The following is a 95,013-nucleotide window of genomic DNA, read 5'->3' as shown; positions in this document are numbered from 1 at the left end:
CCTGACCCCATGCCGAACTCAGAAGTGAAACGCCGTAGCGCCGATGGTAGTGTGGGGTCTCCCCATGTGAGAGTAGGGAACTGCCAGGCATCAAACAAGTGAAGAGGCCATCCGAAAGGATGGCCTTTTTGCGTTTCTGTACACCCCTCGTTTCCATAAACAAATCACCTATCCCCCCGTATATACGGTAAACTATCCGCGTTTTTGCATCAGGATAGCGTCTATGAACCACTCCCTTAAGCCCTGGAATACCTTTGGCATTCAACGTAATGCCAAACAAATTGTACGTGCCGATAATGCTCAGCAGCTGCTGAATGCATGGCAAAACGCGACGGAAAACGGTGAACCTGTACTGATTCTGGGCGAAGGAAGTAATGTCCTGTTTCTCGATGATTTTGCGGGGACCGTGATCGTCAACCGCATCATGGGAATCGACGTTAAAGAGAGCGCAGAGAGCTGGCATCTGCACGTGGGGGCCGGAGAAAACTGGCACCATCTGGTGCAATTTACCCTCGAAAAAGGGATGCCTGGCCTGGAAAATCTTGCGTTGATCCCAGGCTGCGCTGGATCGTCACCCATTCAAAATATCGGTGCCTACGGCATTGAACTGAAACACGTCTGTGAATACGTTGACTGCATTGAACTGGCAACGGGAAATGCGCAACGTTTAACCGCAGAACAGTGCCGCTTTGGCTATCGTGACAGTATCTTCAAACATGACTACCAGGATCGTTTCGTCATTGTGGCCGTTGGTCTACGTCTGGCGAAGCAGTGGAACCCGGTCCTTACCTACGGCGATCTCACCCGTCTCGATCCGGCCACCGTTACCCCGCGTGACGTGTTTGAATCAGTTTGCCATATGCGAATGACCAAACTCCCGGATCCTAAAGTGAACGGAAATGCGGGCAGTTTCTTCAAAAATCCGGTCATCAGCAGCGAAAACGCGAAAACGTTCCTCACCGGCTGGCCAGCGGCCCCGCATTATCCCCAGGCGGACGGTAGCGTGAAGCTGGCTGCAGGTTGGCTTATCGACCAGTGCGAATTAAAAGGCACCACGATGGGCGGTGCTGCTGTTCATCGCCAGCAGGCGCTGGTGCTGATCAATCAAAACAATGCGACCAGCGACGATGTTGTGAAGCTGGCGCACCATGTCCGTCAGCGTGTGGGTGATAAATTTAACGTCTGGCTGGAGCCTGAAGTTCGCTTTATTGGCCGTACGGGTGAAGTCAACGCCGTGGAGACTATCGCATGAAGGACAACACGATCCCTTTAACCCTGATTAGCATCCTTGCGGACGGTGAGTTTCATTCTGGCGAGCAGCTGGGTGAGCAGTTGGGCATGAGCCGTGCTGCCATTAATAAACATATCCAGACGCTCCGCGACTGGGGCGTTGATGTGTTCACGGTTCCCGGAAAAGGCTACAGCCTGCCGGAGCCTATTCAATTGCTGAATGAAGAAGCGATCCGCAGCCAGATTGGACACGGCAATGTTGCGGTGCTGCCCGTGATTGACTCGACTAACCAGTACCTGCTGGATCGCCTGCCTGAACTGAAATCCGGCGATGCCTGCGTTGCTGAATATCAACAGGCCGGTCGCGGCCGTCGTGGACGCAAGTGGTTCTCGCCGTTTGGTGCGAATCTCTACCTGTCCATGTACTGGCGACTCGATCAGGGCCCGGCTGCGGCGGTTGGGCTAAGCCTGGTTATCGGGATTGTGATGGCGGAAGTCCTGCACGATCTGGGCGCGGATAAGGTGCGGGTAAAATGGCCTAACGATCTCTATCTGAACGATCGAAAACTGGCGGGTATTCTGGTTGAGCTGACGGGAAAGACCGGCGATGCCGCGCAGATCGTCATTGGCGCCGGGTTAAACATGGTGATGCGTAATGTACAGAACGATGTGGTGAACCAGGCCTGGACTAACCTGCAGGAAGCGGGTATCACTATCGACCGCAATATCCTGGCCGCGCGAATGATTAAAGAGTTGCAAAGCTCACTCAGGCTCTTTGAACAAGACGGGCTGGCATCGTTCCTGTCTCGCTGGGAAAAGCTGGATAACTTTATCAACCGCCCGGTGAAACTGCTGATTGGGGATAAAGAAATCTACGGCATTTCTCGCGGAATTGATGCGCAGGGGGCGCTGCTCCTGGAACAGGATGGCGCGATCAAACCCTGGATGGGCGGGGAAATCTCCTTACGCAGCGCTGAATAACCGGATTGTATTCATGATGCGAAAACCCGCATGCGCCACGCTGGCTGTCATGATGAGTTTGCTGTTCACTCCTTTCTCTCAGGCAGGCCAGGCCTGGGAGAGCTACAAAGCGCGCTTCTTTAAGCCGGATGGGCGAATCGTCGATACCGGCAACGGTGACGTTTCCCATACCGAAGGCCAGGGTTTTGCCATGCTGATGGCGGTGGCAAACGATGATAAAGCGACCTTTGATAAACTCTGGCACTGGACCAACAGCACGCTGAAGAATAAAGAGAACGGCCTTTTTTACTGGCGTTATAACCCCGCTCAGGCAGACCCGATTGCCGACAAAAACAATGCCTCCGATGGCGATGTGCTCATTGCCTGGGCTCTGTTAAAAGCGAACGCGCGCTGGCATGACAAAGGCTACAGCACGGCATCGGATGCCATTACCAAAGCGCTGCTTGCCCATAACGTTATCCGCTATGCGGGCTACCGCGTGATGTTGCCCGGCTCTCAAGGGTTTAAGCTGGACAATAACGTTGTGCTTAATCCTTCCTACTTCGTGTTTCCTGCCTGGCAGGCATTTGCCGATCGCAGCCATTTGCAAATATGGCGTCAGCTCGCGCAGGACGGACAGCGGCTGCTGAAGAAAATGGGGTCGGGTAAAGCCAATCTGCCAACCGACTGGGTCTCTCTGGACACGAAAGGGACGCTGGCCCCCGCCAACGCCTGGCCGCCCCGCATGAGCTATGATGCCATCCGCATTCCGCTGTATATCAGCTGGTCCAACGCGAAAAGCCCCTTGCTCACCCCGTGGCGCGCCTGGTTCGGTCAGTTTCCGCGTGAACAAACACCCGCTTGGGTTAACGTCACGACGAATGAATACGCCCCCTACATGATGGCAGGCGGTCTGCTGGCAGTGCGTGATTTAACGATGGGGCAGACGGTCGGCGAGCCCGACATCACTGCAAATGATGATTACTATTCGGCAAGCCTGAAAATGCTGGTCTGGATCTCAGAACAATAAGGCCCGCTCCCCGTTGGGGAGAGGGCCAGGCCTTTTACTGCGGATACGGTACCCAGTCGCCGCCGTTCAGGCGAACATACGGTTTGTTCTGGTACTGGATCACTACCGCATTGGCGTTCTCCGATACCTCTGCCGTTTGTGGCAGACCGCTGGTGAGCCGATCCCAGTTCACGCTATCTTCAACAAACAGCTTACCGTCTACCGCGCGGGCAACGAGTTCTGAAATCGCCAGATAACTGCTTGGCTGAGTGATTTCGATTGGCGCGCCCTGATGCGGGGCCTTCATCCCGAAGAATTTAATCCCGGCAGGGACGTTGGTAATCGACGGGCTTGGAATATCACGCAGGCCGGATACCTGCATCCTGTCGCCTTTCAGCGCGCCGCCGTGTTCAGGTACCACAACGACCATCACTTTACGGCCTGATTTTTCCAGCTCGGTAAAGAACGCATCCAGTTCATCAAAGAATTTCTGCGCACGAACTTTGTAATCCGCCGTTTTGCTCACGCCCGGGAAGTGGTTACCATCGTGAAGCGGCAGGGTGTTGAAGAATGTTGCGCTACGCGAACCCTCTTCTTTGCTGACGGTCTGCAACCAGCGCTGCAGCACGGCAGTATCGTCATAAACCGGAGAACCATCGAAGCCCAGCAGGGTGACCGGCAGACCCGTTTGGTCCATCAGCGGTGCCTGCATCCCCCCTTCTTCACGCACCTCTTTCAGGAAGTTACCAAACTGACCGTTATGACCCAGCATCAGGTGCTGCGTAAAGCCCAGTTTGGAGAGGTTATCAAACAGGTAACACTGGTTGCCGGCTGGCTGATAGAGGTTTTTATGCGAAGGTTGGCCGCAGCTTGCACGTAACAGGCGAATCGCTGCCGGGCCGCTGTAGGAGGTCGCAGAGTTGAAGTCTTTAAACTGAATATCGAAATGCGCCCACAGCGGATGCGACATTAATCCGGCTGCATCCACATCTGCCCAGGAGAGAGAACAGATGTTGATCACCAGCAGTTCAAATGGCTGGGCGTCGGCAGGGAGCGCATCAGGGAATTTGGTCTGACGCTTATCTTCAGCGGTATAGAAACTGGAGAGCCACGCGTTCAGATTGGTGGAGGTGGGTGGGGCGGTTTGCGCAGGAATATCGCCAACCACCGGCGTATCGCCTGCCGTCGTGACGGTTGCGGCCGCCGTGCCACCGGTGGTGGTGACCGTTGTGGTTGGTTGACCGGCTGGCCACAGGGAGAAACTCGGCCCTGCCAGCGTCAGCACGTTTAACCAGACCATAATCGCGACCACAAACACCGTCACGCGGATCCACTGTGCCAGGAACAGCCAGGCGACCAGCAGCACAAACACTGCGCCAATCATCTGCCAGTTAATAAAGCGCTCAACCAGATCAAGCATATAGTCGGTACTGAAGCCTGCCACCTGCGAGCCCTGGCTCATAATGCTTTCCGGGCCCGGTAGCCAGGTGTCATGCCAGAAGAGCGCGAACCCAATGGGGATAGCGACCCAGTGGCGCAAGCGATGCAGCCTGATATTGGGAATAGGCATCAGGAGGAATGCCATAAATACCAGGTTAGGCAGAGGGTGGAAATTAAGATAGCCTGCCCAGAGCAGGCCAAACTTCACCAGAAAGTAGAAATTCCAGCCGGAAAGTCCGCGCCAGTATTGCCAGAGCGGCGAGGGTGCCGACGTGGTATAGGTAGAATTAGTCATGTTTTCGGTCTGCCTTGACGATCGGAGCGCGTGTCAGTGTTCCGGCGGGTTTAATGTAGCGGGGTTTTAAAAACATCAATCTGACCGTATCGCGAATACGACGCAGAGAATGGCGCGCATAGTAGCCCAGCGGGAAAAAAATCAGCGCACACAGTACGATCAGTTGAATGATATCGCTGAGATTCATAATGATGCGCTCTCCTCGCCCTCAGGTAATAAGCGTCGTGGTTCGGGTATCCGCCGCCAGATATGCCCGTCATGCTTCGCATTCAGGATCGGTTTGACATCGTTTGTCATAGGTAAGGGTTTCGCCCATTGTTCAGGCGTCAGGGCGCGCATTTGCACCAGTTCAGCACTAATCAAATTATCTTCGAACCAAATCATGCGGTTAGAGAAAATATCGCCAGTCGGCAGAGGGAAGATATGGTTGAGCGCGGTGTCGAGATCGTTTACCCGGCAGAAGGATAAAAACAGCACCAGACGGTTATCGCCAATCGTCATGATGTCTCCGATGCGGTTAGGGCGACATAGCGTGAGCGCCTGCTCAACACGAATACCCGGCACCGGACGCAGGGCTACCATGACCCCTTTTCCGTCTGCTGGCAGCAGCGTATTACTCATCATGTTGCCGACGGCATCACAGAAGGTATCCCACTTTTGAAAACCGCGCAGCTTCATTGGCTGTGTCATTGAGAGCAAGGTGCTGATATCTTCCGGAACATGGCGGTTAAACTGCTGCCCCTGTATGCTCTCAATCAATGTCAGGCAGCGCGACAGCGGCGCATTCCACGGTATGACCATATTTGCGCCGCAACCCAGCAGCAGCCGTTCGTCAGTGGCACGCAGGCTGGTATTATTTTCACGCACCACGATTTTTAACGCACTGCCGCGCTGACGGCGTAATGTGTGAATGTGTCTCGCCAGCGTTTCGATTTGGTTATTCTGCATGAGAGAAAAAACAATCGTAGCGGCCTGCGTCGTGCGGGCTTCATTAAATAACGCTTCGTTAGTTTCAAACAGTGACCAATTTTCAGAGAGCGCAGGCGCACCTTCTAATACCGCAATGTGGCTCAGGATGCGTTTTTCATCGCTGCGTGGCTGAACCACGGTTTCTTCTTGCCGGGCGAGGTGCCACTCTCCCTCGATATGTTTAAGGGTGAGCTGTTGACGAGCGCTAACCCCTTTTTCATTGCACCAGAACGCAATATCGTAAAGATAGCTATCTGTCTGGTCATGGATACTTGCCAGACCGAAAAGAGAACGATATTCGCCCATTAACAGTGAAAAAAGCTTATCGTTATTACTGCTGGGGTTAACAACCAATAGTGTGCAGTTTTGATTTTTTGCCCACTTATTGATTCTGTTCAGCGAGCGAAGCAGCTTTTCTGAGGGGATATTTTGCAGCGCGTTATTCGAACATTTTAGAATCAGGAAATAGTGATCCGGATCAATCGAGCACTGAATATCGCGGGGCAAAAAGTATAGACTATCCGCCTCCGAAGACATGGAAAATAATCGTACGGTCTGTGGCCCACGGTCGTTTTCGAGCCTGATGATATTTTTAGGTTCTTCGCCCATCGTAATGACAGCCACGCGGGAATCCTTATCCTGTGCGGCGATCGTCTGGTTTACCAGACTTATGGCATCTTCGTTGCGATCCGTATTAATCCACCAGACTCCTCCGACTGGCATGTGGCGCAATTCGTCCCATAATGACTGGATGCCAATAGAAAATATGGAGTCCACGGTATCCCTCTTTTCGTCGAATTTATCTGTATCTCAGTTTACTAGCGAAAGCGTAGAAATAAACCTAACATTGAAATTAAAGAGCATCAGATTTAGCATGTAAATGAAATTTCGTGGGCAGGACGCCTCACTACATCTGGTCGTGTGATTTTACGCTAAGGGATGAATTAATCATGCATAATAACGAATCCGGAACGCCTGTAGACTCAAGCCTGGGTTACACATTTCAAAACGATTTTCTGGCGCTGACGCAGGCTTTCTCGTTGCCCGAAATAGATTACACCGATATTTCCCAGCGGGAACAGTTGGCCGCGGCTATTAAACGCTGGCCGTTATTAGCTGAATTTGCCCAACAACAATAAGGGAGCCATTGATGGCCATACTAGGATTACAGGGCGTCCGTGGTGGTGTAGGTACAACATCCATTACCGCGGCGCTGGCGTGGTCATTACAGCTGTTAGGCGAATCGGTGCTGGTTATTGATGCCTGCTCCGACAATTTGCTGCGCATGTCATTTAACGTCGACTTTACGCATACCGAGGGTTGGGCTCGCGCGCTGCTCGATGATAAAGACTGGCGTGACGCGGGTATGCGCTATACCTCCCAGCTTGATTTACTTCCTTATGGTCAATTGACTGAAGCTGAGCGTGAGAATGAAGCCGCGTATCAGCGCCTGCTTTCGCAATTCACGACCGCGTTGAAGAGCCTGGAGGAAAAAGGGCAGTATCAGTGGATATTACTGGATCTGCCGCACGGCGCCGCCGCGCTGACACGCCAGCTTATCGCACAATGTGACCATGTCCTCTCTATCGTGAACGTGGATGCGAATTGCCATATTCGTCTGCACCAGCAGCCGCTGCCGACGAATGCCCATCTGCTGATTAACGATCTTCGCATCAACAGCCAGATCCAGGACGATCTCTACCAGGTTTGGCTGCAAAGCCAGCGTCGCCTGCTGCCGATTGTTATCCATCGCGATGAGGGAATGGCGGAATGTCTCGCCTCCAAGCAGCCGCTCGGTGAATATCGGGGCGATTCGCTGGCAGCCGAAGAGATCCTGACGCTGGCGAACTGGTGCTTATTGCATTTCGCGAAAAGACCGGAATCAGCCGGGAGTACGGCATGAGTCGCCTGTCTAACGGGTTACTTATCCCGCCGGTCAGTTCGCGTTTAAGCGAGCGCTACCGGCACTATCGTCGACACGGCGCGTCGTCGCTGAGTGCCACGCTCGGTTGCTTTTGGTTAATCCTGGCCTGGATATTTATTCCACTCGAACACCCCCGCTGGCAGGGTATTCGTGCGCGTCACAGTGAACTCTATCCGCACATTAACCCCGATCGTCCAAGGCCTCTCGATCCTGCACGCTATGCGATTCAGGCCGTCTGGCTGGCAGCGACGTCGGCCAGAGTGGAAAAATCCACGCCGCGCTGGCGCAGCTTCGATCGCGTGCAGAACTTACGTGAACGCTATCACCAGTGGCTGGACAGGCTTCCCGACCGCGTCGGCGACAAAACCAGTCATCTGGATAATCATAAAGAGCTCGGGCACCTGCACCCGGGCTTCAGGCGTTTTATCCTCGGCGTCATTGTGGTGTTCTCGCTCATTCTGGCACTGGTCTGTATTACGCAGCCGTTCAACCCGCTGGCACAGTTCACCTTCCTGATCCTGCTCTGGGGCGTGGCGCTGCTGGTGCGGCGCATTCCGGGACGCTTCTCCGCCCTGATGCTGATCGTGCTGTCATTGACGGTTTCCTGCCGCTATATCTGGTGGCGTTATACATCAACGCTGAACTGGGATGACCCGGTCAGCCTGGTGTGCGGTCTGGTTCTGCTGTTTGCTGAAACTTACGCGTGGATTGTGCTGGTCCTGGGCTATTTCCAGGTTATCTGGCCGTTGAACCGCCAGCCCGTTCCGCTGCCAAAAGACACCACCCAGTGGCCATCGGTCGATCTCTTTGTCCCGACTTACAACGAAGACCTGACGGTGGTGAAAAACACCATTTATGCCGCGTTAGGTATCGACTGGCCGAAAGATAAGCTCAAAATTTGGATCCTGGATGACGGTGGCCGCGCCGAGTTTCGCCAGTTTGCGGAGGAGGTCGGCGTGGAGTATATCGCCCGTACCACCCATGAACACGCGAAGGCCGGTAACATTAACAACGCCCTGAAGTATGCCACCGGGGAGTTCGTCTCCATCTTTGACTGCGACCACGTGCCAACGCGCTCGTTCCTGCAGATGACGATGGGCTGGTTCCTGAAAGAGAAAGAGCTGGCGATGATGCAGACGCCACACCACTTCTTCTCACCGGATCCGTTTGAACGCAACCTCGGTCGTTTCCGTAAAACCCCGAACGAAGGCACGCTGTTCTATGGCCTGGTGCAGGACGGAAACGATATGTGGGACGCCACCTTCTTCTGCGGCTCCTGTGCCGTTATCCGCCGCAAACCGCTGGATGAGATTGGCGGTATTGCCGTTGAGACGGTGACGGAAGATGCCCACACCTCGCTGCGTTTACACCGCCTTGGCTATACCTCCGCGTACATGCGCATTCCACAGGCGGCAGGGTTGGCGACAGAATCGCTGTCGGCGCATATCGGCCAGCGTATTCGCTGGGCGCGTGGCATGGTGCAAATTTTCCGCCTCGATAACCCATTGATGGGTAAAGGGCTGAAGCTGGCGCAGCGCCTGTGCTACGTCAACGCCATGTTCCACTTCTTATCCGGTATTCCGCGGCTGATCTTCCTGACCGCGCCGCTGGCGTTCCTGCTCCTTCACGCTTATATCATCTATGCCCCGGCGCTGATGATCGCGCTGTTTGTTCTGCCGCACATGATCCACGCGAGCCTGACGAACTCGAAGATCCAGGGGAAATATCGCCATTCGTTCTGGAGTGAAATCTACGAAACCGTGCTGGCCTGGTACATTGCCCCGCCAACCATGGTGGCGCTGATTAACCCGCACAAAGGCAAGTTCAACGTCACCGCGAAAGGTGGGCTGGTGGAAGAGGAGTATGTCGACTGGGTGATCTCCCGTCCGTATATCTTCCTGGTCCTGCTCAACATCGTTGGCGTCATCGTAGGCATCTGGCGTTACTTCTACGGCCCGGAAAACGAGATCCTGACGGTATTCGTGAGTATGGCGTGGGTGTTCTACAACCTGATTATCCTCGGTGGTGCGGTAGCCGTATCGGTCGAGAGCAAACAGGTGCGTCGTGCCCACCGCGTTGAGATCAGCATGCCGGCAGCAATAGCCCGTGAAGATGGTCACCTCTTCTCCTGTACCGTGCACGACTTCTCTGACGGTGGTTTGGGCATCAAAATCAACGGTCAGGCGAAAGTGTTGGAAGGGCAAAAGGTCAATCTGCTGCTCAAGCGCGGACAGCAGGAGTATGTCTTCCCAACGCAGGTTGCGCGTGTGGCGGGTGATGAAGTGGGTCTGAAGCTGATGCCGCTGACCAAAAAGCAACATATTGATTTTGTGCAGTGTACGTTTGCCCGCGCGGATACGTGGGCTCTCTGGCAGGACAGCTTCCCGGAAGATAAACCTCTGGAAAGCCTGCTGGATATTCTGAAGCTGGGGTTCCGTGGCTATCGTCACCTTGCAGAATTTGCCCCGTCGTCGGTGAAATTAATTTTCCGGTCACTTACTTCACTGGTTTCCTGGGTCGTGTCGTTCATTCCGCGTCGACCTGAGCGAGATGAAGCGAAGCAGGCAGACCCGGTTATGGCTCAACAATGATGATAACGCGATGAAAACAAAACTTTCCTGGTTATGTGCAGTGGCAATGGGGATGAGTGCGCTCCCTACAACAATGGCTTACGCAGCGCCTGATAACGCAGCGGCCACGCCTGCCCCTACGGTTCCGGTGGTCGCGCAAGCGACCGATCCTGTTGTCACGGCTGCACCGGGGCAAACGGAAAACGTGGTCCCGAATAAGCCGACGGCGGGGAATACCTTATCTGCCGACAGCCAGGTCGTTGGGCAGGTGATGCCAGGCGTACGTGGTGCCAGCGCGCCTGTCGTCGCTGAAAATGTGCCGTCGCGCGATGTGAAGCTGTCGTTCGCCCAGATTGCCCCGCCGCCGGGCAGCATGGTGCTGCGCGGCATCAATCCTAATGGCGGCGTTGAGTTTGGGATGCGTAGCGACGAAGTGGTATCGAATGCGGTGCTGAATCTGGAATACACGCCGTCACCGTCGCTGCTGCCCGTTCAGTCTCAGCTGAAGGTCTATCTGAACGATGAACTGATGGACGTTTTGCCGGTTACCAAAGAGCAACTGGGTAAGAAAACCCTGGCTCAGGTGCCGATCAACCCGCTGTTCATCACCGACTTTAACCGTGTCCGTCTGGAATTCGTCGGCCACTATCGCGATGTGTGTGAAAACCCGGCCAGCAACACGCTGTGGATGGATATTGGTCGTAACTCCTCGCTGCAGTTGACCTATCAGCCGCTGGCGTTGAAAAACGATCTCTCCGCCTTCCCGGTACCGTTCTTTGACCCGCGTGACAATCGCCCGTTAAACCTGCCGATGGTCTTTGCCGGTGCGCCTGATGTGACGGAACAGCTTGCCGCCACCATCGTGGCCTCCTGGTTTGGCTCTCGCTCCGGCTGGCGCGGTCAGAGCTTCCCGGTCATGTACGACAAAATACCGGACAAAAACGCCATTGTGTTTGCCACTAACGCCAAACGCCCGGCGTTCCTGCGCGAACACCCGGACGTGAAAGCGCCGACGATTGAAATGATCAACCACCCGGACAATCCGTATGTGAAGCTGCTGGTCGTCTTCGGGCGTGATGAGAAAGATCTGGTGCAGGCGGCAAAAGGCATTGCGCAGGGGAATGTTCTCTTCCGGGGAAACAGCGTTGTGGTGGACGAGGTGAAACCGCTGCTGCCGCGTAAGCCTTACGATGCCCCTCACTGGGTGCGTACCGATCGCCCTATTAGCTTCGGCGAGCTGAAAACATACGAAGAGCAACTGCAGTCGACCGGCCTTGAGCCTTCTCCTGTCAGTTTGTCGATGAATCTGCCGCCCGATCTGTATCTGCTGCGCACCAACGGTATTGATATCAACCTGAACTACCGTTACACCGCGCCGTCGACCAAAGACAGCTCGCGGATGGATATCAGCCTGAACAACCAGTTCCTGCAATCATTCAGCCTGACGAGCAACCAGGAAACCAACCGCCTGATGCTCCGCCTGCCTGTGCTGCAGGGGCTGCTGGACGGTAAAACCGATGTATCCATCCCGGCGCTGAAGCTTGGCGCGATAAACCAGCTGCGTTTCGACTTCCAGTATATGAACCCGATGCCTGGCGGTTCGGTCGATAACTGCATCACCTTCCAGCCGGTCCAGAACCATGTCGTGATTGGCGATGAGTCCACTATCGACTTCTCGAAGTATTATCACTTTATCGCGATGCCGGATCTGCGTGCGTTTGCCAACGCCAGCTTCCCGTTCAGCCGCATGGCCGATTTGTCTGAGTCGATTATTGTGATGCCGAAAGCGCCAAATGAGGGTCAGGTGTCGACGCTGCTGAATACGATGGGGACCGTTGGGTCGCAAACTGGTTTACCGGCCGTCAACGTCTCGCTCACCGACGATGGCAGCCAAATCCAGAACAAAGATGCCGATATCATGGTCATTGGCACCATTCCGGATAAGCTGAAGGATGATAAACGCGTCGATCTGCTGGTGCAGGCTGCCCAGGCGTGGGTTAACACGCCGCTGCGCCAGACCGAGTTTCCAAGCATTATGCCGGACAGCGGTGACCGCCAGGCCAGCGTTAAAACCAGCGTAAGCTCAACGGGCCCGATGGCGGCAATCGTGGGCTTCCAGTCACCGTATAACGACCAGCGCAGCGTGATCGCCCTGCTGGCAGACAGCCCTCGCGGGTATGAGCTATTAAATTCGGCCATGAACGACAGCGGTAAACGGGCCGCGATGTTTGGTTCTGTCTCCGTTATCCGTGAGGCGGGCGTCAACAGCCTGCGTGTCGGCGATGTCTATTATGTCGGTCATCTGCCGTGGTTCGAACGTCTGTGGTATGCCTTGTCCAATCATCCGGTCCTGCTGGCGATTCTGGCTGCAGTGAGTGTGATATTGCTGGCATGGGTGCTGTGGCGTCTGCTGCGTATCATCAGCCGTCGTCGTTTGAATCCGGATCGTGAGTAAGCTGTGATGAAAGGCGTTCGCTGGTGTGTATTCGCCGTGTTGATGCTGGCGGCGACGAATCTACGCGCCGCCTGTAGCTGGCCTGCCTGGGAGCAGTTTAAACAGGACTACATCAGCGAAAGCGGGCGCGTTATCGATCCCAGTGACGCGCGAAAAATTACCACCTCTGAAGGGCAAAGCTACGCGCTGTTCTTTGCCCTGGCCGCAAACGATCGCAAAGCGTTCGATCTGCTGCTGGCGTGGACGCGCGATAATCTCGCCGGGGGCGATTTAGCGACCAACCTGCCTGCCTGGCTGTGGGGGCAAAAGGACAAAGAGACCTGGGCGGTTATCGACCCAAACTCCGCCTCCGATGCCGATATCTGGATTGCCTGGTCGCTGCTGGAAGCGGGGCGGCTGTGGAAAAATCAGGACTACACCCGCACGGGCAAGGTGCTGCTTAAACGCATCGTCAGCGAGGAAGTGGTGAAAGTGCCGGGTCTGGGCTTCATGCTGCTGCCGGGTAAAACCGGATTTGCCGAAGAGAACGCCTGGCGCTTTAACCCCAGCTACCTCCCGCCACAGCTAGCGAACTATTTCACCCGATTTGGTACGCCGTGGACCACGCTTCGTGAAACCAATCTGCGTTTATTGCTGGAGACGGCACCGAAAGGCTTCTCCCCGAACTGGGTGCAGTACCAGAAAAACAGAGGCTGGCAGCTCCGTCAGGATAAATCGCTGGTGGGCAGCTACGACGCCATCCGCGTTTATCTCTGGGTGGGCATGATGAATGATAAAGACCCGCAGAAGGCCCGGCTGCTGGCGCGCTTTAAGCCAATGGCGACGGTGACGGCAAAGCAGGGCGTTCCGCCGGAGAAAGTAGACGTGGCAACCGGTAAACGGACGGATAAAGGCCCGGTCGGTTTTTCTGCCTCTCTGCTACCTTTTTTACAGAATCGGGACGCGCAGGCAGTGCAACGACAGCGCGTCGCCGATCGTTTTCCTGATAATAATGCCTATTACAGCTATGTACTGACCCTCTTTGGGCAAGGGTGGGATCAGCATCGTTTTCGCTTCACCACACAGGGTGAATTAATACCGGATTGGGGCCAGGAATGCGCAAGTTCACAATAAATCTACTCAGTTTATCGCTTGGCCTGGCACTGATGCCAATGGCCGGGGCCGCCAATTCCACCCAGCAGCAACAGTTGCTGGAGCAGGTTCGTCTGGGCGAATCGACGCAGCGTGAGGATTTGGTTCGCCAGTCGCTTTACCGCCTGGAGCTGATCGACCCGAATAACCCGGACGTGATTGCCGCACGTTTCCGTTATCTCTTACGTCAGGGAGATAACGCGGGTGCGCAAAAAGAGCTGGACCGCCTGAAAGGCATGGCGCCGAGCTCCAGCGCATACAAAACGTCCCGCAATACGATGCTGCTCTCCACGCCGGATGGCCGTCAGGCCTTGCAGCAGGCTCGCCTGTTGGCGACGACAGGCCATACGCAGGAAGCCATTGCCGCCTATGACAAACTGTTTGCTGGCGATCCGCCGGATGGTGACCTGGCAGCAGAATACTGGACGCTTGTAGCCAAAGAGCCCGCCAGACGTAATGCCGCCATTAATCAGCTGAAAAAGATTAATGCCAGTCATCCGGGCAATACGCAGCAGCAGGCTGCGCTGGCGCAACTCCTGTTCCAGAGCGGACGCCGCGATGAAGGTTTTGCGGTGTTGCAGGAGATGGCGAAATCCAACAATGGCCGCAATCAGGCATCTGATATGTGGTATCAGCAAATTAAGGATCAGCCTGCCAGCAGTGCCAGCGTCAGCGCGCTGAAGAAATACCTCACGGTGTTTAGCGATGGCGACAACGTGACGGCGGCGCGGGTCCAGCTTGATGCACAGCAAAAACAACTTGCCGACCCGACGTTCCGCGCGAAAGCCGAAGGGCTGGCCGCAGTGGATGCCGGGCAGGGCGGTAAAGCGGTGGCAGAACTGCAAAAAGCGGTCAGCGCCAACCATGCCGACAGCGAAGCCGTGGGCGCGCTGGGCCAGGCCTATTCACAAAAAGGTGACCGCGCCCGCGCGGTGGCGCAGTTTGAAAAGGCAATTGCCCTCGATCCGCAGAGCGATAATCGGGGCAAGTGGGACAGCCTGCTGAAGGTTAACCGCTACTGGCTGCTGATCCAGCAGGGTGATGCGGCGCTGAAAGCTAACAATACTGCCCAGGCGGAGCGCTATTTCCAGCAGGCGCGCAATATCGATAATACCGACAGCTATGCGGTGTTGGGGCTGGGCGATGTCGCCGCCGCGCGCAAAGATAACGACGCCGCGGAGCGGTATTATCGTCAGGCGCTACGCATGGACAGCGGCAACAGTAATGCGGTGCGCGGCCTCGCCAATGTATATCGCGCGCAGTCGCCGGAGAAGGCGACGCAGTTTATTCAGTCACTCTCGGCCAGCCAGCGTCGCAGCATAGATGATATTGAACGTAGCCTGACCAACGAGCAGCTCTCCGCGCAGGCAGAGCAGCTGGAAAACCAGGGACAATACGCCCAGGCCGCAGAAATTCAGCGTCGACGCCTTGCGCTCTCGCCGGGAGACGTGTGGATCACCTACCGTCTGTCGCGCGATCTCTACAGCGCGGGTCAGCGCAGTCAGGCGGATACCCTCATGCGCCAGCTGGCAGGCCAGAAGCCGGGCGATCCGGATCAGGTCTACGCCAACGGGCTGTATTTGTCGGGTAACGATCAGGATCGCGCCGCGCTGGCGCATCTGGATACCCTGCCGCGCGACAAGTGGAACGGCAATATTCAGGAGCTGGCTGACCGACTGCAGAGCAATCAGGTGCTGGAAACCGCTAACCGCCTGCGTGACGGCGGGAAAGCGCAGGAGGCTGAAGATCTGCTTCGTCAGCAGCCGGCGTCCACGCGTATCGATTTAACGCTGGCGGACTGGGCAGAACAGCGTGGCGATCATAACGCCGCGAAAGCGGCCTACAGCACAGTGCTCCAGCGTGAGCCGCAAAACGAAGATGCGATCCTCGGACTGACCGAAGTTTATATCGCGCAAGGTGATAAAGACGCGGCGCGTGCCGAGCTGGCAAAACTGCCTGCCGCGCAAAATGGTCAACCGCCGTCGCTCAATATGCAACGTCGGATCGCCATGGCGCAGGCTGGCCTGGGCGATTCCGCCGCCGCAGAGCAAACCTTTAGCAAGATTATCCCTCAGGCCAAATCGCAGCCCGCATCGATGGACAATGCGCTGGTGCTGCGTGATGCGGCACGATTCCAGGCCCAGAACGGCCAGCCGCAGCAGGCGCTGGAAACCTATAAAGACGCGATGGTGTCGTCCGGCATCACGTCAACGCGCCCGGCGGATAACGACAGCTTCACCCGCCTGACGCGAAATGATGAAAAAGACGACTGGCTGAAGCGCGGCGTGCGCAGCGATGCCGGTGATTTGTATCGCCAGCAGGATGTGAACGTCACGCTGCAACATGACTACTGGGGCTCCAGCGGCACCGGTGGCTATTCCGACCTGAAAGCGCACACCACGATGCTGCAGGTCGACGCGCCCTTGTCGGATGGACGCATGTTCTTCCGAAGCGATCTGGTCAATATGGACGCTGGCTCGTTTGCCACCAATAACGGCACCTACGATCCGAAATGGGGTACCTGCGCCGAAACGCCGTGTAGCGGCAATACGAACCAGTCGGCGAACGGCGCTAGCGTGGCCGTTGGCTGGCAGAATAAAACCTGGGCGTGGGATCTGGGTACGACGCCAATGGGCTTCGACGTGGTGGATGTGGTCGGTGGCGTGAGCTATAGCAGTGACCTGGGGCCGATTGGCTACACCCTGAACGCGTATCGTCGTCCTATCTCCAGCTCTGTGCTGGCCTTCGCCGGGCAAAAAGATACCAATACCAACACCACCTGGGGCGGCGTCCGTTCGACCGGTGGCGGTGTGAGCCTAAGCTATGACAAAGGCGAGGCGAACGGTGTCTGGTCGAGCCTGAACATGGACAGCCTGACCGGTAAAAATGTGGAAGATAACTGGCGCATCCGCTGGATGACCGGCTATTACTACAAGCTGATCAACGAGAACAACGAACGTCTGACGGTCGGTGTCTCTAACATGCTTTGGCATTACGACAAAGATCTCAGCGGCTACACGCTGGGACAGGGGGGCTACTACAGCCCGCAGGAGTATGTCTCCTTTGCGTTGCCCGTCACCTGGCGTAAGCGTACTGAGAACTGGTCATGGGAGCTGGGCGGTTCGGTCTCCTGGTCGCATTCGAAGACGAAAGATGAGTTGCGTTATCCGAAACAGGGTCTGATCCCAACCGATGAGCCTGGCCGTTATACCGACAGAGGCGAAATGGAAACCGGTAGCAGCTCCTCCGGTACAGGTTATACCGCGAGGGCGATTATCGAGCGCCGCGTGACCTCCAACTGGTTTGTCGGTCTGGGCGTGGATATTCAGGAAGCAAAAGACTATACCCCGAGCCATGCGCTGCTCTACGTGCGTTATTCTGCTGCAGGCTGGCAGGGCGATATGGACCTGCCGCCAGAGCCGCTGGTCCCTTACGCCGACTGGTAATCGGATTTAACTTAATCCAATTGTAAGTCTCTCTTAAAAGTGCAGCAATCGGGTATACTCAGGCGCACCAGGTTCACTCCCTGGTGCGCCCTGCGCTTCGAGTTCTGTGGAGAGTCATTTTGCGTGTTAGCCGTTCTTTAACGATCAAACAGATGGCGATGGTTTCAGCCGTCACGATGCTGTTTGTCTTTCTCTTCAGCGTTATTTTGCTGTTTCATGCCGTACAGCAGAATCGCTACAACACGGCTTCGCAACTCGAAAGTATTGCCCGTGAGGTGCGTGAGCCGCTGTCGGCCGCGATCCTGAAAGGGGACATTCCCGACGCGGAAACCATTTTAAAACGCATCCAGCCTGCGGGTATTGTCAGCCGCGCGGATGTCGTTCTGCCTAATCAGTTTCAGGCGTTACGGATGCGCTTCATTCCTGAACGCCCCGTCCCGGTCATGGTCATGCGCATGTTTGAGCTACCGGTGCAAATCTCTCTGCCCATCTATTCACTGGAACGTCCGGCTAACCCTCAGCCGTTAGCCTACCTTGTCCTTCAGTCAGACTCCTATCGCATGTATAAGTTTGTCATGAGCTGGGTTGCGACGTTGGTGACTGCTTACTTACTTTTAACGCTTATTTTGAGCGTCGCGCTCACCTGGTGTATTAACCGTCTGATTGTGCATCCGTTGCGCCGCATCGCCAGAGAGCTGAACGACCTCCCGCCGCAGGAGCAGATAGGCCACCAGATTGCGCTGCCGCGTCTGCATCATGACGATGAAATCGGCATGCTGGTGCGCAGCTACAACATCAATCAACAGCGCATTATGCGCCAGCAGGATGAACTCAATATCAGTGCCACCCGTTTCCCGGTGTCGGATCTGCCCAATAAAGCCTTCCTGATGGCGATGCTGGAGCAGACGGTTGCCCGCCAACAGACCACCGCGCTGATGGTGGTCGCCTGCGAAACCTTGCAGGATACGGCGGGCGTGCTCAAGGAGAGCCAGCGTGAAATGCTGCTCCTGACGCTGGTGGAAAAGGTGAAATCGGTGCTTGCCCCGCGCATGGTGCTGACTCAGGTTAGCGGCTATGACCTGGTGATCATCGCGCATGGGGTGAAAGAGCCGTGGCATGCTATTACGCTAGGTCAGCAAGTGCTCACTGTCATTAATGAGCGGTTACCGATTCAGGGGATCCAGCTTCGTCCGAGCGCCAGTATCGGGATTGCGATGTTCTACGGCGACCTGACGGCAGAGCAGCTTTACCGTCGCGCATTCTCGGCGGCCTTTACCGCGCGACGCAAAGGGAAGAATCAGATCCAGTTCTTCGACCCGGAGCAGATGGAAAAGGCGCAGCAGCGTCTGACCGAAGAGAGCGACATACTGACTGCGCTGGACAACCGGCAGTTTGCCATCTGGCTGCAGCCGCAGGTCAATTTACTCACCGGTGAAGTGAACAGTGCCGAAGCGCTGCTGCGTATGCAGCAGCCGGATGGCTCGTGGGAGCTGCCTGAGGGGCTGATTGACCGGATTGAGTCCTGTGGCCTGATGGTCAGCGTGGGGTACTGGGTGCTGGAAGAGTCCTGCCGCCAGCTTGCGGCCTGGCAGGAGCGGGGCATCACCCTGCCGCTGTCGGTAAACCTCTCCGCTTTACAGCTGATGCACCCGACCATGGTGTCGGAGCTGCTGGAGCTGATCCACCGCTATCGCATCCAGCCGGACACGCTGATTCTGGAAGTGACGGAGAGCCGTCGTATTGACGACCCGAACGAAGCCGTGGCGATCCTGAAACCGCTGCGTAACGCGGGTGTTCGCATCGCGCTGGACGATTTCGGTATGGGCTACGCCGGACTGCGGCAGCTTCAGCATATGAAAACGCTGCCGGTCGACGTGCTGAAAATCGACAAAACCTTTGTCGATGGGCTACCGGAAGACAGCAGTATGGTCGAGGCCATTATCCAGATGGCGCGCAGTCTCAACCTGCATGTGATTGCTGAAGGTATCGAAAATGAAGACCAGCGCGACTGGCTGGCTAAAGCGGGTGTGGAGGGCGGCCAGGGCTTCTTATTTGGCCGTGCCGTGCCGTCGGATATCTTCGAAAAAAGCTACCTTGCCGACGTGGGCAATAACGCAAAAGTGTAATTTTGTTGCTGGCTTGTGCGAGCCAGCTCAAAGTTCTTAACATTTGTGTTTCAAATTTGAACCTGGTTTATTTCTGTCCTGTTATGCGGGTGTTATTTTAGAGCCGCAGGTTAACCATAACCTTAAAAAGCCTGTGGTTTTTCTTCCCAAGGACACCCTATGAAAACCTCAATCTTCAAAAGCCTTTACTTTCAGGTCCTGACAGCCATCGCAGTCGGTATTCTGCTTGGCCACTACTACCCTGAACTGGGCGCACAAATGAAGCCGCTTGGCGACGCATTCGTGAAGCTCATCAAAATGGTCATTGCCCCGGTCATCTTCTGTACGGTAGTCACGGGTATCGCTGGCATGGAAAGCATGAAGGCGGTCGGACGTACCGGTGCAGTGGCACTTCTCTATTTCGAAGTGGTCAGTACGCTTGCCCTGATTATCGGCCTGATCATTGTTAACGTCGTTCAGCCTGGCGCGGGAATGAACGTTGACCCGGCCACGCTCGATGCGAAGGCGGTCGCCGTTTACGCCGAGCAAGCGAAAGATCAGGGGGTTGTCGCCTTCCTGCTCGACGTGATTCCGAGCAGCGTGATCGGCGCATTCGCCAGTGGCAATATCCTGCAGGTGCTGCTGTTTGCCGTGATGTTTGGCTTCGCCCTGCACCGTCTGGGCAGCAAAGGCCAGCTCATCTTCAACGTCATTGAAAGCTTCTCGCAGGTCATCTTCGGCATCATCAACATGATCATGCGTCTGGCCCCGATCGGTGCCTTCGGCGCGATGGCGTTTACCATCGGTAAATACGGCGTCGGCACGCTGGTACAGCTGGGTCAGCTGATTATCTGCTTCTACATCACCTGTATTCTGTTTGTGGTGGTGGTGCTGGGCTCAATCGCCCGTGCGGCGGGATTCAGCATCTTCAAGTTCATCCGCTACATCCGCGAAGAGTTACTGATTGTTCTGGGCACCTCGTCCTCTGAGTCGGCGCTGCCGCGTATGCTCGATAAGATGGAAAAACTGGGCTGCCGGAAGTCGGTGGTGGGGCTGGTGATCCCGACGGGCTACTCCTTTAACCTGGACGGCACCTCGATATACCTGACGATGGCCGCGGTGTTTATCGCCCAGGCGACCAACAGCCATATGGATATCTTCCATCAAATCACCCTGCTGGTGGTGCTCCTGCTCTCCTCGAAAGGGGCGGCGGGTGTTACCGGAAGTGGGTTCATTGTGCTGGCGGCGACCATTTCAGCGGTGGGACACCTGCCGGTGGCTGGCCTGGCGCTGATCCTGGGTATTGACCGCTTTATGTCTGAAGCGCGCGCCTTAACCAACCTGGTGGGTAACGGTGTGGCCACGGTGGTGGTGGCGAAATGGGTGAAAGAGCTGGATCACAAAAAGCTCACCGATACGTTAAATAATCGCCCAACTGACAGCAAATCAGCAGGTTTATCCTCTTAATCACGTCATAATTGCCCGCATTCCCTTGTCGGGATGCGGGCTCCTGCGCATAATAATGCTTCATACCTGTCATACTTCGACAAGATTTTTTTTGGGTATATTTCACTTCCCTCCGTGACGTTTGGCTTAACACGCGGTCTAATCGGAGTGTTTTCATCGTCATCTTTAGAGTGCTCACGTCACGAGACACTCTTTTTAACCAGGAATGTTGATCAGGGGTTCACATGCAGGGCACAAAAATTCGACTCTTAACCGGCGGTTTGCTGATGATGGCAGCAGCCAGTTATGTGCAGGCAGATGCGCTCCAGCCAGACCCGGCCTGGCAACAAGGGACCCTGGCGAATGGTTTTCAGTGGCAGTTGTTAGCGACCCCGCAGCGTCCCAGCGATCGTATTGAAATTCGTTTGTCGGTGAATACGGGTTCCCTCACTGAAAGCACCCAGCAGACTGGCTTCAGCCACTTTATTCCTCGACTGGCGCTCACCCAGAGCGGCAGTTTGCAGGCGGTACAGGTGCGTTCGCTCTGGCAACAGGCCATCGACCCGAAACGTCCTCTGCCCCCTGCGGTTGTGTCATACGACTACACCATGTTTAACCTGAGTCTGCCGAATAACCGTAACGACCTGCTGAAAGAAGCGCTGACCTATCTCTCCGACGCCACCGGTAACCTGTCGGTAACGCCAGAAACCGTCAACTATGCACTCAGCAACAGTGACATGGTGGCGACCTGGCCTGCCGATACTAAAGAAGGCTGGTGGCGCTACCGCCTGAAAGGGTCAACGCTGCTCGGTCACGATCCGGCAGAGCCGCTGAAGCAGCCTGTGGATGCCGAACAGGTCAAATCGTTCTACCAGAAATGGTACACCCCGGATGCGATGACCCTGATCGTGGTCGGTAATGTGGATAGCCGTGCGGTCGTTGAGCAAATCAACAAAGTATTTGGTGAGCTTAAAGGCAAGCGTGAAACGCCTGCGCCCGTACCGACCCTTTCACCGTTGCGTCCTGAATCTGTCAGCATCATGACGGACACCGTGCGTCAGGATCGTCTCTCTATGATGTGGGACACCGCCTGGCAGCCTATTCGCGAATCCGCCGCGCTGCTGCGCTACTGGCGTGCAGACCTGGCGCGTGAGGCGCTGTTCTGGCACGTTCAGCAAACGCTCAGTAAAAACAACGTGAAGAATATTGGTCTGGGCTTTGACTGCCGCGTGTTGTTCCAGCGTGCGCAGTGCGCCATTAACGTTGAGTCGCCGGGCGATAAGCTGAATACGAACCTGGGCGTGGTGGCGAAAGAGCTGGCAAAAGTGCGTAAAGAGGGGCTCTCTGAAGAGGAGTTCAACGCGCTGGTGGCGCAGAAATCACTTGAGCTGCAGAAACTGTTTGCCACCTATGCTCGCGCCGATACCGATATCCTGATCAGCCAGCGTATTCGCTCCCTGCAAAACCAGGTGGTCGATATCGCGCCGGAGCAGTATCAAAAGCTGCGCCAGGATTTCCTCAGCGGTCTGACCGTCGAGATGTTAAATCAGGATTTGCGTCAGCAGCTATCGCAGGATATGGCGTTGATTCTGCTGCAGCCGCAAGGCGAGCCGGAATATAACATGAAGGATCTGAAAGCGACCTGGGATGCGATCATGGCGCCTGAAGCGCAGCCTGCACAGGCGGCATCGGCGGATGATTTACATCAGGACGCAACGGATATTCCGCAGGGTCAGTAATATCCTGTAAACCTGAATTCCCTCTCCCTGTGGGAGAGGGTTAGGGTGAGGGCAGCAGCCCGCACAGTTCTTATCTTAAGCAGGCATCGCCTCACGTGGAATAATCGCCCCGCGATACTGAATCACGGTACTCGCCGTCTGGTGACCGCGCTGTGCCGCCGCTTCAGGTGTCCCACCCGTCAGGCGTACCGCCAGATACCCCGCGCTGAAAGAATCTCCCGCCGCGGTCGTATCAATCACTTTCTCTTTCGCCAGCTTCACCGCAGGCACCTCAACCACCGCTTCGCCCGCGATGGCGACCAGGCATGAATCCGCACCGCGTTTAATCACCACTTCGCTCACGCCAGCGGTCTGAGTGCGGGAGATAACCTCATCCACGGGCTTCTCACCCCATAGCGCGTCTTCGTCATCCAGGGTCAGGAATGCGATGTCGGTGCATTCGAGCATCTGCTGATAAACCTGCTGCGTCTCTTCGCGGCTGGCCCACAGGCGAGGGCGATAGTTATTATCGAAGATCACCTTGCCGCCGTTGGCGCGGCATTCGCGCAGCAGAGACAGCAGCTTTTCCCGGCTTTCCGGGCTCAGGATCGCCAGGCTGATCCCGCTCAGATAGAGGTAGTCAAAGGTTGCCAGCTCTTCGCAGATGGCGCCGGCGGCATCGCTTTCCAGCCAGAATTTGGCAGCGGCTTCATTACGCCAGTAGTAGAAAGTGCGCTCGCCGGTGCTGTCAGTTTCGATGTAGTACAGGCCCGGCAGGCGGTTTTCCATGCGCTGGATCAGTGACGTCTGGACATTCTCACCCTGCCAGGACGCCAGCATCTGCTCGCTGAAGCTGTCCGTCCCAAGCGCGGTAACGTAGTTCACGCTCAGTGCGTCAGGAGCCACCTGACGGGCAATATAAACAGATGTGTTTAATGTATCGCCACCAAAACCGCGGCTGACTTCCTCGCCTTTTTGGGACAGCTCAATCATGCATTCGCCAATCACGGCAATTTTTTTGGACATAGTCGTGAACCTGAACAGAGTAATTTACGGTAGTGTGCGTTGAGTGAATTTTGTGGTCAACCATATTAAAACGACGTTCCAATATTTTTTTTGAGCCAGCGCGTGTTCCTGCAAATTTCTGTCATCTTAATTTCATTTTCCCGACGAATTGAACATAAAGTTCTCAATTAGCGCGCCGATAACCCAGTGACGAGTCCAAAAGGTCATCCCATAAAACAGGACATCTGAAATGAAGTCAGAGCAGGTTATCCAGCGGCTGAACACTACGCCAGAGGCAAGTATTGAGAACTTGCAGGAGCATCGCTACTGGCTGCAATGTGATCGAGCGTACACCTATCAACCTATCTATCGCACCGATGGTCGGCTGATGGCGATTGAGATTTTAACGGTCGTTACACACCCATCGAATCCTTCACAGCGCATTGCGCCTGACCGCTATTTTGCGGAGGTGGCGGTTCGCCAGCGCCTGGATGTGCTGGAAGAACAACTCCGGATGCTGGCAACGAAGCAGGCATTTTTCGCCCGGCACGGTATCCTTGCGTCGGTCAACGTCGACGGTCCAACCCTGCTGGCATTGCGCCAGAACGAGAAATTGCAGGCGCTGATTGCCTCCCTGCCATGGATGCGTTTTGAACTGGTGGAGCACGTCCGCCTGCCGCAGGACTCCTCGTTTGCCTCCATGTGCGAGTTTGGCCCGCTGTGGCTGGATGACTTCGGCACCGGTATGGCGAACTTCTCGGCCCTAAGCGAAGTTCGTTACGACTACATCAAAGTGGCCCGCGACCTGTTCATCATGCTGCGCCAGACGCAGGAAGGTCGAAACCTGTTCACGCTGCTGCTGCAGCTGATGAATCGCTATTGCCAGGGCGTGATTGTTGAAGGCGTAGAAACGCTGGAAGAGTGGCGTGATGTGCAAAACTCTCCTGCCGCCGCCGCGCAGGGCTACTTCCTCTCTCGTCCGGTGCCGATGGATACGCTCGAAACGGTGATAACGACGCTCTGAACTGCCCGCTTCCCTTTGTCTGGACTATAGTTTTACAGGACAGGTCATCAGGAAAGGGGACAAAAATGACAAAGACAGCCAGGGTTATCGCCTGGATCTCAGGGATTTTCTTGTTGTTGATCGTGGTCGCCATCATCATTATTGCGACATTCGACTGGAACCGTCTTAAGCCGACCATCAACCAGAAAGTCTCAACTGAGCTGAACCGACCCTTTGCCATACGCGGCGATCTGGGGGTGGTGTGGGAACGGCAGAAAGAGGAGACCGGCTGGCGAAGCTGGGTCCCCTGGCCGCACGTTCATGCCGATGACATTATTCTTGGCAACCCGCCGGACATTCCTGACGTGACAATGGTGCACCTGCCGCGCGTTGAAGCCACGCTGGCACCGCTCGCGCTGCTGACCAAAACGGTTTACCTGCCGTGGATCAAACTCCAGCAGCCCGACGCACGCCTGATCCGCCTTTCTGAAAAGAACAACAACTGGACGTTTAACCTTGCCAGCGACGGCGAGAAAGATCCCAATGCGCAGCCCTCTTCGTGGTCGTTCCGCCTCGATAACATTCTTTTCGATCGCGGGCGGATCGCCATTGACGATAAGGTCAGCAAAGCCGACGTGGAGATCCTGGTCGATCCGCTCGGCAAGCCGCTGCCGTTTAGCGAAGTCACGGGCAGCAAGGCCAAAGGCGACAGCGCCAAAGCGGGCGATTACGTTTTCGGTCTGACGGCAAAAGGGCGCTACAACGACCAGCCGCTGACCGGGAAAGGGAAAATTGGCGGCATGCTGGCGCTCAGGAGCGAGGGTACGCCGTTCCCGGTGCAGGCGGATTTCCGTTCCGGCAACACCCGCGTGGCGTTTGTGGGCACGGTTAACGACCCGATGAACATGGGCGGCGTTGACCTGCAGCTGAAGTTTGCCGGTGATTCGCTGGGTGAGCTGTATGAACTGACCGGCGTGCTGCTGCCGGATACCCCACCGTTTGAAACGGACGGGCACCTGGTGGCAAAAATCGACACCGGGAAAGCGTCGGTCTTTGAATACAGGGATTTCAACGGCCGTATTGGCGATAGCGATATTCACGGCTCGCTGACCTACACCACTGGCAAACCGCGTCCGAAACTGGAAGGTGACGTCGAGTCCCGCCAGCTGCGCCTGGCCGATCTCGGCCCGCTGATCGGCGTGGATTCCGGCAAAGGCACCAAATCCAAAGAGGTGAAAAAGGACATCCAGCCTGCGGGAAAAGTGCTGCCTTACGATCGCTTTGAGACCGATAAGTGGGACGTGATGGATGCGGACGTCCGCTTCAAAGGGCGCAAAATTGAGCATGGCAGCACGCTGCCGTTGAGCGATCTCTCGACGCATATCATCCTGAAAAACGCCGATCTGCGCCTGCAGCCGCTGAAGTTTGGCATGGCGGGCGGAACGATTTCCTCGAACATTCATCTGGAAGGCGACAAAAAGCCGATGCAGGGACGGGCAGAGATTCAGGCGCGCAGGCTTAAGCTAAAAGAACTGATGCCTGACGTCGAACTGATGCAGAAAACTCTCGGCGAGATGAACGGCGATGCCGACATTCGCGGCGTGGGCAACTCCGTGGCGGCGCTGCTGGGCAGCGGTAATGGTAACCTGAAGCTGCTGATGAACGACGGGCTGGTGAGCCGCAACCTGATGGAAATTCTGGGGCTGAACGTCGGTAACTTTATCATCGGCCAGATTTTCGGCGACGATGAAGTCCGCGTGAACTGCGCGGCGGCAAACGTGGATCTGGTCAACGGCGTGGCGCGCCCGCAGATTTTCGCCTTCGATACGGAGAACGCGGTGATCAACGTGACCGGGACGGCCAGTATGGCCTCTGAGCAACTTGATCTCACCATCGACCCGGAAAGTAAGGGGATTCGTATCATTACCCTGCGCTCGCCGCTCTACGTTCGCGGCACCTTCAAAAACCCGCAGGCAGGCGTGAAGCCCGGGCCGCTGATTGCGCGCGGTGCGGTAGCGGCAGCGCTTGCCACGCTGGTGACGCCCGCAGCGGCGCTGCTGGCGCTGATTTCGCCATCAGAAGGGGATGCCAATCAGTGCCGGAACATTTTGTCGCAGATGAAGAAGTAGCTCCCTTTCTCCCTCTCCCTGTGGGAGAGGGCCGGGGTGAGGGCATCAGGCCGCAGTGAATTACAGAGCCTGATGCTTAGTCTCGTGCGTCAGCAGCAGTGCAATCAGCGTCAGCGCCGCCATGGCCGCCAGATAGACGCCCACGTAGAACAGACCATAGTTCGCCTGCAGCCAGGTAGCGATATACGGCGCAACGGACGCGCCCAGAATAGAGGCAACGTTGTAGGAGAACGACGCGCCCGTATAACGCACTTCCGTCGGGAACAGCTCCGGCAGCAGCGCACCCATCGGGCCGAAGGTCAGGCCCATCAGGCTCAGGCCAACCAGCAGATACGCCATCACCAGCGCAGGGCTACCGGAACCCAGCAGTGGCGGGAAGACGAACAGCGCGAACAGAATAATCAGCGTGGTGATCGCAATCATGCTTGAGCGGCGACCAAACTTATCCGCCAGCAGACCCGCAATCGGCACCATCACGCCAAAGCCAATCACCGCCATCATCAGCATCCACAGCACTTCGTTACGCGGCAGACCCAGACCCACCGGCGCGGCGGCGGTGCTGTACGTCATTGAGTAGACGGTCATAATGTAGAACAGCGTATACGTCGCCAGCATGATAAAGGTGCCCAGCACGGTCACGCGGACGTGTTTGGTCAGCAGCGTTCCCAGCGGTACTTTTACCTGTTTTTTCGCTGCCGCGACTTTGGCAAAGACCGGCGTTTCGTGCAGAGAGACGCGCACATACAGACCAATCAGCACCAGTACGGCAGAGAAGACAAACGGAATACGCCAGCCCCAGCTCATGAACTGTTCATCCGTCAGCAGCCAGGAGAGCAGCAGGAAGGTGCCGTTCGCGAAGAAGAAGCCAATCGGTGCGCCCAGCTGCGGAAATGAACCATACAGCGCACGCTTGCGCGCCGGGGCGTTCTCGGTGGCCAGCAGCGCCGCGCCTCCCCATTCACCGCCCAGGCCCAGACCCTGACCAAAACGCGCCAGCGCCAGCAGAACCGGTGCCAGAATGCCGATGGTTTCATAGGTTGGCAGCAGACCGATGGCCACGGTGGAGATCCCCATCGTCAGCAGCGACGCCACAAGCGTCACTTTGCGGCCAACGCGATCGCCAAAGTGGCCAAAGAGCGCTGAACCAATTGGACGCGCCACGAAGGCGATAGCAAAGGTTGCCAGAGACTGTAGCGTTGCCGCCGTCGGGTCGCCCTGCGGGAAGAAAATATGCGGGAAGACGATAACCGCTGCGGTGGCATAAATATAAAAGTCGAAGAACTCAATGGCGGTGCCAATCAGCGATGCGACGACAACTTTGTTACGCGAGTTGACCGGAACGTTTTCCGCCCCTTCGTTAAGTGTTGTGGCTGTTGCTTGCATAATATTTTCTTATTTTTGGACGAACGAAAGGCCATATTACGCATAGCAAAAGCGACATTTCAATCTGTAACAAAGTCGCGATGCGGTGATAAAAGCAACAAAAAGCGGATAATTTTCAGACCAGCGAAATACCTTCCATGAAATGCTTCACACTTTTCAAATATTAGTGATTAAAACTGGTTTTCGGTTAAATAAAAGTTACGGACTGGATTTATATGCTGAAATGATTGGTCGAGCTGAAATATCAGCCCGACCGGGGGCTTAGCGGTGGGTTTTTCCCGGCATGCGCGGGTCATCTTTATACTCGGCAGTGGCGATCCACGCCGCGCAGAACAACGTCAGGCGAGCGAAGAAGTAGAAGAACGCCATCAGCCCCAGTACGGAGCCAAACGCCGCGCCGGACGGGGATTTCACCAGCGACGGCAGCGTGTAGGTCATTACGATTTTGATCGCCTCAAAGCCGATCGCCGCAATGAGCGTCCCGCGAATGAGCGCTTTCTTACGCGGACGATGTCGCGGCAGGCGCCAGAAGATCCAGAAGAACAGCAGGTAGTTGGCGAAGATAGAAATCGCCAGCCCAATGCTGCGCCATGCGGGCTTCAGCCATTCAATGTAATCAAGATAGAGCGCGGAGATGATCATCTGCTGCGCCGAGCCCGCCACGGAGGTAATGGAGAGCGTCACGATCAGCGCCACGAGCAGACCAATCAGCGATACAAAATCACGAAAATACTTAACCCATATCTTCTCCTGATCCTGCGGCGTGCGCTCCCACACGTCGCGCGACTGGGCGCGAATGGCCTCGCGCAGGTTGCCCATCCAGTTAACGCCGGAGTAAAGGGCAATCAGCAGGCCGACGATACCGACGGTAGTACGCTGCTGAACGGCGGTATTGATGGTGCTTTTGAGCGTGCTGGCAAGGGTTGGGTCACTGACGTTATTCAGGATCTTATTGAATATGTCCTGCAGCAGCGTCGGGTGCGAGGCGAGCACAAAACCGGCGGCAGCAAACGACACCATCAGGATCGGGATCATCGACAAAAAAGAGAAGTAGGTAATAGCTGCCCCAAACTGATTCCCCATGCGGTCGTTAAACCGTTCCGCGGCGCGTATCAGGTGCGCAATCATGGGAAGCTGCTGGATCTTTTCTGCCATGCTGGTCACCGTACCCAGCGCTTTGCTGGCTGTCCCAGGCGTTGCGGGCGCTTCAGGCTCGGTTTCCATCTTTTTGATGGGTTCATACTCTAAATGTTGAGTCGGTCGTTGCGGATTGTTTTCCGGCGTCACGCGCATTTTCCTTTTCGTTGAGCTGGATGTGTTTTTGAATTATAGCCTGCGACTAGTCCACGTAAGCTTTCGTGAGTTCAGTTAGCCACTCCATAAACAGATGTACCCGGCGGGAGAGGTTACGGCGGTGAGGATAAATCAGCGAAACGGGCATCGGTTCCGCCCGGTACTGCGGGAGGATCTCAACCAGTTTCTTCGCGCGCAGTAAATCACGTACCCCGACTCGCGGAACCTGAATAATGCCTAACCCCGCAAGGCAGGCAGCCTGGTAGGTCTCCGTGCTGTTGACCGTTAATACACCGCCCGTCTTGACCCACTGCGTCGTGCTGCCGTTATAAAACTCGAAGCCCTGCGGGCGCGTGCCCAGCGTGGCGGCGTAGTGGATCACCGCATGTGAAGCCAGATCCTCCAGCGTCTCAGGATAGCCGAAGCGCGTCAGATACGCCGGACTGGCGCAGTTGATGACGGACAGCTTGCCCAGCGGACGGGCTATCAGCCCTGAATCCTTCAGCGTGCCCACGCGCACCACGCAGTCAAACCCCTCGCGAATGACGTCCACCAGACGGTCGCTGCTGCTGAGTTCCAGTTCGATACCGGGATACTGTTGCAGAAAGGCGGGCAGTTTGGGGATGACTAAATTTCGTGCAACGCTGACGGGCATATCGACACGCAACCGTCCGCTGATGCTGGAAGGGTCATGAAGGAACATGCTGTCCAGTTCGTCGAGGTTTGCCAGCAGATCTTTTGTGCGTTCGTAATAGACCATCCCATCCTGCGTCAGGCTGACGCGACGGGTGGTACGGTGCAATAGCTGGGTGCCCAGCTGGTTTTCCAGCGCCTGGATTTGCCGCGAAACGCTGCCCTTTGGCAGGCTCAGCGTCTCCGCCGCGCGGGAAAAACTCTCCAGTTCTGCGACACGGATGAACAATTGCATTGCGTGAATTTTATCCATAGGCGGCGCTCATTGTTGTTCTTAATGAAACAGTGAAGCGTTTTTCACAGTCTTTATTGATTTTCTATCACCTAATAAGCTCTTTCTCAATCTTCATAACAGCCGAAACGAGGTTTCCCATGAGTGAACGTATTGCATTAGTGACAGGTGGTAGCCGTGGCCTGGGTAAAAACGCGGTTTTGAAGCTGGCGGCAGAAGGGACGGGGATCGTCCTGACTTATAACAGCAGCGAGCGGGAAGCGCAGGACGTCGTGCGTGAAATTCAACAAAAAGGGGTTAAGGCGGTGGCATTACAGCTTAACGTCGGCAAAATCTCCACTTTCGGTGACTTTGCTAAAAACGTGCAGAAAAGCCTGAACACGGTCTGGCAGCGTGACACCTTTGATTATTTATTGAACAACGCGGGCACGGGTTTATATGCACCCTATACCCAGACGACGGAAGCCCAGTTTGACGACGCAATGAACATCCACTTTAAAGGACCGTTCTTCCTGACTCAGACCCTGCTGCCTCTGATAAAGGATGGTGGGCGCATTCTGAACGTCTCCAGCGGGCTGGCCCGTTTTACCCAGCCGGGCTCGGGTACCTATGCGGCAATGAAAGGGGCGATGGAAGTGCTGACCCGTTATCAGGCGAAAGAGCTGGGCGCACGCGGGATCGCCGTGAACATTATCGCCCCTGGCGCGATTGAAACCGACTTTGGCGGCGGACGCGTGCGTGACAACGCCGAGCTTAATCAACTGCTGGCGTCGCAGACGGCGCTGGGTCGCGTGGGCCTGCCGGACGACATTGGCGATGCCATTGCCGCCCTGCTTAGCGACAAGCTGGGCTGGATGAACGCGCAGCGTATTGAAGTTTCGGGCGGAATGTTTCTCTAAAATGCACGCTTAAGGGGAGGGAACCTCTTAAGGAAATCCTTAAAACAAATATGTCCAGATAAGGATAGATATAAAGAAAGCGGGTGGATTTGTAACCTCTACCTTCATTGAGTTTTTTCTCAAATAATGCCTCTGTAGAATCCCCCTTCGCTATTCTCAGAGGGAGAAAAACGATGCGAGTAATCATGTTTGACAGGCAGTCGATATTCATTCACGGAGCGATACAGAGTCTGCAAAAGTTAATTCCAGAAATAGATATGACGGGAACCCTTCAGGCAGATGAATTATGGGCGCAGTTGTCCGCGTCACCCGCCGCTATCGTGATGATTGACGGGCATGTCATTCAGAATGAGGGCATCGCTTTCCTTGAAGAAATCATCCATCGCTTCCCGGCGATCCGCGTGGTGATGGTTCTGGCGAAGAAAGAGAGCCGATGGATCGAACAGGTGAAGCAGCGAAACGTGATGGCGATTGTTCCCCGCAATGCGAGCCCGGAGCGATTCGCCGCCGTGCTGGATTCCGTCTCCAGAGGGATGATCTGTTTTCCCGGTGAGTGGCTCAGTCAGCACGCTTCGCAGGAGGCATTATTAACGCTAAGCGAGCGTCAGCGTGAAGTGCTGAAACGCCTGGCTGCCGGGGAGTCAAATAAGGAAATTAGCCGCAGCCTGAATATCAGCGCGGCAACGGTAAAAGCCCATCTGGAAGCGCTTTTCCGTCGGCTGGATGTCAAAAACAGAACGCAGGCGGCCATGTACTATACCCGGGCGACAGCCTGAATAAGCGCGTTGGGCAGCGACGTTATCTCTCCGAAACTGAATATCATCATGACCAGCGCATCATGCTGCTGTTGGGTTAATGGACGTGTCATATTTTCCCGCAGCAGCGTCTCGCACAGTCGTATATCTTCATGCAGCAAATAGTCAGCCTCCAGCGGCGTGACAGGACCGTGAAAATGTTCCTGGTCACGGATAACGTGGCCATAGCCGATAACCCATAATCCGTTTTCGTCGCGATATTTTTCCAGAGAAAGACCCTGATGTTTTTTTATTAACGCGATGGCGGCAGAAGATATTTTTAGCGCATGCTCTTTCATATTCGTTTCCTCTTAATGGCGACACTGTAGAGGAAACGACGCACGAGAAATATCCGCCAAATGGCTGTTGATCAGGAATTATTATTCAGGTATTCCTGCTGCAATAAACCAAATAACCAGTCATTTTGCCAGCGCCCCGCCAGGAAATAGCTCTCGCGTAATTCGCCCTCCAGGCGAAAGCGGGCTTTTTCCAGCAGGCGTCGTGAGGCGATATTGCCCGCCGTGACGGTGGCGGTAAGTCGACGTATACCGCCTTCTTCAAAGGCATAGCGGCAAAGCGCCTGCAGGGATTCGAAGCCGTAGCCTTTTCCCTGCGCCGCGGGGGCGAAAAGGAAACCCGCTTCTGCGCAATCCGCCTCCCGATGAACATATCCCGTGACGCCCAGCGGTGCCCGGGAGGCAGCGTCACGCACGACAAGGCACAGCCAGTGCGCGCTGCCTGGCGTCCAGGGCGTCAGACGGGCATCGAACGCCTCGCGAATGACGGCGACGGGACGGTCTTCCGCCACAAAGCGCATGACGTCGGGATGCTGCTGTAGCGCCAGAAAAAAGGGCCAGTCTTCTTCCTGCAAAGGTGAGCAGTTCAGGCGAGGGGTAATTAAAACGGGCATTCAGATCCTCCTGACACTTTTTAAATGATTTTAGGGTTGTCACTTTATTTCAACATAAAGTCAGGTATGGTTAACCGCGTATAAATAAAAAGAAAAAAGGCCGTCACGTGCCCATTCCGGATGTCTTCGTTGTCGCTTAAGGAAAACAATGAGTCTCAGCACATCACATCATATTCGCGAACAGTTCGAACACTGCCTGGCGGTCATTCGCCATGCGTCGGTGGAAATTTTGCTACTTCTGAATGTACATGCTTCTGAGGGCAAAGATCCACGCTGGTTTCTGGAACAACTGGACAGCGCCCGATTAGCCCAGGGCGGCTGGGGAGCTGTGGCGAAAAAACTCAACCTGAATGATGCCGAGATGTCGGAATTTACGCTCCAGCTGCGCCTGCTGCAGCAGCGCGTTCCGCAGTATGAAAGTGGACAGGATGTGAGTGAAAACCAGCTGATTGCGGCGATGCGGTTTGTCACCGCGCTGGAGCACCTTCGCCTGCAGCAGCCGCTGTTGACCTACAGCACGGAGCTGGCACCGGGCAGCGAACTCCAGCAGCAGCAGGCGCACAAGCAGGTGCGGGCGATTGAGCTGATGATTAAAGGGCTCATTCGGCAGGCCTGGCCCGATCAGGTACGGCTGAACAATCATCTGAAGACCCTGTTTAACGCCGATCGCGTTCGGCGCTGGCTGAAGCTGGGCGAGATCAACGATGTCCTGAGCGGCATGATGTTCAGCGAGCTGGCGCAAATGCTGGTGGATAAAAAAGAGTTCAGCCGCTATTACGCTTCGCTGTTCAGCGACCCGTCCATGCTGACGCTGCTGGTTGAACCGCGTAAAACGCTGCAAACTTTTCTCGACGACATTCGGCAAATTCGCAACAGCATCACCGTACAGAAAACGTTGAGCTCGGCGCAAATTCAGCTGCTGGATAACTATTACGCGCAGATCGCACGACCCGTTCAACGCGCGTTTGAAGAGGGGAGAACGCGCGTCAATCCCGCGGGATTCATGGCGGTAGATGCCAGCGAACTGCATGCATTCTGGGAAAAGGCGCAGAAAATGGATCGGGTCACCGGTGGGGATCTGTTTGAAGTCCGTGACACCATTGAAAAGCCGACCCAGCGCGCGCCGCGAACGCCTGAACAGCGCGAGCAGCTCATTTCCGGCGTGCTGTGGGGCGCGGTTGGCGTCATGGTTATCGCGATTATTGCCGGGGGATTCTGGCTTGTGACCAGCGGCAAACCGCAGCCTGCGTCCGTCAGCACTGCTGAAGCGGCACCTCCACAGGATATGCGTGAGACGCCTTCTTCGCGCGAAACGCTCACGCGCATGGGGGTGACCTGGGACGAGAATAATTTCCGCTCGGCCATTAACCGCAACGACACCCGCGTGACCCAGCTTTTTTTGCAGGGCGGTATGGACTGGAAGCTGTCCTGGACCGAAGAGGCGATGTCGGCAGGCTATGATGACGTGCTGGAGCTGATGTTACGCTACCGGCAAAACATGGTGGAGGAGAAGCCGTGCCGCCGCTTCATCAACACGCTCAGCCACGCGATGTCGAACGGCGAGTCTCTGACCTCGGTACGTAAAGAGTATCTTAAAGCGTTCTGCACCGTGCCTGCCGTGGTGAAACGCCAGCAGCACGATCTCGACATGGCTACACGCCGTGCGAAGTCACAGCCAGATGCCACCACGAAAAAATGGCAGTCCATTCAGAGCGCCATTTATGAGGTGATCCGCTAGGTTGTTCTCCCTCTCCCTGTGGGAGAGGGCCGGGGTGAGGGCACCAGACCGCACCCTGCTTAAGGCTCCCCATACAGCCCAATCAGCCGCCGCACAACGCCGTTCGTCCAGCCGAAGCCGTCCTGGAGCGGGTACTCACCCCCGCCCCCTTCACGCGGCGTGCTGCTGGCGATGTGGTACTTCTCAATCAGCTTATGGTGCGTCTGATAAAAATGGTTCACCGTATGCAGCCAGCTCCAGGCGATTTCATCTCCCAGCGAGTCGTTGCCGTACTGCTTGAACCCCTGAATCGCCATCCACTGCAGCGGCGCCCAGCCGTTGGGTTTATCCCACTGCTCGCCGGTTTCGTACTCGGTCGCCAGAATCCCGCCCGGCGTGAGAAGTCGCGCCTTGACCGCATCAGACAGGCGCTCGGCCTGCTCGTGGGTCGCCATGCCGACATACAGCGGCACAATGCTGGCGGCAGAAAACAGCGCCAGCTCTTCGCGTCGCCAGTCGTAATCCCGATAACAGCCGTTCTCGTCATCCCATAAATAGCGGTTAACCGCCGCACGGCGATCGCTGGCTTTCTGGCGGAACAGATCGGCCGTCTCTTTGTCCCCTTTCGACGCCGAGATATTGGCGATCGCGCTTTCCAGTTTGAACAGGAAGGCGTTCAAATCGATAGGGATAAACTGCGTGGTGCGGATGCTGGCAAGTCGACCCGGCTCACGAAGCCAGCGCGAGGAGTAATCCCAGCCAGACGCCGCCCCGGCGCGTAAATCGCGGTAAACCTCATTCGGCGGACGGCCAGAGTGGCGCGCCGTCTCCACGTCCTCGATCCACGATTCGTCGCGCGGCGTGTCGCGGTCATCCCAGTAACGGTTAAGCAGTGAGCCATCCGGCATACGCACCGCGCTGCGGTAAGCCTGGTTAAGCAGCAGCGACTCGGCACCGTCCATCCAGAAGGCGTGCTCCATCTTCAGGTGTTCAAGATAACGCTTCGCGCCGCGCACCCCGTCCTCCTCAAACAGCTCCACCATCAGGGCAAATACGGGCGGCTGGGAGCGGCTGAGATAATAGGTACGGTTACCGTTCGGGATATGGCCGTAGCGTTCAATCAGCCACGCAAAGTTATCCGCCATGCACTTCAGCAGATCGTTACGGCCACTCTCCGCCAGCCCCAGCATGGAGAAGTACGAATCCCAGTAATACGTCTCGCTGAATCGCCCGCCGGGGACGATATACGCCTGCGGCAGCGCCAGCAGCGACGACCAGGGAATATGATCCTGCGGTTCGCGCGTCAGCACCGGCCACAGGCTGTCAATGTGCTCTTTGAGCGACAGGCCGGGATTTGAAACATACTCCGTGCTGTAAGTCTCCGGCAGCCAGAAGTGGTTCTCCACAAACTGGCGCAGGTCGAAATCCCGATGGCGTTTCACCTTGCGATAGCGGATCAGGATATCCAGCGGATCCATCTTTGGGGCGCAGTCGGGGAAGGTTTTGCTGTCCGCAAACAGCCGCGTCGACTGCACGTGCTCGAAGAGTTCAAGATAGCGATCGGCGGGCGTCAGGGCGTCGGAGGCGGGTAGCCCCTCGATCATTTCGGGTTCCGGCTCCGCCTCAATCATTTCATCCAGTTTCAACTCGCAGGGATCGGTCTCGTAGCGCAGCTCTTCTGCAATCTCGAACTCGATGTTCTCAGTAGCCTGTAGTTTCTGGTTGAACATGGTGATAAGGACCTCCGGTTGTGTGTTCAAAAGACAGGTTTTTCCGGGCGTCTTATAAGCGTAGACATTCGCTTCGGTAGATGGGAGGGATATGTGCGGTGGATCACGATTTTCGGAGCATTCGTTTTGCAACGATTTATGAATGTTAAAAAAAATGCCCCTCCGGGGAGGGGCATCAGGATTAACGCATTGTCACAAACTCTTCCGCCGCCGTCGGGTGGATCGCCACGGTGTTATCGAAATCTTTCTTCGTTGCGCCCATCTTCAGCGCCACGGCGAAGCCCTGCAGGATCTCATCCATGCCGAAGCCAATGCCGTGGATACCGACAATCTTCTCTTCCGGGCCTACACACACCAGCTTCATGCGGCACGGCTGACGGTGAGAGGTGACGGCGGTATACATCGCGGTAAACGCCGATTTATACACTTTCACCTGGTCGTCACCGTACTGCTCGCGCGCCTGCGGCTCGGTTAGGCCAACGGTGCCGATTGGCGGGTGGCTGAAGACGACGGTTGGAATGTTGCTGTAATCCAGATGCTCGTCCGGCTTGTTGTTAAACAGGCGCTCGGAGAGACGACGGCCCGCCGCAACGGCTACCGGCGTCAGCTCAACGGCACCGGTGTTATCGCCGACCGCGTAAATACCCGGTACGCTGGTGTTCTGGAACTTATCAACGACGATGTAGCCCTTATCGTTGGTTTTTACGCCCGTTACCGCCAGGTTGAAGTTATCGTTCGCCGGTTCACGGCCAATCGCCCAGATCAGACAATCGACGGTCTGGCTGCGGCCATCTTCCAGCTCCAGGGTCAGGCTGCCGTCCGCGTTTTTCACCACCGCTTTTGGCACGGCGTTGGTGTGCAGGGTTGGACCTTCGGTGTTCATCACTTCAACCAGGGTGTCGACAATCAGCGGGTCAAAGCTGCGCAGCGGCGCGTGTTTTCGCACGAACAGGTGCGCCTCAGCGCCCAGACCGTTAATCACGCCGGCCAGCTCCACCGCGATATAACCCGCGCCAACAACGGCAACGCGCTTAGGCAGGGCAGGCAGTTCGAAGAAACCGTCGGAGTCGATGCCGTATTCCACGCCCGGAATGTTCGGGTGGCTCGGACGACCGCCGGTGGCGATCAGGATGTGATCGGCGGTGATCGTCTCACCGTTCACTTCGATCGTTTTCGCGTCCACAAAGCGGGCGAAGCCGTGGATAACGTCGACGTTATTTTTGCCCAGCACGTTGTCGTAGGAGGTATGAATACGGTCGATGTAGGCGGTACGGCTGGCGATCAGCTTGTCCCAGTCGAAGTTATTGATGGTGGTGTCAAAGCCGTAGTCCGGACCGTACATATGGATAGCTTCGCGGATTTGCGCCGCATGCCACATCACTTTTTTCGGTACACAACCCACGTTCACGCAGGTGCCGCCCAGCGCTTTGGCTTCAATCAGCGCACACTTCTGGCCGTACATGGCCGCGCGGTTGATCGAGGCGATGCCGCCGCTGCCGCCGCCGATGGCGATGTAGTCATAATGCTTAGTCATAGCTTTTGTCCTTAATCGTGAATTGCCGCGATTGTATACCTGAAATCAATAGTTTCCACCGATGGCTGTGATTACTCCGGCACGATCCAACTGACGGAGGTATGGCCCGTACCCGCTGGCACCAGCGTTTTGTGCAGCCACGGCAGCACGTTGTTCATCTGCGCTTCGAGCTTCCACGGCGGGTTGATCACAATCATGCCGGAAGCAGTCATGCCGCGCTGATCGCTGTCCGGACGTACCGCCAGCTCGATCTGCAGGATTTTGCGGATGCCGGTCGCTTCCAGGTCTTTGATCATGCGCTTGATTTGCGCGCGCAGCACCACCGGGTACCACAGGGCGTATGTCCCGGTGGCGAAGCGTTTGTAGCCCTCGTTGATGCCGGTCACCACCGCCTGATAGTCGGTTTTGATTTCGTACGGCGGGTCGATCAGCACCAGGCCGCGACGGGAAACCGGCGGCAGCTTGGCTTTCAGCTGCTGGTAGCCGTCGGCTTTGTCCACGCGGGCGCGGCTGTCTTTCTGGAATTCGGAACGCAGCAGCGGGAAGTCGCTCGGGTGCAGTTCGGTCAGTTGAATGCTGTCCTGCTCGCGCAGCAGCTGGCGGGCAATCAGCGGAGAGCCCGGGTAGTAGCGCAACTGGCCGTTGCGGTTAAAGTGATTCACCACGCCAATGTACGGCTCCAGCTCGGCAGGCAGATCGTCCTGCTGCCAGATACGCGCAATCCCTTCCAGATATTCACCGGTACGCTCGGCATGCTCGCCGCTCAGCTGATAACGGCCCGCGCCCGCGTGGGTGTCCAGATAAAGGAACGGTTTATCCTTTTCTTTAAGCGATTCGATGATCAGGCTCTGAACGGTGTGTTTGAGGACGTCGGCGTGGTTGCCTGCGTGGAAGCTGTGGCGATAACTGAGCATGGGTAATGATATTCCGCTGAATTGACGATTTGCCACAGTTTACAGCAGAACGGCACAGATTACCCGCAGGCCCGGTAAGCGCAGCGCCACCGGGCTCTTTTCCGCCACGTCTGGCATTGAAATCCTCTACACTTAACCCCATTACTGAACAATATGCACAGCGCCGGATGCGCGCTTCATTCACCTATTTCAACAGGACAGCGTTTATGACCAATCCATTACTGACGCCTTTTTCGTTGCCACCGTTTTCTAAAATCCTCCCCGAGCATGTGGTTCCAGCGGTTACGCAATCGCTGGACAACTGCCGCGCGGCGGTAGAAAGCGTGGTCGCGCAGGGCGGGCCGTACACCTGGGAAAATCTGTGTCAGAAGCTTTCCGAAGTGGACGACGTGCTTGGGCGTATCTTCTCCCCGGTGAGCCACCTGAACTCGGTAAAAAACAGCCCGGAACTGCGCGAAGCCTACGAACAGACCCTGCCGCTGCTCTCTGAGTACAGCACCTGGGTCGGCCAGCACGAAGGGCTCTACAAAGCCTACCGCGACCTGCGCGACGGCGACCATTATGCCGAGCTGAACACGGCGCAGAAAAAATCGGTCGATAACGCCCTGCGTGATTTTGAGCTGTCCGGGATTGGCCTGCCAAAAGAGATGCAGGTTCGCTACGGTGAAATTGCCGCGCGCCTGTCCGAGCTGGGCAACCAGTACAGCAACAACGTGCTCGACGCCACCATGGGCTGGACGAAGCTGATTACCAACGAAGCGGAGCTGGCGGGTATGCCGGAAAGCGCGCTGGCGGCGGCAAAAGCGCAGGCCGAGGCGAAAGAGCAGGACGGCTTCCTGTTAACCCTGGATATCCCGAGCTATCTGCCGGTGATGACCTACTGCGACAACCAGGCGCTTCGCGAAGAGATGTACCGCGCCTACAGCACCCGCGCCTCCGATCAGGGGCCGAACGCTGGTAAGTGGGACAACAGCCCGGTGATGGCGGAAATCCTCGCCCTGCGTCACGAGCTGGCCCAGCTGCTGGGCTTTGAGAACTACGCCGATAAATCCCTCGCCACCAAAATGGCGGAAAATCCGCAGCAGGTGCTCGACTTCCTGACCGATCTGGCGAAACGCGCCCGTCCGCAGGGTGAGAAAGAGCTGGCCCAGCTGCGCGCCTTTGCGAAAGCGGAGTTCGGCGTGGACGAGCTGCAGCCGTGGGACATCGCTTACTACAGCGAAAAACAGAAACAGCACCTCTACAGCATCAGCGACGAGCAGCTGCGCCCGTACTTCCCGGAAAACAAAGCCGTTAACGGCCTGTTCGAAGTGGTGAAACGCATCTATGGCATCACCGCGAAAGAGCGTACCGATATCGACGTCTGGCATCCGGACGTGCGCTTCTTCGAACTCTATGACGAGAAAAACGAACTGCGCGGCAGCTTCTACCTTGACCTGTACGCGCGTGAGAACAAGCGCGGCGGGGCGTGGATGGACGACTGCGTGGGCCAGATGCGTAAAGCCGACGGTACTCTGCAGAAGCCGGTCGCCTACCTGACCTGTAACTTCAACCGTCCGGTGAGCGGCAAGCCTGCGCTCTTTACTCACGATGAAGTGATCACCCTCTTCCACGAGTTCGGTCACGGTCTGCACCATATGCTGACCCGCATCGAAACCGCAGGCGTGGCAGGCATCAGCGGCGTGCCGTGGGATGCGGTCGAGCTGCCGAGCCAGTTTATGGAAAACTGGTGCTGGGAGCCGGACGCGCTGGCGTTCATCTCCGGCCACTATGAGACCGGCGAACCGCTGCCGAAGGAGCTGCTGGATAAAATGCTGGCGGCCAAGAACTACCAGGCGGCGATGTTCATCCTGCGTCAGCTGGAGTTCGGCCTGTTCGATTTCCGCCTGCACGCCGAGTTCAGCCCGGAGCAGGGCGCAAAAATCCTTGAAACCCTGGCCGAGATTAAAAAGCAGGTCGCCGTGATCCCAGGACCAACCTGGGGCCGCTTCCCGCACGCGTTCAGCCATATCTTTGCAGGCGGTTACGCGGCGGGTTACTACAGCTACCTGTGGGCCGACGTGCTGGCGGCGGATGCCTTCTCTCGCTTCGAAGAGGAGGGGATCTTCAACCGCGAAACCGGCCAGTCGTTCCTCGATAACATCCTGACCCGCGGTGGTTCCGAAGAGCCAATGGTGCTGTTCAAACGCTTCCGCGGACGCGAGCCGCAGCTGGATGCGATGCTTGAGCATTACGGGATCAAAGGCTGATTGTTACGTGAAGATCTGCTTAGTGGATGAAACGGGCGCCGGAGACGGCGCCTTATCTGTTCTGGCGGCCCGCTGGGGGCTGGAGCACGATGAAGAAAACCCGATGGCGCTGGTGATGACGCCGGAGCACCTGGAACTGCGCAAGCGCGACGAGCCGAAGCTCGGCGGGATTTTTGTCGACTTTGTCGGCGGGGCCATGGCGCACCGGCGCAAGTTCGGCGGCGGTCGCGGCGAAGCGGTAGCTAAAGCGGTTGGCATTAAAGGAAGCTATCTGCCGGACGTGGTCGATGCCACGGCGGGGCTGGGGCGCGATGCCTTTGTGCTGGCGTCTGTCGGCTGTCACGTGCGGATGCTGGAGCGTAATCCGGTGGTCGCTGCGCTGCTCGACGACGGGCTGGCGCGAGGCTATGCGGACCCGGAAATCGGCTCGTGGCTGCAGGCGCGTTTGCAGCTGATTCACGCCTCCAGTCTGACGGCGCTGACCGATATCACCCCTCGCCCGCAGGTGGTCTATCTCGACCCGATGTTCCCGCATAAGCAGAAAAGCGCGCTGGTGAAGAAAGAGATGCGGGTGTTTCAGTCGCTGGTGGGGCCGGATTTAGATGCAGATGGCCTGCTGGAGCCGGCTCGTCAGCTCGCGACGAAGCGGGTGGTGGTAAAGCGCCCGGACTATGCGCCGCCGCTGGCGGACGTTGCGACCACTAACGCGGTGACCACTAAAGGGCACCGGTTTGATATTTATATCCCCTCACCCCAACCCCTCTCCCCATAGGGGCGAGGGGCTCGATCGTTCCCTCTCCCCTATGGGGAGAGGGTTAGGGTGAGGGGTAAGGTTTGTACCTTACTTACTCGTCTTCTTCGTCACGCAGCGGAACAATCAGCATATCTACATGAACGGTGTTAATCAGCTGGCGCGCTGAAGACATCAGCTTGCTCCAGAAGTCCTGATGGTGACCGCAAACCACCAGGTCCATGTCGTATTTCTTGATCGCATCAACCAGCACCTGGCCCAGGTCGCCGCTACCGCTCAGGGTTTCGGTGATTGGATAGCCCGCGTTGGTGGACAGTTCGCTCAGCGCATGGTGAGTCTCTTCGGAGATGCGTTTCTGCATATCGCCAAGATTCACGTCGATCAGACCGGTGTAAAGGTCGGAGTAGTTCACATCAACGTGAATCAGCGAAACTTTCGCGTTGTAGGGACGTGCCATGGATACCGCTTTATCAACCAGCACTTTGCTCTCCGGAGAGAGGTCTACCGCGATGAGAATGTGTTTGTAAGCCATAGTGTTACTCCTTCCTTAAGTTATCGATGACTAAATGGGAAAGCCGTCGTCTGATGCTTTCATTACGGCCCAGTTAAACATATTTTTCAAGCTTTGGTGTTGATAACGATTAACCTTGTGGCAAAAAAATTAACGGATCTCCTACACTATTAAATGAGCCGTTCGGATATTAAAACGCGAACCGGATCGACTTTTGGTCATTCTTTCACTGAACTGTCTGTCAGGGCATTGGAGTGCGGTAGCTCAGAAGCCTTGCTTCGTGGGCGGACGCCGGGGAGGATGTATGATTAGCACCGTCGCATTGTTTTGGGCGTTATGCGTAGTTTGCATAGTGAATATGGCGCGCTACTTCTCATCGTTACGTGCGCTGTTAGTAGTACTTCGTGGTTGCGATCCGTTGCTTTATCAGTATGTGGACGGTGGAGGATTCTTCACCTCGCATGGACAGCCCAGCAAACAGATGCGTCTGGTGGGATACATCTACTACCAGCGTTACCGCGATCACCACGATGAAGAGTTTATCCGTCGCTGCGAGCGCCTGCGTCGTCAGTTCATTTTGACCAGCGCCCTGTGCGGGCTGGTCGTGGTCAGCATGATTGCATTGATGATTTGGCACTGAGCATAAAAAAAGCGGGTCAGTTTCCTGACCCGCTTTTTTGTCACCTTCAAGCGATTAAATCAGCTTCAGCGAAATCCAGTACAAACCGCCAGACAGCAGGATGGATGCCGGGAGTGTAAACACCCAGGCCATCAGAATGTTGGTCACGGTTTTGCGCTGCAGACCGCCGCCGTCAACAATCATGGTACCTGCCACGGACGAAGAGAGTACGTGGGTGGTGGATACCGGCATACCGGTGTAGCTCGCCAGACCGATAGAAACCGCCGCCGTCATCTGCGCAGACATTCCCTGCGCATAGGTCATGCCTTTCTTACCGATCTTCTCGCCGATGGTGGTCGCCACACGACGCCAGCCAATCATTGTACCAATACCCAGTGCCAGCGCGACGGCCATGATGATCCAGATTGGCGCATACTCAATGGTGTTGAGCATATCGCTTTTCAGTTTCTTCAGCAGACGTTTGTCGTCAGCGTTCACGTCTGGCAGCTTCGCGACTTTATCCGTCACGTCAGAGATGCAGAGCATGATGCGACGCAGCTGACCACGCTGTTCAACGGCCAGTTTGTCGTAGCTTTCGATGTCGCCCAGCATGCCTTTGGCACGTTCCAGCGCGTTAATCGCGTTTGCCGGATGGCAGTGGAACTCGCCCGGCGCGGTGGTGGCACCTGCTTCAGGAGACGGAATCAGCTGGTCAACGCCGGTCGCTTTCTTCAACAGGGCAGGATGCTGCTGGAAGTAAACTTCGACGTTGTTAATCGCATCACGGGTACGGGTGATTTCGTAACCGGAGGCGTTCATGTTGACCACGAAGCCCGCCGGAGCAACGCCAATCAGTACCAGCATCACCAGACCAATCCCTTTCTGACCATCGTTCGCGCCGTGAGAGAACGCCACGCCGATAGCGGAAATGATCAGGGCAATACGCGTCCAGAATGGCGGCTTTTTCTTGCCGTCTTTCTTCTCACGCTCTGCTGGCGTCAGGTGGATACGCGCACGTTTTTTCGTGTTGCTCCAGTAGCGACGCAGGATGAAAATTAATCCACCCGCAACCACCAGACCCACGATAGGAGAGATGATCAAAGAGCCGAAAATTCCCAACACTTTCGGGATGTTCAGCGCATCAACAACGGACGTCCCGGTCATCAGGGCATTGGTTAACCCGATACCGATAATCGCGCCGATGAGGGTGTGAGAACTGGATGCAGGCAGGCCGAAATACCAGGTACCGAGGTTCCAGATAATTGCAGCAAGCAGCATTGAGAACACCATAGCAAGGCCATGGCCAGAACTAACGTTGAGAAGCAGATCCGTTGGCAGCATATGCACGATCGCATACGCAACGCTCAGTCCGCCCAGGAGGACACCAAAAAAGTTAAATACCGCCGCCATAACAACCGCAAGCTGCGATCGCATTGCGCGAGTGTAGATAACCGTTGCTACTGCGTTTGCAGTGTCGTGGAAGCCGTTGATCGCTTCGTAAAACAGTACAAAAACCAGAGCAAGCAATAATAAAAGCCCGGTATGTAAATCCAGGCCGGCAAACAAATGTAGCATAGGACGTTACGCCATTTTGAGGACATGAACGCGGCGCATTATCCAGGACAAATGCACGGCGGGCAAAGTGAAATATAGACTTTTTTTGACATACCACCTGATTTGGAAAAAGTGCCTGAAAGGATAATCTTTAAATATCAATGAAATGGCTTTGTAATATCTTTTTACGCTGGTGTGACCACAGAGGAAACTTTACAATCCGCGGCAGTTAACGAAGAGGATTTTGACGTGGAAAGGTTTGATGCCGTGGTAATTGGCGCCGGTGCGGCGGGTATGTTTTGTGCGGCAATGGCCGGACAGGCGGGTCGTCGCGTGCTGCTGCTGGATAACGGTAAAAAGCCAGGCCGTAAGATCCTGATGTCCGGCGGCGGGCGCTGCAACTTTACTAATCTGTATGTTGAACCCGCGGCCTATTTGAGCCAAAACCGTCATTTTTGTAAATCTGCGCTGGCGCGTTACACCCAATGGGATTTTATCGATCTGGTGGGTAAGCACGGCATCGCGTGGCATGAGAAAACGCTGGGCCAGCTGTTCTGCGACGACTCCGCGCAGCAGATTGTCGATATGCTGGTGGCCGAGTGCGAGAAGGGTGGCGTGACGATGCGCCTGCGTACGGACGTGCTGGAGGTCGCCCGCGACGAGCAGGGTTACAGGCTACAGCTGAACGGTGAAACCGTCAGCGCCGACAGCCTGGTGATCGCCAGCGGCGGCCTGTCGATGCCGGGGCTGGGGGCTTCTCCGTTCGGCTATAAGATTGCCGAACAGTTTGGCCTGAAAGTCTTGCCAACGCGTGCCGGTCTGGTGCCGTTCACGCTGCATAAACCGCTTCTGGAACAGCTCCAGACGCTTTCCGGCGTGTCCGTTCCCTCGGTCATTACCGCCGAAGACGGCACGGTGTTCCGCGAAAACCTGCTCTTTACCCATCGCGGCCTCTCCGGTCCGGCGGTGCTGCAAATCTCCAGCTACTGGCAGCCGGGAGAATTTGTGACGGTAAACCTGGTGCCGGACTGCGATCTGGACGTGTTCCTCAACGAGCAGCGTACCGCGCACCCGAATCAGAGCCTGAAAAATACCCTGGCGATGCAGCTGCCGAAGCGTCTGGTGGAGTGCCTGCAGGTGCTGGGGCAGATCCCCGACGTATCGCTTAAGCAGCTAAACAGCCGTGAGCAGGACGCGCTGGTCGAGACGCTGACAGCCTGGCGCGTTCAGCCAAACGGCACTGAGGGCTACCGCACGGCGGAAGTGACGCTGGGCGGTGTCGATACGCACGAGCTTTCTTCGCGCACCATGGAAGCACGCAATGTTCCAGGGCTCTACTTCATAGGTGAAGTGATGGACGTCACCGGCTGGCTCGGCGGGTATAACTTCCAGTGGGCGTGGGCCAGCGCCTGGGCGTGCGCGCAGGCGCTGGCTGAAAAGAACGGTTAATATTGATTTTTTAGAGTGCCGCTCTTTAAAAGGCACTCTTTTTCTCTACTGGCTCCGGCCAGTCTGCATGGTGCTGTGTTTTGCCTCTATAAAAGGGTTGTGTATGTCTGCTGCTCATCTCGGTTTCCCGACGGAAACCGTTGTTGTCTTTGTCGTAATGGCCGTTGGGGCGATGTTTATCGATCTCTTCATGCACCGTCACGATAAGCCTGTCTCGCTGAAAAGCGCGGCGATGTGGTCCGTTTTCTGGTTCTCGATGGCGATGGCGTTTGCCGGGTTCCTGTACATCCACCACGGTGCCGAAATGGCGAGCCTGTTCCTTACCGGTTACGCGCTGGAGGAAGTTCTCTCCATTGATAACCTGTTCGTGATGATGGCCATCTTCGCCTGGTTTGGCGTGCCGGATAAATACCGTCACCGTGTGCTCTACTGGGGCGTGCTGGGGGCGATTGTTTTCCGCGGCATCTTTGTCGCCATCGGGACCAGTCTGCTGAGCCTGGGGCCATACGTTGAGGTGGTTTTTGCACTGGTCGTCGGCTGGACGGCGGTGATGATGCTCAAGCGCAATGAAGAGAGCGATGAAGTTGAAGATTACTCCGGTCATCTGGCTTATCGTCTGGTAAAACGCTTTTACCCGGTCTGGCCAAAAATCAGCAGCCACGCGTTTATCCTGACGCAAAAAGAGGTGGATGCTGAGCTGGAGAAGCCAGAAAACCAGGACGTCATGGTTGGCCGCGTGAAGAAAGCGAAGCGCTACGCGACGCCGTTACTGCTCTGTGTGGCGGTGGTGGAACTCTCTGACGTAATGTTCGCGTTTGACTCCGTACCGGCCATTATCGCGGTGAGCCGCGAACCGCTGATTATCTACAGCGCCATGATGTTCGCTATCCTCGGCCTGCGTACCCTTTACTTCGTGCTGGAAGCGCTGAAGCAGTACCTGGTGCACCTCGAGAAAGCCGTAGTGCTGCTGCTGTTCTTTGTGGCATTCAAGCTGGGTCTGAATGCCACCGATCACTTCTGGCATCACGGTTACAGCATTGGCGCGACGGCCAGCCTGTTTGTGGTATTGGGCGTGCTGGCGCTGGGGATTATTGCGAGCGTGATGTTCCCGGGGAAACGTGAGGCCTGATGTACCGCCCGGTGGCGCTTCGCTTACCGGGCCTACGATTTGGTTTTCTCCCTCTCCCTGTGGGAGAGGGCCGGGGTGAGGGCAAAAGACCGCACCTAACCCTTAATCGGTGAATTCCGGCGCTTGCGCGGCGGGTGGAAGTGCCGCCAGTGCGGATCCTGCGCTGCCGCCAGCAGTTCGTGGTCACCGCGGGTATCGCCCCAGGCGCGCAGGTGGTAGGTGTTGAGATCGCCGTAGACCTTTTCCAGCCTCGCCACTTTCTGTGCACAGCGGCAGTTATTGCCGGTGATACGCCCGGTCAGCTTGCCGTTCTTCACTTCCAGCTGCGTACCAATCAGCTTAATGCCGAGCTTATCCGCCCACGGCTGAAGTACCAGCGCCGGGGAGGCGGAGCAGATAGTCACTTCCGCACCGGAATTCACCTCAGCCGCAACGGCTAAAACCCCTTCAGGGCGCATCAGCTTGTTCCAGTATTTTTCACAAAAGGCTTCCGCCTGCTGACGTAACCAGTGCTCGTCCACACCTGTCAGGAACGTTTTGATCAACACCTCTTTCAGCTCATCACGCGTCAGCTTGCGGCGCACGCAGTGGAGCGTCGGCAACGCCATCCGCACCAGCCGTCCCGCGAAGTAACGCTTGCCAAAGGCAAAGCGCAGGAAAGGGATAAAGCTGTCGTGATGCGTCAATGTTCCATCAAAGTCAAAGACGGAGAGCACGTGGGATTTGGCCACGGCGTCGTCGGCAATCATATTGGTCATAAATACGTCTTAGCTGAAATAAACATTCTGCTCATTAGTTTACCTGCTTTAACGCCACAGTCCTTATACCACGCGCGTTTTTTTCTCATTCTTGCGATATGGCCGAAGAGTCCAAAATCAGACTCGATAAGAATTGGATGAAAAACGAACAGTCTATATTATCGCCACATTGCACGATTTTTGGGGAAACATTGGCCCCACCCGTAAGGAAAAACTCACTTACTGCTTCTTTTTGATATGACTCTTAGATCGCTTATTTCAATACTCTCGTTAAGTTTTGCCTCGTTTTCAGCATTTAGTTTTCAACTGCCTGCTTCCATGTTGTCAATGAACAGCGAGCTGTCGGCATCCCCGGCAACGTCCGGGCTGATGCATCGGCAAACGGATCCGCTACGTTCCCGCATTCTCGATCAATACCAGAAATGGAAAGGGACCCACTACCAGTGGGGAGGAACCACGCACCGCGGGGTGGATTGCTCTGCGCTGATGCAGCACCTCTTCAGTGATGCCGCACACCTGGCGCTGCCGCGCACCACGAGCGAGCAGATCCATCGCGGTGTGCAGGTGGAACAATACCGCTTGAAGGCCGGAGATTTGGTGTTTTTCCAGACGGGCCCGAACCGGAAGCATGTGGGCGTTTACATTGGTGATAGCCAGTTCATTCACGCCTCGAGCAGCCAGGGCGTAACGGTTTCAACCCTGACGGACAACTACTGGCAGGAACATTTCATCACCGCCCGCCGGGTGGCGGGCGCTGCAGCCTGACGGCTCAGATGATGTCATCCACCACGCCGCCATCGACGCGCAGTGCCGCGCCGGAGGTGGCGGAGGCCTGCGTTGAACAGACATACACCACCATATTCGCCACTTCTTCCACCGTCGCGGCGCGCTGAATCACCGAGCTGGGGCGATTAGCCATCACAAACTCTTTCGCCAGCTGCTCCAGCGATTTCCCGGTTTTCTCGATCTCGTCTTTCATCATCCCGGCAAAACCGTCGGACATCGTTGGTCCTGGCAGGACGCTGTTAACCGTGACGCCGCTTCCGGCTACAAATTTCGCCAGCCCGCGCGCCAGCGAGAGCTGCGCCGTTTTGGTCACGCCATAGTGGATCATATCCGCCGGAATATTGCAGGCTGATTCGGACGAAATAAACACCACGCGCCCCCATCCTTTCTGCACCATGCCGGGCAGCAGGGCGCGGGAGAGGCGCACGCCGGACATTACGTTGGTCTGCCAGTAACGCTCCCAGGTGTCATCGTCGGTGGAGTAGAAATCCTGCGGGCCGTAAATCCCCGCGTTGTTGACCAGAATGTCGACGTTCGTTGCCACGTTCAGCAGCGCGTCCACCCCGTCCGGTGTACTGAGATCGGCAATGGCCGCCCGCACCTGCACGCCGGGCACGACCTGCTGGAGTTGCTGAATACCCTTGTTCACCGAGTCCGTGCTGCGGCCGTTCACAATCACTTCCGCACCACTTTCAGCCAGCCCTCGGGCGATAGCGAACCCAATCCCGCCGGTTGAGGCGGTCACCAGCGCCACTTTCCCCGTAAAATCGATTTTCATGCTCCGCTCCTTGTGGTTTTAACGTTCAGACCTTAAAGCGTAGCAGGTGAGGATGACGGCTCCTGTTTAAAAAGGTGCAGCAGGGTGTCCACCTGCTCATCCAGCGGGCTGAGCGAGCGCTTAACGATGAGGTGCAGCGGCGTCGCGCGGCGCACCCCGTGGCTGAGCGGCAGCGCTTTCAGAATGCCTTGTTCCAGCTGCGTTTGAATACGCTCTTCCGGCAGCCAGCCGTATCCAACCTGGTTCATCACCGCTTCGATGGCGGCATCAATGGTGGAAAATGTCCAGGACCCGCCAGCAGGACGGGCAGCAGGCTGACTGTCCGCAATCTGGATAAGCGGCCACGGGCGCAGCAGTTCATCGTTCAGCGGTGCTTCAAGTGCAAACAGAGGGTGCTCGTGATGGGCAACGGCGACAAAGTCGATATTCATCAGCCATTCGCCCAGTCCCGTAATGTCCTGGCGGCGGGTGAGGATCATCACGTCGGCTTCATCGTTCAGCGCATCGTCGCGGCTGTTTTCCAGCACTTCGGTAAGCCGCACCTGCGTTTGCGGATAGCGCTGCTGGAACTGCCGCAAAATGGCGAACAGGCGGCGACGCGGGAAAATACTGTCAACCATGAGGTCGAGCCGGGTCCGCATGCCGCTCTGCAGCGTCGCGGCGCGCGTCTCGACGTAAGAGAACGCCTTCAGCAGCGGTTTAACCTGATTCAGTAATAATTCCCCTGCGGGAGTGAGCACGGCCCGTCTTCCCTCCGCCATCAGCAGCGCCACGCCCAGCCGCTCCTGCAGCAGCGACAGGTTATAGCTGACCGAAGACTGGCTGCGGTGGGTCTCTTCCGCTGCTTTAGCAAAGCTGCCAGCCTCCACCACTCTCTCCAGCAAGGCCCATTGTTCGAGCGTCGTCTTGTGCATAATTAATCTAAAATTTGGATGAATTTGATTCAAACATAGCGTTATTCATTCGTTTTTTGAAGGAATAAGATCGTCTCATCAAAACAAAGGAGACATCTTATGAACACCTTCGACAAACATGATTTAAGCGGCTTCGTCGGCAAACATCTGGTTTATACCTACGATAATGGCTGGAACTATGAAATTTACGTCAAAAACGAAAACACCCTCGACTACCGTATTCACAGCGGCCTGGTCGGCAACCGTTGGGTGAAAGACCAGCAGGCGTACATCGTCCGCGTTGGGGAGAGCATCTATAAAATCTCCTGGACCGAGCCCACCGGCACCGACGTGAGCCTGATTGTGAACCTGGGCGACAGCCTGTTCCACGGCACGATCTTCTTCCCGCGCTGGGTAATGAACAATCCGGAAAAAACCGTCTGCTTCCAGAACGATCACATTCCGCTGATGAATAGCTATCGCGATGCGGGCCCGGCATATCCAACCGAAGTGATTGACGAATTTGCCACTATTACTTTTGTTCGCGACTGCGGTGCTAACGATGAAAGCGTTATTGCGTGTGCTGCCAGTGAACTTCCAAAAAACTTTCCTGATAATTTAAAATAAGCGCGACAATTAACTAAAAAGAAAAGTTCCCGGCTCATTTCATATTTATTAGAAATGGTCGGGAATTTTTCGTTTGTTGATGTTTGGTTTAGATAAAAAGCGCGTTAACGGTGAGCGTAATCACAAAATAAATAATTCACAATTCAATAACTCTTTGTTTATTAATTGATTTTATGTTTTTTGCCATTCCTCTTTTTCGCTATCTTAATTTTTCCCTAAGAAATGAACGTTACCTTGAGATGAGTTTATGGTTCGTTGAAATAAACGCGTCGGCATTTGGTTAATATCAAAAAGTTGCCTTAAACATCTCAAGGAAAATAATAATGCGTGATTTTTTGCCTTTTTCCCGTCCTTCAATGGGCGCTGAGGAAATCGCCGCAGTGCAGGAGGTATTAACCTCCGGCTGGATCACCACCGGGCCGAAAAATCAGGCGCTGGAAGAGGCGTTTTGTACGCTTACCGGAAACCGTCATGCGATTGCCGTCTCCTCCGCCACGGCGGGGATGCACGTCACCCTGATGGCGATGGATATCGGTCCCGGCGATGAGGTGATTACCCCCTCCCTGACCTGGGTGTCGACGCTGAATATGATCGTGCTGCTGGGCGCCACGCCGGTGATGATCGACGTCGACAAAGAGACGCTTATGGTGACGCCTGAGGCGGTCGAGGCCGCCATTACGCCCCGCACGAAAGCCATTGTGCCGGTGCATTATGCGGGCGCGCCGTGCGATATCGACGCCATTCGCGCCGTCGGTGAACGCCACGGTATTCCCGTCATTGAAGATGCCGCGCATGCCGCCGGAACCTACTACAACAACCGTCACGTGGGCTGGCAGGGGACGGCAATTTTCTCTTTCCACGCCATCAAAAACATGACCTGCGCCGAAGGTGGCCTGGTGGTGACGGATGACGCGCAGCTGGCGGAGAAAATCCGCAGCCTGAAGTTCCACGGTCTGGGCGTAGATGCCTATGACCGCCAGACCCACGGCCGCGCGCCGCAGGCGGAGGTCATCACCCCGGGCTTCAAATACAACCTTGCGGATATCAACGCCGCGCTGGCGCTGGTGCAGCTGGGCAAGCTGGGCGAGGCCAATAAACGCCGTCGCGACATTGCCGACCGCTACCGGCTTGAACTGGCGGATACCCCTTTCCTGCCGCTGCGCACCCCGACCTGGCCGCATCTGCACGCCTGGCACCTGTTTATTATTCGCGTGGATGAAGCCCGGTGCGGCATCTCGCGCGATGCATTCATGGCGGCGCTAAAGGAGCAGGGCATCGGTACGGGCCTGCACTTCCGCGCGGCCCACACGCAAAAATACTATCGCGAGCGTTTCCCGGAGGTGTCCCTGCCGAACACCGAATGGAACAGCGCGCGCATTTGTTCTCTCCCTCTTTTTCCGGACATGACCCATGACGACACAACCCGCGTCATTACCGCGCTCCATCAGCTTGCAGGACATTGATATGTTCAGCGCGCCGCCCGTTCAAAAAGTCTCCGTGGTGATCCCGGTCTACAACGAGCAGGAGAGCCTGCCGGAGCTGATCCGCCGCACAACCGCTGCCTGCGACACCCTGGGCAAGGCTTACGAAATTCTGTTGGTGGATGACGGCAGCAGCGATGACTCCGCCATGATGCTGACCGACGCCGCCCAGGCGGAGGGCAGCCATATCGTTGCCGTGCTGCTCAACCGCAACTACGGCCAGCACTCGGCGATCATGGCCGGATTCAGCCACGTGACGGGCGATCTGGTGATAACGCTGGACGCTGACCTGCAAAACCCGCCGGAAGAGATCCCGCGCCTGGTCGCCAAAGCCGACGAGGGCTACGACGTGGTCGGCACCGTGCGGCAAAACCGTCAGGACAGCCTGTTCCGCAAGCTGGCGTCACGCACCATTAACCGGCTGATCCAGCGCACCACCGGTAAAGCGATGGGCGATTACGGCTGCATGCTGCGCGCCTATCGCCGCCACATCATCGACGCCATGCTGCACTGCCACGAACGCAGTACCTTCATTCCGATTCTGGCGAACACCTTTGCCCGCAAAGCGACGGAGATCCCGGTGCTGCACGCCGAGCGCGAGCACGGGGAGTCGAAGTACAGCTTTATGCGTCTGATCAACCTGATGTACGACCTCATCACCTGCCTGACCACCACGCCGCTGCGCCTGCTGAGCGTTTTCGGCAGCGTTATCGCGCTGGCCGGGTTTGCGCTTTCCGTTCTGCTGGTCGTGCTGCGGCTGGCCTTTGGCCCACAGTGGGCGGCGGAAGGGGTCTTTATGCTGTTTGCCGTGCTGTTCATGTTCATCGGCGCCCAGTTCATTGGTATGGGCCTGCTCGGTGAATACATCGGCCGTATTTACAACGATGTTCGCGCGCGTCCGCGCTACTTTATTCAACGGGTTGTCCGTCAGGAACACACCGCATCTCAAGAGGAAAAACACCCATGAAAGCTGTCGTCTTCGCCTATCACGATATGGGGTGCTCGGGCACGCAAGCCTTGCTGGACGCGGGCTTCGACATTACGGCCATCTTCACGCATCCGGACGTTGCCGGAGAAAACCATTTCTTTGGCTCGGTGGCGCGTATTGCGGCTGAACACGGGATCCCGGTGTACGCCCCGGACGACGTGAACCACCCGCTGTGGGTGGATCGCATTCAGAAACTCGCGCCGGACGTGATTTTCTCGTTCTATTACCGCAACCTGCTCTGCGATGCGATCCTGAGCGTGGCAGACAAAGGGGCGTTCAACCTGCACGGCTCCCTGCTGCCAGCCTACCGTGGCCGCGCCCCGCTGAACTGGGCGCTGGTTAACGGTGAAACGGAAACCGGCGTAACGCTGCACAAAATGGTACGACGTGCCGATGCGGGCGGCATCGTGGCGCAGCAGAAAGTGAGCATTGACGCCGATGAGACGGCGCTGGAGCTGCACCGCAAGCTCTGCACCGCTGCGCAAAGCCTGCTGCGCGACGCGCTGCCGACGATCCTTCAGGGAACCTTTACCGAAACCGCGCAGGATGAAAGCAAGGCCAGCGGCTTCGGTCGCCGCACGCCGGAAGATGGCCGTCTGGACTGGAACCAACCGGCCCGCCAGCTGCACAACCTGGTACGCGCCGTGACCGACCCGTGGCCGGGCGCATACAGCTTTGCGGGCGTGAGTAAATTTATCGTCTGGAAATCCCGCGTGCGTGACGACATTCCTGCCGCTAAACCGGGCACCGTCGTCTCGGTCTCCCCGCTGATTGTGAGCTGCGGCGAGCAGGCGCTGGAGATCGTCACCGGACAAACCGACAGCGGCTTGTACGTTCAGGGGGCGCAGCTGGCGCAGTCTCTGGGGCTGGTGGCGGGGGCGCTGATCACCAGCGCGCCGGTGGTGGCGCTCAAGCGGCGCACGCGCGTGCTGATCCTCGGGGTGAACGGGTTTATCGGAAACCACCTCACCGAGCGTCTGCTGAAAGACGACAACTACGAGATCTACGGTCTGGACATTGGATCCGACGCGATCGGCCGTTTCCTCGGTAATCCGCGCTTCCACTTCGTTGAAGGGGACATCAGCATCCACTCGGAGTGGATCGAATACCACATCAAGAAATGCGACGTGGTGCTGCCGCTGGTGGCGATTGCCACACCGATTGAGTACACCCGTAACCCGCTGCGCGTGTTCGAGCTGGACTTCGAAGAGAACCTGAAGATCATCCGCGACTGCGTGAAATACGATAAGCGCATCATCTTCCCGTCCACCTCGGAGGTGTACGGCATGTGTACCGATAAGAACTTCGACGAGGACACCTCCAGCCTGGTGGTCGGGCCGATCAACAAGCAGCGCTGGATCTACTCCGTCTCCAAGCAGCTGCTGGATCGCGTGATTTGGGCCTACGGTGAGAAAGAGGGGCTACGCTTTACCCTGTTCCGTCCGTTTAACTGGATGGGGCCGCGTCTGGATAACCTGAACGCCGCGCGTATCGGCAGCTCCCGCGCCATCACCCAGCTGATCCTGAACCTGGTGGAAGGGTCGCCCATTAAGCTTATCGAAGGCGGCAAACAGAAACGCTGCTTCACCGATATCAGCGACGGCATCGAAGCGCTGTTCCGCATCATCGAAAACAAAGACGGCCGCTGCAACGGAGAGATCATCAACATCGGCAACCCGGACAACGAAGCGAGCATTCGCGAGCTGGCTGAAATGCTGCTGGCAAGCTTTGAGCGCCATCCGCTGCGCGGCCAGTTCCCGCCGTTTGCCGGGTTCCGCGAAGTGGAGAGCAGCAGCTACTACGGCAAAGGCTATCAGGACGTAGAGCACCGCAAGCCGAGCATCCGCAACGCGAAGCGCTGCCTGAACTGGACGCCAACCGTGAAGATGGAGCAGACCATTGATGAAACGCTCGACTTCTTCCTGCGCACCGTGGAGCTGTCGGAACAGGCATCATGAAAAAGGTCGGTTTACGCATTGATGTCGACACCTTTCGCGGCACCCGCGACGGCGTCCCGCGGCTGCTGGAACTGCTGAGCAAGCACGACGTGCGTGCCAGCATTTTCTTCAGCGTCGGGCCAGACAACATGGGGCGTCATCTGTGGCGCCTGGTTAAACCGGCATTTCTGTTCAAAATGCTGCGCTCGCGCGCGGCATCCCTCTACGGCTGGGATATTTTGCTGGCGGGGACCGCCTGGCCCGGCAGGCGCATCGGCGCGGGGAATGAGGCGATTATCTGCGAAGCGGCGCATCAGCACGAGGTAGGGCTTCACGCCTGGGATCACCATGCCTGGCAGGCATGGGCGGGCGTGTGGGATATTCCGCGCCTGGAACAAGACGTCGAGCGCGGCGTGCAGGAGCTGGAGGCGATTACCGGCCAGCCCGTGCGCTGTTCCGCGGCGGCGGGATGGCGTGCCGACCAGCGCGTGGTGAAAGCCAAGGAGACCTTCGCGTTTCGCTATAACAGCGATTGTCGCGGTACCGCCCCGTTTTTACCGCTGCTAGGGAACGATCGCACCGGTACGGTTCAAATTCCGGTCACGCTCCCGACCTGGGATGAAGTGGTCGGGCGCGACGTCAGTGCCGAAGGGTTTAACCGCTACATACTGGACTCCATGCATCGTGACGAGGGTACGCCGGTCTACACGATTCACGCCGAGGTGGAGGGGATCGCGTATCAGCATGATTTTGATGCGCTGTTGACGATGGCTGCCGCCGAGGGCATTCACTTCTGCCCGCTCGGAGACATGCTGCCGGACGATCTCAGCACCTTGCCGGTCGGCAAAATTGTGCGCAATGAAATGGCCGGTCGGGAAGGCTGGCTTGGCTATCAACAAACCGTGAGCCCGGTATCATGAAAGCAGCCCGTTATGGCGTAGCGCTTCTCGCACTGTTTATTGTTTACTACGTTATCCCGGTCGATCTCCGCCTGTTGTGGCAGCCGGACGAGACGCGCTACGCGGAAATCAGCCGTGAAATGCTCGCCTCAGGCGACTGGATTGTGCCGCATTTTCTCGGCCTGCGTTACTTTGAAAAGCCGATTGCCGGCTACTGGGTTAACAGCATCGGGCAGCTGATCTTCGGTCACTCTAACTTTGCCGTGCGCGCCGGGGCGATCTTCTCCACCGGGTTGACGGCGCTGTTGGTCATCTGGCTCGCCTGGCGCCTCTGGCAGGATAAGCGGGTGGCGATTTTCTCCGGCCTTATCTTCTTAACGCTGTTCCTGGTCTATGGCATCGGCACCTACGCCGTGCTGGATCCGATTATCGCCCTGTGGCTGGCGGTGGCGATGTGCAGCTTCTGGCTGGCCGCACGGTCGAAAACCGTGCCTGGAAAAGCGGGGGGCTACATTCTGCTGGGGCTGGCCTGCGGCATGGGCGTCATGACCAAAGGCTTCCTGGCGCTGGCGGTCCCGGTGATGGGCGTGCTGCCGTGGGTGATTGCCCAGAAACGCTGGAAAGAGGTGCTTGTTTTCGGCTGGCTGGCGATCCTGAGCTGCGTGCTTATCGTCCTGCCGTGGGGGCTGGCGATCGCCCAGCGCGAACCGGATTTCTGGCGTTACTTCTTCTGGGTGGAGCATATCCAGCGTTTTGCACAGAGCGATGCCCAGCATAAAGCGCCGTTCTGGTACTACCTGCCGTTCCTCGTCGCGGGGAGTCTGCCGTGGCTGGCGCTGCTGCCGGGCGCGCTGCGCCTCGGCTGGCGTGAGAGGCAAAATGAGGGGGCGGGGCTCTATCTGCTGGGCTGGGTGGTGATGCCGCTGCTGTTCTTCAGCATCGCCAAAGGCAAGCTGCCCACCTATATCCTGCCGTGCTTCGCGCCGCTGGCTATCCTGATGGCGCGCTACGCCTGCACGATGGCGGAAAAAGGGGCCCGCGTGCTGCGCGTCAACGGCGGCATCAACCTCGCGTTTGGCGTTATCGGCGCGGTGGCGGCGCTGGTGGTGTCGCCGTGGGGACTCGCTAAACATCCGGTCTGGACATCGGTTGAACTGTACAAAGTCTTCTGTGCCGCGATCGCTTTTCTTATCTGGGCCGCGGTGGGCTGGTTTACGCTGAAGCAGAGCGCGCGGCGCTGGTGGCTCGCGGCACTTTGTCCTGCCGGTCTTGCGCTGCTCATTGGGTTTGCCATCCCTAACCTGGTGGTGGATTCCAAACAGCCGCAGTCGCTGGTGGATACCGTGCGCATGCCGCTGGAGGAGAGCCGGTTTGTGCTGGCAAACAACGTTGGCGTGGCGTCGGGGCTGGCGTGGGAACTGAATCGTCATGACATCATTCTTTTTGGCCAGACCGGGGAGCTGAAATATGGCCTCGGTTACCCGGATGTGAAAGGACGGTTTGTGAGCAACGGTGACATCGCACAATGGCTCGAAACGCATCGTCAGCAGGGGCCGGTATCACTGGTGATCCTGCTTTCAAAAAACGATGACATTGCCCGCGCCAGGCTGCCGAAACCGGACAGCCTGACGATTCAGGGGCGTCTGGCCTACCTGCAATATCTGCCGCAATGATGGCCTGGATCTGGCTGGTACTGGCAAGCCTGCTGAGCTGCGCAGGGCAGCTGTGTCAGAAACAGGCAACCCGGGCGAAGGGCGGTCAGCGAACTGCCCTGTGGCTTGGGCTGGCCTTGCTGGCGCTTGGCGGTGGGATGCTTGCCTGGCTGGTGGTGTTGCAGCTTCTGCCCGTCGGCGTGGCTTACCCCATGCTCAGTCTGAACATTGTCTGGGTCACGCTGGCGGCGAAAATCGTCTGGCATGAGTCGGTCCCGTCACGCCACTGGCTGGGCGTCGGGTTGATTATCGTCGGGATTATCCTGCTGGGAGGAAGCCTGTGAAGGGGGCATGTTGGGCGTTATGCAGCGTGGTGTTGGTCAGCGTGGCGCAGCTGGTGCTGCGCCACGCCATGGTGACGCTGCCGCCGGTGAGTGAGGCCTTTTTTACGGCCCTCCGGCACGCCGCGCCCGGCACGGGAACCTTGATGCTGGGTCTAACTGGCTATGTGGCCTCGATGGGCTGCTGGTATCTGGCCCTGCAGCGCATGGCGCTCAGTCGAGCCTATGTCCTGCTGAGCCTCAGCTACATTCTGGTGTGGGGTGCCGCCGTGTTGCTGCCCGGCTGGGGAGAACACTTTTCCTGGCGCGGGCTGGCGGGCGTTGGCCTGATTATTCTCGGCGTGCTGACGATCTTTATGCCGCAGACGTATTGGGGTAAGAGATCGACTCAGCGGTCAAGGTAAAGGGCGTCGGGGTACACACCGCCAGGCTCAGCGTGCCGAAGCGCAGCTGGCTCACCGAATGCGTCTGCGCGGTGCTGTCGATGCTGACAATCTGCCAGGCGCTGCCGCCGCGCTGCTTCACTATCGCCTCTTTCCGCGTCCAGATACGCCAGAAGGCAGAAAGCTGTTCCTCGGGCGCTTCGCGCTCAAGCTCTTCATGCTCGGTGATGCTAAAGACGGCATTCGCCAGCGCCTGCCAGTTCTGCCGTGGGCGGATCACTTCGATATCGCAGCCGACTTCACCTTCGTCGCTCATCAATAAGGCAATGTCGTCGCCGCTATGGCTCAGGTTGAACCACAACGGGTGCCCCTTCGCAAAAGCCGGTTTTCCCTGTTCACCGTAAATGATGTCGGGCAGCGGCGAGGGGGATAATGTTCTGGCGAGCAGCGTCCGGCCTGCAAGCCAGGATGCGTTTCGCGCACCCTGAGGTGCCCTGTCTGCGAGCGTTGACGCCAGCGGGTCCGCGCTAAGGGTGGAGATTTTTCCCAGTACAAACTGGTACATAGTTACGCCCAGCGTTTAATGATTATCGAAGTATTGATGCCGCCGAATGCGAAGTTATTGCTTTGCAGATACTCACAGTCAATCTGACGGGCTTCCCCCATAATATAATCTAAAGCGCCGCATTGCTCATCCGGTTGTCTTAAATTGAGCGTTGGAATGAACCAGCCTTCGCGCATCATCTCCAGGCTCAGCCAGGCTTCCAGCGCCCCGCACGCGCCCAGCGTGTGGCCAAAATAGCTTTTCAGGGATGAAATGGGCACGCTGTCGCCGAAAATGGCGGCGGTGGCCTGACTCTCGGCGATGTCCCCGCGATCGGTCGCCGTGCCGTGGGCGGAAATGTAGCCAATATCCAGAGGGCTCAGGCCCGCCATCGCCAGCGACTGTTCCATACAAATCTGCATGGTTTCACGCTGGGGCTGGGTGATATGGGCCGCATCGCAGTTGGTGGCAAAGCCCACAATCTCGCCGTAAATTGTCGCACCGCGCGCTCTGGCGTGCTCCAGCTCTTCCAGAATGACGGTGCCTGCACCTTCGCCAATCACCAGACCGTCGCGCTGGCTGTCGAAAGGCGACGGCGTGGTTTTGGGCGCGTCGTTACGCTGGCTGGTGGCGAAGAGGGTATCAAAAACGGCGGCTTCCGAGGGGCAAAGCTCTTCCGCACCGCCCGCCACCATCACGGTTTGATAACCATGACGAATAGCCTCCCACGCATAGCCAATCGCCTGGCTCCCGGAGGTACAGGCGCTCGAGGTGGGGATCACCCGTCCGCGCAGGCCAAAGAACAGTCCCGTATTGACGGCGGTGGTGTGCGGCATCATCTGCACATAGGTCGTGCCGGTGATGTTATGGGTGTGCTTTTCCATAAGCATGGACGCGAATTCGCTCACCGGCCCGGTGCTGCCCGTCGACGAGCCGTAGGCGATGCCGGTTTGACCGCTGGTCAGCACGGCGTCGTCGATCAGGCCCGCCTGCTCCAGCGCCAGCTCGGTGGCGCGGGTAGAGAGCAGCGACACGCGACCCATGGCCCGAATCCGCTTGCGGGTGTAGCGATCCGGCAGGGTGAAGTCCTCAATGGGCGCGGCCAGCAGGGTTTGCAGACCGTCATACGCCTGCCATTCAGACATGGTGCGCACCGCATTTTCATACCCGCGCAGGCGGCGTGAAATGGTCGGCCACGTTTCGCCAAACGCGGTGATGCCGCCCATGCCGGTAATCACGACGCGGCGCGTCATAGCATACCTCCGTTAATCGAGATCACCTGGCGCGTCACATAGCCCGCCTTGTCTGACATCAGGTAGCTCGCCAGCCCGGCCACTTCGTCAGCGTGGCCCATACGCTGCATCGGGATCATCGACATTGCCGCGTTCAGGGCGGCCTCGTCCATCTCGATCATGCCGGTATCAATCAGCCCCGGCGCGATGCAGTTCACGGTGATTTTGCGCTTCGCCAGCTCAACGGCCAGCGCTTTGGTGGCCCCGATAATCCCGGCTTTGGCGGCGCTGTAGTTCACCTGCCCGCGGTTGCCCATCAGGCCAGAAACCGACGACAGGGTGATAATCCGCCCGCCCTTGCGGGTGCCGATCATCGGCATAATGCAGGGATGGATAACGTTATAGAAACTGTCGAGATTGGTGTGGATCACGCTGTCCCAGTCATCCTCGCTGAGCGCCGGAAACGCGCCGTCGCGGGTGATGCCTGCGTTACTGACCACGCCATACCATGCGCCGTGGTCAGCTATTTCCTGTTCCAGCACCGCGCGGCACTGCTCGCGGTTGCCCACGTCGAAGGCAAGTAAACGGCCCGTGCCGCCCGCCTGAACAATCGCGTCGAGTGTCTCCTGTGCGCCAGCGGCATCGCGGTGGTAATGCACGCCCACGGTGAAACCGTCAGCCGCAAGCTGAAGGGCAATAGCGCGGCCAATGCCTTTGCTGGCACCGGTGACCAGTACGGATCTCATGATGGCGTTCCCTGATTGAAAAGTGATGTTAATTCTTCTTCGCTCGGCTGGAAGGTGTTCACCCGGCCCGTGGCAAGGGAGGCGTTATCCGCGTGGATGACGCACTCGAAGCTGCCAAAGCGTTCATCCTGCATCAGCCGTTCGATGGTAATGGTCAGCGTGGTGCCTGCGGTAAAAAGCCCTGCGGCGCATACCAGCTCACGCGCGCCCAGCACCATGCCCAGTGGGCTGTGCGGCAGCCCTTTTTGCAGGCGATGCCACTCACACCAGACGCCGACGGTCTGCGCCATCAGCTCCAGCGCAAACCAACCCGGCAGGTCGCCGTCGGCGTTCAGAAACGGAGCGAGCACGCCGCGCCCGCTCACCGTGACGCTGCACGCTGCACCGTCGTTGGTGACGCTCTCGACGGTCTCCAGCAGCATCATGGGCGCGTCGTGAGGAAGATACCCGGCGGGAGATAAATATTCCATCACACTCTCCCCAGCAGCAGGCTGGCGTTGTTGCCGCCAAACGCGAACGAGTTCGACAGGATGACCGGTTTTTTCAGCGGGGCAGGCGCGTGCAGCAGTCCGCAGGCGGGCAGCGTGTCGTCCTGCGCGTAGCGGGAAAAATCCTGCGGCGGCAGGGGCAGGTTGCGGGTCAGGATCAGCCAGCCTAGCGCGGCCTCGGTGATCCCGGCGGCGCCCAGCGTGTGGCCGGTCAGATGTTTGGTGGAACTGCACGGCACGCGTTCGCCAAACAGATCGTGGATCACCTGCGCCTCAATGCGATCGTTAAGCGGCGTGGCGGTGCCGTGCAGGTTGATATAGCCGATATCATCCGCCGTCATGCCCGCCTCGTTCAGCGCCTGCGTGATGGCGCGGATGGCCCCTTCACCCTGCGGGTGCGGCGCGGAAATATGATACGCATCGCTGGATTCACCCGCGCCCAGCAGCGCGATCTCTCCCGGCTCGCGGGTTAGCACCATCAGCGCCGCCGCTTCACCAATGGTGATCCCCCGGCGGTCACGGCCAAAGGGTTCGCACTGGGTTGGCGAGAGGGACTCCAGGCTGTTAAACCCGTTAACCGGCATGCGGCTCAGGCTGTCGGCACCGCCCACAATGGCGACATCCACCAGCCCGGCGTTGATCAAACGACAGCCGCTGATGATTGCCCGCGCGCTGGAGGAGCAGGCGGTCGAAATGGTATATGCCGGGCCGTCCAGCTCAAGCCAGCCTGCGAGAAAGCGCGACGGATCGCCCAGCTCCTGCTGCGGGTATTGCCACTGCGGGCTCTCCTCGCCGCTCCGAGAGAGGCGCACGTACGCGTCACCTTCGTCCAGCCCGGACGTGCTGGTGCCAAGCACCACCGCCACGCGGTCGCGTCCCACGCGCGCGATGGCCGCATCGACGGCAGGCTGGATCTGCGCCAGCGCCGCCAGCAGCAGCTGGTTGTTACGGCTGCGATGCGCCGACAGGTGGTCCGGTATTGACGGCAGCACGCCCTCCACGCCGCCCAGCACAGCATCCGGCACGCCCTGCAGCCAGCCTGTGCGGTGACGCATCCCCGGCGCAACGCCTGCGGTCAGGTTTGCCGCAATCTCATCAGCCGAGTTGCCCAGGGCGTTGACCATGCCAACGGCAGAAAGGTAGATCATCTCAGTCACCCAGATATTGAATGGTGATGTGGTAGTTAAAAACATGCTGCTCGATGCTAATCGGCTCACGTTTGCCTTTGCGTTGCAGGTAGACAATCTCCGTGACCAGCTTGCCGTCGGGGTTGCGCAGCTCGCGTCTGCTGTCAGTATCGTTCAGCGTCCAGCCTTTCGGCAACTGCGGCTGCCAGGCGCTGAGCGGCCAGTGGCTGAGCATCACGTCCGCCAGTACCTGGCTGGCGGGCGGCAGCTCCGGCGCCACAACCGACTGTTCGGTATGGATACCGGTATTGTCATACGTCGCGAGGAACAGACGGATCCCCACGGAGGAGAGGCCGGCCAGCGTCACCTTCTGCCCGTCAGCATTCAGCATCACCAGCAGCGACTGGGTGCGTCCGTTGAACCTGCCGGTCAGCAGCTGCTGCGAGCTAATGGCCGGGGTGATACCCGGCGGCGGTAGCGTCACGCGGGTGCCCGGCTGAAGCCAGGCCTCGGGCAGCGCGTCATCGCGGTTCGGCGAATGGCTACACCCTGACAGCAGCAGCGCCAGAAGACATATCGCCAGGCGGTAAAATCGGATCATCGTATTCTCTCTTTCGTCGTCGGCATCGCCAGCGGGGCGAGCAGGAAGGCGGTGAAAATACCGCTCACCAGCACAATGCCAAAGCTGCTGATGGCCTGGGTGGTGCTGAACACCAGCATGCCCAGCGTCAGCAGCGTGGTCATCATGGCAAGCGTAATCGCCAGCATCGCGGTCAGGGGCGTTCCGCGCGGGTTGCTGAAAAACAGCGTGTAGTTGATGCCAATCCCGAGCACCAGCACCAGCGCCAGCAGCGAAAACAGATTCACCGGATGGCCCGCGACGGCCAGCGCCGCCAGCCCGCAACTGAGCGAGAGCAGGGAGGGCACCAGGCCGATCGCCCCTTTGCGCCAGCCGAGGCGCATCATCGCGCCGCAGGCAATTACCGCCAGCGCCACGAACAGTAAGCCCGTCAGCAGCGAACGGTAGAGCGCAAACAGGCTGTCGACGCTGGCTTTGCGGTCGACCCAGGCAACGCCCTCATGGCTGGCCGCCAGTTTGCCGAGCGCCGTGCTGTTTTTCACGCCATCCACCGGGACCAGTACGCCGCTTTCGCCGTTGGGCAACGTCAGCCACAGCAGCCGCCAGCCTTCGCTGACCGGGCTGGCGAGCCAGGCCTCAACGCTAACCGGCATTGCGTCCAGATTGGGTGTGACGCTGTTCAGCCCCGCGCTTTTCAACATTGTTGTCACCGCTGGTACGGCGCTGTGCAGAAGCTGCAGATCGCTTTTCTGACGCGCCAGCGAGTTCAGCGGCAGGGTGCGCCAGTGGGCCATATCGCCCGCTTTTTGCGCCTGCGCCAGCGCCGGGGTAAAGGCCTCCAGCCGCTCCAGCGTTTGCTGAGCCGACGCGCCGTACACCACAAACCACTTTTGGTCGACGCTCTGCCCGGTCAGGGCGGTAATGGTTTTTTCCTGTGCCAGAATGTCTTTCGGCAGCGCCTGAAGCTGGGCGATATCGTCGTCGACCCGTAAGCTGCCTGTTCCTATGGCGGAAATCAGCGCCAGCGCCAGCGGCAGCCCCACGGACAGGGTTTTGCTGCTACGCCAGGCGTTCAGCCAGCGCAGCATAAAACCTTTCGCGGGAATCGGGCGAACCGGCATTCTGTGGCACAACCACGGATGCCAGAAAATCACCGTCAGGCACGAGGCGCTCAGCCCCGCCGCGGCAAATACCGCCATCTGGCGGATGCCGGGGAAGGGGGCCAGCATCATCATCAGGTAGGCGACGACGGTGGTGAGCAACGCCAGCAGCAGCGCATTGCGTACCTTCGACAGGCTGTGCCAGGGCGAGTCGTCAGCGCCGTGCACCATCCGCTCCGTGAGGTAGTAAAGCGTATAGTCTGCCGAAATACCGATGATGCTCATGCTCATCACCAGCGTCATCAGGTGCAGCTCGCCAAACAGCAGCAGCGTAAACACCGTGCCCGCCAGCGCGCCGATGGCAATGGAGAGCATGCTCAACAGCAGCGGGCGCACGGAGCGGAACACCGCCACAATCAGCAGGATCACCCCGAGCACCGTGGCGACGCCGAGCGTGGAAATATCCCGTTTGGCCTGCTGGCTGGCGTAATCGCTGTAAAATACCGTGCCGCGAGAGAGCAGCTGCGCCTGCGGGGAGTGCGTTTTCAGCGTCTCTTCCAGCGCCTTAAGGGTGGTGACCAGCCGGTGGGTTTGCTGCATATCGAACGACGACCCCGCCAGTTCGCCGTGCAGCAGATACCAGTAGTTTCCGGCGTCATCTTTGGTGACCAGCCAGCCGTCCATCAGCTGCATTTTCTGGCCGTTTTGAGCGAGGGCGAGCTGTGAGCCGCGCATCAGCATCAGCGGATCGTTTTGCAGCTCCTTGCCGCTCACGCCGGAAAAGGCGGAATAGAGCTGGGACAGGATCCACCGGGCCTGCGCATCCCCGCCGTGTTGCAGGCGCGCCCGGGTGGCGGGATCGATCAGGCCGTTACGGTGCTGCCAGAAGAAATCACCCCAGGCTTTTTGCCCGGCGGCGTCCATTGGCCCTTTCACCGCATTCAGCGCGTGACTGCGCTGCAGCAGTTCCAGCCATTGCTGCGCCACGCGCGGGTCTGGCTTTTTGCCGGGGCTGACCAGCCAGACGAGCTGGCGGTCGAGACGCTGCATAAATCCGTCGTTGAGCGCCGGGGGGATCGCCCCGAGCGTCTGTTTCGGCAACATCGCCAGCACGCTGCTGTTCAGCCGCGCGCCGGGCAGCAGCGCGACCAGTACGCCCAACAGGATCAGGCATACCATGGCCCACAGCAGCGCCGGGCGCAGGGATTTACGGTGCGGCAAAGCGTTGGCGTTCGGCATCGGTCAGGCTGGCGGGCGTCAGTTGGTGGCGGGACAGGGCGATATCGGTCGTGTCGCCCTGCTTATCGTTTAGTCGAATCGATTCCAGGTACGCGGCACCGCGCAAATCGAGGGTGGCGAAAATCTTGTCCAGCGGCGTGGTCACAGGCGTCAGCACCAGCGACCAGCGGCCTTCCCCCTGGTCTTTAAAATCGATGCGGAAGTTCTCTTCGAGCGCCTTGCGGTCGGCCTGAAACAGCGCCCGCAGCAGGTGGTTGAACTGGAACATCTGCGGGTTAGTGTCGGCGGTAATGGTCTGCGGCGGCTGACCGTTAACGATCTGCACCATCCGCTTGTCGTCCAGCAGCAGCGTCATCGGAAACGGCGCTTTTTGATCCCACAGCAGGCCGCTGTCGCGGGCGATCAGCATCTCCCCCTGCGAGCGCAGCGGCTGTGGCATGTCCTTGATGGTGCGGGTTTGCTCGAAGTGCGCGCGCACCACCGGCTGTTCCGCAAAGCGCTGCTGCAGTTCGTCCAGCGTCATCGCGCTGACCAGCGGGCTAATCAGCAGGGCGAGAAGCGGTATCCATTTCATGGTGCGATCCCCATACGTTCAAACAGAATTGCCGGGCTGACAAAGCACATCTCCCGGCTGGCTTCATCCACCGCCACCTGAATGGTGTAGCCAGTGGTGGTGCGTTTTCCGGTTTGCGCGTCGAAGATTTGATAGGCGATGCGCAGGCGGTTTTCATATTCTTCGATGTGGGCGCGCACGCGGATGCGCTGCTCGAAGGTCACCGCGTCGCGGTATTTCACGCGGGTATCCACCACCGGCCAGACGTAGCCCGAGGCCTTCATCTGGCGATAGCCGTAATTAAACTGGTTGAGCAGCGCCTCGCGGGCGATCTCAAAGTAGCGGAAATAGTTGCCGTGCCAGACCACGCCCATCATATCGACGTCGTGGAACGGAACGGTGATCTCGACTTCAGCCGTAAAGCGGGGATCGGTCAGCACCCTTTACTCCTTCTCGTTGACCTCTGGCAGCTGCCAGAAATCGAAAAAATTAAACCAGTCGAGCGGCGACATGAGGGCGTAATGTTCCAGCCGCTGCGCATAGCGATCGACGGTCTGCTGCAGCGCCTGCTGGCGTTCGCCGCGCGGCAGCAGCAGCGGGTCGGCAAAGGGCTCGCAGTGCAGGGTCAGTTTCCCCTGCTGGCAGAGGGCAAAAATCAGCACCACCGGGCAGCGCAAAATAGACGCCAGGATAAACGGCCCCTGCGGGAACGGCGCGGACTGGCCCATAAAGTCGCTCCATATCACGCGCCAGCTGCCGCCGCGCTGCGGCGTAACGGCGATGCGGTCGCCCACAATGGCGACCCATTCGCCGCGATCCAGCTTCTCTTTGATGAGGATGGCGGTATCCGGGCCGATGTCGGTCACGGGCATCAGGTGAATGCCCGCCTGCGGGGCCATCTCTTCCATCACCTGCTTAAAGCGTTTGGCGTTATCGCTGAAGACCAGCGCGTTGATGGTTTTCCCGCCTTCGCGCTGCGCCAGCGCCCGACAGGCTTCTACGTCGCCAAGATGCGAGGCGAGCAGCAGTTTGCCCCGCGGATCGTCCAGACCCAGCGCGGCCTGCGCACCCGGTGCAAAGACCAGATCGCGATGGAGCTTCATTTCGCCGCGCCAGCTGGCCACTTTGTTGAGCATGGCCTGACCAAAACGCAGGAAGTGGAAAAAGCTGTGCAGGCGAGGAGGCTGAGGCATCTGCCGCTGCGCCATCACCTCCTTTACGCGCGTCAGCCATTGCCGTGACGCCTGACGCGCAGCGCGGGCGGTCAGCCAGTATACGGCGGTGACCGGCCACAGCAGGACGGTAAAGGCGTTACGCCCCAGCAGCTGCCAGACGCGCAGCATCAAACGCATTCCCCACAGCCCTTTCACCTCCTGCTGCTGCGCCCAGTGCCGCGAGCGGCGGCGCATCAGCAGAGCGGGAATGCGCGGCAGCATGCCGAGGAACAGGCGGGTATGCATCAGCGAAATGCGCAGGTTGTCTTTTAGCGCATCGAAATGGGATAGCCCGTCCGGCGGATAGGTCACGCGGGTGGGCAGAAAATAGCTGGTGTTGCCCTGCCAGTAGAGCCGCACCATTACTTCGGTATCAAAATCCATCCGTTTACCGAGCGGCGCGCGCGCGGCAAGCCGCAGCACCGGCGCGATGGGGTAGACCCGAAAACCGCACATGCTGTCTTTTAGCTGCAGCGACAGGGTTTCAATCCACACCCAGACGTGCGTTATCCACCGTCCGTACAGGCGCGAACGGGGAATGGAGTCATCGTAAACGGGCCTGCCGGAAATTAACGCCTCAGGGTGACGCTCCGCCAGCGCCAGCAGTTTGGGAATGTCTTCGATAGCGTGCTGACCGTCGGCGTCCACCTGAATCGCGTGGGTGAAGCCGCGCTCTGCGCAGGCTTGCAGACCCTGCATAACCGCCGCCCCTTTCCCGCTGTTTTCTGCCAGCCGCAGCAGCGTGACCTGCGAATGGCTTGCCGCCAGCGCTTCAAGCGCGCGGCGCGTGGCGTCATCGCTGCCGTCGTCCACCACCAGACAGGGCAGATCGAAGGGCGCGAGGCGCGCCAGCACCGAGGCCATCATCGCCCCGTGGTTGTAGCACGGGATCAGCACGCAGGGGCGGAAGGTTACTGACATAGGCGAATCTTCCCGCTGCTGGCGGTATGGCGTTCGTCACCGGCATGGCGCTGGTAGCTGAAGGTGAGCGTCTGGCGTTCGGGCTGCCAGGCCAGGAGCAGCGTCACCGTGTTCTCCGGCAGCAGCGGGGCCGCGAACTTTACGTTCTGAATGCTGTGAAAACGGTAGCCCGGTGCCAGCAGCGTGGTGGCGTAGTCCATGACCCAGTCGAGCTGCGCCACGCCGGGGAGCAAGGGCTGAACGGCGAAATGCCCCTTAAACCAGAGCAGGGCCGGATCCAGATAGAGGTCGATCTCCAGATGCGTCGCATCGGGCTGGCGGCGTTCGATTTCATGGATCTTCATGAAATAACTCCTGTAGCTGCGCAGTCACACGCTTGTTCATGCTGTTGACCGGGATTTCATCGACGATCCGCCAGTAGCGGGGCACGGCAACCGGTTCAAGGCAGGGGCGAAGGGCGCGGCGCCAGGCGGATTCCTGGGCATTTTTCCCCACGCTTTCCCTGTGCACTCGCGCGTCGTCACTGAGCACCAGCAGCACGCCGATGCCCTGACGCCCCCCGCGCGTCACCGCCAGCGCGGCGGCGTCGCAGATGCCTTCCAGCGCCAGCAGGCGCTGCTCAATCTCATCGAGCGAAATGCGTTTGTCTTCGATTTTGACCACCCGCCCACGGCGACCAACGATGCTGAACTGCCCGTCGGCCGCGAAGTGTAAATTATCATCCAGCATGACGCCTTCCGGCTCGTGGATCAGCGGCGACGTGACGCGACCGTCGTGAAACGTCACGCCGGGGAACGGCTGCCAGCGCGTTGTCTCATCCTGACGGTGACGCCAGGCCATGACTCCCGTTTCGGTACTGCCGTAGATTTCATCGGGCCAGAGGTTGAGCCAGCCCTGACACGCGGTGATATCCCGCCAGGGCAGTACGCCACCGGCGGAAATGAGCAGGGCAACGGGGGGCGGCGTCAGGGCCGTATCCAGCCGCTTGAGGAAGGCCGGGCTGCTGATAAAAAGATAGCGTTTGTCGTGGGGCAGGGCCGAGAGCTGCTCGGCATAGTTGAGCAGCCTGGTCCGTGACGGCAGGCCGAGCGCCATGGGTAAGACGACACGAAACGTCAGGCCATACAGGTGGTGCAGCACCACGGAGGCGACAACATGGCAGCCCGCAAGACGATCGCCAAACTGTTCCGCCAGCAAGCGGGCTTCACGATCCAGACTGACAATCGGCTTAACCACCCGCTGCGGCGCGCCGGTGGAGCCGGAGGTGAAAAGCTCGATGGCGCGCGTATCGTCTATGGCTGGCAGCGGGGAAAAACCGCCGTCAGTCCGCGGCGTGGAGGCCACCAACCGCTGTCGCCCCGAGAAGCCGAGCGCGGTGTCACTCAGGACGCCGCTGAACAAATCCCGCTGTTCGTTAAGCTGCGCGGCCCGGCTGTGCCCGGGGAGCACGGGCGTTTTACCCGCGTGCAGCGTCGCCAGCAGGGCGACCGTAAACAGATAGCCGTTTTCCACGCACAGCGCCCAGCGCTCGCCCTCTTCCTGACGCAGCGTGTTAACCAGCTGCGTCACGTCGTGACGCAGATCGCCGAGCGTCCAGACGCCATCGTCGTGCCAGGCTATCGGCGTATCGTCAGGGCGGGGCGCGCTGAGCCACTGGCTGAGCGGAAGCGGTTTATGCATCTTTTTTCATTACCCGTTGCCTCACCAGCCACTCGCAGGCCATCAGCGTGCCCATCAGGATGTAGGCAATCATGCCGTTCCACAGCGTCCACAGGCGTATGTCGGCGTGTAACACGGTAAACAGCGCCATCGCGCCGTTGCCGATAAAAAAGCCGCACCACACCCGGGTTACGATGCGAGTGTAGCGGACGCCGGTGGGCGAGAGAGCGGGCTCACGCAGCCGCGCAAATCGTTCTACCATCGGCATGGTTGTCCACAGCGACCCGCCAAACACCACCAGCATCACCAGATTAACGACTACCGGATAAAACAACACCCACTGGTGAGCGTGCAGCACATAGCTCGCCGCGCACAGCGCCACGCCCGTGAGGGCAACGCCCAGGATCATGTTGCGCAGAGGGCCGCTCTGACGGCGCACCTGCCAGACCCGCAACAGCAGCACAAGCGCTATCACGGGCAGTATCCCGTGCAAATTGTTGTTTGCCAGCCCGAAGCCAATCAAAAAAGGCCATGCCAGCAGCATCAACCCCGTCAGTATCGGGATGAATGGAATCGCAGGCACGTTACGCTTCGCGCTGAAGCTGTTCCACAACGTCGACCACGTCCTGGACGGTACGCACCGCTTTGAAGGTGTCAGGCTTGATTTTATGGCCGGTCTTCTTCTGCAGGTGAACCACCATGTCAACGGCATCAATGCTGTCGAGATCCAGATCGTCGTACAGGCGCGCTTCCGGGGTGATGTCCTCGGGGGCGACTTCAAACAGCGTAATAAGAAGCGCAGAGACTTCCTGATAAATCGTTTCCTGGTTAGTCATAGCGGGTAAATTCTCAGGCGCGTTGTTGATGGATAAAAGCCGCGAGCGTGGCAACGGAATAGAAGTGCTGGCGCATCTCGTCGCTTTCGGCAGAAAGCACTACGCCATACTGATTTTTCACAGCCAGCCCCAGCTCGAGGGCATCTATCGAGTCCAGGCCCAGCCCGTCGCCAAACAGCGGGGCGTCAGTATCGATATCCTCTGGCGTAAGTTCTTCCAGATTCAGCGTAGAGATAATGAGATTCTTAATTTCAAGATAGAGCGCTTGCATCTTTCGTTCCTGACAAAGATTGAAGACCGGTTGTTAACTGATGCTGCATATGCCGGTTTAACTGCCTTGCCGCCAGCGCGGGTTCGTGCTGGCTCGCATCGTAAAAATCATGAATGTTGATGCGTTCGCGAACATCCACGGTAAAAAAAGGTTTGTTGGGCGGAACGTTGTACCAGCTGCTTTGCTTATCCAGCATGCGTTCGCTGCAGTGGATCACCACCACACGCACAGCGCTATTGCAGCGAACGGCGATGTTCGCCGCCCCGCGCTGCAGCGTGATGGCTTCGCCAACGCGCGTGCGGGTCCCTTCCGGGAATATGAGCAGCGTATCGCCCTGTGCCAGACGCTGCTGGCTGGCGGAGAGCAGGGTTTCAGCTTCGCTGTTGATCAGATAATCCGCGGCGCGGATCGTCCCGCTGACAAACGGGTTACGCAGCAGGGCGCTTTTCACCAGGCAGTCGGTTTCGTTCATGACCGACGCCAGGAACACGTAGTCCAGCAGCGAAGGGTGGTTGGCTATCACCAGACAGCCGCGCTCCGCGCGCAGCACGTCGAGGTTATTGAAGCGGTAATCCAGCACCCCCACCCCCCGTACCACCGCGAGAAACAGGCGAAAACTGGCGGAAATGCTGCGGCGGGCCAGCTGGCGGCGCTTCGCGCGATCGCGCTGGACAAGCAGCAGCAGGTTAAACCACACCAGCGACAGCAGCAGCCCGCCGAGGCCGAACAGCGCGAAGCAGAATCCGGTCATCGTCATGCGCCATAACCGGTCGAGACGCGAAGTCAGTCCGCTCATTTACGTGTCCATTGCCACTGGAGGCGTTCACCAGAGAGGGTAAATTGCGGCGCGTCGTTCAGGTAATGGCGCAGGAACTGGAGGCTTTGCGGCAGCGCGGGCTCTTCACCTTCACTTCCGCCACGCGTTTCGCAGCAGAGCCGATCGCCGGCTTCAATCACCAGCGCCAGGGCATACGGCCAGACGGGCATCTGCGGCGGCAGCCCGGCGTGATAAAACGCAGGCAGGACGCCGTCAAAATCGACCAGCAGCACGCGGGAATAGCCCGCATGGAGCAGGCTTAATACTTCACACAAACCTTGCTGGAAGGTATCCATACCGGCGGAGACCGACGAGGAAACAATCGGCTGACGCGCGGCGATCGTGAGATTACCGACGGCGGCATTGTGGACCGACATGGCAAAATCCGTTGGGGAAACAGGTTCTTCCGCCGCCAGCGCCTGCAGAATGCGGTAATTGCGCTCCAGTTCACCATGGCGACTGCCGTAGACGACGGCGTCAATCGGGTGCTTTCGCAGCATCGCCAGGCCGATATCCACCGCCAGCCTGCTGCCAGAGTTGAGGCGGCGCGCGGTCATCATCGGCAGGTCGGTCAGTTTTGCCAGCGGCGCGGCGGGGTCGATAGCGTCAGACTGGTGTGACCAGTCCTGCCACGCAGCGGCATCGCCCAGTCCTGGCGCTCGTGCCTGCCAGTCGATAATCGAGAGTGTAAATTTCATCTACGCGCGTCCGCGATAAACCTGTTTCTGTGACTTATTCTTCGCAAGCGCGATGAGCTGCGCACATCGTACAATGTTGTGGGCGCGCATGCGAATAAACGTCTCTTTTAGCCCTTTCCCTGCGATTAGCCCGGCAACCGGCTTTTTGGCCGACCTGGACCCAGCAGAATGGCGAGTTTACTGCCGCCTTTGGTGGTCTCCATCCAAATTTTACAGACGCTGGTGAGCGGTACCGACAGCAACATTCCGACGGGACCCAGCAGCCAGCCCCAGATCAGTAACGATAAAAACACCACCAGCGTCGACATGCCCAGCCGGTGGCCCATCATGCGCGGCTCGAGAATATTCCCCAGCACCATATGCACGACAAGGAATAGCGCCCCGACCAGCATGCATTCGTAAAACCCGTTAAACAGGAAGGCCTGGATCATGGGCGGCACGGCGGAGAGCACCGCGCCAATGTTGGGCACGTAGTTTAACAGAAACGCCAGCACGCCCCACATCAGCGCGAACTGCACGCCCATTAGCATCAGCCCCAGCCAGACGATGATCCCGGTCCACAGGCTTAATAACGTTTTCAGCGCCAGATATTTGGTGACGCCCTTTAATGCGCGGTGCAAACCGGCAATGTGAATTTGCGGATTGTTCAGCGCAAAGCGCAGTTTGTAGGGCACGTGGCGGACTTCGAACAGCATAAACACCACCGTCATCACCAGCAGCAGAATGCTGGCCATCGCGCCGGAAAGGCCGGTCATCAGCGTGGTGGCGTAGGTCATCACCTTTTCTGAATCCATCCGGCGCAGCATCCGTTCTGGCGAAATATGCAGGTTGATAAACGGCATCATCTCCTGCAAATCAATCAGCTTGCGGGTGAGGGCTTTGTTGTATTGCGGCAGCATGGTCGAGAATTCACTCAGGGAGGCAGCCAGCACGCCAAACAGCGCCGTCAAAACGATCAGCATGACGATGACGACGATAGTAATCGCCACCGGGCGGCTGACGCCGCGGCGTAAAAACCAGGTCACCAGCGGGTTGAGCACAATGGCAAAAAAGAGCGCCAGTAACAGCTGAACGATGATATCAGCCGCGGCGTGGATACCTGCGAGGATCACGACCAGACAGGCGAGTTTTAACAAAATGTGAAGTCCTGCTTTATCGGGCGGGCTGGCTGTCATACGAATTCCTTTTTCGGGGGGCTTGTTTATTGTAGTGCGCCGGATCCCCTTCGTCTGGGGTGTTACTCTGAAAGTCACTGCTGATTTTCATCTCTCTTCATGGTAATAGTGAAACACTGTTGCAAAAATCCAGGTTAAACCCATGCCCGAACCTTCCGCCGAACCGGCACTGAGCGGAGTGCGCCTCAATCTGCGCATTGTTTCTGTTGTGATTTTTAACTTCGCCAGCTATCTGACGATTGGCCTGCCGCTGGCGATCCTGCCGGGCTACGTTCACGACGTGATGGGCTTCAGCGCCTTCTGGGCGGGGCTGGTCATTAGCCTGCAATACTTTGCGACGCTGATAAGCCGCCCCCATGCGGGACGCTACGCCGATCTGTTTGGGCCGAAGAGCATTGTCGTCGTGGGGCTGTGTGGCTGCTTTCTGAGCGGGCTGGGTTACTTTCTGGCGGCCACCGCCAGCGCGTGGCCGCTGGTCAGTCTGGTGCTGCTGTGCCTGGGCCGCGTGATTTTAGGCATCGGGCAAAGCCTGGCGGGGACCGGGTCAACGCTCTGGGGCGTGGGCGTCGTCGGCGCATCGCACATCGGGCGGGTGATCTCCTGGAACGGAATTGTCACCTACGGCGCCATGGCGATTGGCGCGCCGCTTGGCGTGGTGTGTTACGCCTGGGGCGGTCTGTACGGCCTGTCCCTCACCATTATGGCGGTTGCGCTGCTGGCGATCCTGCTGGCGCTGCCGCGCCCGAAAGTGAAGGCCAGCAAGGGCAAGCCGCTGCCGTTTCGCGCGGTGCTGGGGCGCGTCTGGCCGTACGGGATGGCGCTGGCGCTGGCGACCACCGGCTTTGGGGTGATCGCCACCTTCATCACCCTGTTTTACGACGCCAAAGGCTGGGACGGCGCGGCCTTTGCCTTAACCCTGTTTAGCTGTGCGTTTGTCGGCGCGCGTCTGCTCTTCCCGAACGGCATTAACCGTCTGGGCGGGCTGAACGTGGCGATGATCTGCTTTGCGGTCGAAATCGTCGGGCTGCTGCTGACCGGGATCGCCACTGCGCCGTGGATGGCGAAAATCGGCGTCTTTCTTGCGGGGGCGGGCTTCTCGCTGGTCTTCCCGGCGCTGGGCGTGGTGGCGGTGAAAGCTGTGCCGCAGCAAAATCAGGGGGCCGCGCTCGCCACCTATACGGTGTTTATGGATATGTCGCTGGGGATCACCGGGCCGCTGGCAGGGCTGGTGATGGCCTGGGCCGGCGTGCCGGTTATCTATCTGGCGGCGGCAGGACTGGTGGTGCTGGCGCTGATGCTGACGTGGCGGCTAAAAAAATGGCCTCCGGTGCACGCACCGGAGGCCACGTCATCCTCGTGAAAGATTACTGAATCACGAGGGTGTTAATGATGTTTTCTGCGGCAGTCTGCGCTTTCTGCTGGTCTTCCGCAGGCAGCGTGATCTGCAGTGTCAGCAGTTTGTTATCGACTTTACCCAGCACCACGGAAGAGTAAGCGGTCTGGCCTTTCGCAGAGATAATGCTGTCCAGCTGTTGCAGCGTGTGGCCTTTGAGTTCGATAGACTTGTTGGTCACCACCTGCAGCTGCGGATCGCGGCTACGCTGCTGATCTTCCAGACGTTTGGACAACACGCCCAGCGCTTCAGTGGTGTCGTCACCCACAATCACAATGACCGCTTTCTGACCGGTTGCGTCGGAATACACGTGCATGTTGTTCGCCTGGGTACCCAGCTTGCCGCTCTGATCGGTCATATCCGCTGGCAGAGAGAAACTGAGTTTGCCGTCCAGCAGGCTTACCGGCTGCCCGGTCGCGTTGCTCTCTGCGGACGCGCCCTGTGCAGGCGTTTTGGTGTCGCTGTTATCACAGGCTGCAAGGCCAACAACCAGCAGGCCAATCCCGACATATTTAACCAGATTGCGCATTGACTTCTTCCTTTCGATAAACGGCCATAGCGGCTCATTTGCTCATCTTATCACAACTGATAAAGCGAACCTTTAACCTGCCTGCAATGCGGTGATTTCAGATTTATCTGCCAGCCTTTTCAGCAGCATATTCAGCAGCACGCCGTACATCGGCAGGAAGAATACAATGCTGATAAGCACCTTGAAGCAGTAGTCCACCAGGGCGATTTCCATCCAGTGTTCGGCCATGAACGCATCCGGGCTACGCCAGAAGGCGATGAAGAAGAAGGCCAGCGTATCGCTCACGTTTCCGAACAGCGTGGAGGCCGTTGGCGCCATCCACCAGCGGTGATTTTGACGCAGGCGGTTAAACACGTGAACGTCGAGGATCTGCCCCAGCGCGTAGGCCATAAAGCTGGCGGCGGCGATACGGGCGACAAAGAGGTTGAAGTGCGTCAGCGCCTCAAAACCCTGCCAGCTTCCCATGTAGAACAGGGAGGAGATCACATACGACACGAACAGCGCCGGGAGCATCACCGCGAAAATAATGCGACGCGCCAGCGGTGCGCCAAAGATACGCACGGTCAGATCGGTGGCGAGGAAAATAAACGGAAAACTGAACGCGCCCCAGGTGGTATGGAAACCAAAAATGGAGATCGGGAGCTGCACCAGATAGTTGCTGGAAGTGATCACCAGCAGATGAAAAAGCGAAAGCCAGAACAACGCTTTTACGCGCTGCGATTGAGAAAACTGCGTCATATTGTGACCTTTTTATACGTTGGGGTGAGGGAACCCAATAAAAACCGCCGCATGATACTGCTTTGACGGGACTTTGCAATGGCTAATTTTCACGCAACCGTTAACCTGGTTTGCATTGGCGGCAACCGGGCGTAAACTACAGCCGTTTTATTTTGATCGAGAAGACCATGACCGACCTGTTTTCCAGTCCCGACCACACTCTTGACGCCCAGGGCCTCCGCTGCCCGGAGCCGGTAATGATGGTGCGCAAAACCGTGCGCACTATGCAGACCGGTGAAACGCTGCTGATCATCGCAGACGATCCGGCCACGACCCGCGACATTCCCGGCTTTTGTACCTTTATGGAGCATGAGCTGGTGGCGCAGCAGACCGAAACGTTGCCGTACCGGTATGTGATTCGTAAGGGGTAAGTGCGGCAAGATGCCCTCACCCCGACCCTCTCCCATGGGGAGAGGGGGAAACCTTTCTAAACCATCGTTTCAAATTTTCGCGCTTTTGTGAGGCGCTTCACCTCCGCTTTTCCAGCCGTAGTCTAATTTTTAAGCGTATAAAAATAAAACGCCGTTTTAACGCTTATCTCACTACCCTGGAGTTGACCCGATGAAAACGACCCTCAAGCCGTTACTGGCCGCGCTGTGTCTGTCTGCTTTTGCCTGCACCGTTTCTGCTCAAACCATCAAAGCTGCCGATGTACACCCCGAAGGCTACCCGAACGTGGTGGCGGTTCAGCACATGGGTGAAAAACTCAAACAGCAAACCGACGGCAAGCTGGAGATCAAAGTCTTCCCCGGCGGCGTGCTCGGGGATGAAAAGCAGATGATTGAGCAGGCGCAGATGGGGGCCATCGACATGATCCGCGTCTCGATGGCGCCGGTTGCCGCCATCCTGCCGGATATCGAAGTCTTCACGCTGCCGTACGTCTTCCGCGATGAGGACCACATGCACAAGGTGATCGACGGAGATATCGGCAAGCAGATTGGCGATAAGCTGACCGCGAACCCGAAATCGAAGCTGGTGTTCCTCGGCTGGATGGATTCCGGCACCCGTAACCTGATCACCAAAGAGCCGATCGTTAAACCGGACGATCTGAAAGGGAAAAAAATCCGCGTGCAGGGTAGCCCGGTAGCGCTCGCCACGCTGAAGGATATGGGGGCAAACTCGGTCGCGATGGGCGTGAGCGAAGTCTACAGCGGCATGCAGACCGGGGTGATCGACGGCGCGGAGAACAACCCGCCAACCTTTATCGCCCACAACTACATGCCGGTCGCCAAAAACTACACCCTCAGCGGCCACTTTATCACCCCGGAAATGCTCCTCTACTCAAAAGTGAAATGGGACAAGCTCAGCGCCGACGAGCAGCAAAAGGTCCTGACGCTGGCCCGCGAAGCGCAGTTCGAGCAGCGCAAGCTCTGGCAGGTCTATAACGACCAGGCGCTGGCGAAAATGAAGGCGGGTGGAGTGCAGTTCCACGACATCGACAAAACGGTGTTTATCAAAGCCACAGAGCCGGTGCGCGCCCAGTACGGCGATAAGCATCAGGATCTGATGAAAGCCATCGCTGACGTCCAGTAAAACGGAGTACGTATGTCCGAATTCTACCTGAAGTGGATGGACCGTCTGTACCTGCTCGCCATGACCGTGGCGGGCATCTCGCTGCTGGTGATGACGATCGTGATCCCGATTGGCATCTTCTCGCGATACGTGCTCAACCGCGGGGAGTCCTGGCCGGAGCCGATCGCCATTATCTGCATGGTGACCTTTACCTTTATTGGCGCGGCGGTGGGGTATCGCGCCGGGTCACACATCGCGGTAAACATGCTCACCGACCGTCTGCCCGAGGCGCTGAAAAACCTCTGCGCCCGGGTGGTCGACCTGCTGATGCTGCTGATCTCCGCCCTGATGTTCTGGTACAGCCTCTGGCTGTGCGTCGACCTCTGGGAACAGCCCGTCGCGGAGTTCCCGCTCCTGACCTCCGGCGAAAGCTATCTGCCGCTGCCCGTCGGGTCGGCCATTCTGATCCTGTTTGTGATTGAACGCCTGCTGTTTGGCTCGCAGGAAAACCGTCCCGTCGTGCTTATCGGCAACCACAGTTAAGGGGTGAACAATGGATGCATTCATTTTGTTATTCACCCTCGCCATCCTGCTGGCGCTGGGAATGCCGGTGGCCTTTGCCGTCGGGTTAAGCGCCGTGGCGGGGGCGCTGTGGATCGATTTGCCGCTGGAGGCGCTGATGATCCAGATCACCAGCGGGGTGAACAAGTTTACCCTGCTGGCGATCCCGTTCTTCATCCTTGCCGGGGCGATCATGGCGGAAGGGGGCATTGCCCGACGGCTGGTGAATTTTGCCTACGTGTTTGTCGGCTTTATTCGCGGCGGGCTGTCGCTGGTAAACATTGTCGCCTCAACGTTCTTCGGCGCAATTTCGGGGTCGTCGGTGGCGGATACGGCCTCTATCGGCAGCGTGATGATCCCGGAGATGGAGAAGAAGGGCTACCCGCGCGAGTACGCGGCGGCGGTGACCGCCAGCGGATCGGTACAGGCGATACTGATCCCGCCCAGCCACAACTCGGTCATTTACTCGCTGGCCGCGGGCGGGACGGTTTCTATTGCCACGCTGTTTATCGCGGGCGTGCTGCCGGGGCTGCTGTTAGGGTTATGTCTGATGATCCTCTGCCTCGGCTTCGCCCACAAGCGCGGCTACCCGAAGGGCGAGAAAATCCCGTTGAAGCAGGCGCTGAAGATATTGCTCGATGCCCTGTGGGGGCTGATGACGGTGGTGATCATCCTCGGCGGGATATTGTCCGGGATCTTCACGGCGACCGAATCCGCCGCCGTGGCCTGCCTGTGGGCGTTCTTTGTCACCATGTTCATCTACCGTGATTATAAGTGGAGCGAGCTGCCGAAGCTGCTGTGCCGGACGGTGAAAACCGTCACCATCGTGATGATTTTGATTGGTTTTGCGGCGGCGTTTGGTGCGGTGATGACCTACATGCAGCTCCCGACCCGCATCACCGAGTTCTTCACCTCGCTCTCTGATAACAAGTACGTGATCCTGATGTACCTCAACATCATGCTCCTGCTGATTGGCACGCTGATGGACATGGCGCCGATCATCCTGATCCTGACCCCGGTGCTGCTGCCGGTAACTAATTCGCTGGGGATCGACCCGGTGCATTTCGGGATGATCATGATGGTGAACCTGGGGATCGGGCTGATCACCCCGCCGGTTGGGTCGGTGCTGTTCGTGGCGAGCGCGGTGAGCAAGCAGAAGATTGAAACCGTGGTGCGCGCCATGCTGCCATTTTACGGCATGCTGCTGGTGGTGCTGGGGATGGTGACGTACATCCCGGCAATTTCATTATGGCTGCCGGGGCTGTTAGGGATGCAGTGACGCCGTTTTATGCCGGGTGGCGGCTACGCCTTACCCGGCCTACGGTTACGGTTCGGAGATGTCGTAGGCCCGGTAAGGCGTAGCTGCCACCGGGCATTTTTACCGACGGCGCAACAGCCGCAGCGCGTTCGCCGTCACCAGCACCGTCGCCCCCGTATCCGCCAGCACCGCCAGCCACAGGCCGGTCATGCCCAGCAGCGTGGTGACCAGGAAAATTCCCTTCAGCCCCAGCGCGATGCCGATGTTCTGGCGGATATTGGCCCGCGTCGCGCGCGCAAGATCGATCATCTGCGCCAGCCCGGTCAGGCGGTTGTGGGTCAGCGCCGCGTCCGCCGTCTCCAGCGCCACGTCGGTGCCGCTGCCCATCGCAATGCCGATGGTGGACGCCTTCATCGCCGGGGCATCGTTAATCCCGTCACCGACCATCGCCAGCGGGGCGAATGCGTTCAGTTCCGTGACCGCGCGGACTTTATCCGCGGGCAGCAATCCGGCCTTGAATTCCAGCCCCAGCTCACCGGCAATTGCCGCCGCCGCGCGCGGATTATCGCCGGTCAGGATCACGCCCTGTACGCCAAGCTGATGCAGCGCCGTCACGGCCTCTTTGGCGTCATCGCGCAGGGTGTCGCGCAGCGCCAGCATTCCCTTCGCGGCGCCGTCCTGCGTGAGGGTCACGACAGTTTGTCCGGTCTGTTCTAACGCCTCAACTTCTGGATGAGAAGACTTGCCCGCCGCGACAATCAGCACCTTTTTACCGTCAACGGTGGCCTCAATCCCCGACCCGACCAGCGCCCGCTGGGCGGTTGCCGGAGGGATGTTCAGCCCGCGCGACTGCGCTTCACGCACAATCGCCTGCGCCAGCGGGTGAGTGGAGCCCTGCTCAACGGCAGCGGCCAGCGTAAGCAGTTCATCTTCACCGATATCCTGCGGATACACGCCGGTGACCTGCGGCTTGCCGACGGTCAGCGTACCGGTTTTATCGAACGCGATTTGCTGAACCTGGCTCAGCTGCTCCAGCGCCGCGCCGCCCTTAATCAGCGCCCCGCGACGTGCCGCCGCCGCCAGCCCGGAGGTAATGGCTGCAGGCGTGGAGATCACCAGCGCGCAAGGGCAGCCGATCAGCAGCAGCGTCAGCCCTTTATAGATCCAGCCCTCCCACGGCGCGCCAAAGAACAGCGGTGGGACGACGGTGACCAGCAGGGCCACCAGCATAATGGCGGGCGTGTAGATCCGGCTGAAGCGGTCGATAAAGCGTTCGACCGGCGCGCGGCGCTCTTCGGCTTCTTCTATCAGCCTGAGGATGCGGTCGATGGCGCTGTCGCCCGGTTCGGAAAGGACGGTGAGCTGCACCAGACGGTCGACGCTGGTGGCGCCTGCAGGCACTTTTTCACCCGCCGCGCGTTCAACCGGAATGGATTCCCCGGTCAGGGCGCTCTCGTCGAAGCTCGCGGTGGCGGTAACCAGCGCACCATCGGCGGGTAAACGACCGCCCGCGGCGACTTCAATCACGTCTCCGGGACGCAGGGTATTAATCGCCACTGTTTCACGATTGCCGTTATTTACCCGTGTGGCGGTTTCAGGCTTCAGCGCCATCAGCGCGCTGACCCCTTTACGCGCCCGGCTCGCCGCCCAGCCCTCAAGCCGTTCGCCGATTAAGAACAGCAGCAGCACCATCGCCGCTTCCGCCGTCGCGCCAATGAACAGCGCGCCGATGGCTGCCACGCTCATCAGCGTTTCGATGGCAAACCAGCTGCCGCTTTTCATCAGGCGCAGCGCCTGGCGGGCAATCGGGAACAGCCCGACCAGCGTGGTGGCGATAAACGCCAGATTGCCGAACGGGTGGTTAATCTGTTCCAGCCCCCAGCTCAGGGCCATCATGATGATGAGAGTAATGAGCGGCAGGTTTTCCCGCAGGGATGACGTTTTTTCCGCGGGCGCGGCTTCGCTACGCAGGCTGTAACCCGCCTTGCTTACCGCGGCTTCCACCTGTTTACTGACGTCGTTTTCGGCGTTAACCAGCAGCTTTTCGGTGGCGAACAGCACCTGAACGTGACTCACGCCCGGCACCTGCATCACCGCGTTTTCCACTTTGCGCGCGCAGGCCGCGCAGTCCATGCCGTTGACGACCCAGCTGTAGCGGTTGCCGCTTTCGGGCAGCATTTCAGTCTGCGTTTCGCACGCGCCTTCGCAGCAGCAGTCGTCTTTCGACGGAACCGGGCTGAGCTTAAGTGCCGAGAATTGTGGAACTTTTTTAGATGTTTCTGGAGTCGACATGGCAGTCTCCGGTAATGATAATTTTCTCATTAACCGCAGCATACACTCTGGAGTCGACTCCAGAGTCAAGACTTATTTAAATATACAGCGAACGCACGATCAGGAAGTGCCCGGCAAAGTAGCAGGCGGCGGCAATCGCGTTATCCGCGCGGAAGCGACGACGATAGTGGCTGCCCAGCCAGACGACATTCCCGATGAGCAGCAGCGCCGCGCCGAAGAAGGCGGACATCGCCTGCGACGTCGGACGGAAGAACCACAGCTCGCCTGCCAGCCACACCATCACCAGCGTCATGGCGATAAAGGTACAGACCGGCAAACGCATCTCTTCCAGACGCGACCAGATCACCGCAATCAGCAGCGCGCCAATCACCAGCAGCACCAGCGGCAGCGGCCAGAAGAAGGAGAGCGTCATCTGGCTGGCAAAGTAGATGGTATAAAGCAGATGCGACAGGAAGAACGCGCCGACGGCATAGAGCAGGCGCTGACGGGGGAGCAGGGTGAGGGCATCGCCTATCAGGGACGCGCACAGCCCGGCGAGAACCAGATAGCTGACGGCGTTGAACATCGGCGCTTGCCAGGCCAGCAGCAGCAGAAGCAGCAGCGTGACGGGCTTAAACAGCCAGCGCTGCCAGGTGGGGCCACGATACGACGCATCGACAAAAAGCCATGCGGACAAACAGACGGCGATAAATGACCAAAGCATATTAACTCCCTGTATCTGTTGAGGCTGAATAATCAGTTTCTGATCCAGTGTAGTGACGCGGGCGGGCGTTTGGCAATGACGGGGAAGGCAAGGTATCCTGAATTCCGCAAAATCTGATGGGATTTATCAATGAGCAAGATGCCGCTGTTTTTCATTATCGTGGTGGCGATTATCGTCATTGCCGCCTCGTTCCGTTTCGTGCAGCAGCGCCGCGAGAAGGCGGATAACGACGCCGCGCCGCTGATGCAAAAGCGCGTGGTGGTGACCAACAAACGCGAGAAACCGCTCAACGACCGCCGCTCGCGCCAGCAGCAGGTGACGCCTGCGGGCACAACGATGCGCTATGAAGCGAGCTTTAAGCCGGAAACGGGCGGCCTGGAGATGACCTTCCGCCTGGAGGCGCAGCAGTACCATCAGCTGACGGTGGGGGAGAAAGGAACGCTGAGCTACAAAGGGTCGCGATTTGAAGGGTTTTCGTCGGCACAGTAATCAGTTGAGCGGCACTGAATTTCCTCACCAGTGCCGCTCATTAATGTAACTAATATATATATTATGGAGTAAATATAATTGTGATTTATGTTTTATAATTCATTCTCTTTTTCATAACTCCCTAAGCAACTTAAAATATCGACTGCATCACTATCTCACCCCTTTTTCCTTTATATAATTTCATTGTTGTTATCGAATGAATATATAGATTCACCATTGTGAAATAAATAAAGGTATTTATATGGCGAATACAATGTGGTTGACGTTGAAGGGACAGACACAGGGATTAATTTCTGAGGGATGTGCGTCGATAGAGTCAATAAGGAATAAATCACAGCCTGCTCATCGAGATCAGATTATGGTCATGGCAATTAATCACGGAATGAGTCGGGCGCAAAATGTAAATCATCAGTGTTTGACGTTTATTAAGCCTGTAGATAAATCCTCGCCGTTGTTGGGGAAAGCCATCACTGACAATGAAACGCTGAGCTGTGAATTTAGCTTTTATCGCACCAGTCAGGCGGGTTTAAACGAGTGCTATTACACCTTAAAACTGATTAATGCCAGGATCTCCAGCCTCCATCTACAGGTGCCGCATACCATTGATGACAGTGCGGGTCAGCCAGAAGAAATCATTGAACTGTCATACGAATCTATTGCCTGGGAACACCGAATGGGTGGAACCAGCGCCTACAGTATCTGGGATGAGCGAATTTTTTAAGGAATGATGATGAAAGGATATACGGACTGGATAGGGGATCAACGTGAAGATATTCTCAGAGGAAATAACTGGCAGCGTAATCTGCGTTTCGAACATGAAATCAATCAGTTGAAAAATACCCTGGTCAACAATGCCCACCACATCATGCTGCTCACGCCGGACGAGGCGCAGGATGTGATTGATGATTTGTTAGGTAGTCAGCCTGTCAGCTTTTCCACTACCTATTCCGGTAATATCAAAGAGACAATTTCTGCGGCTAAGAATCTGTCGAAGCTATTTTCTTATCAGCAGGCCGGGAAGATTGTTTTCACCTTAAAAGGTTTTGGGATCAAAGCAACACAGTATGCTTATCAGGGAAAACTGTATGTGAAGATTACAGGTTACCCTTCTTTGCGACGCATTCTTAGCGGAACGCGTTACCGGATTAATCACCCCAAAGTGCTTGAGGTGGGTATTGGCAGCGCCGGGTATCGAAACGGCATTATGTCAGGAGCCAGATTCTGCATCTGGTTTTCCGCATGCTGGCGGTTGGTCGAACTGATCTTTAAATCTGACCATGATGTCGCCGCATTCCTGGGGAATGTGACGATGGATGTGGCGAAGGTGATTATGGGGGTTTTTGTTTCGAGATTGGCTGGAAGGGGGGCTGTGTGGTTCGTATCAACATTTGTAGCGAGTGCGGCTGTTCCTGTATGGGGGCAAATAGTTTGTATAGTTGCATTAGGTATAATTATTGCTTCTGCATTGAATGTTATCGATAAAAAGTACAAATTATCAAATGATCTTATAGATTGCCTGAGAAAGGGGCTGAAAGAGCAGCAAAAAATTGCAGAGTGGAACGCCAGAAACCCGGTATATGGAAGTTCATTTTACCGGGGGAATTACTGATATGAGCATTAACATCAATCTCGATAAAATAAAGACACGATGTGGTTGTTTTTTTTGCTTGATCTTATTTAGTGGTATCACTTGGGGGTGTTATGAAGCGAGCGTGCCAGCCATAGCCGAACTCATTCAATTAAGAAGTGTTGTTTATTTTTTATGGGGGTCTTTTTTTTTATTGTTTGTTTTTCCGGTTTCTTGTTGTTTTGTTTTAGTTATTGCATACGTGACCTTTACGAAAAAAATGCGGCCACCCAAGTTTTTTGCTAAAGGAATTACCATCGGCTTTCACGTTATGGGGGCAGGATTTGTTATTGGCAATATCCTCTCTTTTATCGTCATATTTTATCCCCTTGGAACCAACTATGTCTTATGTGAGCGTTCCGGGCCCTTTTCGGGAACGTATTACACCCGGACCGAAGAGATTTGCACGCAGGTAAAATACCTGCTTAAAACAAGAGCCAGAGATATCCAAAAACTGAATGATCAACTGGACGGCGTATCGCCGCAGTGATGGGGAGTGTGATGATGGATGTGGCGAAAGTGATTGTGGGGGTTTTTGTTTCGAGATTGGCTGGGAGTATTTCCTCGTTGGCTATATCAACATTTATAGCGAGTGCAGCTGTTCCTGTTTGGGGGCAAATAGTTTGCGTGGTTGCATTAGGTGTATTGATTGCTTATTCGCTGAACGTTGTGGACAAACGTTATGATTTATCAGATAAACTAATAGGGTTTATTAAAAAAGGACTGAAGGAAAAGCATAAAATTGCAGAGTGGAACGCTCGAAACTCGGTATATGGCACTTCGTTTTATCCGGGGGCGTACTAATATGGGTGTTAACATTAATCTGGATAAAATAAAGAAAAGATGTGGTTGTTTTTTATGCCTTATCTTATTTAGTGGTATCACTTGGGGTTTTTATGCTGCGAGTGTTCCAGACATCACTGATCTCATTGAATCAAGAAGTATTATTTATTTTTTTTTTGGGGTTCATTTTTCATGTTATTTGTTTTTCCGGTTTCTTTTTGTTTTGTTTTGGTTATTGCATATGTAACCTTTACGAGAAACATGCAGCCACCCCGCTTCTTCGCCAAAGGCATTACCGTCGGCTGTCACGTTATGGGGGCAGGGTTTGTTATTGGCAATATCCTCTCTTTTATCGTTATATTTTATCCCCTGGGTACCCACTACGTCTTATGTGAACGTTCAGGACCCTTTTCGGGAACGTATTACACCCGGACCGAGGAGATTTGTACGCAGGTAAAATACCTGCTCAAAACAAGAGCCAGAGATATCGAAAAACTCAATGACCAGCTGGATGGCGTCACGGCGCAGTGATGGGGAATGTGACGATGGATGTAGCGAGTGAGAATGTTCCTTTTTTGGGCAGGGTATTGATTATTTATCAGCTGAATGTGTTGGGCAAACAGTACGATCTATCAAGTAACCTTATTAGTTGCATGAGAAAAATTATGAAAGAGCAGCAAAAAATAGCAGAGTGGAACACTCGAGATTCGGTCAATGGACGTTCATTTAACCGGGGGTATTGCTGATATGGGCGTAACAATTGATGTTGATAACTTAAAAAAAAGATGTTTTTTATTGCTGGTTATTGTTTTTTGTTGTGGATTTGCCTGGTTGGCATATTACATAAGTATACAAGATATCACTGACTTGATTGAATCAAGGAGTATTGTTTATTTTTTTTTGGGGGCTTTTATTAGTGTACTATCCACTCCGGCTTTTTGTTATTTTGCATTTGTGTTTGTATTTGCGTTTTTTACAAAAAATCTTCAGGCACCCAAACTCCTGGCGAAAGGAGTTACCCTTGCATATCACTACTTCGGAGTGATATTTATCATTGGCAACATCCTCTCTTTTATCGTCATATTCTATCCCCTCGGTACCCACTACGTCTTATGTGAACGTTCAGGACCCTTTTCGGGAACGTATTACACCCGGACCGAGGAGATTTGTACGCAGGTAAAATACCTGCTCAAAACAAGAGCCAGAGATATCCAAAAACTGAAAGATCAACTGGACGGCGTTACGCCGCAGTGATGGTTTTTCGTAGGCCCGGATTCGCTGCACGCCACCGGGCAACTAAACGCACCTTACTTCTTCACCTGCGCCTTAAACTTCTTCATCCACACCAGCAGCTCAAACACGCCGAAAATAAACACGCGCAGCTGCTGCCATCCGGTCATCTGCGGGCCGTCTTTCGGCAGACCGTTTTTCAGCATCACCATCTGCAGGGCGTGCATAAACGACGTGAAAATCAGCGCCACGTTAACGAAAATGTTCATCGGGCGCGGGAAAGGATGCACCAGATTCAGAATCAAAAACGCCCAGACGCCCAGCATCAGCAAACGTCCCAGGTTAATCAGTACCGGCATCGGATCCTCCTTGTGCCTGACGGTGATACAGACGATAAGCAACCTGACCGGCGACCTTTTCGCGGTGCAGATCCCAGTGCGCGGGCACCGGCGGCAAACCGTTCTCCACTTCGCTTTCTACATAGATTAGCGCGTCATCCGCCAGCCAGCCGTTTTGCTCCAGCAGGGATAACGTCTCTTCCAGCAGCCCCTTGCGGAACGGTGGGTCGACAAACACCACGTTGTGCGGTGTGCCCTGTTGCGCGAGGAAGCTTAGCGTGTTGGTGTTGACCACTTTGGCGTTGCTCGCCTTCAGCGTCGCCAGATTTTGCTGCAGCGTCTGCGCCACGCCGCGCTCCATCTCCAGCAGCGTGGCGCTGGCGGCATAGCGCGACAGCGCTTCAAGCCCTAATGCGCCGCTTCCGGCGAAGCAGTCCAGGCAGCGGGCGTCTACCATTGACGGGGCCAGCCAGTTAAACAGCGTCTCGCGCACGCGGTCGGTAGTGGGGCGTAAACCGGGGCTGTCCGGCACCGGTAATTTCCGGCCTCGCCACTGACCGCCGATAATACGAATTTGACCGGCCGGGGCGCGGTTGGGTTTCTTCATCTCAGGAAAGCTCTGTTAACAATTGGCCTGCGATTGCGGGCGGTGATGTCAATTAAGTAAAGTGTTAGACTATTTCATCATTTTTTTAGCTTACATGTATATAGCGCCGCGAGGAGTGTAGTCGCAGATGGCAAAACAAAAAAAACGTGGCTTCTTTTCCTGGCTGGGCTTCGGTGAAAAAGAGCAAGAAACAGAACAGAAAACCGAAGAACAACAAGCCGTTGAAGAGCCGTCGCAGCCTGAAACGCCTGTAGAAACCGCCGCGGTTGTCGAAGCGGAAGAGACGGCGCACAGCAAAGAAGAGATTGAATCTTTTGCTGAAGAGGTGGTTGAGGTCACTGAGCAGGTTCAGGAAAGCGAGAAGCCAGAGCCGGTTGTCGTCGAAGAAATGACCCACGCACCGCAGGCCGTTATTGAGCACGAAGAGCTGCCGCTGCCGGAAGAGGTGAAAGCCGAAGAGGTGTCTGCCGAAGAGTGGCAGGCCGAAGCGGAAACCGTTGAAATTGTTGAAGCGGTGGAAGAAGAAGCGACACGCGAGCCAGAACTGACCGACGAAGAGCTGGAAGCCCAGGCGCTGGCGGCGGAAGCCGCTGAAGAAGCGGTCATCGTGGTGCCGGTGGAAGAAGAACCGGAAGAAGAGACCGTTCAGGAGCAGGAAAAACCGACCAAAGAAGGTTTCTTCGCGCGCCTGAAGCGTAGCCTGCTCAAAACCAAAGAAAACTTAGGTTCCGGATTTATCAGTTTGTTCCGCGGCAAGAAGATCGACGACGATCTCTTTGAGGAGCTGGAAGAACAGCTGCTGATTGCGGACGTGGGGGTCGAAACTACCCGTAAGATCATCGCCAACCTGACCGAAGGGGCGAGCCGCAAACAGCTGCGCGACGCCGAAGCGCTGTACGGCCTGCTGAAAGACGAGATGGGTGAAATTCTCGCAAAAGTTGACGAACCGCTTAATATTGAAGGCAAAACGCCATTTGTTATTCTGATGGTGGGCGTGAACGGCGTGGGTAAAACCACCACCATCGGCAAGCTGGCGCGTCAGTTCGAGCAGCAGGGCAAATCGGTGATGCTGGCGGCGGGCGATACCTTCCGTGCGGCGGCGGTTGAGCAGCTGCAGGTCTGGGGCCAGCGCAACAACATTCCGGTGATTGCCCAGCATACCGGCGCGGATTCCGCATCCGTGATCTTCGACGCCATCCAGGCGGCGAAGGCGCGTAACGTGGACGTGCTGATTGCCGATACCGCAGGGCGTTTGCAGAACAAATCGCACCTGATGGAAGAGTTGAAGAAAATCGTCCGCGTCATGAAGAAGCTGGACGAAGACGCACCGCATGAAATTATGCTGACCATTGACGCCAGCACCGGGCAGAACGCCATCAGCCAGGCGAAGCTGTTCACTGAAGCGGTAGGACTGACGGGGATCGCGCTGACCAAGCTGGACGGCACCGCGAAAGGCGGGGTGATCTTCTCCGTGGCTGACCAGTTCGGCATTCCTATTCGTTACATCGGTGTGGGCGAGCGTATTGAGGATTTGCGTCCGTTTAAGGCGGACGACTTTATTGAGGCATTATTTGCCCGAGAGGACTAACAATGATTCGCTTTGAACACGTCAGCAAGGCCTATCTCGGTGGGAGACAAGCGCTGCAGGGGGTCACATTCCACCTGCAGCCGGGCGAGATGGCATTCCTGACCGGCCATTCCGGCGCGGGGAAAAGTACCCTGCTCAAGCTTATCTGTGGGATCGAACGGCCCAGTGCCGGGAAAATCTTTTTCAGCGGCCACGAAATTAGCCGCCTGAAAAACCGCGAAGTGCCGTTCCTGCGTCGTCAGATCGGCATGATTTTCCAGGATCACCACCTGCTGATGGATCGCACCGTTTTCGATAACGTGGCCATTCCGCTGATTATTGCCGGCGCCAGCTATGACGATATCCGCCGTCGCGTCTCTGCGGCGCTGGATAAGGTCGGGCTGCTGGACAAAGCGAAGAACTTCCCGATCCAGCTGTCCGGCGGTGAGCAGCAGCGCGTGGGCATCGCCCGTGCGGTGGTGAACAAGCCTGCCGTACTGCTGGCGGATGAACCAACCGGTAACCTGGACGATGCCCTGTCCGAAGGGATTTTGCGTCTGTTTGAGGAATTCAACCGCGTAGGGGTCACGGTATTGATGGCGACGCACGACATCGGGCTCATTTCCCGTCGTTCGTACCGCATGCTGACCCTGAGCGACGGGCATTTGCACGGAGGCCACGGTGAACAAGCGTGATGCAATGAACCAGATTCGGCAGTTCGGGAACCGGTTTGACCGTTTCCGCAAGCCGCAGGGCGGCGGTGACGGCAATCGTAATACGCCAAAGCGCGCGAAGGCCGCGCCGAAGCCGAACTCCCGCAAGACCAACGTGTTCAACGAGCAGGTGCGCTATGCCTTCCAGGGGGCATTGCAGGATCTGAAAAGCAAGCCGCTGGCGACGTTCCTGACGGTGATGGTGATCGCCATCTCCCTGACGCTGCCAAGCGTCTGCTACATGGTCTATAAGAACGTTAACCAGGCAGCGTCGCAGTATTATCCGTCGCCGCAGATCACCGTTTATCTGGATAAAGCGCTCGACGATAACGCGGCGGCGCAGGTGGTCGGGCAAATCCAGGCCGAACAGGGCGTGGAGAAGGTTAACTATCTCTCGCGCGATGAAGCGCTGGGCGAGTTCCGCAACTGGTCAGGCTTTGGCGGCGCGCTGGATATGCTGGAAGAGAACCCGCTGCCCGCCGTGGCGGTGGTGATCCCGAAGCTTGATTTCCAGGGCGCCGATTCGCTTAATACCCTGCGCGACCGCATCACCCGTATCAACGGGATTGATGAAGTGCGCATGGACGACAGCTGGTTCGCCCGTCTTGCTGCCCTGACCGGGCTGGTGGGGCGCGTCGCGGCGATGATAGGCGTGCTGATGGTGGCGGCGGTGTTCCTCGTCATTGGTAACAGCGTGCGTCTGAGCATCTTCGCCCGCCGCGATACCATCAACGTGCAGAAACTGATTGGCGCGACGGATGGTTTCATCCTCCGTCCGTTCCTCTACGGCGGCGCGCTGCTCGGTTTTTCCGGCGCATTTCTTTCACTGATATTGTCAGAAATTTTGGTGATGCGGCTTTCCTCTGCCGTGACTGAAGTGGCGCAGGTTTTCGGAACGAAGTTTGATATCAGTGGCTTAGGGTTCGATGAGTGCCTGCTGTTGCTGCTGGTGTGCTCCATGATCGGCTGGGTAGCCGCATGGCTGGCGACGGTTCAACATTTACGCCACTTTACTCCCGACTAATAAAAGCGTGATATAATCTTTCCCTGCACCGAGATGTTCGCTCTGCAGGGAAAGCGTCCCTGTTGTCTCTTCCCCTGTTATCATCTTCATGTCACATTTTGTGCGTAATTTATTCACCGTTGCACCTGGAACTTGTGGATAAAATCACGGTCTGATAAAAGTGTGAATGCTAATCTCGCTGCTCAAACGCTTTGGCATGGTTGTTGCTTGATGGGGACAGCCTGGACCAGAAGAAACATTGAGAGGAATGAATGACCAAAGAAATGCAAACTTTAGCTTTAGCCCCTGTTGGTAACCTGGAATCTTACATCCGGGCTGCGAACACCTGGCCGATGTTAACGGCCGAGGAAGAAAAGGAGCTTGCTGAAAAGCTGCATTACCAGGGCGATCTGGAAGCAGCTAAGACGCTGATCCTGTCTCACCTGCGCTTTGTTGTTCACGTTGCTCGTAACTACTCGGGCTACGGCCTGCCGCAGGCGGACTTGATTCAGGAAGGTAACATCGGCCTGATGAAGGCTGTACGTCGCTTCAACCCGGAAGTGGGTGTGCGACTGGTCTCCTTCGCCGTGCACTGGATCAAAGCAGAAATTCACGAATACGTCCTGCGCAACTGGCGTATTGTGAAGGTCGCCACGACAAAAGCGCAGCGCAAGCTGTTCTTCAACCTGCGTAAAACCAAGCAGCGTCTGGGCTGGTTCAACCAGGATGAAGTGGAAATGGTGGCGCGCGAGCTGGGCGTATCCAGCAAAGACGTCCGTGAGATGGAATCCCGCATGGCCGCGCAGGACATGACCTTTGACATGTCCTCCGACGACGACGCCTCTGACAGCCAGCCGATGGCCCCGGTCCTGTACCTGCAGGATAAAACCTCTAACTTTGCCGACGGCATTGAAGAGGACAACTGGGAAGACCAGGCGGCGAACAAGCTGACTTTCGCGATGGAAGGCCTCGACGAGCGTAGCCAGGATATCATCCGCGCCCGCTGGCTGGACGAAGACAACAAGTCCACGCTGCAGGAGCTGGCCGACCGCTACGGCGTTTCCGCGGAACGTGTCCGTCAGCTTGAAAAGAACGCCATGAAAAAACTTCGCGCCGCTATCGAAGCGTAATCTAAGCGAAGTACACCGATAACCCCTGGATGCGAGTCCGGGGGTTTTGTTTTTTTAGCGCCCGCTCTGGCGAATTCCCTCCCCCTGGCAAACACTTACTGATGCGCTAAGCAGGCGACTTTCTCAGGGGGACAGGGTGAAAAATAACGAACTGAACGACCGGCGTTTACAGGCGACGCCGCGCGGCATCGGCGTGATGTGTAACTTCTATGCCGATAAAGCTGAAAACGCCACGGTGTGGGACGTGGAAGGCAATGAGTACATCGACTTCGCCGCCGGGATCGCGGTGCTGAATACCGGCCATCGCCATCCCAAAGTCATTGCCGCCATCGAAAAACAACTCCACGCCTTCACCCACACGGCCTACCAGATCGTGCCGTATGAGGGCTACGTCGCGCTTGCCGAACGCATCAACCAGCGCGTGCCGATTGACGGTCCTGCCAAGACCGCCTTCTTCTCGACGGGCGCAGAAGCGGTTGAAAACGCGGTCAAAATTGCCCGCGCGTACACCAAACGCCCCGGTCTTATCACCTTTGGCGGTGCCTTCCATGGCCGCACCTTTATGACCATGGCGCTGACCGGTAAAGTTGCGCCGTACAAACTCGGCTTTGGCCCGTTCCCCGGTTCGGTGTACCACGCACAGTTCCCAAACGATCTGCACGGCATCAGCACGGCGGAAGCGTTAAAAAGCCTGGAGCGCATTTTCAAAGCGGATATCGCGCCAGACCAGGTGGCGGCCATTATCCTTGAACCGGTTCAGGGTGAGGGCGGGTTTAACGTCGCGCCCGCCGATTTTATGCAGGCGCTGCGTGCCCTGTGCGATACCCACGGGATTTTGCTGATTGCCGACGAGGTCCAGACCGGCTTCGCCCGCACCGGCAAGCTGTTCTCGATGGAAAACCACTGCGTGAAGCCGGACCTTATCACCATGGCAAAAAGCCTGGCGGGCGGGATGCCGCTTTCGGCGGTCTCTGGTCGGGCGGAGGTGATGGACGCCCCCGCGCCCGGCGGGCTGGGCGGCACCTACGCGGGTAACCCGCTGGCGATTGCCGCGGCCCATGCGGTGCTGGACGTGATTGACGAAGAAGATCTCTGCACCCGCGCGGCGCACCTTGGCCACCATCTGGTAGAGGTACTACATAAAGCGAAGGATGGCTGCCCGTATATTGCCGACATTCGTGCGCAAGGCTCTATGGTGGCGGTGGAGTTCAACGATCCGCAATCCGGGCAACCGTCGCCGGACTTCACCCGACAGGTGCAGGAACGCGCGTTGAACGAAGGGCTGCTGCTCCTGAGCTGCGGCGTGTACGGCAACGTGATTCGCTTCCTCTATCCGCTCACGATCCCCGAAGCGCAGTTCCGACAGGCGCTGGATATCATTTCCGCCTCGCTGACACGATAAAGCCAAAAGCCCGACGCAAAACGGTGCCGGGCATAGCATAGAGACATTTCAAATTAGCTATTCCAAAATCATAAAAATCGGGTATGTTTTAGCAGAGTATGCTGAAAAAGCGCGAACAGCACACCTATAACTGACATAAAGCGCTGCACAACAACATCACAACAATCGTAATAACCATAATAATGGGGAATCTCAGGATGAACATGAAGGGTAAAGCGTTACTGGCAGGATGTATCGCGTTGGCATTTAGCACCATGGCACAGGCAGATATCAAAGTGGCTGTGGTTGGCGCGATGTCCGGTCCGGTAGCGCAGTACGGCGATCAGGAGTTTACTGGCGCAGAACAGGCGGTTGCAGACATTAATGCCAAAGGCGGCATCAAGGGCGAAAAACTGCAGATCGTAAAATATGATGATGCCTGTGACCCGAAACAAGCGGTCGCGGTGGCGAACAAAGTGGTGAACGACGGGATCAAATACGTTATCGGTCACCTGTGCTCCTCCTCTACGCAGCCCGCGTCTGACATCTACGAAGACGAAGGCATTCTGATGATCACCCCGGCTGCAACCGCGCCGGAACTGACCTCGCGCGGCTACAAGCTGACCCTGCGCACCACCGGTCTGGACTCTGACCAGGGCCCAACCGCGGCGAAATACATCGTTGAAAAAGTGAAGCCGAAGCGCATCGCTATCGTTCACGACAAGCAGCAGTACGGTGAAGGTCTGGCGCGCTCCGTCCAGGACAACCTGAAGAAAGCCAACGCTGACGTGGTGTTCTTCGACGGTATTACCGCCGGTGAGAAAGACTTCTCCACCCTGGTGGCGCGTCTGAAGAAAGAGAATATTGATTTCGTTTACTACGGTGGCTACCACCCGGAAATGGGCCAGATCCTGCGCCAGGCTCGCGCTGCCGGTCTGAAAACCCAGTTTATGGGGCCGGAAGGCGTGGCGAACGTCTCTCTGTCTAACATCGCGGGTGAGTCCGCTGAAGGCCTGCTGGTGACCAAGCCGAAGAACTACGACCAGGTTCCTGCGAACAAACCTATCGTGGATGCGATCAAGGCGAAGAAACAGGATCCAAGCGGCGCGTTCGTCTGGACCACCTACGCGGCGCTGCAGTCGCTGCAGGCGGGCCTGAACCAGTCAGCCGATCCGGCTGAGATTGCCACTTGGCTGAAAGC

General features: G+C 57.2%; 89 protein-coding genes, 1 rRNA gene and 1 pseudogene (1 of these 91 running past the window's edge). 50 read left to right on the top strand and 41 right to left on the bottom strand.

Going from position 1 to position 95,013, the window contains the following annotated elements; translation table 11 throughout:
• The 4 genes from rrf to KK102_RS20335 form a co-directional block, all read left to right on the top strand.
• A 5S ribosomal RNA gene (gene rrf / locus KK102_RS20350) occupies positions 1-89 on the top strand; the annotation flags it as partial.
• Between the two features lie 134 nt (positions 90-223).
• The gene (gene murB / locus KK102_RS20345; protein WP_126545942.1) at positions 224-1,252 is read left to right on the top strand and encodes a UDP-N-acetylmuramate dehydrogenase; all 1,029 of its coding nucleotides are present in this window, start codon (positions 224-226) and stop codon (positions 1,250-1,252) included.
• Entirely contained in the window at positions 1,249-2,211 is a 963-nt protein-coding gene (birA, locus tag KK102_RS20340; protein ID WP_216358316.1) for a bifunctional biotin--[acetyl-CoA-carboxylase] ligase/biotin operon repressor BirA, read from the top strand. Before murB ends, birA begins: the two co-directional genes overlap by 4 nt.
• A gap of 16 nt (positions 2,212-2,227) precedes the next feature.
• Positions 2,228-3,220, top strand: a complete 993-nt coding sequence (locus KK102_RS20335; protein ID WP_042713775.1) for a family 8 glycosyl hydrolase — start codon at positions 2,228-2,230, stop codon at positions 3,218-3,220.
• A 34-nt stretch (positions 3,221-3,254) separates the two neighbouring features.
• Here KK102_RS20335 and bcsG read toward each other — a convergent pair whose 3' ends face one another.
• From bcsG to bcsE, 3 genes are read right to left on the bottom strand one after another with little or no spacing between them, the layout of a single operon-like run.
• Complete coding sequence (gene bcsG, locus KK102_RS20330) at positions 3,255-4,934, bottom strand: cellulose biosynthesis protein BcsG (RefSeq protein ID WP_216358315.1); 1,680 nt, start codon at positions 4,932-4,934, stop codon at positions 3,255-3,257.
• A complete protein-coding gene (bcsF, locus tag KK102_RS20325; RefSeq protein ID WP_126545940.1) occupies positions 4,927-5,121 on the bottom strand; it encodes a cellulose biosynthesis protein BcsF in 195 nt (64 codons plus the stop codon). The genes bcsG and bcsF overlap by 8 nt, the downstream gene beginning before the upstream one ends.
• Complete coding sequence (gene bcsE / locus KK102_RS20320) at positions 5,118-6,680, bottom strand: cellulose biosynthesis c-di-GMP-binding protein BcsE (RefSeq protein ID WP_216358314.1); 1,563 nt, start codon at positions 6,678-6,680, stop codon at positions 5,118-5,120. The genes bcsF and bcsE overlap by 4 nt, the downstream gene beginning before the upstream one ends.
• Positions 6,681-6,853: 173 nt before the next feature.
• Between bcsE and bcsR the strand changes: the two genes are divergently transcribed.
• The 9 genes from bcsR (at position 6,854) to KK102_RS20275 (ending at position 22,719) form a co-directional block, all read left to right on the top strand.
• Positions 6,854-7,042, top strand: a complete 189-nt coding sequence (bcsR, locus tag KK102_RS20315) for a cellulose biosynthesis protein BcsR (RefSeq protein WP_010426045.1) — start codon at positions 6,854-6,856, stop codon at positions 7,040-7,042.
• Between the two features lie 11 nt (positions 7,043-7,053).
• Positions 7,054-7,806 carry a cellulose biosynthesis protein BcsQ gene (bcsQ, locus tag KK102_RS20310; RefSeq protein WP_216358313.1) on the top strand — a complete coding sequence of 251 codons (753 nt, stop codon included), beginning with the start codon at positions 7,054-7,056 and terminating at the stop codon, positions 7,804-7,806.
• The gene (bcsA, locus tag KK102_RS20305) at positions 7,803-10,418 is read left to right on the top strand and encodes a UDP-forming cellulose synthase catalytic subunit (RefSeq protein ID WP_126545938.1); all 2,616 of its coding nucleotides are present in this window, start codon (positions 7,803-7,805) and stop codon (positions 10,416-10,418) included. Before bcsQ ends, bcsA begins: the two co-directional genes overlap by 4 nt.
• A gap of 10 nt (positions 10,419-10,428) precedes the next feature.
• A complete protein-coding gene (bcsB, locus tag KK102_RS20300; RefSeq protein ID WP_216358312.1) occupies positions 10,429-12,852 on the top strand; it encodes a cellulose biosynthesis cyclic di-GMP-binding regulatory protein BcsB in 2,424 nt (807 codons plus the stop codon).
• Positions 12,853-12,858: 6 nt separating this feature from the next.
• Positions 12,859-13,965 carry a cellulose synthase complex periplasmic endoglucanase BcsZ gene (gene bcsZ / locus KK102_RS20295; protein WP_216358320.1) on the top strand — a complete coding sequence of 369 codons (1,107 nt, stop codon included), beginning with the start codon at positions 12,859-12,861 and terminating at the stop codon, positions 13,963-13,965.
• Positions 13,947-17,429, top strand: coding sequence for a cellulose synthase complex outer membrane protein BcsC (gene bcsC / locus KK102_RS20290; RefSeq protein WP_216358311.1), 3,483 nt, complete (start codon positions 13,947-13,949; stop codon positions 17,427-17,429). Before bcsZ ends, bcsC begins: the two co-directional genes overlap by 19 nt.
• Before the next feature lie 119 nt (positions 17,430-17,548).
• A complete protein-coding gene (gene hmsP / locus KK102_RS20285) occupies positions 17,549-19,555 on the top strand; it encodes a biofilm formation regulator HmsP (RefSeq protein ID WP_214594975.1) in 2,007 nt (668 codons plus the stop codon).
• Between the two features lie 159 nt (positions 19,556-19,714).
• A complete protein-coding gene (locus tag KK102_RS20280) occupies positions 19,715-21,001 on the top strand; it encodes a dicarboxylate/amino acid:cation symporter (RefSeq protein WP_010426035.1) in 1,287 nt (428 codons plus the stop codon).
• A 224-nt stretch (positions 21,002-21,225) separates the two neighbouring features.
• Entirely contained in the window at positions 21,226-22,719 is a 1,494-nt protein-coding gene (locus KK102_RS20275; RefSeq protein WP_216358310.1) for a M16 family metallopeptidase, read from the top strand.
• 75 nt (positions 22,720-22,794) lie between these two features.
• On the opposite strand, the gene kdgK is transcribed toward KK102_RS20275, so the two are convergent.
• The gene (gene kdgK, locus KK102_RS20270; protein WP_126545934.1) at positions 22,795-23,724 is read right to left on the bottom strand and encodes a 2-dehydro-3-deoxygluconokinase; all 930 of its coding nucleotides are present in this window, start codon (positions 23,722-23,724) and stop codon (positions 22,795-22,797) included.
• Positions 23,725-23,953: 229 nt separating this feature from the next.
• Here kdgK and pdeH point away from each other — a divergent pair, with 229 nt between their 5' ends.
• Positions 23,954-24,727, top strand: coding sequence for a cyclic-guanylate-specific phosphodiesterase (gene pdeH, locus KK102_RS20265; protein WP_126545933.1), 774 nt, complete (start codon positions 23,954-23,956; stop codon positions 24,725-24,727).
• 65 nt (positions 24,728-24,792) lie between these two features.
• Complete coding sequence (locus KK102_RS20260; RefSeq protein WP_216358309.1) at positions 24,793-26,835, top strand: AsmA family protein; 2,043 nt, start codon at positions 24,793-24,795, stop codon at positions 26,833-26,835.
• 60 nt (positions 26,836-26,895) lie between these two features.
• On the opposite strand, the gene KK102_RS20255 is transcribed toward KK102_RS20260, so the two are convergent.
• From KK102_RS20255 to KK102_RS20245, 3 genes are all read right to left on the bottom strand, one after another.
• The gene (locus KK102_RS20255) at positions 26,896-28,218 is read right to left on the bottom strand and encodes an MFS transporter (RefSeq protein WP_126545931.1); all 1,323 of its coding nucleotides are present in this window, start codon (positions 28,216-28,218) and stop codon (positions 26,896-26,898) included.
• A 261-nt stretch (positions 28,219-28,479) separates the two neighbouring features.
• Positions 28,480-29,505: an inner membrane protein YhjD gene (yhjD, locus tag KK102_RS20250; RefSeq protein WP_126545930.1), complete on the bottom strand. Its 1,026-nt coding sequence runs from the start codon at positions 29,503-29,505 to the stop codon at positions 28,480-28,482.
• Positions 29,506-29,557: 52 nt separating this feature from the next.
• Positions 29,558-30,457, bottom strand: coding sequence for a LysR family transcriptional regulator (locus KK102_RS20245; RefSeq protein ID WP_108417656.1), 900 nt, complete (start codon positions 30,455-30,457; stop codon positions 29,558-29,560).
• Positions 30,458-30,576: 119 nt separating this feature from the next.
• Here KK102_RS20245 and KK102_RS20240 point away from each other — a divergent pair, with 119 nt between their 5' ends.
• Both KK102_RS20240 and KK102_RS20235 read left to right on the top strand, forming a co-directional pair.
• Complete coding sequence (locus KK102_RS20240; RefSeq protein WP_216358308.1) at positions 30,577-31,335, top strand: SDR family NAD(P)-dependent oxidoreductase; 759 nt, start codon at positions 30,577-30,579, stop codon at positions 31,333-31,335.
• A 173-nt stretch (positions 31,336-31,508) separates the two neighbouring features.
• Positions 31,509-32,111, top strand: coding sequence for a helix-turn-helix transcriptional regulator (locus KK102_RS20235; protein ID WP_126545927.1), 603 nt, complete (start codon positions 31,509-31,511; stop codon positions 32,109-32,111).
• On the opposite strand, the gene KK102_RS20230 is transcribed toward KK102_RS20235, so the two are convergent.
• Positions 32,090-32,428 carry a lysozyme gene (locus tag KK102_RS20230; RefSeq protein ID WP_216358307.1) on the bottom strand — a complete coding sequence of 113 codons (339 nt, stop codon included), beginning with the start codon at positions 32,426-32,428 and terminating at the stop codon, positions 32,090-32,092. The genes KK102_RS20235 and KK102_RS20230 overlap by 22 nt on opposite strands.
• A gap of 71 nt (positions 32,429-32,499) precedes the next feature.
• Positions 32,500-33,039 carry a GNAT family N-acetyltransferase gene (locus KK102_RS20225; RefSeq protein ID WP_126545925.1) on the bottom strand — a complete coding sequence of 180 codons (540 nt, stop codon included), beginning with the start codon at positions 33,037-33,039 and terminating at the stop codon, positions 32,500-32,502.
• Between the two features lie 148 nt (positions 33,040-33,187).
• Between KK102_RS20225 and KK102_RS20220 the strand changes: the two genes are divergently transcribed.
• The gene (locus KK102_RS20220; protein ID WP_216358306.1) at positions 33,188-34,777 is read left to right on the top strand and encodes an STY4199 family HEPN domain-containing protein; all 1,590 of its coding nucleotides are present in this window, start codon (positions 33,188-33,190) and stop codon (positions 34,775-34,777) included.
• Between the two features lie 59 nt (positions 34,778-34,836).
• Here KK102_RS20220 and KK102_RS20215 read toward each other — a convergent pair whose 3' ends face one another.
• The 3 genes from KK102_RS20215 to KK102_RS20205 all read right to left on the bottom strand — a co-directional run bounded on the left by KK102_RS20215 (position 34,837) and on the right by KK102_RS20205 (position 38,934).
• Positions 34,837-36,486: an alpha,alpha-trehalase gene (locus tag KK102_RS20215; RefSeq protein WP_126545923.1), complete on the bottom strand. Its 1,650-nt coding sequence runs from the start codon at positions 36,484-36,486 to the stop codon at positions 34,837-34,839.
• A 181-nt stretch (positions 36,487-36,667) separates the two neighbouring features.
• Complete coding sequence (gorA, locus tag KK102_RS20210) at positions 36,668-38,020, bottom strand: glutathione-disulfide reductase (protein ID WP_126545922.1); 1,353 nt, start codon at positions 38,018-38,020, stop codon at positions 36,668-36,670.
• 71 nt (positions 38,021-38,091) lie between these two features.
• The gene (locus KK102_RS20205; RefSeq protein WP_216358305.1) at positions 38,092-38,934 is read right to left on the bottom strand and encodes a 23S rRNA (adenine(2030)-N(6))-methyltransferase RlmJ; all 843 of its coding nucleotides are present in this window, start codon (positions 38,932-38,934) and stop codon (positions 38,092-38,094) included.
• A gap of 206 nt (positions 38,935-39,140) precedes the next feature.
• Here KK102_RS20205 and prlC point away from each other — a divergent pair, with 206 nt between their 5' ends.
• Positions 39,141-41,183, top strand: a complete 2,043-nt coding sequence (prlC, locus tag KK102_RS20200) for an oligopeptidase A (protein ID WP_216358304.1) — start codon at positions 39,141-39,143, stop codon at positions 41,181-41,183.
• Between the two features lie 7 nt (positions 41,184-41,190).
• A complete protein-coding gene (gene rsmJ, locus KK102_RS20195; protein ID WP_216358303.1) occupies positions 41,191-41,955 on the top strand; it encodes a 16S rRNA (guanine(1516)-N(2))-methyltransferase RsmJ in 765 nt (254 codons plus the stop codon).
• A gap of 73 nt (positions 41,956-42,028) precedes the next feature.
• Here the strand turns inward: rsmJ and uspA are convergent, their stop codons facing one another.
• Positions 42,029-42,466, bottom strand: coding sequence for a universal stress protein UspA (uspA, locus tag KK102_RS20190; RefSeq protein WP_003861223.1), 438 nt, complete (start codon positions 42,464-42,466; stop codon positions 42,029-42,031).
• A gap of 283 nt (positions 42,467-42,749) precedes the next feature.
• Here uspA and uspB point away from each other — a divergent pair, with 283 nt between their 5' ends.
• Complete coding sequence (uspB, locus tag KK102_RS20185) at positions 42,750-43,085, top strand: universal stress protein UspB (protein WP_003861224.1); 336 nt, start codon at positions 42,750-42,752, stop codon at positions 43,083-43,085.
• 54 nt (positions 43,086-43,139) lie between these two features.
• Here uspB and pitA read toward each other — a convergent pair whose 3' ends face one another.
• On the bottom strand, positions 43,140-44,639 hold the full coding sequence (pitA, locus tag KK102_RS20180; protein WP_010436629.1) for an inorganic phosphate transporter PitA: 1,500 nt from the start codon (positions 44,637-44,639) through the stop codon (positions 43,140-43,142).
• A gap of 228 nt (positions 44,640-44,867) precedes the next feature.
• Between pitA and KK102_RS20175 the strand changes: the two genes are divergently transcribed.
• Together KK102_RS20175 and KK102_RS20170 are read left to right on the top strand one after the other, a co-directional pair.
• The gene (locus KK102_RS20175) at positions 44,868-46,067 is read left to right on the top strand and encodes a BaiN/RdsA family NAD(P)/FAD-dependent oxidoreductase (protein ID WP_216358302.1); all 1,200 of its coding nucleotides are present in this window, start codon (positions 44,868-44,870) and stop codon (positions 46,065-46,067) included.
• A gap of 103 nt (positions 46,068-46,170) precedes the next feature.
• A complete protein-coding gene (locus tag KK102_RS20170) occupies positions 46,171-47,196 on the top strand; it encodes a TerC/Alx family metal homeostasis membrane protein (RefSeq protein WP_120159402.1) in 1,026 nt (341 codons plus the stop codon).
• Between the two features lie 95 nt (positions 47,197-47,291).
• On the opposite strand, the gene KK102_RS20165 is transcribed toward KK102_RS20170, so the two are convergent.
• On the bottom strand, positions 47,292-47,954 hold the full coding sequence (locus KK102_RS20165) for an HAD family hydrolase (RefSeq protein ID WP_126545916.1): 663 nt from the start codon (positions 47,952-47,954) through the stop codon (positions 47,292-47,294).
• Between the two features lie 237 nt (positions 47,955-48,191).
• On the opposite strand from KK102_RS20165, the gene KK102_RS20160 reads away from it, so the two are divergent.
• On the top strand, positions 48,192-48,719 hold the full coding sequence (locus KK102_RS20160; RefSeq protein WP_216358301.1) for an NlpC/P60 family protein: 528 nt from the start codon (positions 48,192-48,194) through the stop codon (positions 48,717-48,719).
• Positions 48,720-48,723: 4 nt separating this feature from the next.
• Here the strand turns inward: KK102_RS20160 and KK102_RS20155 are convergent, their stop codons facing one another.
• Together KK102_RS20155 and KK102_RS20150 are read right to left on the bottom strand one after the other, a co-directional pair.
• Positions 48,724-49,518, bottom strand: a complete 795-nt coding sequence (locus KK102_RS20155; protein ID WP_100167316.1) for an SDR family NAD(P)-dependent oxidoreductase — start codon at positions 49,516-49,518, stop codon at positions 48,724-48,726.
• 32 nt (positions 49,519-49,550) lie between these two features.
• Complete coding sequence (locus KK102_RS20150) at positions 49,551-50,432, bottom strand: LysR family transcriptional regulator (protein ID WP_126545914.1); 882 nt, start codon at positions 50,430-50,432, stop codon at positions 49,551-49,553.
• A gap of 99 nt (positions 50,433-50,531) precedes the next feature.
• Here KK102_RS20150 and KK102_RS20145 point away from each other — a divergent pair, with 99 nt between their 5' ends.
• The 8 genes from KK102_RS20145 to arnF all read left to right on the top strand — a co-directional run bounded on the left by KK102_RS20145 (position 50,532) and on the right by arnF (position 58,740).
• Positions 50,532-51,038: a phenolic acid decarboxylase gene (locus KK102_RS20145; protein WP_108417671.1), complete on the top strand. Its 507-nt coding sequence runs from the start codon at positions 50,532-50,534 to the stop codon at positions 51,036-51,038.
• A gap of 323 nt (positions 51,039-51,361) precedes the next feature.
• Entirely contained in the window at positions 51,362-52,501 is a 1,140-nt protein-coding gene (gene arnB / locus KK102_RS20140) for a UDP-4-amino-4-deoxy-L-arabinose aminotransferase (protein WP_216358300.1), read from the top strand.
• A 1-nt stretch (position 52,502) separates the two neighbouring features.
• The gene (arnC, locus tag KK102_RS20135) at positions 52,503-53,486 is read left to right on the top strand and encodes an undecaprenyl-phosphate 4-deoxy-4-formamido-L-arabinose transferase (RefSeq protein WP_010436594.1); all 984 of its coding nucleotides are present in this window, start codon (positions 52,503-52,505) and stop codon (positions 53,484-53,486) included.
• Entirely contained in the window at positions 53,483-55,465 is a 1,983-nt protein-coding gene (gene arnA, locus KK102_RS20130) for a bifunctional UDP-4-amino-4-deoxy-L-arabinose formyltransferase/UDP-glucuronic acid oxidase ArnA (protein ID WP_126545912.1), read from the top strand. The genes arnC and arnA overlap by 4 nt, the downstream gene beginning before the upstream one ends.
• A complete protein-coding gene (gene arnD / locus KK102_RS20125) occupies positions 55,462-56,364 on the top strand; it encodes a 4-deoxy-4-formamido-L-arabinose-phosphoundecaprenol deformylase (RefSeq protein ID WP_126545911.1) in 903 nt (300 codons plus the stop codon). Before arnA ends, arnD begins: the two co-directional genes overlap by 4 nt.
• Positions 56,361-58,016: a lipid IV(A) 4-amino-4-deoxy-L-arabinosyltransferase gene (arnT, locus tag KK102_RS20120; RefSeq protein WP_216358299.1), complete on the top strand. Its 1,656-nt coding sequence runs from the start codon at positions 56,361-56,363 to the stop codon at positions 58,014-58,016. The genes arnD and arnT overlap by 4 nt, the downstream gene beginning before the upstream one ends.
• A complete protein-coding gene (arnE, locus tag KK102_RS20115) occupies positions 58,013-58,339 on the top strand; it encodes a 4-amino-4-deoxy-L-arabinose-phosphoundecaprenol flippase subunit ArnE (protein WP_126545909.1) in 327 nt (108 codons plus the stop codon). The genes arnT and arnE overlap by 4 nt, the downstream gene beginning before the upstream one ends.
• On the top strand, positions 58,336-58,740 hold the full coding sequence (gene arnF, locus KK102_RS20110) for a 4-amino-4-deoxy-L-arabinose-phosphoundecaprenol flippase subunit ArnF (protein WP_126545908.1): 405 nt from the start codon (positions 58,336-58,338) through the stop codon (positions 58,738-58,740). Before arnE ends, arnF begins: the two co-directional genes overlap by 4 nt.
• Here arnF and acpT read toward each other — a convergent pair.
• From acpT to KK102_RS20020, 18 genes are all read right to left on the bottom strand, one after another.
• Positions 58,691-59,284 carry a 4'-phosphopantetheinyl transferase AcpT gene (gene acpT, locus KK102_RS20105; RefSeq protein ID WP_010436580.1) on the bottom strand — a complete coding sequence of 198 codons (594 nt, stop codon included), beginning with the start codon at positions 59,282-59,284 and terminating at the stop codon, positions 58,691-58,693. The genes arnF and acpT overlap by 50 nt on opposite strands.
• A gap of 2 nt (positions 59,285-59,286) precedes the next feature.
• Positions 59,287-60,516 (bottom strand): beta-ketoacyl-ACP synthase, encoded by a 1,230-nt coding sequence (locus KK102_RS20100; RefSeq protein ID WP_126545907.1) that lies wholly within the window; start codon positions 60,514-60,516, stop codon positions 59,287-59,289.
• Entirely contained in the window at positions 60,513-61,244 is a 732-nt protein-coding gene (locus KK102_RS20095; protein ID WP_126545906.1) for a 3-ketoacyl-ACP reductase FabG2, read from the bottom strand. Before KK102_RS20095 ends, KK102_RS20100 begins: the two co-directional genes overlap by 4 nt.
• A complete protein-coding gene (locus KK102_RS20090; RefSeq protein ID WP_126545905.1) occupies positions 61,238-61,711 on the bottom strand; it encodes a hotdog family protein in 474 nt (157 codons plus the stop codon). The genes KK102_RS20095 and KK102_RS20090 overlap by 7 nt, the downstream gene beginning before the upstream one ends.
• Positions 61,711-62,877 carry a beta-ketoacyl-[acyl-carrier-protein] synthase family protein gene (locus tag KK102_RS20085; RefSeq protein WP_216358298.1) on the bottom strand — a complete coding sequence of 389 codons (1,167 nt, stop codon included), beginning with the start codon at positions 62,875-62,877 and terminating at the stop codon, positions 61,711-61,713. The genes KK102_RS20090 and KK102_RS20085 overlap by 1 nt, the downstream gene beginning before the upstream one ends.
• Position 62,878: 1 nt before the next feature.
• Complete coding sequence (locus tag KK102_RS20080; RefSeq protein WP_216358297.1) at positions 62,879-63,457, bottom strand: DUF3261 domain-containing protein; 579 nt, start codon at positions 63,455-63,457, stop codon at positions 62,879-62,881.
• Positions 63,454-65,775, bottom strand: a complete 2,322-nt coding sequence (locus KK102_RS20075) for an MMPL family transporter (RefSeq protein WP_216358296.1) — start codon at positions 65,773-65,775, stop codon at positions 63,454-63,456. The genes KK102_RS20080 and KK102_RS20075 overlap by 4 nt, the downstream gene beginning before the upstream one ends.
• Complete coding sequence (locus tag KK102_RS20070; protein ID WP_126545901.1) at positions 65,744-66,349, bottom strand: outer membrane lipoprotein carrier protein LolA; 606 nt, start codon at positions 66,347-66,349, stop codon at positions 65,744-65,746. Before KK102_RS20070 ends, KK102_RS20075 begins: the two co-directional genes overlap by 32 nt.
• Positions 66,346-66,768 (bottom strand): acyl-CoA thioesterase, encoded by a 423-nt coding sequence (locus KK102_RS20065; RefSeq protein WP_100167327.1) that lies wholly within the window; start codon positions 66,766-66,768, stop codon positions 66,346-66,348. Before KK102_RS20065 ends, KK102_RS20070 begins: the two co-directional genes overlap by 4 nt.
• A 3-nt stretch (positions 66,769-66,771) precedes the next feature.
• Positions 66,772-68,463 carry a glycosyltransferase family 2 protein gene (locus tag KK102_RS20060; protein WP_126545900.1) on the bottom strand — a complete coding sequence of 564 codons (1,692 nt, stop codon included), beginning with the start codon at positions 68,461-68,463 and terminating at the stop codon, positions 66,772-66,774.
• Positions 68,454-68,807, bottom strand: a complete 354-nt coding sequence (locus KK102_RS20055) for an ApeI family dehydratase (protein WP_216358295.1) — start codon at positions 68,805-68,807, stop codon at positions 68,454-68,456. The genes KK102_RS20060 and KK102_RS20055 overlap by 10 nt, the downstream gene beginning before the upstream one ends.
• Positions 68,794-70,143, bottom strand: coding sequence for a class I adenylate-forming enzyme family protein (locus KK102_RS20050; RefSeq protein ID WP_216358294.1), 1,350 nt, complete (start codon positions 70,141-70,143; stop codon positions 68,794-68,796). Before KK102_RS20050 ends, KK102_RS20055 begins: the two co-directional genes overlap by 14 nt.
• Positions 70,136-70,735, bottom strand: a complete 600-nt coding sequence (locus tag KK102_RS20045; protein ID WP_216358293.1) for a COG4648 family protein — start codon at positions 70,733-70,735, stop codon at positions 70,136-70,138. The genes KK102_RS20050 and KK102_RS20045 overlap by 8 nt, the downstream gene beginning before the upstream one ends.
• The gene (locus tag KK102_RS20040; RefSeq protein ID WP_010436547.1) at positions 70,707-70,958 is read right to left on the bottom strand and encodes an acyl carrier protein; all 252 of its coding nucleotides are present in this window, start codon (positions 70,956-70,958) and stop codon (positions 70,707-70,709) included. Before KK102_RS20040 ends, KK102_RS20045 begins: the two co-directional genes overlap by 29 nt.
• A gap of 13 nt (positions 70,959-70,971) precedes the next feature.
• Positions 70,972-71,229 (bottom strand): phosphopantetheine-binding protein, encoded by a 258-nt coding sequence (locus KK102_RS20035; RefSeq protein WP_010436544.1) that lies wholly within the window; start codon positions 71,227-71,229, stop codon positions 70,972-70,974.
• Positions 71,210-72,025: a lysophospholipid acyltransferase family protein gene (locus tag KK102_RS20030; protein WP_216358292.1), complete on the bottom strand. Its 816-nt coding sequence runs from the start codon at positions 72,023-72,025 to the stop codon at positions 71,210-71,212. Before KK102_RS20030 ends, KK102_RS20035 begins: the two co-directional genes overlap by 20 nt.
• Positions 72,022-72,744, bottom strand: a complete 723-nt coding sequence (locus KK102_RS20025; RefSeq protein ID WP_216358291.1) for a beta-ketoacyl synthase chain length factor — start codon at positions 72,742-72,744, stop codon at positions 72,022-72,024. The genes KK102_RS20030 and KK102_RS20025 overlap by 4 nt, the downstream gene beginning before the upstream one ends.
• Positions 72,745-72,869: 125 nt before the next feature.
• On the bottom strand, positions 72,870-73,919 hold the full coding sequence (locus KK102_RS20020) for an AI-2E family transporter (RefSeq protein WP_126545894.1): 1,050 nt from the start codon (positions 73,917-73,919) through the stop codon (positions 72,870-72,872).
• A gap of 99 nt (positions 73,920-74,018) precedes the next feature.
• Here KK102_RS20020 and KK102_RS20015 point away from each other — a divergent pair.
• Positions 74,019-75,279, top strand: a pseudogene (locus KK102_RS20015) (MFS transporter).
• Between the two features lie 4 nt (positions 75,280-75,283).
• Here the strand turns inward: KK102_RS20015 and KK102_RS20010 are convergent.
• Both KK102_RS20010 and KK102_RS20005 read right to left on the bottom strand, forming a co-directional pair.
• Positions 75,284-75,841 carry a DcrB family lipoprotein gene (locus KK102_RS20010; protein WP_216358290.1) on the bottom strand — a complete coding sequence of 186 codons (558 nt, stop codon included), beginning with the start codon at positions 75,839-75,841 and terminating at the stop codon, positions 75,284-75,286.
• 72 nt (positions 75,842-75,913) lie between these two features.
• On the bottom strand, positions 75,914-76,579 hold the full coding sequence (locus tag KK102_RS20005; RefSeq protein WP_010436525.1) for a 7-cyano-7-deazaguanine/7-aminomethyl-7-deazaguanine transporter: 666 nt from the start codon (positions 76,577-76,579) through the stop codon (positions 75,914-75,916).
• A gap of 167 nt (positions 76,580-76,746) precedes the next feature.
• Here KK102_RS20005 and tusA point away from each other — a divergent pair, with 167 nt between their 5' ends.
• From tusA to KK102_RS19985, 4 genes are all read left to right on the top strand, one after another.
• Positions 76,747-76,989: a sulfurtransferase TusA gene (gene tusA, locus KK102_RS20000; protein ID WP_010436523.1), complete on the top strand. Its 243-nt coding sequence runs from the start codon at positions 76,747-76,749 to the stop codon at positions 76,987-76,989.
• 190 nt (positions 76,990-77,179) lie between these two features.
• On the top strand, positions 77,180-78,151 hold the full coding sequence (locus tag KK102_RS19995; RefSeq protein WP_216358289.1) for a TRAP transporter substrate-binding protein: 972 nt from the start codon (positions 77,180-77,182) through the stop codon (positions 78,149-78,151).
• 12 nt (positions 78,152-78,163) lie between these two features.
• Positions 78,164-78,673, top strand: coding sequence for a TRAP transporter small permease (locus tag KK102_RS19990; protein ID WP_126545890.1), 510 nt, complete (start codon positions 78,164-78,166; stop codon positions 78,671-78,673).
• A 10-nt stretch (positions 78,674-78,683) separates the two neighbouring features.
• Positions 78,684-79,970, top strand: a complete 1,287-nt coding sequence (locus KK102_RS19985; protein WP_216358288.1) for a TRAP transporter large permease — start codon at positions 78,684-78,686, stop codon at positions 79,968-79,970.
• A gap of 99 nt (positions 79,971-80,069) precedes the next feature.
• Here KK102_RS19985 and zntA read toward each other — a convergent pair whose 3' ends face one another.
• Both zntA and KK102_RS19975 read right to left on the bottom strand, forming a co-directional pair.
• Positions 80,070-82,241 carry a Zn(II)/Cd(II)/Pb(II) translocating P-type ATPase ZntA gene (zntA, locus tag KK102_RS19980; protein WP_216358287.1) on the bottom strand — a complete coding sequence of 724 codons (2,172 nt, stop codon included), beginning with the start codon at positions 82,239-82,241 and terminating at the stop codon, positions 80,070-80,072.
• Positions 82,242-82,317: 76 nt separating this feature from the next.
• Complete coding sequence (locus KK102_RS19975; protein WP_126545887.1) at positions 82,318-82,944, bottom strand: lysoplasmalogenase; 627 nt, start codon at positions 82,942-82,944, stop codon at positions 82,318-82,320.
• Between the two features lie 129 nt (positions 82,945-83,073).
• On the opposite strand from KK102_RS19975, the gene KK102_RS19970 reads away from it, so the two are divergent.
• The 7 genes from KK102_RS19970 (at position 83,074) to KK102_RS19940 (ending at position 87,097) form a co-directional block, all read left to right on the top strand.
• On the top strand, positions 83,074-83,433 hold the full coding sequence (locus tag KK102_RS19970) for a DUF2500 domain-containing protein (protein WP_126545886.1): 360 nt from the start codon (positions 83,074-83,076) through the stop codon (positions 83,431-83,433).
• A 241-nt stretch (positions 83,434-83,674) separates the two neighbouring features.
• Entirely contained in the window at positions 83,675-84,154 is a 480-nt protein-coding gene (locus tag KK102_RS19965) for an Hcp family type VI secretion system effector (RefSeq protein WP_126545885.1), read from the top strand.
• A 9-nt stretch (positions 84,155-84,163) separates the two neighbouring features.
• The gene (locus KK102_RS19960) at positions 84,164-85,042 is read left to right on the top strand and encodes a hypothetical protein (RefSeq protein WP_216358286.1); all 879 of its coding nucleotides are present in this window, start codon (positions 84,164-84,166) and stop codon (positions 85,040-85,042) included.
• Between the two features lies 1 nt (position 85,043).
• A complete protein-coding gene (locus tag KK102_RS19955; protein ID WP_126545881.1) occupies positions 85,044-85,550 on the top strand; it encodes a DUF1240 domain-containing protein in 507 nt (168 codons plus the stop codon).
• An 11-nt stretch (positions 85,551-85,561) separates the two neighbouring features.
• Entirely contained in the window at positions 85,562-85,864 is a 303-nt protein-coding gene (locus KK102_RS19950) for a hypothetical protein (RefSeq protein ID WP_216358285.1), read from the top strand.
• 240 nt (positions 85,865-86,104) lie between these two features.
• Positions 86,105-86,374: a hypothetical protein gene (locus KK102_RS22275; RefSeq protein ID WP_244992699.1), complete on the top strand. Its 270-nt coding sequence runs from the start codon at positions 86,105-86,107 to the stop codon at positions 86,372-86,374.
• A 183-nt stretch (positions 86,375-86,557) separates the two neighbouring features.
• Positions 86,558-87,097: a DUF1240 domain-containing protein gene (locus KK102_RS19940; protein WP_244992697.1), complete on the top strand. Its 540-nt coding sequence runs from the start codon at positions 86,558-86,560 to the stop codon at positions 87,095-87,097.
• Positions 87,098-87,150: 53 nt separating this feature from the next.
• On the opposite strand, the gene KK102_RS19935 is transcribed toward KK102_RS19940, so the two are convergent.
• Both KK102_RS19935 and rsmD read right to left on the bottom strand, forming a co-directional pair.
• Positions 87,151-87,432, bottom strand: a complete 282-nt coding sequence (locus KK102_RS19935) for a DUF1145 family protein (RefSeq protein WP_010436509.1) — start codon at positions 87,430-87,432, stop codon at positions 87,151-87,153.
• On the bottom strand, positions 87,416-88,018 hold the full coding sequence (gene rsmD, locus KK102_RS19930) for a 16S rRNA (guanine(966)-N(2))-methyltransferase (RefSeq protein ID WP_010436505.1): 603 nt from the start codon (positions 88,016-88,018) through the stop codon (positions 87,416-87,418). The genes KK102_RS19935 and rsmD overlap by 17 nt, the downstream gene beginning before the upstream one ends.
• Before the next feature lie 127 nt (positions 88,019-88,145).
• Here rsmD and ftsY point away from each other — a divergent pair, with 127 nt between their 5' ends.
• The 6 genes from ftsY to livJ all read left to right on the top strand — a co-directional run.
• A complete protein-coding gene (gene ftsY / locus KK102_RS19925) occupies positions 88,146-89,606 on the top strand; it encodes a signal recognition particle-docking protein FtsY (RefSeq protein ID WP_216358284.1) in 1,461 nt (486 codons plus the stop codon).
• A 2-nt stretch (positions 89,607-89,608) separates the two neighbouring features.
• Entirely contained in the window at positions 89,609-90,280 is a 672-nt protein-coding gene (ftsE, locus tag KK102_RS19920; protein ID WP_008500091.1) for a cell division ATP-binding protein FtsE, read from the top strand.
• Positions 90,267-91,322, top strand: coding sequence for a permease-like cell division protein FtsX (ftsX, locus tag KK102_RS19915; RefSeq protein ID WP_216358283.1), 1,056 nt, complete (start codon positions 90,267-90,269; stop codon positions 91,320-91,322). Before ftsE ends, ftsX begins: the two co-directional genes overlap by 14 nt.
• A 251-nt stretch (positions 91,323-91,573) precedes the next feature.
• The gene (gene rpoH / locus KK102_RS19910) at positions 91,574-92,431 is read left to right on the top strand and encodes an RNA polymerase sigma factor RpoH (protein WP_010436497.1); all 858 of its coding nucleotides are present in this window, start codon (positions 91,574-91,576) and stop codon (positions 92,429-92,431) included.
• Positions 92,432-92,567: 136 nt separating this feature from the next.
• Positions 92,568-93,833, top strand: a complete 1,266-nt coding sequence (locus KK102_RS19905; protein WP_126545875.1) for a 4-aminobutyrate--2-oxoglutarate transaminase — start codon at positions 92,568-92,570, stop codon at positions 93,831-93,833.
• 197 nt (positions 93,834-94,030) lie between these two features.
• Positions 94,031-95,013, top strand: partial view of a branched chain amino acid ABC transporter substrate-binding protein LivJ gene (gene livJ / locus KK102_RS19900; RefSeq protein WP_139157911.1) — the 5' portion only. It continues 118 nt past the right edge of the window; the window shows 983 of its 1,101 coding nt (coding positions 1-983); its start codon is at positions 94,031-94,033; the stop codon falls past the right edge of the window.

The organism is Enterobacter quasimori (genome assembly GCF_018597345.1).
In the GTDB taxonomy this organism is placed as follows: Bacteria; Pseudomonadota; Gammaproteobacteria; order Enterobacterales; family Enterobacteriaceae; genus Enterobacter; species Enterobacter mori.
This window is presented reverse-complemented; position numbering and strand designations above follow the sequence as displayed.

Excerpts from the sequence above, each read along its gene's own strand:
- rpoH (WP_010436497.1), top strand. The coding sequence starts at position 91,574 with ATGACCAAAGAAATGCAAACTTTAGCTTTAGCCCCTGTTGGTAACCTG.
- KK102_RS20225 (WP_126545925.1), bottom strand. The coding sequence starts at position 33,039 with ATGCCCGTTTTAATTACCCCTCGCCTGAACTGCTCACCTTTGCAGGAA.
- KK102_RS20275 (WP_216358310.1), top strand. The coding sequence starts at position 21,226 with ATGCAGGGCACAAAAATTCGACTCTTAACCGGCGGTTTGCTGATGATG.
- murB (WP_126545942.1), top strand. The coding sequence starts at position 224 with ATGAACCACTCCCTTAAGCCCTGGAATACCTTTGGCATTCAACGTAAT.
- KK102_RS20005 (WP_010436525.1), bottom strand. The coding sequence starts at position 76,579 with ATGACGCAGTTTTCTCAATCGCAGCGCGTAAAAGCGTTGTTCTGGCTT.
- KK102_RS20060 (WP_126545900.1), bottom strand. The coding sequence starts at position 68,463 with ATGTCAGTAACCTTCCGCCCCTGCGTGCTGATCCCGTGCTACAACCAC.
- arnT (WP_216358299.1), top strand. The coding sequence starts at position 56,361 with ATGAAAGCAGCCCGTTATGGCGTAGCGCTTCTCGCACTGTTTATTGTT.
- bcsG (WP_216358315.1), bottom strand. The coding sequence starts at position 4,934 with ATGACTAATTCTACCTATACCACGTCGGCACCCTCGCCGCTCTGGCAA.
- KK102_RS19935 (WP_010436509.1), bottom strand. The coding sequence starts at position 87,432 with ATGCCGGTACTGATTAACCTGGGACGTTTGCTGATGCTGGGCGTCTGG.
- KK102_RS20075 (WP_216358296.1), bottom strand. The coding sequence starts at position 65,775 with ATGCCGAACGCCAACGCTTTGCCGCACCGTAAATCCCTGCGCCCGGCG.
- bcsZ (WP_216358320.1), top strand. The coding sequence starts at position 12,859 with ATGAAAGGCGTTCGCTGGTGTGTATTCGCCGTGTTGATGCTGGCGGCG.
- KK102_RS22275 (WP_244992699.1), top strand. The coding sequence starts at position 86,105 with ATGCAGCCACCCCGCTTCTTCGCCAAAGGCATTACCGTCGGCTGTCAC.
- ftsE (WP_008500091.1), top strand. The coding sequence starts at position 89,609 with ATGATTCGCTTTGAACACGTCAGCAAGGCCTATCTCGGTGGGAGACAA.
- KK102_RS20030 (WP_216358292.1), bottom strand. The coding sequence starts at position 72,025 with ATGAGCGGACTGACTTCGCGTCTCGACCGGTTATGGCGCATGACGATG.
- KK102_RS20055 (WP_216358295.1), bottom strand. The coding sequence starts at position 68,807 with ATGAAGATCCATGAAATCGAACGCCGCCAGCCCGATGCGACGCATCTG.
- KK102_RS20080 (WP_216358297.1), bottom strand. The coding sequence starts at position 63,457 with ATGATCCGATTTTACCGCCTGGCGATATGTCTTCTGGCGCTGCTGCTG.
- bcsA (WP_126545938.1), top strand. The coding sequence starts at position 7,803 with ATGAGTCGCCTGTCTAACGGGTTACTTATCCCGCCGGTCAGTTCGCGT.
- ftsY (WP_216358284.1), top strand. The coding sequence starts at position 88,146 with ATGGCAAAACAAAAAAAACGTGGCTTCTTTTCCTGGCTGGGCTTCGGT.
- arnB (WP_216358300.1), top strand. The coding sequence starts at position 51,362 with ATGCGTGATTTTTTGCCTTTTTCCCGTCCTTCAATGGGCGCTGAGGAA.
- arnE (WP_126545909.1), top strand. The coding sequence starts at position 58,013 with ATGATGGCCTGGATCTGGCTGGTACTGGCAAGCCTGCTGAGCTGCGCA.
- KK102_RS20145 (WP_108417671.1), top strand. The coding sequence starts at position 50,532 with ATGAACACCTTCGACAAACATGATTTAAGCGGCTTCGTCGGCAAACAT.
- KK102_RS20010 (WP_216358290.1), bottom strand. The coding sequence starts at position 75,841 with ATGCGCAATCTGGTTAAATATGTCGGGATTGGCCTGCTGGTTGTTGGC.
- KK102_RS20165 (WP_126545916.1), bottom strand. The coding sequence starts at position 47,954 with ATGACCAATATGATTGCCGACGACGCCGTGGCCAAATCCCACGTGCTC.
- KK102_RS20155 (WP_100167316.1), bottom strand. The coding sequence starts at position 49,518 with ATGAAAATCGATTTTACGGGGAAAGTGGCGCTGGTGACCGCCTCAACC.
- arnD (WP_126545911.1), top strand. The coding sequence starts at position 55,462 with ATGAAAAAGGTCGGTTTACGCATTGATGTCGACACCTTTCGCGGCACC.
- KK102_RS19960 (WP_216358286.1), top strand. The coding sequence starts at position 84,164 with ATGAAAGGATATACGGACTGGATAGGGGATCAACGTGAAGATATTCTC.
- KK102_RS20235 (WP_126545927.1), top strand. The coding sequence starts at position 31,509 with ATGCGAGTAATCATGTTTGACAGGCAGTCGATATTCATTCACGGAGCG.
- KK102_RS20205 (WP_216358305.1), bottom strand. The coding sequence starts at position 38,934 with ATGCTCAGTTATCGCCACAGCTTCCACGCAGGCAACCACGCCGACGTC.
- KK102_RS20160 (WP_216358301.1), top strand. The coding sequence starts at position 48,192 with ATGACTCTTAGATCGCTTATTTCAATACTCTCGTTAAGTTTTGCCTCG.
- KK102_RS20050 (WP_216358294.1), bottom strand. The coding sequence starts at position 70,143 with ATGCATAAACCGCTTCCGCTCAGCCAGTGGCTCAGCGCGCCCCGCCCT.
- KK102_RS20240 (WP_216358308.1), top strand. The coding sequence starts at position 30,577 with ATGAGTGAACGTATTGCATTAGTGACAGGTGGTAGCCGTGGCCTGGGT.
- KK102_RS20245 (WP_108417656.1), bottom strand. The coding sequence starts at position 30,457 with ATGGATAAAATTCACGCAATGCAATTGTTCATCCGTGTCGCAGAACTG.
- uspB (WP_003861224.1), top strand. The coding sequence starts at position 42,750 with ATGATTAGCACCGTCGCATTGTTTTGGGCGTTATGCGTAGTTTGCATA.
- KK102_RS20170 (WP_120159402.1), top strand. The coding sequence starts at position 46,171 with ATGTCTGCTGCTCATCTCGGTTTCCCGACGGAAACCGTTGTTGTCTTT.
- KK102_RS20280 (WP_010426035.1), top strand. The coding sequence starts at position 19,715 with ATGAAAACCTCAATCTTCAAAAGCCTTTACTTTCAGGTCCTGACAGCC.
- bcsR (WP_010426045.1), top strand. The coding sequence starts at position 6,854 with ATGCATAATAACGAATCCGGAACGCCTGTAGACTCAAGCCTGGGTTAC.
- KK102_RS20215 (WP_126545923.1), bottom strand. The coding sequence starts at position 36,486 with ATGTTCAACCAGAAACTACAGGCTACTGAGAACATCGAGTTCGAGATT.
- KK102_RS19970 (WP_126545886.1), top strand. The coding sequence starts at position 83,074 with ATGAGCAAGATGCCGCTGTTTTTCATTATCGTGGTGGCGATTATCGTC.
- KK102_RS20260 (WP_216358309.1), top strand. The coding sequence starts at position 24,793 with ATGACAAAGACAGCCAGGGTTATCGCCTGGATCTCAGGGATTTTCTTG.
- KK102_RS20335 (WP_042713775.1), top strand. The coding sequence starts at position 2,228 with ATGCGAAAACCCGCATGCGCCACGCTGGCTGTCATGATGAGTTTGCTG.
- KK102_RS19985 (WP_216358288.1), top strand. The coding sequence starts at position 78,684 with ATGGATGCATTCATTTTGTTATTCACCCTCGCCATCCTGCTGGCGCTG.
- KK102_RS19950 (WP_216358285.1), top strand. The coding sequence starts at position 85,562 with ATGATGGATGTGGCGAAAGTGATTGTGGGGGTTTTTGTTTCGAGATTG.
- KK102_RS20025 (WP_216358291.1), bottom strand. The coding sequence starts at position 72,744 with ATGAAATTTACACTCTCGATTATCGACTGGCAGGCACGAGCGCCAGGA.
- KK102_RS19990 (WP_126545890.1), top strand. The coding sequence starts at position 78,164 with ATGTCCGAATTCTACCTGAAGTGGATGGACCGTCTGTACCTGCTCGCC.
- zntA (WP_216358287.1), bottom strand. The coding sequence starts at position 82,241 with ATGTCGACTCCAGAAACATCTAAAAAAGTTCCACAATTCTCGGCACTT.
- prlC (WP_216358304.1), top strand. The coding sequence starts at position 39,141 with ATGACCAATCCATTACTGACGCCTTTTTCGTTGCCACCGTTTTCTAAA.
- KK102_RS20100 (WP_126545907.1), bottom strand. The coding sequence starts at position 60,516 with ATGACGCGCCGCGTCGTGATTACCGGCATGGGCGGCATCACCGCGTTT.
- uspA (WP_003861223.1), bottom strand. The coding sequence starts at position 42,466 with ATGGCTTACAAACACATTCTCATCGCGGTAGACCTCTCTCCGGAGAGC.
- KK102_RS20150 (WP_126545914.1), bottom strand. The coding sequence starts at position 50,432 with ATGCACAAGACGACGCTCGAACAATGGGCCTTGCTGGAGAGAGTGGTG.
- kdgK (WP_126545934.1), bottom strand. The coding sequence starts at position 23,724 with ATGTCCAAAAAAATTGCCGTGATTGGCGAATGCATGATTGAGCTGTCC.
- bcsB (WP_216358312.1), top strand. The coding sequence starts at position 10,429 with ATGAAAACAAAACTTTCCTGGTTATGTGCAGTGGCAATGGGGATGAGT.
- KK102_RS20085 (WP_216358298.1), bottom strand. The coding sequence starts at position 62,877 with ATGATCTACCTTTCTGCCGTTGGCATGGTCAACGCCCTGGGCAACTCG.
- KK102_RS20255 (WP_126545931.1), bottom strand. The coding sequence starts at position 28,218 with ATGCAAGCAACAGCCACAACACTTAACGAAGGGGCGGAAAACGTTCCG.
- rsmD (WP_010436505.1), bottom strand. The coding sequence starts at position 88,018 with ATGAAGAAACCCAACCGCGCCCCGGCCGGTCAAATTCGTATTATCGGC.
- arnC (WP_010436594.1), top strand. The coding sequence starts at position 52,503 with ATGTTCAGCGCGCCGCCCGTTCAAAAAGTCTCCGTGGTGATCCCGGTC.
- gorA (WP_126545922.1), bottom strand. The coding sequence starts at position 38,020 with ATGACTAAGCATTATGACTACATCGCCATCGGCGGCGGCAGCGGCGGC.
- pdeH (WP_126545933.1), top strand. The coding sequence starts at position 23,954 with ATGAAGTCAGAGCAGGTTATCCAGCGGCTGAACACTACGCCAGAGGCA.
- tusA (WP_010436523.1), top strand. The coding sequence starts at position 76,747 with ATGACCGACCTGTTTTCCAGTCCCGACCACACTCTTGACGCCCAGGGC.
- KK102_RS20230 (WP_216358307.1), bottom strand. The coding sequence starts at position 32,428 with ATGAAAGAGCATGCGCTAAAAATATCTTCTGCCGCCATCGCGTTAATA.
- KK102_RS20220 (WP_216358306.1), top strand. The coding sequence starts at position 33,188 with ATGAGTCTCAGCACATCACATCATATTCGCGAACAGTTCGAACACTGC.
- KK102_RS20070 (WP_126545901.1), bottom strand. The coding sequence starts at position 66,349 with ATGAAATGGATACCGCTTCTCGCCCTGCTGATTAGCCCGCTGGTCAGC.
- KK102_RS20035 (WP_010436544.1), bottom strand. The coding sequence starts at position 71,229 with ATGCAAGCGCTCTATCTTGAAATTAAGAATCTCATTATCTCTACGCTG.
- bcsC (WP_216358311.1), top strand. The coding sequence starts at position 13,947 with ATGCGCAAGTTCACAATAAATCTACTCAGTTTATCGCTTGGCCTGGCA.
- arnA (WP_126545912.1), top strand. The coding sequence starts at position 53,483 with ATGAAAGCTGTCGTCTTCGCCTATCACGATATGGGGTGCTCGGGCACG.
- bcsQ (WP_216358313.1), top strand. The coding sequence starts at position 7,054 with ATGGCCATACTAGGATTACAGGGCGTCCGTGGTGGTGTAGGTACAACA.
- pitA (WP_010436629.1), bottom strand. The coding sequence starts at position 44,639 with ATGCTACATTTGTTTGCCGGCCTGGATTTACATACCGGGCTTTTATTA.
- KK102_RS19975 (WP_126545887.1), bottom strand. The coding sequence starts at position 82,944 with ATGCTTTGGTCATTTATCGCCGTCTGTTTGTCCGCATGGCTTTTTGTC.
- birA (WP_216358316.1), top strand. The coding sequence starts at position 1,249 with ATGAAGGACAACACGATCCCTTTAACCCTGATTAGCATCCTTGCGGAC.
- KK102_RS19940 (WP_244992697.1), top strand. The coding sequence starts at position 86,558 with ATGGACGTTCATTTAACCGGGGGTATTGCTGATATGGGCGTAACAATT.
- bcsF (WP_126545940.1), bottom strand. The coding sequence starts at position 5,121 with ATGAATCTCAGCGATATCATTCAACTGATCGTACTGTGTGCGCTGATT.
- KK102_RS20090 (WP_126545905.1), bottom strand. The coding sequence starts at position 61,711 with ATGGAATATTTATCTCCCGCCGGGTATCTTCCTCACGACGCGCCCATG.
- KK102_RS19995 (WP_216358289.1), top strand. The coding sequence starts at position 77,180 with ATGAAAACGACCCTCAAGCCGTTACTGGCCGCGCTGTGTCTGTCTGCT.
- KK102_RS19955 (WP_126545881.1), top strand. The coding sequence starts at position 85,044 with ATGAGCATTAACATCAATCTCGATAAAATAAAGACACGATGTGGTTGT.
- KK102_RS20020 (WP_126545894.1), bottom strand. The coding sequence starts at position 73,919 with ATGACAGCCAGCCCGCCCGATAAAGCAGGACTTCACATTTTGTTAAAA.
- KK102_RS20040 (WP_010436547.1), bottom strand. The coding sequence starts at position 70,958 with ATGACTAACCAGGAAACGATTTATCAGGAAGTCTCTGCGCTTCTTATT.
- KK102_RS19965 (WP_126545885.1), top strand. The coding sequence starts at position 83,675 with ATGGCGAATACAATGTGGTTGACGTTGAAGGGACAGACACAGGGATTA.
- acpT (WP_010436580.1), bottom strand. The coding sequence starts at position 59,284 with ATGTACCAGTTTGTACTGGGAAAAATCTCCACCCTTAGCGCGGACCCG.